Source organism: Streptacidiphilus jeojiensis (assembly GCF_042510965.1).
GTDB lineage: Bacteria > Actinomycetota > Actinomycetes > Streptomycetales > Streptomycetaceae > Streptacidiphilus > Streptacidiphilus jeojiensis.
In genome coordinates, this window is the sequence record NZ_JBEUKS010000008.1 from 173,015 (window position 1) to 288,357 (window position 115,343).

Consider the following 115,343-nt stretch of genomic DNA (forward strand, 5'->3'; position numbering starts at 1 on the left):
CTGAGCCGGGTGAAGCTCATCGCCGAACCCTGGGACGTGGGCCTCGGCGGCTACCAGGTCGGCGGTTTCCCGCCGCTGTGGACCGAGTGGAACGACCGCTACCGGGACACCGTCCGCGACTACTGGCGCGGCGCCCGGCCGGACGTCAGGGAGCTGGGCTACCGACTGGCGGGCTCGTCCGACCTGTACCAGCAGGGCGGGCGCCGTCCCTACGCCTCGGTCAACTTCGTCACCGCGCACGACGGCTTCACCCTGCGCGACCTGGTCTCCTACAACGGCAAGCACAACCAGGCCAACGGCGAGGACAACCGGGACGGCACCAACGACAACCACTCCTGGAACTGCGGGGTGGAGGGCGAGACTGACTCGGCCCAGGTCAACGCCCTGCGCCGACGGCAGCTGCGCAACCTGCTGGCGACCCTGCTGCTGTCCACCGGGGTGCCGATGCTGGTGGCCGGCGACGAGATGGGGCGCACCCAGGACGGCAACAACAACGCCTACTGCCAGGACAACCCGATCAGCTGGGTGGACTGGTCGCTGCTGCGGGAGTCGCCGGACGGGGAGCCGGGCTGGCGGGCGCTGACCCAGCTCACGGCGCGGCTGATCCGGCTGCGCCGGGCGCATCCGGTACTGCGCCAGCGCGCGTTCTTCTCCGGGCGCCCGGCGCATCCCGGTGGGCTGCGCGACCTCACCTGGTTCACCGCACGCGGGCGCGAGATGACCGAGGCCGACTGGTACACCCCCGGCGCGACCCTGGGGATGTACCTGTCCGGGGACGAGATGTCCGAGCGCGACCCGCTCGGCCGCGAGCTCACCGACGACAGCTTCCTGCTGGTCCTGCACGCGGACCACCGGCCGACCAGGTTCCTGCTGCCCGGGCCGCCCTGGGCCGAGGCCTACGAGTCGGTGGTCGACACCGCACTGGAGGACCAGGCCGAGGCGCCCGGCCGGCGGTACCCGGCCGGCACCGGCCTCACCGTCCCCGGGCGCACCCTGCTGCTGCTGAGGATCTGCCCGCCGGCGGAACCGGCCGGTCAGGACGCCGGACCGGATTGACGCGCCGGGTGAAGCTGCTTGAACCTTTCCCGCAGGTGGTGCGTACTTGAAGGCGTGGACCACTCGCAGGCGCGCGATTCGGAGTTCGTGCGCTCCCTCTACTCCCGGTACGGGCGCTCGGTGCTCGGCCGGGTCCTGGGGTTGGTCCACGGCGACTACCAGCGGGCGGAGGACATCGTGCAGGAGACCTTCCTGCGCGCCTGGCAGCACCAGGACTCGCTCGACCCGGACCGGGCGGGCCCCTGGCTGCACACCGTCGCCCACAACCTGGTGGTCTCCGCCTACCGCAAGATCAAGGCCCGGCCGGCCGAGTCGCCCTTACCGGAGGACGAGGGCGGCGAGTGGGCCAAGGGTGACGGGGACCTGGAGCTCGACCGGATGCTGGAGCGCTGGCAGATGCTGGAGGCCATGCGCGGACTGCGCCCCGAGCACCGGGCCGTGCTGATCGAGGTCTACTACCTGCGCCGCACCGTGGCCGAGACGGCGGAGCACCTGGGGGTGCCGGTCGGCACCGTCAAATCGCGCTGCTACTACGGGCTGCGCGCCCTGAGGAACGTACTGGAGGAGAGAGGGGTGACATCCCGATGACGACGCCGTGTCAGGAGAGCGTCTCGCTCGGCGCCTATCTGCTCGGGGCCCTCGATCCCGAGGAGCGCAGGGCGCTGGAGCGGCACATCGCGGGCTGTGCGCACTGCCGCGCAGAACTGGTGGAACTCGCGCCGCTGCCGGGGCTGATGCGGCACACCGCCTTCGAGGAGCTGCCGGAGACGGCGGAGGTCGCCGAGTCGCTGAGCCCGGCCCGGGAGCAGCCGCCGGAGGCCGACTCCGCCGGACTGCGCCCGCTGCCGGTACCGACCCAGCACCGCAGGCGCAGCCGGAAGCGCGCGGCCCTGGCCGCCGGGCTGGCACTGGCGGCGTGCGCCGCCGGGGTTGGCGTGTACTCGGTGGCGGAGCGCGGCGGCGGTGCCGGCCGGGCCGCCACCGTGCAGGCCGCGGCGACCTGGGGCGCGACCGACCCGACCACCCACGTCTCGGCGACCGCGGCGCTGTTCCCGGAGGCCTGGGGCACCCAGTTCCAGCTGAAGCTGGGCGGGCTGCCCTCCGACATCACCTGCCACCTGGTGGTGCACGGGAAGGACGGGGCCACCGAGACGGCCGGCACCTGGGGCTCGGGCTACGCGGTCTCGGCCCAGGTCCCCGCCTCCACCTCGATCAGCCCCGCCCAGATAACCGGTCTCGACGTGCTCGACGGGACCGGGAAGCTGCTGGTGCACCTGCCCGCGGGCAAGTGACCTGGTAGCAGCGGTCCGAACGGCCGCCGACCCCCCTGGCAGCAGGGGAGTCGGCGGCCGTTCGCGGTCCCGGGGGCGAGCGCTCCAATTCTCCGGGGAGCGACCCCCCGTACCCCCACGCAGACCCGAGGTGGCGGGCCTGAGACAAGCGGACACCGCCCAGAATGCCTGAGCAAAAACCAGGTGAGGATTGTCAGTGGTGAGCCGTACGCTCACAGACGATGTCCAGTGCCTCCTCCCCCGTGCCCACCCCGCAGGCGCCACCAGCGCCGTCCCTACCGGAATCCACAGCTCCGGCCACCCCGGACGCCGATAGACCGGATGCTGCCGCCATGACCGAGTCGCCCCCGCCCGCCCACTCATCCAAGCGTTCGACCGTGCGCTCACTGCTGCGCATCTGGCCGTACGCCCGGCCGATCCGCTGGTACCTGGTCGGCTCGACCTCCGCGGCCATGGTGGCCTCGCTGGCCGGTCTGCTGATCCCGCTGGTGCTGAAGCAGATCGTGGACGGACCGGTGTCGCACCACGACGCGGCCGGCCTGTGGTGGCCCGCCGCGCTGCTGCTGGTGCTCGGGCTGGCCGAGGCGCTCTTCTTCGGGGTGCGCCGCTGGCTGCTGGCCCGGCCGCTCTCCGGCGTCGAGCGGATCATGCGCGCCGACCTCTACGCCCGGCTGCAGCGGTTGCCGGTGACCTTCCACGACCGCTGGGCCTCCGGCCAGCTGCTGTCCCGGGCCACCTCGGACATGTTCACCATCCGGCTGTTCCTGGCCTTCCCGCTGGTCTTCCTGATCGTCAACTCGATGGTGTTCCTGGTCGGGATCGGCATCATGTTCGCCCTGGACTGGCAGCTCGCGGTGATCGCGGTGCTGCCGGCCGCGCCGCTGATCATGCTGTGCTCCTACTTCGAGCGCCGCTACTCGGCCGCCGCCCGGCTCGCCCAGGACCAGAACGGCGACCTGGCCACCATCGTCGAGGAGTCGGTGCTGGGCATCCGCATCCTCAAGGCCTTCGGCCGGCACCGGACCATGGCGCAGCGCTTCCGCGCCCAGGCCCGCGAGCTGCGCGGCACCGAGCTGAACAAGGCCCGGCTGCTGGCCAACCTGTGGGCGGTCATCGTCGGCCTGCCCGAACTGGCCCTGGGCACCGCGCTGGCGGTCGGCGTGGTCCAGGTCGCGCACGACGTCACCACGGCCGGAACGCTGGTGGCGTTCCTCTCCACGGCGCTGGCGCTGCGCTGGCCGGTGGAGTCGCTCGGCTGGCTGCTGGCGTACAGCAACGAGGCCGCGACCGCCACGGACCGCTTCTTCGAGGTGCTGGACACCCCGCTCGCCGACGCGGAGGACCGGGTGACCAGCACCGGTCCCGGCGCCGGCGGCGGCCGTGACGGCATCCGCTTCGAGGGCGTGCGCTTCCGCTACCCGGACGCGCCGGCCGACACCCCGGACCTGCTCCAGGGCGTCGACCTGCACATCCGCCACGGCGAGACGATGGCGCTGGTGGGCAACACCGGCAGCGGCAAGACCACCATGACGGCGCTGCTCCCCCGGCTGTACGACCCGAGCGCGGGTCGGATCACCCTGGACGGCGCCGACATCACCGCACTGTCCCGGGCCAGGCTGCGCGAACTGGTCTCGGTGGCCTTCGAGGAGCCCACCCTGTTCTCCGCCTCGGTGCGGGAGAACGTGCTGATGGGCGCCCCTGAGGCGAACGAGGAGGAGCTGCAGCGGGCCCTGGACGTGGCCCAGGCGCAGTTCGTCAGGGCCCTGCCGCAGGGCACCGACACTCAGGTCGGCGAGCAGGGCCTCAGCCTGTCCGGCGGCCAGCGGCAGCGGCTGGCGCTGGCCCGCGCGGTGGTCGGCACACCGGACTTCCTGGTGCTGGACGACCCGCTGTCGGCGCTGGACGTGCACACCGAGGCTCAGGTCGAACGGGCCCTGCGGCGGGTGCTGGCCGACACCACGGCCCTGGTCGTGGCGCACCGGCCGAGCACGGTGCTGCTCGCGGACCGGGTCGCGATGCTGGTCGACGGGCGGATCGCGGCCGTGGGCACGCACCACGAGCTGCTGGAGACCTCGCCCGCCTACCGCGAGCTGATGTCCGGTGAGCGGGTGCCGGCATGAGCGACACCGGAACCGTCCTGACCGAGCGCCATTTGACCGAACGCCAGTTGACCGACCGTCAGTCCAACACCACGGAGGCCGCAGTGGAAGCGGAGACGCTCGACGAAGCCCTCGTCGAGGAGCAACTGCCGGATCCGGCCGAGCCCGTGGCCGAACCGGCGGCCACCGCCGAGGGGGAGGACATCCCGGTCCCGCCGGGTGCGCCCCGCGCGCTGCTGCGCTCGCTGATGGGACCGCACCGCAGGCGGATCGTCCTCGCGGTGCTGATGATCGTGCTGCAGCAGGCCGCGCTGCAGGTGGGGCCGCTGCTGGTGTCCATCGCCATCGACCGCGGCATCCCGGCGCTGCGCGACCACGACGCCGGGCCGCTGATCGCCGTCACCGCCGGGTACCTGGGCTGCGCCGCGGTGGCGACGCTGCTGCAGCGCGCCTTCATCCGGCTGTCCGGGCTGATCAACCAGGACATCCTGCTGGAGATGCGCCGGCGGATCTTCCGCCACGCCCAGCTGCTCAGCCTGGACTTCCACGAGCGCTACACCTCGGGACGGATCATCTCCCGGGCCACCAGCGACGTGGACGCGGTCCGGGAGCTGCTCAACGAGGGCCTGCAGGAACTGCTCTCGGTGGCCCTGCAGATCATCTACATCAGCGGGCTGCTGCTGGTCCTGGACTGGCGGCTGGGCCTGGTGTCCATCGCCTCGGCCGGTCCGGTCTTCCTGCTGCAGCGCTCCTACCGGATCCGGTCCAGGGAGATCTACCGGCGGTCGCGCTCCGCAGTGGCCTCGGTGATCGTGCGCTTCACCGAGACCATGAACGGCATCCGCCCGGTGCAGGCCTTCCGCCGTGAGGAGGCCAACGACGCCTCCTTCGCCGTTCCCAATGCCGAGTACGCCAAGTCCAACGCGGACAGTTCGCTGTCCATGGCGCTGTTCATCGCCTCGGCGCGGCTGACCGCCAACCTGTGGATCATCGGGGTGGTGCTCTGGGGCGCCTACCTGGTCGCCGACCGGGAGCTCGAACTCGGGGTGCTGGCCGCCTTCGTGCTGTACCTGCGACGGCTCTTCGACCCGATCGACCAGCTGGCGATGTTCGTCAACAGCTACCAGTCGGCGGCCGCGGCGCTGGAGAAGATCGCGGGCCTGCTGGCGCACGAGCCCTCGGTCCCGGAACCGGTCGAAGCGGTGCCGCTGCCCGAGCAGCCGGCCACGGCACGTTCGGGGACCGCACAGTCGGAGAGCGCACCCTCGGAGGCCGCGCTGACCGGCCGTGAGATCGTCTTCGACGAGGTCGGCTTCGCCTACCGCACCGGCAAGCAGGTGCTCCCGGAGTTCTCGCTGCGGATCCCGGCCGGCCAGAGCGTCGCCGTGGTCGGCGCCACCGGCGCCGGCAAGTCGACCCTGGCCAAACTGCTGGCGCGGTTCTACGACCCGACCGGCGGCCGGGTGCTGCTGGACGGCGTGGACCTGCGCGAGCTGGCCACGGCGGAACTGCGCAGGGGCGTGGTGATGGTCACCCAGGAGTCCTTCCTGTTCTCCGGGACGGTCGCCGACAACATCGCCGTCGGACGCCCCGGCGCGAGTCGCGAGGACGTCGAGGCCGCGGCGAAGGCCATCGGCGCGCACGCCTTCATCAGCGCGCTGCCGGAGGGATACGACACCGACGTCCGCAAGCGCGGTGGTCGGATCTCGGCGGGCCAGCGCCAGTTGGTGGCCTTCGCCAGGGCCCTGCTGGCCGACCCGTCGGTGCTGATCCTGGACGAGGCGACCTCCTCCCTGGACGTCCCCGGCGAACGGGCCGTCCAGGAGGCCATGCGCACCGTGCTGGCCGGACGCACCGCGGTGATCATCGCGCACCGGCTGTCCACGGTGGAGATCGCCGACCGGGTGCTGGTGATGGAGCAGGGCCGCATCGTCGAGGACGGCAGCCCGTCCGACCTGATCGCCGGCACCGGCCGCTTCAGCCGACTGCACGAGGCCTGGCGCGACAGCCTGGTCTGACCGCCCCTACACCCCCTGCCGCACGGCAGGGGGTGTAGCTTTTGCCGGGTCGTTCGCGTCGGACCGGATCGACCAGCCGAGGCTGGAAACGGGAGGGGAGTCGGGCCATGACCCGTGACGGAGGCGGCAGCGGGGGCGGCGGCGGCGAGGTCGTCGTCGAGATCCCGCCGGGCGATCCGGCGGCGCTGCACCGGCTGGCCGACGCCCTGGACAAGCACGCGACGGCGGTGCTGAACCTGGGTCAGGACACCAGGTCGAAGACGGCCGACGTCAGGACCAGGGCCAACTGGTCCGGCGCCGCGGCGGACTCGTACACCGGGTTCACCGGCGCGGCCTCGGGCGGGATCAGCGCGCTGCATCCGCACCTGACCGCGATGGCGGCCTCCGTCCGCACCTACGCGGACACCCTCGACGGCGCGCAGAAGCGGGTGCAGACCGCGATCGACACCGCCAACACCGCCTCCAAGAGCGGCGCCCCGGACGCCCAGACGCAGATCGACGCCGCGAAGAAGGCGTCCAGCGACGCCAGGACCGAGGTCGACGGAGCCGGCGACAAGGCCGGGGCGGAGGTCGAGGAGGAGAAGCACGGCCTGGAGAAGTTCCTGGAGGTCATCGAGCCGTACCGGAAGGCCAACGAGTGGATCCACGTCCCGGTCGACGTGGCGACCGAACCGCTGACCAAGAACCTGCTCAACCTACTGCACACCGGCCCCAAAGCAGCTGAGGCCGCCATGGAGAAGCTGGACGAGGCGCTGCGCGAGCAGTTCTCCTCCCAGGTGTCCAGCGTGGCTCACGACCTCGACAACGGCGAAGCCTCCATGGATGACGTCCAAGAGGCCTTCGCCAAGTACTTCGTAGACACCAAGGGCCTCGATGAGGGCCTGGGCGACGCGGCGAAATCGCTACGCGCCTGGGAGATGGGGTCCAGAGTCCTCGGTGTGACGGCGGTCCTCGGCGATGTGGCGACGTTTGTCGACCCTGAGGACAAGGGTGTGATGGGCACCGTCGACCGAACTGCTGCGGGCGTCAACGCGGCTGCCGTCGGTGGCAGCCTTGCCTATGAGCTGATCACCGCCAATTCCCTGGACGGAGTGCCGGTCGTCGGCGAGGTGGTCATGGTCGCCGACGTCGCCACCGGGGTGTATCTGGCCGGCGACTTCCTCTACCACCATTTCAAGCCGTTCCACGACGTCGCCAACACCGTGGGACACGGGGTGGCAACGGCAGCGAAAGACGTCTCACACGGCGTTTCTTCGGCTGCGCACAGCGTTGCGCACTTCTTCGGCTGGTAAGGAACAGAGCATGGCTGACAACCCGTTGAAACGGCCCGGGACATACGTCGATACGTCGCCCGAGCGCCTGCTGTACGAGGAACGCCACTGCGGGAGCGGGTGGACCACGGTCGTGCTGTTCTGGCTCGGCCTCGTACTGATTGCGGTCGGCCTCGCGACTTCGCCGGTCGTCATCGCGGTGGGCGCCACGATGGCGATCTGCGCAGCGGTCTATTTCGCTGCGGTCCGACCCATCGGCATCCGCGTCACCACGAAGAGGGTGACCGTCGGTGCCCTGGCATTCGCCGACGGGCGCGACGTGGCGATGGGCACGCGCAAGGACGGGACGGTGCCGCAACGCAGGTGGGTCTACTCCTGCGGCTGGGAAGGTATTCGATCGGTCGTCATCGTGACGGGCAGGCAGGCGATCAAGAACGCCTCGATGGAGGCCAGCTTCGCCACCGATCCGACCGGAGGCGGCGTGGTCGCCTCACCGTCGTCGAATCCCCTGGGCCTGCTCGTTCTGCCCGGAGCCAGGACGTTGTTGACGATCCGCGTGGACCCCGCACTCGCTCAGTACCCCCGAGCCCGTCAGAAGAGGCGCCACTTCTGGCACGAGTCCCAGATCATCGGAGCGCCCACGCGCCACCCGGAGAAGCTGCGAGCCGCTCTGGCTTCGTTTCCGACCGCCGAGCGGATCACCGCAGAGATCACGCCGAGCACCGCCAACAACTCCTTCTACTGACCGTGAGCTGGGAGCAGACATGACGGACATCCAGGTGCACCCGGGCGAGCTCTCCACCGGGGCCAGGGAGCTCGGGACGCTGGTCGGGCAGTGCGAGACGGCCACCGAGGGGCTGGCCTCGACGTTGATGGAGCTTCAGGCCGTGGCCGGGCACCCCGGCCTCGCTGCGGCGCTGGGCGGGGCGAACGAGTCGGCCACCCGGACCATGCTCTCGGTGGGCAAGGTGCTGGCCTTCATCGGCGAGGGCCTGAGCAGCAGTGCCAAGGAGTACGCCGCCACCGAGGCGGCCAACGCCAAGAGGTTGAACTCGATACACCGGACGGCGAACTGATGACGACCAGCGACTTCCGGCAGGCGGACGTCGACGAGGCCGAGGCGATCATGGCCATGGTGGACGCCGAGGGCGGCGCCCCGCTGCCCCAGCTCACCGACACCGACCTCTGCGTCTTCTCCGACGCCTTCGCCACCCTCCTCGACAAGGACGTCTGGACGGCGTGGCTCGCGCTGCCCGACCCGGAGCGGATCCGCCGCGCCGAGCTGGCCCAGGGGTTCCTGGCCGAGCGGCGGCTGCTGCGGCTGGTCGAGGACGGCTGCGCCCCGGAGGTCGCCATCCAGCCGAAGCTGGGCTACATCCTGGCGGCGCGGCAGCGCCCCTCCTTCGTCGCGGTCTGCTCGGTCCCGGGCACCGCGCAGCCGTCCGCACCGCATCTGTTCGGGCTGTCCGACCAGAGCCGGAGCGAGCAGTGCCTGCTCGCCGAACAGGTCACCCCCAGGACCGTGCCGGTGCTCGGCCGGATCCGCGAGTACGGCCTCCTCCTGCCCCGGCGGGCCGGAGCCTTCGTGGCGGGCTGGGCGGCCGGCACGCTGCGGCTCCCGGGCGGCGGCAACGAGTCGGTCGTCGTCGACCTCTACGACCATGCGACGCAGTCCCCGGACGACGGACCGACGGTGGAACGGATGACGATCCGTCACTCCAGCGCCGACGGCACCCTGCGGGTCGAGCACGTCCGCCCCGGCGGCGGCTACACCCAGCGCGGCCGGCTGGACGAGGACGCCCTCGCGGACCAGCTCGCCCTTCTCTTCAACAGGACCCTGACCCGATAAGAACCAGGGACGGGCCCCGCGAAGGGGCCCGTCCCTGTTGACGTCCGATCAGCGCAGCAGCCCCGAGTCCATCCCGCCGGTCTCGGCCGGGACGGCGATCAGGCCGAGCTCCGCGCTGGAGGCGAGCAGCCGGTGCGCCGGGAGGATCCGCACGGTGTAGCCGAACGGCCCGGTGCGGCCCAGCTCCAGCGGGCCCTCGTAGCGCCAGCGGCCGTCCAGGTCGGCACGGTCGGCGGCCTTCAGCGAGACCGCAGTGGCGTCGGTGATCCGGTCCGCGTCGTCGACCCGGCCCGAGACGACCTGGACGTCGACGTCGGAGGGGTCGAGGCCGTCGAGGGCGACATGCACCCGCAGCGCCAGCGTCGTGCCCAGCTCCGCGCTGTCCGCGCTGTCGGCGGTCTCGCCGTGGTCGACGCCGACCCCCGGCCAGGCCGCCCTGACCCGGGCCTTCCAGGCGGCGAGCTCCCGCGCGCCGGCGAAGGACTCCAGCCCGGTGCCGTCCTCGGCCAGGATGCGCCTGGCCTCGGCGGCCGGGGTGTAGAGCCGTTCGACGTACTCGCGGACCATCCGCCCGGCCAGCACCTTGGGGCCGAGGGTGATCAGGGTGTGCCTGACCATCTCGATCCAGCGGGACGGCAGGCCGTCCGAGCCCCGGTCGTAGTAGCGCTGGGCCACCTGGTGCTCGATCAGGTCGTAGAGGCCAGCCGCCTCGATGTCGTCGCGCCGGTCCGCCTCGGGCCCGTCCGGGTCCATGCTGCCGATGCCTTCAGCCGTCGGGATCGCCCAGCCGTTGGAGCCGTCGTACCACTCGTCCCACCAGCCGTCGAGCACCGAGAGGTTCAGCCCGCCGTTGAGGGCGGACTTCATCCCCGAGGTGCCGCAGGCCTCCAGCGGGCGGAGCGGGTTGTTCAGCCAGACGTCGCAGCCCGGGTAGAGCGCGGAGGCCATGTCCATGTCGTAGTCCGGCAGGAACACGATCCGGTGCCGTACCGCCGGGTCGTCGGCGAACTGCACCATCTTCTGGATCAGCCGCTTGCCGCCGTCGTCCGCGGGGTGCGCCTTGCCGGCCACCACGATCTGGATGGGACGGGTCGGGTGCAGCAGCAGCGCCCGCAGCCGCTCCGGGTCGCGGAGCATCAGCGTCAGCCGCTTGTACGAGGGCACCCGGCGGGCGAAGCCGATGGTCAGCACGTCCGGGTCGAGTATCCCGGCGACCCAGCCCAGCTCGGCCTCGCTGGCACCGCGCTGCCGCCAGGAGGCGTGCACGCGCCGGCGCGCCTCGTCCACCAGCTGCTCCCGCAGCCGGCGGCGCAGCTCCCAGATCTCCCGGTCCGGGATCTGCTCGATGCCGTGCCAGCGGCGGGACTCGCCCACCATCATGGCTTCCTCGGTGCGCTCGGCGCCGATCTCCTTGGAGCCGAGCCGCACCACCTCCGGGTCGATCCAGGTGGGGGCGTGCACCCCGTTGGTGACCGAGGTGATCGGCACCTCGTCGGCGTCGAATCCCGGCCAGAGTCCGTTGAACATCTCCCGGCTCACCCTGCCGTGCAGGGTGCTGACCCCGTTGGCCCGCTGGGCCAGCCGGAGACCCATCGCGGCCATGTTGAACAGGCCGGGGTCCCCGCCGGGCCAGGCCTCGGCGCCGAGCGCGAGCACCCGTTCGGCGGGTACCCCGTCCAGCTGGGCGTCGCCGCTGAAGTGACGTTGCACCAGTTGGCGGTCGAAGCGGTCGATCCCGGCCGGGACCGGGGTGTGCGTGGTGAAGAGGGTGCCGGCGCGGACCGCCTCCAGCGCGGTGTCGAAGTCCAGCCCCTCGGTCTTCCCGTCGGCCCCGGAGGCCACCAGCTCCCGGATCCGCTCCACCCCGAGGAAGCCGGCATGGCCCTCGTTGGTGTGGAACACCTCGGGCTCGGCGTGCCCGCTGAGCCGGCAGAAGGCGCGGACCGCCCGCACCCCGCCGATGCCGAGCAGCATCTCCTGGAGCAGCCGGTGCTCGCTGCCGCCGCCGTAGAGGCGGTCGGTGACATCGCGTTCGGAGGCGGCGTTCTCCTCGATGTCGGAGTCCAGCATCAGCAGCGGCACCCGCCCCACCTGGGCCTTCCAGATGCGGGCATGCAGCTGCCGGCCGCCGGGCAGGGCCAGCGTGACGGTGCTGGGGCTGCCGTCGGCCTCACGCAGCTGGCTGACGGCGAGTTCGTTGGGGTCGAGCAGCGGGTAGCGCTCCTGCTGCCAGCCGTCCTTGGACAGGGACTGGCGGAAGTAGCCGTGGCGGTAGAGCAGACCCACCCCGATGATGGGAACGCCCAGGTCGCTGGCGGCCTTGAGATGGTCCCCGGCCAGGATCCCGAGACCGCCGGAGTACTGCGGCAGGGTCGCGGTGATACCGAACTCGGGCGAGAAGTAGGCGATGGCGGCGGGCAGGCCGGGCGGGTCCGGCAGGGCGAGCTGGTTCTGGTACCAGCGCGGACCGCTCAGATAGTCGTTCAGATCGTCGGCGGCGTCGCCGAGACGGCGCAGGAAGCGCCGGTCGGCGGCGAGGGCGGTGAGGCGCTGCGGGGCCACCTGGCCCAGCAGCCGCACCGGGTCGCGGCCTGCGGCCTCCCAGGTCTCCGGGTCCACCTCGCGGAACAGCTCGCGGGTGTCCGGATGCCAGGACCAGCGCAGATTGAGCGCCAATTCGCCGAGGGCTCGAAGGGGTTCGGGCAGGACGGTGCGGACTGTGAAACGTCGGATTGCCTTCACCCAAGCGAAGATAGCGTGAGCCGATGCGGCTTGCGAAGCTGGTTCAGGAGGCCGCGGCACCCGCCCGGCGCGCTCCGGTGGAGCAACGGCCCCGAATCTCACTCGGACGGCGGAATGGCGCACAACGGCGCAGGTAGGCGCATGGGGGCGCATGTTCACACAGCCGAAATCCCTTCGTAGCACGGCCGTCGCCCGTGCGGCCCGCGCACTCCGTCACACCTGACGAACTGTCGTTCCAAGTGGCTGAAACCTGGAGATACCCGTGCGCGGTACGCCGTGACGGTGCGAGGATCGAGGCAGGTCGAGAGAGTTCACGCAGGGTGCGGCCGGCGCTCTGCGTTTTCCAGCCACAGCTTGTGCTCCGCCCTCCGCGTGTCCCCCTCCCCACGTGCTCGTTGTAGGCAGCGGGCCACGAAGCCCGTGACGGAACGGGGTGCGGCGCGCCGGTGCGCGCCCCGGCGCGTATCGGCCGCGGCTGCGGTGACCACCGCACGCCAGGTTGACGGAGTAGTCCGGGGGAAGGCTCTCGGGGTCACTCCTTCGGGTCTGGGTCGGGTCAACGATGACGCCGGGTCGACATGACTCCACGTCACGACGTGCCCCTCCCGACCGGCACAGCCCTCCGGCGCCGACCGGACGCACCCTCCCCTCGGAACCGGGTGCTGCTCCGGACGGCCGCCGCCGATCGTGGTCAGGAGCGGGAGATGCGGGACGTGCGGGAATCGCACCAGGAGCAGGTGGAGCCGACCAGTGGCACCAGCGGCACCGGTAAGACCAGAACCACCAGAACCACCGGCAGGACCAGCACGACCCGTACGCCCCGCGCCCCGCGCAGCCCACAATCAGCCAAGCCGGTGAAGACCGCAGAGGACGAACAGCAACACATGATCGGCCGAATCCCCGTCCTGGACGTCAGCCCCCGCGTGGACTGCGGCACCCGTCCGGCCAAGTCCGTGGTCGGTGAGCCCTTCGAGGTCAGCGCCACCGTGTTCCGTGAGGGCCATGACGCGGTCGGGGCCAATGTGGTGCTCCGCGACCCCAAGGGCCGCAGCGGCCCGTGGACCCCGATGCACGAGCTGGCCCCCGGCACCGACCGCTGGGGCGCCGAGGTGGTCGCCACCGCGCCCGGCCGCTGGACCTACTCGGTGGAGGCCTGGAGCGACCCGCTGGCCACCTGGCGGCACAACGCAGAGATCAAGATCCCGGCCGGTATCGACACCGCACTGGTCCTGGAGGAGGGTGCGCTGCTGCTGGAGCGCGCCGCCCCCGGCGTCCCCAAGAAGGAGGGACGGGCCCTGGTCCTGGCCGCCGCGGTCACGCTGCGTCAGGCCGAGCTGGACCCGGCGGCCCGGCTGGCGGCGGCGCTGGACGTGGAGCTGACCCGGATCCTGACGCGCTATCCGTTGCGCGAACTGGTGTCCGCCTCCCGACCCTCTGCCCTGCAGGTGGACCGGGAGCGGGCGCTGTACGGCTCCTGGTACGAGTTCTTCCCCCGCTCCGAGGGCGCGGTGGTGGACCACCGCGGCCACCGCGCACCCGTCTCGGGCACGCTGCGCACGGCGGCCGAGCGGCTGCCGGCGGTGGCCGCGATGGGCTTCGACGTGGTCTACCTGCCGCCGATCCACCCGATCGGCCGCGCCTACCGCAAGGGGCCCAACAACAGCCTGGACGCGGGGCCCGACGACGTCGGCTCGCCCTGGGCGATCGGCTCGCCCGAGGGCGGCCACGACGCGGTCCACCCCGATCTCGGCACCATCGAGGACTTCGACGCCTTCGTGGCCCGAGCCGCCGAACTGGGCATGGAGGTGGCGCTGGACTTCGCGCTGCAGTGCTCCCCGGACCACCCCTGGGTGGAGAAGCACCCGGAGTGGTTCACCCGCCGCGCGGACGGCACCATCGCCTACGCCGAGAACCCGCCCAAGAAGTACCAGGACATCTACCCGATCAACTTCGACCAGGACTTCGACGGCCTGGTCGCCGAGACCCTGCGACTGCTGCGCTACTGGATGGCGCACGGGGTACGGATCTTCCGGGTCGACAACCCGCACACCAAGCCGGTGCTGTTCTGGGAGAAGGTGCTGGCCGACATCGCCCGCACCGACCCCGACGTGCTCTTCCTGGCCGAGGCCTTCACCCGCCCGGCGATGATGCACACCCTGGGGAAGATCGGCTTCCACCAGTCCTACACCTACTTCACCTGGCGCACCGGCAAGCAGGAGCTCACCGAGTACCTGACCGAGCTCTCCGGGGAGGCCGCCGCCTACATGCGGCCCAACTTCTTCCCCAGCACCCCGGACATCCTGCACGCCTACCTGCAGCACGGCGGCCGCCCCGCCTTCGCGATCCGGGCGATCCTGGCCGCGACGCTCACCCCCAGCCTGGGCATCTACGCCGGCTACGAGCTCTACGAGAACGCCCCGGTGCGCCCCGGCTCCGAGGAGTTCCTGGACTCGGAGAAGTACCAGCTGCGCCCGCGCGACTGGGCCCGAACGGACTCGCTGGCACCGCTGCTGACCACGCTGAACACCCTGCGCCGCGAGCACCGCGCGCTGCAGCTGCTGCGCAACCTGCGGTTCCACCACACCGACAACGACCAGGTGCTCGCCTACTCCAAGCGCCACGGCGAGGACACCGTGCTGGTGGTGGTCAACCTGGACCCGCACCACACCCACGAGGCCACCCTCTCGCTGGACCTGCCCGCCCTCGGACTCGGCCCGGGCGACCTGGCAGAGGTCCACGACCAGCTCAGCGGCGCGCACTACCGCTGGGGCGACCACAACTACGTCCGGCTCGACCCCACCCAGCAGCCGGCTCACATCCTCACGGTCCGGAGGGCCGACTCGTGATCGTCAACGAACCCGTACCCGACACCTTCACCGACACCCCGCAGAAGGACCGCGACCCCGACTGGTTCAAGCGCGCGGTGTTCTACGAGGTCCTGGTCCGCTCCTTCCAGGACAGCAACGGGGACGGCGTCGGCGACCTCCGCGGCCTCACCTCCAAGCTGGACTACCTCCAGTGGCTCGGGGTGGACTGCCTGTGGCTGCCGCCCTTCTTCGCCTCGCCGCTGCGCGACGGCGGCTACGACGTGGCCGACTACACCGCCGTGCTGCCCGAGTTCGGCGACCTGGCCGACTTCGTGGAGTTCGTGGACTCCGCACACCAGCGCGGCATGCGGGTGGTCATCGACTTCGTGATGAACCACACCAGCGACCAGCACCCCTGGTTCCAGGCCTCCAGGAACGACCCCGACGGTCCCTACGGGGACTACTACATGTGGGCCGACGACGACAAGGCCTACGCCGACGCCCGGGTGATCTTCGTCGACACGGAGACCTCCAACTGGACCTTCGACCCGGTCCGCAAGCAGTACTACTGGCACCGGTTCTTCTCGCACCAGCCCGACCTGAACTTCGAGAACCCGGCCGTCCAGGAGGAGATCCTGGCCGCGCTGCGGTTCTGGCTGGACCTGGGCATCGACGGGTACCGGCTGGACGCGGTGCCCTACCTCTACGCCGAGGAGGGCACCAACAGCGAGAACCTGCCGCGGACCCACGAGTTCCTGAAGCGGGTGCGGGCCGAGATCGACGCCAGCTACCCGGACACGGTGCTGCTGGCCGAGGCCAACCAGTGGCCCGAGGACGTCGTCGACTACTTCGGCGACTACTCCAAGGGCGGCGACGAGTGCCACATGGCGTTCCACTTCCCGGTGATGCCGCGGATCTTCATGGCGGTGCGCCGCGAGTCCCGCTACCCGGTGGCGGAGATCCTGGCGAAGACCCCGAAGATCCCCGACAACTGCCAGTGGGGCATCTTCCTGCGCAACCACGACGAGCTGACCCTGGAGATGGTCACCGACGAGGAGCGCGACTACATGTACGCGGAGTACGCCAAGGACCCGCGGATGCGGGCCAACGTGGGCATCCGCCGCCGGCTGGCGCCGCTGCTGGACAACGACCGCAACCAGATCGAGCTGTTCACCGCGCTGCTGATGTCCCTGCCGGGATCGCCGGTCCTCTACTACGGGGACGAGATCGGCATGGGCGACAACATCTGGCTCGGCGACCGGGACGGCGTCCGCACCCCGATGCAGTGGACCCCGGACCGCAACGCCGGTTTCTCCTCCGCCGACCCGGGCAGGCTCAATCTGCCGACCATCATGGATCCGGTCTACGGCTACCAGGTGACCAATGTCGAGGCGCAGATGAGCAGTACCAGCTCGCTGCTCCACTGGACCCGCCGCATGATCGAGATCCGCAAGCTCAACCCGGCCTTCGGCCTGGGCTCGTACGCGGAGCTGCCCTCCAGCAACCCCGCTGTGCTGGCCTTCGTCCGCAAGCTGGCGCTGCCCGACGGCGGGGACGACATCGTCATGTGCGTGAACAACTTCTCCCGCTTCGCCCAGCCCACCGAACTGGACCTGCCGGAGTTCGAGGGCCGGCACCCGGTGGAGCTGATCGGCGGGGTCCGCTTCCCCGCCATCGGCAAGCTGCCGTACCTGCTCACCCTGGCCGGCCACGGCTTCTACTGGTTCAGGCTCCGCCGAGCGGAGTAACGCCCCGTCACCCACCCCTCCACCCACCCGTCCCGTCCGCCCCGAGGAGCAGCGCAGCCCACACACTCGAACGGCGTACCCCGGCCACGCGGGGGCGGTCCGTCCCCGCGTGCCGAAGCCTTCACGCCGTCAGAATCCGGGAGACTGGCAGACCCGGCAGCGGGGCCGATCCGCCTTCGGCCTCCTCGCCGCCGGGGTTGCCGCGCCCCCGGGGAAAGGGAGAAATGTCCGACACCTCCCGGCCTCGTACGCTTGCCGCCACGACCACCGCCACGGCCTCCTCGACCACTCCCTCCACCACCGCGGTGCGCGGCACCGACCTCGACGCCCTGATCCGCACGGTGCTGCCGCTGCTGCACGACTGGCTGCCGCGGCAGCGCTGGTTCGCCGGCAAGCACCGGCCGATCACCGCCGTCTCCCCGGCGACGGTCACCCTGCTCCCCGGCGGCGCCGACGAACCGCTGCTGCTGCACCTGCTGCTGAAGGTCGAGTACTCCTCGGACCAGGCCGACCTCTACCAACTGCTGCTCGGCGCGGGCCCGAACGCCCCGACCGCCGCCGGTGCCGGCGCCGAGCGGGCCCGCGCCGCGGTCATCGGCCGGATCGGCGGCGGCCCGCACGACGGCCTGCTGACCTACGACGCCAGCCACCACCCCGCGCTGGCGCTGCGGCTGCTGCGGACGATCATCGGCGGCGGCCTGCCGCAGGGCAGCCGGATCGGCCCGCTGGTCTTCCACGCCCCGCACGGTCCGGACCTCACCGACCTGGCCGCACCCGGCAGCCCGGCCCGGGTCGGCACCGCCGAGCAGAGCAACACCTCGATCGTCTACGGCGACAGCGCCATTCTCAAGCTGTTCCGCCGGATCACCCCGGGCCTCAATCCGGACCTGGAACTCTCACTGGCCCTCAGCCGGGCCGGGTCGGGGCGCGTCCCCACCCCGCTGGCCTGGTTCGAGGGCGACCTTCCGGACGCCCCCGGCGACCCGGCCACCCTCGGCCTGCTGCAGCGCTACCTGCTCGGCGGCAAGGACGGCTGGGAGTTCGCCCTCGCCCACGTCAACAGGCTGCGCACCGACCCGGAGTGGCAGGGCAGCCGGGACGGGCACCCCAGCGACCACATCACCGGCAACTTCTCCGCGGAGTCGTTCCTGCTCGGCCGGGCCACCGCCGAGGTGCACCTGGCCCTGGCCCGCACCCTGCCGGTGACCGTGCTGGACCGCCCGCAGATCGAGGCCATGGCGCAGGCCATGACCCGGCGCCTGGAGGCCGCGGCGCTGGCGGTCCCGGCGCTGACCCCCTACCGGGAGCCGCTCCGGCGGATCTTCCAGGACCTGGCCAGGTCCGCCCGCGACGGCAGGCTGCTGCGGGCCCAGCGGATCCACGGCGACCTGCACCTGGGTCAGTCGATGCGGACCGCGCGCGGCTGGGCGCTGCTGGACTTCGAGGGCGAGCCGGCCAAGCCGCTGGAGGAAAGGCGCCGGGTCCAGCCCGCCGTCCGCGACGTCGCGGCGATGCTGCGGTCCTTCGACTACGCGGCGGCCCACCTGCTGACCGAGCTCGCGCCCGGCGATCCGGAGCTGCCCCGGCTCAGCGGCCTGGCCTCGACCTGGGCGCTGCGCAACCGCGCCGCCTTCTGCGCCGGCTACGCGGCGGCCGGGGCCGAGGACCCCACGGCGGATCCGGTGCTGCTGCACGCGATGGAGACGGACAAGGCGGTCTACGAGGTCGTCTACGAGGCCGGGAACCGGCCCGAGTGGCTGGCCATCCCGCTGTCGGCGGTCGTCCGTCTCGCGCAGGCCGCCGGAAGGTAACAGTCCGTTGACCCCGCTCCCCTAACGTCGTGCTCCGACGTCCCACCAGTCCAGCACCGACCCACCCGCCCCACCCGACCCACCACCCACAGGAAGGCACCGGCCGTGACCGAGTTGGACCCGACCCGCCCCATCGCCTCCGCCGCCGACCGACCCCGGCCCGCGGCTGTCGAGCCGCAGGTCACCGTCGTCGAGCCACGGCACGAACCCGTCCAGGACGACGGCCCGGCGCAGGTCCCGGACGCCGGGGTCCCCGCGGCCGCGGTCCCGGACGCGTCGCTGCCGGCCGCCGAGCTGGCCAGGCTGGTGGGCGGCTGGCACCACGATCCGCACGGGGTGCTGGGCGCGCACCGGGTGCCCGGCGGGACGGCGGTACGGGTGCTGCGTCCGTTCGCGGAGCGGGTGGTGCTGGAGACCGCAGAGGGGTCATGTCACCCGATGACGCATCAGCAGGACGGCCTGTTCACGGTGCTGCTGCCGGGTGCCGCGCCGGCCTCGTACCGGCTCCGGGTGACCTACGCCGGCTCCGAGACGTTGCAGGACGACGGCTACCGGCTGCTGCCCACGCTGGGCGAGACGGATCTGCACCTGATCGCCGAGGGCCGGCACGAGCAGCTGTGGGATGCCCTGGGCTCGCACCCGGGCACCGTGCAGGGCGTCACCGGCACCGCCTTCGCGGTCTGGGCGCCCAACGCCTCCGGGGTGCGCGTCATCGGCGACTTCAACGGCTGGAACGGTGCCGCGCACCCGATGCGTTCGCTTGGCGGCTCCGGGGTCTGGGAGCTGTTCGTCCCCGGCATCGGCGAGGGCACCCGCTACAAGTACGAGATCGCCACCCGGGACGGTCGGCTGCTGCAGAAGGCCGACCCGCTGGCGCAGGCGACCGAGGTGCCGCCGGCCACCGCCTCGGTGGTGCACGCCTCCAGCCACACCTGGCACGACCAGGACTGGCTGGCCCGCCGCGCCGCCGGCACCGCCCACGACCGGCCGATGAGCGTCTACGAGATCCACCTGCCGTCCTGGCGACCGGGCCTGAGCTACCGTCAGCTGGCCGTGGAGCTGCCGGCCTACGTGCGCGACCTGGGCTTCACCCATGTCGAGCTGATGCCGGTGATGGAGCACCCGTTCGGCGGCTCCTGGGGCTACCAGGTCTCCGGCTTCTACGCCCCCACCTCCCGCCTCGGGTCCCCGGACGACTTCAAGGCGCTGGTCGACGCGCTGCACGCGGCCGGCATCGGGGTGATCGTGGACTGGGTCCCGGCGCACTTCCCCAAGGACGACTTCGCGCTGCGCGAGTTCGACGGTCAGCCGCTGTACGAGCCGGCCGACCCGCTGCGCGCCGAGCACCCGGACTGGGGCACCCTGGAGTTCGACTACGGGCGCACCGAGGTGCGGAACTTCCTGGTCGCCAACGCGGTGTTCTGGTGCCAGGAGTACCACGTGGACGGGCTGCGGGTGGACGCGGTGGCCTCGATGCTCTACCTGGACTACTCCCGCGAGGGCGGCGCCTGGTCGCCCAACGCCGACGGCGGGCGGGAGAACTGGGACGCGGTGCGGTTCCTGCAGGAGATGAACGCCACCGTCTACCGCCGCTGCCCCGGCGTGGTCACCGTGGCCGAGGAGTCCACCGCCTGGCCGGGCGTCACCCGCCCCACCGACTCCACCCACGAGGGGCGCAGCGGGCTGGGCTTCGGGCTGAAGTGGAACATGGGCTGGATGCACGACTCGCTGCAGTACATGAGCCACGAGCCGGTGCACCGCAAGTACCACCACAACGAGATGACCTTCTCGATGGTGTACGCCTACTCGGAGAACTACCTGCTGCCGATCTCGCACGACGAGGTGGTGCACGGCAAGGGGTCGCTGGTCGCCAAGATGCCCGGGGACTGGTGGCAGCAGCGCGCCAACACCCGCGCCTACCTGGGCTTCATGTGGGCCCACCCGGGCAAGAAGCTGATCTTCATGGGCACCGAGTTCGCCCAGGGCGCCGAGTGGGACCACGACACCGGCCCGCAGTGGTGGGTGCTGGCCGACGACTGGCCCGCGGCGGCGGACCACCGCGGGGTGCAGGAGCTGGTCCGCGACCTGAACCGGATCTACCGCGACGCCCCCGCACTGTGGCAGCAGGACACCGACCCGGCCGGCTTCTCCTGGATCGACGGCGGCGCCGCCGAGGACAACGTCTTCAGCTTCATCCGCAGCGACCGCAGCGGCCGCCCGCTGATCAGCGTCACCAACCTCTCCCCGGTGGTCCGCCAGGACTACCGGATCGGCCTGCCGACCGTGCGCGCCGACGTCCGGGACTCGGTCTGGCTGGAGGTGCTCAACACCGACGCCGAGGTCTACGGCGGCAGCGGGGTCGGCAACCCCGACCCGGTGAAGGCCGAGTCCGTCGCCTGGAACGGCCGCGACACCAGCGCCCTGCTGACCCTGCCGCCGCTGGCCACCATCTGGCTCAGCCCGGCCTGACCGCCCACCGCACCGGGTGCGGTGCCCGTCCGCACACCGGACGTACCGCACCCGGCCCCGGCACCGGTCCTAGGCTCTTCCCATGACCGTCGTCCAGATCCCCGGCTCGAAGTCCGTCACCGCCCGCGCGCTGTTCCTGGCCGCGGCCGCCGAGGGCAGCTCCGTGCTGCGCCGGCCGCTGCTGTCGGACGACAGCGAGGGTTTCGTCCAGGGCCTGGCCACCCTCGGCTACCGGGTGGACCGGCAGCCGGAGGCCTGGACGATCGAGGGCCGCCCGGCCGGACCGGCCGTCGCCGAGGCGGAGGTCTACTGCCGCGACGGCGCCACCACCGCGCGCTTTCTGCCCGCGCTGGCCGCCGCGGGCCGCGGCACCTTCCGCTTCGACGCCTCCGAGCAGATGCGCCGCCGCCCGCTAGGTCCGCTCACCGGGGCCCTGCGCGAGCTGGGCGTCGACCTGACCCATGAGCTGGCCGAGGGGCACCACCCGCTGACCGTCCGCGCCGACGGCATCAAGGGCGGTGCGCTGACCCTGGACGCCGGGCTCTCCTCGCAGTTCCTCACCGCGCTGCTGCTGGTCGGTCCGCTGACCGCGGAGGGCCTCGACATCACCGTCTCCGACCTGGTCTCCGTCCCCTACGTGGAGATGACCCTGGCCATGATGCGGCGCTTCGGCAACGACGCGCGCCGGGTCGGCGACACCTTCCACGTGCCCCCGCAGCCCTACCGGGCCACCGACTACCTGGTCGAGCCGGACGCCTCCACCGCCAGCTACTTCCTGGCCGCCGCCGCGCTCACCGGACGCACCGTCACCGTCCCTGGGCTGGGCTCGGGCTCGCTCCAGGGCGACCTCCGCTTCGCCGAGGTGCTCCGGCGGATGGGCGCCGAGGTGGAGCTGGGCACCGACTCGGTCACCGTCACCGGCCCCGAGCGGCTGAGCGGTGTGACCGTGAACATGCGCGACATCTCCGACACCGTCCCCACCCTGGCCGCGATCGCCCCCTTCGCCGAGGGCCCGGTCCGGATCGAGGACGTCTACAACACCCGGGTGAAGGAGTGCGACCGGCTGGCCGCCTGTGAGCAGAACCTGGCCGCCATGGGGATCGGGGTCAGCACCGGCCGCGACTGGATCGAGATCCAGCCGGGCCGCCCCGCACCGGTGACCGTCGCCTGCCACGGCGACCACCGCATCGCCATGGCCTTCAGCGTTGCGGCCCTCGGCCTGGCGAAGAACGGCATCCCCGGCGCCCTCTCGCTCGACGACCCCGGCTGCGTCCGCAAGACCTTCCCGGGGTTCCATCAGGCACTGGCTGAGCTCCGCGCCGAGTGGCAGCTCTGAGGTGCTTGGCCGCGCAGTTCCCCGCGCCCCTGTCCCTCAGGGGCGCGGGGCTCTGCTTGATCAACTGCGTGCGCGACAAGCCATGCACAGCCCGCAGCCGACGACAGGTCAGATCCGCCCCACCCGCGCAACGATGTGCGACGGCGCCGAAAGGCCCGGCGGCAGCGCCGGGTCAGGAACCGGCTCGCCCCAGACCTGGTGCAGCGGCAGCTCCCCCGCCCAGAGCCCCAGCTCCGCGTCGGGTCCGTCGCCGTCCTCCGGCGGCCCCGCGCTGATCTTGACCGAGGCTTCGTCCAGGCTGAGCGCCAGCAGCGTGGTGGCGGCGAGCTCCTTGCGGTCGGGGCGGCGGGCGTAGTCCCACTGCCCCGGCGCCGCCTGCTCGCTGAGCACCCGCAGCCCCTCCAGCTTCTCCTCCGCGTCGGTGACCTGCCGGGGCACGCCGTAGACCATGGCGCAGCGGTAGTTGACGCTGTGCTCAAACACCGAGCGGGCCAGCACCAGGCTGTCGACGTGGGTGACGGTCACGCAGACCGTGGCCTCCGGTGCCGCCACCAGGCTGCGGCTGGCCACCGAGCCGTGCAGGTACAGGGTGTCCGCGGTGGCCCCGTAGACGGTGGGCACGACCATCGGCGCACCGTCGAGCACGACCCCCAGGTGGCAGAGGAACCCGGCGGCCAGCACGGCGTCGAGCTCGGAGCGGTCGGTGCGGCCGTTCTCGCGCAGCCGGCGCAGCCGGGTGCGGTCGCTGCCGGACAGTGCCGGGCGTGGTGTTTCAGGCATATGTCATCCATGGGTCAACGAAATCAGTTGCGATTATCGGATTCTTGCATGGATTCCGCAGTTGTGAAGGACCAGTAAACGAAATCCGCCAAACCATTGCCAGCGGGGTGAGCGGACGGGCACCATATGGCACGCATTCATGCCACTGGTGCCGAAGCGGCAATCCCGCCTCCCGAAATCCGCTGGCCACACCCCCATCTCCCGCGGCGCCGCCGCACCGTGCACCGTCGCACGCCCCTCACCACCCGCACGTACCCCTTGTCGTACGCACCCCTGCCGTGAGACCCCCGTTGCCGCGCCCCCCCACGCGCCACACCCTCCGGCGGCGGCTCCAGGAGAGGCACCACGTTGTCCAACGACATATCCGTCGAGAGCAGAGGCGGCCTCCGGGCCAATGTGCTCAGCGGCTTCGACACCGTCATCATGGCCCTGGCCGGCAGCGCCCCGGCCTACTCCCTGGCGTCCACCACCGCGGTCCTGGTCGGTGCCGCCGGACTGGTCAGCCCGGCCGCCCTGCTCTGGTGCGCCATCCCGATGCTGGGCATCGCCTGGGCCTTCAACTACCTCGGCCGGCTGGACGTCAACGCCGGCGCCAGCTACTCCTGGGTGGGGCGCGCCCTGCACCCCGCGCTGGGCTTCCTCAGCGGCTGGTCGCTGGTGGTCTCGGCGACCATCTTCATGGTGGCCGGCTCGCTGCCGGCCGGGCAGTACACCCTCTCGCTGTTCAGCGACAGCGCCGCGAACAACACCTGGGCCTGCATCGCGGTCGGCTCGGTGGCCTTCCTGGTGATGGCGCTGCTGGTGCTGCTGGGCGCCCGGATCACCGCCCACGCCCAGTGGATCATGACCGGCATCGAGGTCGCCATCCTGGTGGTCTTCGGCATCGCCGCCCTGGTGCACGGCGGCTCGGCCGCCACCTTCTCCTGGTCCTGGCTGTGGGGCTTCGGCCACTTCGGCGGGGTCAAAGGCTTCGCCGGTGCGGCCCTGATCGCCGCCTTCTACTTCTGGGGCTGGGACGTCACCGCCAACCTCAGCGAGGAGACCAGCAACAGCAAGAAGAACTCCGGCCTCGGCGGCCTGGTCGGCGTCATCGCGGTGTTCGCACTGTTCGAGATCGTCACCATCGCGGTGAACATGATCATCAGTCAGAAGGAGATCCTGGACGAGAACTCCGCGCCGCTGCTGACCACGCTGGGCAATGTGGTCTGGCCGGGCGCCGGCGGCAAGGTCCTGGTGGTCGCGGTGGTGCTGTCCACCGTCGCGACCCTTGAGACCACGCTGATCCAGGTCACCCGCTCGCTGTTCGCCATGGGACGCGACAAGACCATCCCGGCCGCCTTCGGCAGGTCGCACTCCCGCTGGCAGACCCCCTGGGTCGCCATCCTGGTGGTCGTCGTGGTCTCGCTGGGCCTGTTCGTCGCCTCCAACTCGCTGGGCAGCGTAACCAAGATCATGGGTTACGCCGTCGCCGCCATCGGCCTGCAGATCTCCATCTACTACGCGCTGGCCGGTCTGGCCGTCGTGGTGGCGTACCGCAAGCTGGTGCTGAAGTCCGTCTCCAACGCCGTCTTCGTCGGCCTCTGGCCGCTGGCCGGCGCCGTCTTCATGGGCTTCCTCTTCGTCGAGAACTGCATGACCCTCGACCTCACCACCATCCTGATCGGCCTGGGCGCCCTGGCCCTCGGCCTGATCCCGATGGCCTACTACTGGGCCAACGGCAGCGACTACTACCGCCCCGGTGCGGTCCGCCTGGACGCCACCGCCGCCGACGAGGTGGACGCCCTGTACGGGCAGAGCACGCTGACCGCCTCCGGCACCGGCAGCAGCGGCTCCGGACTGGCCACCGATATCTGACCTGACGTCAGATATGGGCAGTCACCACGCGTTTACACACAGCCAGTAGCATCAGCGGGTGTCGGATCCGGTTCCTCCGGTTCCGACACCCGCTGTCGGCGCTTCCGGGCCGCCACGCGCCTGCTCGCCGCCCCGTGCTCGACAACCCGCACGACACCCCTCGGACGTAGCTCTACCGACTCCCGACGAGAAGCGGTCCCTCCTATGGCCAGAGCAAGAAGACGCACCACCACCGCCGTGCGCTACGACCCCACCTTCGGCGACACGGCGCTCGCCACCGCCCGGCAGGACCTGGTGGTGGGCCGCTGGCAGGGGGCCCGGGACCTGCTCAGGGACACCGGCCGGGACTGGGACCGGCGCACCCACCGGGTCCGGCTGCTGGCCGACACCGCGGCCGGCATACGCACGGTGGAGACCTGGCAGTCGGCCGAGCCGGACAACCCCGACGCACTGGTGCTGCGCGCCGAGACCGAGGTGATGCGGATCTTCTCCGCGGTCGCCGAGACCAACCGCACCGCGGGCGCCCCGCCCGCCTCCGAGGACAGCCTGGACCGCCCGCACCTGGACCGCGCCGCCCGGATCTGCCTGCAGGCCTCCGAACGCAATCCCGCCGACCCGCTGCCCTGGGTCTCCCTGATGACCCTGGCCAGGCTTTACGGCCAGGGCCATCCCCATGTCTGGCACTGGTGGCGCGAGCTGCAGGCCCGCGACCCCTACAGCCGCGAGGGCCACCACCAGGTGCTGCGCCACCTCTCCGCGCGCTGGCACGGCTCGCACGGCGAGATGTACAACTTCGCCCGCGACAGCGCCGCCTTCGCACCGCACGGATCCCCGCTGGCCGCGCTCACCCAGGCCGCCCGGGCGGAGCACTACCGGCAGCGGGTGGAGACCGAGGGCGCCGCCGCCGTGGGCCTGACCTACCACTGGAACCACGAGGTCGCCCTGCAGGCCCTGCACAGCACCATGCGGCAGTGGATCGCGCACCGCAGCGGCATCGAGTACGCCCAGGACGTGGCCGACCTCAACACCCTGGCGCACGGTCTGGTCTTCGCCGGGCTCACCACGGAGGCCACCGAGGTGTTCCGCCAGTTGGGGGACCGCCCCACCCGGGTCCCCTGGTCCTACACCGGTAACGCCGAGGCCCTGTTCGACCACTGGCGGACCCAGCTGGCCCGCTGAGCGCGCCCCGGTCACCGGTGCGAAGGTAGGGTCGTTGAGCGGGGCCGGCTGGCATCGTCCGCGCCGGGCCCTCTCACCCAGTGGCCAGGCACCCAGCGGCCAGGCGGAGCGAACGGAGTGTGCCCCTGTGGCGCGCAGTGTCTATGTGACCGGGATCGGCAGGGGGGACGGCCGTCAGGCGGTCGAGCTGGGGGTCATGGAGCTGCTGACCCGTCAGGTCGACCGGGTCGGGGTGTTCCGCCCGCTGATGCACTCGCGCACCGACCACGTGGTTGAGCTGCTGCGCGGCCGCTACCGGATCGACCTGGCGCCCGAGGAGATGTACGGCCTCAGCTACGACGAGGCCGCCGCCCTGCAGGCCGAACGCGGCCCCGACGAGCTGATCGGGATGCTGGTGGACCGGTTCCGGGCGCTGGAGCGCCAGTGCCAGGCGGTGCTGGTGCTCGGCACCGACTTCGCCGGCACCAACATCCCGGACGAGCTGGCCGTCAACGCCCGGCTGGCCAACGAGTTCGGCGCCTGGGTGCTGCCGGTCGTCGGCGGCCACCGGGAGAGCGCCGACACCGTGGTAGCCGAGGTGCGCAACGCCCACCGCGCCTACTCCGACCTGGGCTGCAGCATTCTGGCCATGGTCGCCAACCGGGTCGCCGGACGGGACAAGCAGGAGGTCCAGCGCCGCCTCGCGACCCGGCCGGACGTACCCGTCTACGTCATCCCGGACGAGCCCGCGCTCTCCGCGCCGACGGTGGCCCAGGTGGTCGACACCACCGGCGCCGAGGTGCTGCTCGGCGACGCCTCCGGGCTGGCCAGGGACGTCCGCCGGTTCGTGTTCGGCGGGGCGATGCTGCCCAACTTCCTCGGCGCGCTCTCCGAGGGCTGCCTGGTGATCACCCCCGGCGACCGGGCCGACCTGCTGATCGGCTCGCTCGCCGCCCATGCGGCCGGCTCCCCGCCGATCGCCGGGGTGCTGATGACGATGGGGCAGAGCCCCGGCGCCGATGTGATGCGGCTGGCCGCCCGGCTGGCCCCGGGCACCCCGGTCGCCGTGGTCCCCGAGGGCAGCTTCTCCACCGCTACCGGGCTGTCCACCCTGGAGGGCAGGCTGACCGCGGCCAGCCCCCGCAAGGCCGAGACCGCACTGGGCCTGTTCGAACTGCACGTCGACACCACCGAGCTGACCAGCCGGATCGAGCTGAGCCGCTCCGAGCGGGTCACCCCGATGATGTTCGAGCACGAGCTTCTGGAACGTGCTCGGGGCGCCCAGCTCCGGGAGGTGGTGCTGCCCGAGGGCACCGAGGAGCGGGTGCTGCGCGCCGCCGAGGTGCTGCTGCGGCGCAACGTCTGCCACCTCACCCTGCTCGGCAGCGAGGACGCGGTCCGCAGGCGGCTCGCCGAGCTCGGCATCGACCTGGGGCTCGACCGCGCCGCCGACGACCCCGGCCCCGGCGCCCGGGCCCGGGTCATCGACCCGGCCACCTCCCCGCTGCGGGACCGCTTCGCCGAGCGCTACGCCGAGATCCGCAGGCACAAGGGGATGACCGTGGAGGCGGCCCAGGACGTGGTCACCGACGTCAGCTACTTCGGCACGCTGATGGTCCAGGAGGGCCTGGCCGACGGCATGGTGAGCGGCGCCGTGCACTCCACGGCCGCCACCGTCCGGCCGGCCTTCGAGATCATCAAGACCTCGCCGGGGGCCGCGATCGTCTCCTCGGTCTTCTTCATGTGCCTGGCCGACCGGGTCCTGGTCTACGGCGACTGCGCGGTCAACCCCGACCCGGACGCCGAGCAGCTCGCCGACATCGCCATCCAGTCCGCGGAGACCGCCGCCCGCTTCGGGGTCGAACCCCGGATCGCGCTGCTCTCCTACTCCACCGGCACCTCCGGCAGCGGGGTGGACGTGGACAAGGTCCGCAAGGCCACCGAGATCGTCCGCAAGCTGCGCCCCGACCTGCTGGTCGAGGGGCCGATCCAGTACGACGCGGCGGTGGAGCCCAAGGTCGCCGCGACCAAGCTGCCCGGCTCGGCGGTCGCCGGACGGGCCACCGTGCTGATCTTCCCGGACCTGAACACCGGCAACAACACCTACAAGGCCGTGCAGCGCTCGGCCGGCGCCGTCGCCGTCGGCCCGGTGCTCCAGGGGCTGCGCAAGCCGGTGAACGACCTCTCCCGCGGCGCCCTGGTGCAGGACATCGTCAACACCGTCGCCATCACCGCCATCCAGGCCCAGCAGGCCCAACAGGCCGCTGCCGAGCTCGCCAAGGAGCAGCAGTCATGACCGACGCCTCCCGCGTCCTCGTCCTCAACTCCGGTTCCTCCTCGGTCAAGTACCAGTTGGTCGAGATGGCCGACGGCAGTCGGCTCGGCTCCGGCCTGGTCGAGCGCATCGGCGAGCCGGACTGCCCCGACCACACCACCGCGCTGACCCGGATCGCCGACGAGCTGGCCGACCGGGGCCTCGGCCTGGACTCCCCCGAACTCGCCGCCGTCGGCCACCGCGTGGTGCACGGCGGCAGCCGCTTCACCGCTCCCACCCTCATCACCGACGAGGTGCTGGACGCGGTCCGGGAGCTGATCCCGCTCGCGCCGCTGCACAACCCCGCCAACATCACCGGCATCGAGGTCACCCGCAAGCTGCGGCCCGACCTGCCCCAGGTGGCGGTCTTCGACACGGCCTTCCACACCACCATGCCGGAGAGCGCGGCCCGCTACGCCATCGACACCGAGACCGCGGACCGCTACGCGGTACGCCGCTACGGCTTCCACGGCACATCCCACCAGTACGTGTCACGCGGTGTCGCCCGACTCCTGGGAAAGTCACCCGAAGCGGTGAATGTGATCGTGCTTCACCTGGGCAACGGCGCCAGCGCCTCCGCGGTGGCCGGCGGGGTCTGCGTGGACACCTCGATGGGGCTCACCCCGCTGGAGGGCCTGGTCATGGGCACCCGCTCGGGCGATCTGGACCCCGCCGTCCTGCTGCACCTGCACCGGGTCGGCGGATTCTCCATGGACGAGATCGACTCCCTGCTCAACCGCCGCAGCGGGATGCTGGGCCTGTGCGGGGACAACGACATGCGGGAGGTCAGCCGACGGATGGCCGAGGGCGACCGGAGCGCCCGGCTGGCCTTCGACATCTACGTCCACCGGCTGCGCAAGTACATCGGCGCCTACTACGCGGTGCTGGGCCGGGTGGACGCGATCGCCTTCACCGCCGGCGTCGGCGAGAACGCGGCCGATGTGCGCGAGGCCGCGGTGTCCGGCCTGGAGTCCCTGGGCCTGGTCCTGGATCCGGCACTGAACTCGGTGCGCTCCCCGGAGCCCCGGGTGGTCTCCCGGGAGGACTCCAGGGTGGTCATCGCCGTGGTGCCCACCGACGAGGAGCTGGAGATCGCCCAGCAGACCTTCAGCCTGGTCAGCAGTGCTGCTCAGTAGTGCGATTTGTTCGAAAATGCACCCGAAAGGCGACCCGATAGAATGAGCCATATGCGCCGAGCCAAGATCGTCTGTACCCTGGGTCCCGCGACGGACAACTTCGAACAGCTGAAAGCGCTGATCGAAGCTGGAATGAACGTCGCCCGTCTGAACATGAGTCACGGCGTCCACGCCGAACACGAGGGGCGCTACCGGAACGTGCGCGCCGCCTCCGAGGCGGCCGGACGCGCCGTCGGTGTCCTCGCCGACCTGCAAGGCCCGAAGATCCGTCTGGCCACCTTCGCCAACGGCCCGGTCACGGTGGAGAACGGTGACACCTTCACCATCACCACCGAGGACGTCCCGGGCGACCAGCACATCTGCGGTACCACCTACAAGGGCCTGCCCGGCGACGTGAAGCCCGGCGACCCGGTCCTGATCAACGACGGCGTGGTCGCCCTGGAGGTCGTCAGCGTCGACGGCCCCCGCGTGGTCACCCGCGTCGTCGAGGGCGGCGTCCTCTCCAACAACAAGGGCATCAACCTGCCCGGAGCCGCCGTCAACGTGCCCGCCCTGTCCGAGAAGGACAAGGAGGACCTTCGCTTCGCGCTGGCCCTCGGCGTCGACATGGTGGCCCTGTCGTTCGTGCGCAACGCCGCCGACATCAAGGACGTCCACGCGGTCATGGACGAGGTCGGGATCCGTGTCCCGGTCATCGCCAAGGTCGAGAAGCCGCAGGCGGTGGAGGCCATGGAGGAGATCGTCCTGGCCTTCGACGCGGTGATGGTGGCCCGTGGCGACCTCGCCGTGGAGTATCCGCTGGAGCGGGTGCCGCTGGTGCAGAAGCGCCTGATCACCCTGTGCCGCCGGAACGCCAAGCCGGTCATCGTCGCCACCCAGATGATGGAGTCGATGATCACCGCCTCGCGCCCCACCCGCGCCGAGGCCTCCGACTGCGCCAACGCCATCCTGGACGGCGCGGACGCGGTGATGCTCTCCGCCGAGTCCAGCGTGGGCAAGTACCCCATCGAGACCGTGCAGACCATGTCGCGGATCATCGAGGCGGCCGAGGAGGAACTGCTGTCGCAGGGCCTGCAGCCGCTGAACCCGGGCCGCAAGCCGCGCACCCAGGGCGGCGCCGTCGCCCGCGCCGCCTGCGAGCTGGGCGACTTCCTGGGCGCCGAGGCGCTGGTGGCCTTCACCAAGTCCGGTGACACCGCCCGCCGGCTGTCCCGCTACCGTTCGCCGATCCCGGTGCTGGCCTTCACCCCGGACGCCGCCACCCGCAACCAGCTCACCCTCAGCTGGGGCGTGGAGACCTTCGTGACCCCGCAGGTCGGCAACACCGACGCGATGGTCGACCAGGTCGACGAGGCGGTCCGCGGCCTGGGCCGCTACAACGACGGCGACACCCTGATCGTGACCGCGGGCTCGCCCCCCGGCGTGGTCGGCACCACCAACATGCTCCGGGTGCACCACCTGGGCGAGAGCGGCAGCGGCGGGCGGCGCTGACGCCGGAGCGGGAGCCGCACACGGGACACCCCGGAAGCACCGCAGCACGACGAAGGGCCTGTCCGGTTCGACCGGACAGGCCCTTCGTCGTGTGCCGACCAGGGTGGGGGGATGGTCAGCTCAATGGGGTGTAGTACAGGTGCATCCCCGGGATGGTCAGGTTGCCGCCGGTCTGCCCCGCCTGGATCGCGGTGGCGTTGTTCAGCTCCAGCGTCAGCGGGATCGGCACCGAGCCGATCAGGTCGTACAGCCACTGCGGCAGGGTGTCCGGGGTCAGCGTCAGGCTGACGCCCAGCCAGGCCAGCGGGATCCCCTCGGCCTTGGACAGCGTCCCGGAGAGGCTGGTCACGTACATCGTGACGGTGCCCCCGCGCATCGTGGAGGTCGTACCCGAACCGCCTTGGACGTGCAGCTTCTGGCCGTTCTGCGGAACCGACATGTCCAGGTTGTCGATGTTGACCTGCTGGGCGGTGAACTTCAGCACCCGGACGTCGCCGCCGGCCGTGTGGACCGTCTTCACGCCCCAGAACTGAGTGTTGATCAGCTCCAGCCGGCTGGTCTTCAGGGTCCACGGGTCCACCGGGAAGGTCCCCGCCGGCAGCGTCTCCACCGGGGCGGCGAGCTTGCTGACGTCGCAGAGCTGGTTGGCGGCGTCGGCTGCCGAGGAGCTCGGGTCGGCCGAGGCACTGGCCGAGGGGGTGGCCGTCGGGCTCGACGCGGTGCTGCTGGGCGTGGCGGTGGCACTGGCCGAGTCGCTCGCGGCCGGGCTGGACGGCGAGGCCGACGCGGAAGCGGAAGGGGAAGCAGTGGCCGTCGGCGTAGCCGCGTCGTTGGTCCCGACGGCGGCAGCGCGCGGAGCGGAGCTGGCCGTGGCGGTAGGACTGGCGGTGGAGCTGGTGGTGGCCGCGGCGGCGTGGTTGCCGCTCAGCAGGTTGCCCAGACCGTCCAGCAGGCCTCCCAGCAGCCCTCCCGACGAAGTGGCCGACGCACTGGCCGACGCACTGGGCGAGGCGCTGGCCGACGGGGTCGCCGAGGCGGAGGCGCTGGGCGAGGCGGCGGACGCGGTGCTGTTCTTGGCGGTGCCGCTCGTCGCCTTCTGCTCGGTCGAGGTCGAAGTCTTCGCCGTCGCGGAGGCCGAAGGAGTGGGCGTCGCCGAGCGGACCTTGGTGGTGCTGCTCCCCGTGCCGCTGCTCGCCGTGCTGCTGGAGCTGCTGCTCGCACTGGGCGTCGCGGTCGACGAGTCCTGGGTGCACTGCGTACCCGTCGTGCCGGTGTCGGCCGCCTGCGCGCTGCTGGTCGCGGCGGTCGTCTTGGACGCGTCGGCGGCGAAGGCCAGCTTCGGGGCGATCGAGCCCATCAGCAGCGCCGTGGGCACCGCGGTCATCGCCAGGACCCGCCCGACCGGGAGCTGCATCCGGTCGCGCACGGTCAGCCTGGGGGCCGCGTGGCGCGCACCCGCACGCCGCGGGACGGGCTGCTCCGAGTTGGTGGGACGGTCCGACCGGGTGGAGTCGGGGTCACTCACTGGTCGTCTCCTCCTCGGCGGACCTGGTGGACTCGGCGGGAGCGGCGGGCTCACCCGCAGGCCGGGCGTCGTCCACCATCAGCTGGTTGAGCTTCACCTCTTCGTCCTCGTCCTCGTCCTCGGAGTCGCTGTCCGCAGCAGCCGCCGTCTCCTCGGACTGCTCCTTGTTGGGCGCCCAGGAACAGACCAGCGCTCCGCCGATCAGCCCGGGGAACAGCCCCAGTCCGAATCCGCCGAAGTTGGAGACCGGCAGCGACACCAGCGCCAGCACGATGGCGGCGATACCCGCGAAGATCCGGATCATCGGCTGGAACCAGACCGAGACGCCGAGGGCCAGCAGCAGCAGTCCGATCACCGCCGCACCGGCACCCGCCGTGGTCGCCATGTGGATCCGCAGGGCGCCGACGCTCAGGTCGTTGTAGGGGAAGTACATGATCGGCAGGCTGGCCAGGGCAACGAGCAGCCCACCCCAGAAGGGGCGGCTGCGGCGCCAGTTCCGGAAGGCCCGGCGTCCCTTGGCGAAGGCGTTCCCGGGCTCGGGCCGCGCCGGTGCGGTCGCGCTCGTCACGTGGCGACTCCCTGCTGGAGTAGTGCATTGGTCTGGAAAAGGTGCTCTGGGCTTGGGAACACAGCGGGGAGGGACCGGAGCCCCTCCCCGACAGTGTGGTGCGGAGCCGTTCTGCGTCCTGCCGAGCGCCGGGGGGTGGACCGGCGGGACCTCAGCGGATCAGAAGCAGCCCTTGGAACCCGAAGCGAGGGACATGTGCAGGCCGTTCAGCGAGAACGTGGAGGCGGAGGTCGCCCACGCGGTCTGCTGGACGCCGATCAGCGTCGCCGAGTCGGCTTCCTGGGCGAAGGCGCCCGGGTTGGTGACGTCGCCGTTGTGGGTTCCCGCCCCGCCGAGCGCGCCGGTCGCGACACCGATGTTGATGCCGTTGAAGGTCGCCTTGTCGGCCTTGAGGTCGCTCATCGAGATGAACAACTGCGAGGCGTCGACCTCGGGGCCGGTGGACGTGTCAGTCGTCGGGTCGTACGAGCCACCGGCGTTGATGGTGAGCGTGTAGGAACCGAACGGGGTGGGGAAGTCCACCGACTGGCACAGCTGGTTGATGGTGGCCGAGGTGAAGCCCGAAACCGCCACCGGCACAGCCGTGTTGGCGTTGGTCGCCTGGCTGGTGTCATGCGAAAGGACGGTGCCGTACTGGGTGAAGCCCTGACCGACCAGCTTTCCGGCCGACACCTTGAACTGCTGCCCTGAGACGCTGAACGACGCGGCGAGAGCGCCCTGGGCGATGCTGACGCCGACCGCAGCCGTGGCGGCGATGGTCGGAACCATGACAATGGCGAACCGCTTCCAGCGAGTCCTGCCGAAAGTCTGGGACATAACGAGGTCCTCCTTCTCGGACGTACATCTCCGGCCTGCCCCGCTTGGGCCCCGGCCTGGGATGGGGAGAAGAGCTACGTCCTCGGGAAGGGGAGCGCGTCGGCTGCGTGCGTGAGGCTCGTGGGTACGAATTCTCTGATCGGCAGCATCGGCGATCACCCCCGAGTGACAACCACATGCCGTGCTGGGTGCACGGCCGTGCGAGGACAGGCTCCACCGGAACGGGCTGGAGACCCCCCTGTCCTCAAGGAGCCGGATCGCCGACCCCTGCCCGGTGGGGATTCCGCGTCCGCTCCCCCGACTGGCGGTCGGGGCGCGAGGACAAGGACCGGGCGTGCCCGATGTTGGTCCAAACGGGGCCGCTGCACAAGTAGTTCATTACTGACGAGTAAGGAGTGCGTGAACCCTGATGTCCGTGCGAACAGCGGATGAACTACGGGCAGTGACCCCTCGGGCGCCCGGCACCTGGGCAAAGGCACCGAAACACCAATGAAGCAGGCGGCGACAGCCACGCAGAGTGACCATCGCCGCCGTATGTCAAGATTTGGTAAACACGAGCTCTTGTCCCGGCTTTGTCGCCAAATCTCCAGGCTCCCCAGGGGGCGACCGGAGACCGTCAGAACAGCTTGCGCGCCAGTGCGCCCCGGGCCTTCACCACACGCTGGTCCTCGGCCCCGATGACCTCAAAGAGACCCAGCAGATGCTGCCGCACCCGGTCCCGGTCCTCGCCGAAGGTGCGCCCCACCAGGTCGACCAACCGTCCGAAGGCGTCCTCGACATGACCGCCCACCAGGTCCAGGTCGGCCGCCGCCAGCTGGGCGTCGACATCGTCGGGCCGCTCGGCGCCCGCGCTGCGCACCGCCTGCGGGTCCATGCCCTGCACCCGCTGCAGCAGCTCCGCCTGGGCCAGGCCCAGCTTGGCCTCGACGCTGGCCGGACGCTCGGCCAGCACATTGCGGTACGCCTGGATCGCGCCGCCGAGATCGCCCCGGTCCAGCGCCTCGTGCGCCGCGGACATCGCCGGATCGACCGGCTCGGGCCGCTCGGCGGGCTCCCCGGCCGCGCTGCCGGAGCGGGCGCCGACCTCGCCGACGATGCCGAAGCGCTGCTCGGCGACGGTGATCAGCTGGTCCAGCAGCTGCCGGATCTCGGCCTCCTGGGCCGGCCCCTCGAACAGCGGGACCAGCTGTCCGGCGACGACGGCGAGCACCGTCGGCAGATCCCGGATCTGGAGCTGACGGGCCAGATTCTGACTGTTCCTGATGTCGACCCTGGCCAGCACGAAGCGGCCGTCGTACTCGGCGGCGAGCTTCTCCAGCACCGGGTTGAGCTCCTCGGCGGGGGCGTACCCCTCAGCCCAGAAGTCCAGCACCACCGGCACCTCGGCGGAGAGCGGGACGACCTCCGCCTCGAACTCGGCCTCACTCACATCGAAGACCAGGGGCCCGGCGGACGGGGCCTCGCCGCCGCCCTCCTGGGCCTGGCGGGCGCGGGCTGCGCGGGCCTGCTCCGCCTTCTCGGCGGCCTCCGCCGCCGCCTTCACCGCGGCGAGGTCGACCGCGCCGCGCATGGACATGTTCCGTGGCTGCATGGCCCTATCCTCCCCCGTCCACGCGCTCCAGTGTGAATCGCCCACCCAGACTTCCGTGCGCGGATCCCCATCCGCGCGGCAGCGTGGTTGTCACTTCTTTCGCTACGAGTCGTAGCGTATATGCATGCCACCCCGGAGCGCACCCCCTCCGACGTGAACTGCGCCACTCGGGCGCACCGGGGGTAGCCGGGTCCTCAGCCGACTCGGATACCCTCCGTTGACCTTCAACCGTCACGAGGAACCCATGACCGAAGCCGTCGCCCCGCGCAAGGGCCGTCCCCGCAGCGCCGACGCGGATGTGGCGATCCTCGCCGCCACCAGGGCCGCGCTCGCGGAACTCGGCTGGGGCGGGGTGACCATGGGGGACGTGGCGGTGCGCGCCGGGGTGGCGAAGACCACCCTCTACCGGCGCTGGCCGTCCAAGAACGAGCTGGTGGTGGACGCCGTCGCGGTGCTCTTCGACGAGCTGGAGATGGCCGACCTGGGCAGCCTGCGGGCCGACATCGAGTCCGTGGTGCGGCAGTTCGCCGACCTGCTGGCCCGCCCGGAGAGCCAGGCCGCGCTGCTGGCGCTGTTCGCCGAGGCCAGCCGGGACCCGGCGCTGCGGCGCCGGGTCCGGGAGGCGATCATCCATCCGCAGAAGCGGCTGGTGCACCAGGGCCGCGCCGCCGCCCAGGCCCGCGGCGAACTCGCCCCGGACGCCAGCCCCGAGGCGGCCGACGCTGACGTCGACATCATCTTCGACACCATCGCCGGCACCGTCGAGCACCGCATGCTGGTCAGCGGCGAGTGCGCGGACCCGGAGTGGATCAGCCGCTTCACCACCCTGCTGCTGACCCCGCTGACCGCGCTCCCTCAGAACCCGGCCGGCTCGGTGTAGGTCCCCCACTCCGCCCGCAGCGCGTCGCAGATCTCGCCCAGGGTCGCCTCGGCCCGTACCGCGTCCAGCATCGGCGGCAGCATGTTGCTTCCGTCCCGCGCCGCCGCCAGCATCGCGTCCAGGCCGGCCCGCACCGCAGCCTCGTCCCGGCCGGCCCGCCGTGCGGCGAGCTCGCGCACCTGCTCGCGCTCCACCTCGTGGCTGACCCGCAGGATCTCCAGCGGCTTGGTGACGCTGCCGGTGTGGCAGTTGACGCCGACCACCCGCTTCTCCCCCTTCTCCACCGCCTGCTGGTAGACGAAGGCCGCCTCGGCGATCTCCCCGGTGAACCAGCCGTTCTCGATGCCGCGCAGGATCCCGGCGGTCATCGGGCCGACCGGGTGCCCGGGCTCGCCCATGTCCTGGATCCTCTGGAAGATCGCCTCGGCCTGCGCCTCGATCCGGTCCGTCAGCGCCTCGACGTACCAGGAACCGCCCAGCGGGTCGGCGACGTTGGCGACGCCGGTCTCCTCCATCAGCACCTGCTGGGTGCGCAGCGCGATCTCCGCCGCCTGCTCCGAGGGCAGCGCCAGGGTCTCGTCCAGGGCGTTGGTGTGCAGCGAGTTGGTGCCGCCCAGCACCGCCGACAGCGCCTCGACCGCGGTGCGCACCACGTTGTTGTAGGGCTGCTGCGCGGTCAGCGAGACCCCGGCCGTCTGGGTGTGGAACCGCAGCCACTGCGCCTTGTCGGTCCTGGCTCCGTAGCGCTGCCTCAGCCAGCGTGCCCAGATCCTGCGCGCCGCACGGAACTTGGCGATCTCCTCGAAGAAGTCCAGGTGCGCGTCGAAGAAGAAGGACAGCCCAGGTGCGAAGACGTCCACGTCCAGCCCCCGGGAGAGCCCCAGCTCCACGTAGGCGAAGCCGTCCGCCAGCGTGAAGGCCAGCTCCTGCGCGGCCGTCGAGCCGGCCTCGCGGATGTGGTAGCCGGAGACCGACAGCGGCTTGTACGCCGGGATCCGCTCGGCGCAGTACTCCATCAGGTCGCCGATCAGCCGCAGATGCGGCTCGGGGGCGAACAGCCACTCCTTCTGGGCGATGTACTCCTTGAAGATGTCGGTCTGCAGCGTCCCGTTGAGCACGCCGGGGTCCACCCCCTGCCGCTCCGCCGCGACCAGGTACATGCAGAACACCGGCACGGCCGGCCCCGAGATCGTCATCGAGGTGGTGACCTCGCCCAGCGGCAGCCCGGCGAAGAGCACCTCCATGTCCGCCGCCGAGTCGATCGCCACCCCGCAGTGGCCGACCTCGCCCAGCGCCCGCGGGTCGTCCGAGTCACGCCCCATCAGCGTCGGCATGTCGAAGGCGACCGACAGGCCGCCGCCGCCGGCGTCCAGGATCATCCGGTAGCGCTCGTTGGTCTGCCGGGCGTTGCCGAACCCGGCGAACTGACGGATGGTCCAGGCCCGCCCCCGGTACCCGGTGGCGTACAGCCCGCGGGTGAACGGGTACTCCCCGGGCCACCCGATCGCCTCCGGGACGACACCGTCCGCAGGCCCGTACACGGGCTCGACCTCGTCACCGCTCAGCGTCGTACGGCGATAATCCCTGGGGGTTCCCCCCAGACCCCCGGCCGCGTCGCGCTTCCGCGCCCCGTCGTACCGCTGCTGCCACCGTTCACGTGCGTCCATCAGCCGACCCCAACTACTAGGATGTCCTACTAAATTTATACCCGAAAAGAGCGCGCCCCCGAAGGGACGCGCTCCTCAGATTCTCAGGATCAGACGTTGACCAGCGGCTTCGACCCGCCGTCGGCGACCTGCGCGCGGATGTCGGCCATCACCCGGCGCTCGGCGATGAACGAGCAGGTCGGGATGGTGCCCGCGAGGATCACCCAGGCCATCCGCCCGAACGGCCAGCCCAGCTTGTTGCCGACGGTGAAGGCCACCACCGCGTAGGCCATGAACGCCCAGCCGTGGATGGTGCCGACGACCATCACCGCGGTCTCGCCCACGCCGAAGCCGTACCAGGCGATGCAGGAGGCGCACAGCAGGATCAGGCCGACACCGGTCACGTACGCCAGCACCCGGTACGCCGTCAGCAGGGGGTTCGACTTGTTCATGGGAGAGAGCGTAGCCACCCAAAAGTGGATCTCTCACACCGCCCCGGGCTCGGTGAAGTCGCCCGCCGCCACCCGCAGCGGCCGCAGCACCTCGAACAGCTCCCGGCAGCCGGCCTCGTCGTAGCTCGCCAGCCCGAAGTCCATCGCCACCAGGTCCCGGGTGGCGTCCTCGACGACCTTCCGCCCCCGCTCGGTGATGGCGGCCAGCACCCCGCGCCCGTCCAGCGGATTCGGCCGACGGGCGACGAACCCCGACCGCTCCAGCCGGTCCACCGTGTTGGTGACGCTGGTCGGATGCACCATCAGCCGCTCACCGATCTTCGACAGCGGCAGCTCCCCGGCCTGGCTGAAGGTGAGCAGCACCAGCGCCTCGTACCGGGCGAAGGTCAGCCCGTACGGTTTCACCACCGCGTCCACCTGCGCCAGCAGGATCTGCTGGGCCCGCATGACCGAGGTGATCGCCGCCATCGAGGGCACGGCGCCCCAGCGCCGCGCCCACAGCTCGTCGGCACGGGCGATGGGGTCGAAAGAAAGGCTCAGCGGCTTGGACACGTCCTTACCGTACCGTCAGGGTCAGACCGCGACGGCAGGGGTTTCGAAGCCCTCGCGCTCCTCGCGGGCCATCAGCCGCTCGGCGTAGAAACCCCCGCCGGGAATGACCGACAGCACCAGCACCCACGCGGCGTGGCCGAAGCTCCACCGCTGCGCGTACCAGGCCCACAGCGCGAACACCACGTAGAAGATGAACAGGATGCCGTGCAGCATCCCCAGCACCGGCACCGCGTTGAACGAGGTCGTGTACTTCAGCACCGTGCAGACCAGCAGCAGCACGAAGGAGAGCCCCTCCGGCATGGACACCAGACGCAGGCGGTGGACGGCACTGTTCTTCACGGGGGAACCCTTCGGGGAGCGAACGACGTCCCCCAGTATCTCCGACCGATATTCTGCTCCCGCCATCGGCCTTCAACGGGGGACTCCATGAACTGGGACTGGAACCGGCGTACCTGCTCACGGCGCGGGCACGTCACCTACGCGCCCACCGAGCCGCACTTCCACGAGCGCCTGCACGCCGACACCGCCCTCGGCGACGCCTGGCGCTGCCTGCGCTGCGGCGACTTCACCCTGGGCGAGCCGCACGGCCGCGGCAAGGCCGAGGACGCCCCGCTGGTGATCCGCGGCAAGGCGCTGCGCGACCTGTTCATCCTCCGGGTGCTCGCCGTGGAGCGGCTGATCCGCGGCGTGTTCATCGTGCTGGTGGCCATCGCGGTCTGGAAGTTCAGCAACAGCCAGACCTCGGTGCAGCAGTTCTTCAACGACAACCTCACCCTCTTCCAGCCGATCGCCCAGCACTTCCACTACGACCTCAACAACTCCCCGATCGTCGGCACCATCCAGAAGACCTTCAGCTACAAGCACTCCACGCTGGAGATCACCGCCGCCGCGCTGCTGGTCTACGCCCTGATCGAGATCGTCGAGGGGTTCGGCCTGTGGGCCGCCAAGCGCTGGGCCGAGTACCTCACCGTGGTGGCCACCGCCGCGTTCCTGCCGCTGGAGATCTACGAGCTGACCGAGAAGGTCAGCTGGCTCAAGATCGCCACGCTGCTGGTCAACGTCCTCGCCGTGGTCTACATCCTGCTGGCCAAGCGGCTCTTCGGGCTCCGCGGCGGCGCCGCCAAGTTCGAGGCGGAACGGCACAGCGCGTCGCTGCTCGAGGTGGAGACCTCGGCCGGCGACCACGTACGCACCTGACAACGCCGCTCCGACTCCCCTACGGTGTGCCCGTGGCTCAGTTTCGAATGCAGGGCTCGCGGGTGCTCGCGGTGGACCTCGCCGGGGACAGCGTGAAGGCCCGTAACGGCTCGATGGTCGCCTACGACGGCCAGATGACCTTCAAGCGGATGTCCGGCGGCGGGGAGGGCCTGCGCGGCCTGGTCACCCGCAGGATCACCGGCGAGAAGATGACCGTGATGGAGGTCCAGGGCAAGGGCACCTGCTGGTTCGCCGAACGGGCCACCGAGATCAACCTGGTCCGGCTCACCGGCGAGCGCCTGCACGTCGAGGCGAGCAACCTGCTCTGCACCGAGGCGACGCTGCGCACCGGCACCGAGTTCACCGGACTGCGCGGCGCCTCCGAGGGCCACGGCCTGTTCACCACCAAGGTGGAGGGCCAGGGCTGGGCCGCCGTCACCTCCGACGGCCCCGCGGTCATCCTCCGGGTCGCCCCCGGCCTGCCGCTGCGGGTCGACCCCGGCGCCTACATCGCGCACACCGGCAACCTCAAGCAGAGCTTCCGCACCGACGTGACCTGGCGCGCCGTCGTCGGCGAGACCGGCGGCGAGAGCTTCCAGATCGAGTTCGAGGGCGACGGACTGGTCTACGTCCAGCCCTCCGAGCGCCGGACCTTCGCGGGTGACGCCTAAATGTTCACGCAGATCAACAGCAAGATGGTGGAGGCCCCGGTCGTCCCCGGCCAGCGCCTGTTCAGCCAGCGCGGGGCGATGCTCGCCTACCGCGGCCAGGTCACCTTCACCCCGAACATCATGGGCGGCCAGGGCGGCATCGGCTCCATGCTGGGCCGCCGCATCGCCAACGAGGACACCCCGCTGATGACCGTGGAGGGCAGCGGCAGCGCGATGTTCGGCCACGGCGGCCACCACACCCATGTGATCCAGCTCACTGGCGACACCCTCTACGTCGAGGCCGACCGCCTCCTGGTCTTCGAGGGCTCGCTCCAGCAGTCCACCATGTTCATGGGCTCCCAGGGCGGGCTCCGCGGCATCATCCGCGGCCAGGCCACCGGCCAGGGCCTGTTCACCACCACCCTCACCGGCCACGGGTCCGCCGCGGTGCTGGCCCACGGCGGGGTCTTCGAGATCCCGATCACCCCCGACCGCCCCATCCATGTCGACCCGCAGGCCTATGTCGCCCACCGCGGCGAGGTCCGCAGCAAGGTCAGCACCGCGATCGGCTGGCGCGAGGCCGTCGGCCGCGGCTCCGGCGAGGCCTTCCAGCTCGAACTGACCGGCAACGGAACGGTCTTCGTCCAGGCCAGCGAGGAGAAGCTGTGACCACCGGCCCCGTCGTCTGGGACCCCTCGACGCTCCCCACCGACGACAACGTCAACCCGTACGCCTTCTCCGTCGCCCTCAACGGCCGCTGGTTCCTGCAAAAGGGCAAGATGGTCGCCTACTACGGCAACATCACCTTCCACCCCATCGGCTACGGCCCGCTGGACTCGCTGATCTCCACCAGCTTCCACTCCCCCACCCACGTGGGCGACTGGGTGGTCGCCGAGGGCCAGGGCCACATGATCCTGGCGGACCGGGCGTACGACGTGAACTCGTACGACCTGGAACAGGGGAACCTCACCGTGCGCGCCGGCAATCTGCTCGCCTTCGCGCCGACCCTGGCGCTGAAGCAGTCGATCATCCCCGGCTTCCTCACCCTGATCGGCTCGGGCAAGTTCGTCGCCGCCTCCAACGGCCCCGTCCACTTCGTGGAGCCACCCATTCGGGTGGACCCGCAGGCCCTGGTCGGCTGGGCCGACTGCCCCTCCCCCTGCCACCACTACGACCACGCCTACATGCGCGGGGTCCTCGGCGGGGTGCGCAGGCTCACCGGCATCGGCGGCGCCTCCGGCGAGGAGCACCAGTACGAGTTCGTCGGGGCAGGTCAGGTCCTGTTGCAGTCCACCGAGGTGCTCATGAACGAACTGGTGGCGGTCGAACCCGGCCACACCGTCCCCGCGCAGAGCGCCCAGGCCAATCTCGGCGCTCTCGGTCGGCAGCTCGGATTTTAGTACAACATTCAACTTCCACAGGTATCATGGTCCCCATGGAAACCAGCGCGAGAACGGCTCCCGCCGACGCCCCCTGGCTCACCGCCGAAGAGCAGCGGCTGTGGCGGGCCCACCTGGAGGTCGGCCGACTCCTCGCCTACCAGATGGAGCGCGGGCTCCAGCCGTTCGGCCTGGCCATCAACGACTACACCATCCTGGTGGAGCTCTCCGAGGCCCCCGAGCACCGGATGCGGATGACGGACCTGGCCATGGCCACGCTCCAGTCCAAGAGCCGCCTCTCGCACCAGATCACCCGCATGGAGGCCGCCGGCCTGGTCACCCGCGAGGGCTGCCCCGGCGACCGGCGCGGGCTCTACGCGGTGCTCACCGACCACGGCTGGGAGACCATGCGGCAGGTCGCTCCGCACCATGTCCGCAATGTCCGCGAGCACTTCATCGATCGGCTCGAACCCGAGCAGATCTCGTCGATGTACGAGTCACTGGCCCCCATCGCAGAACACCTCCGGGGTCTGCGCGGCCGCGGCTGACGCCTTCGGCGGGGGTTTGGGCATGGCCGCGGGGGCGGGCCGGGGCGGGGTGGTCGCTCTGGGGCCTGCTGCAGAACGAGTCTGTAAGCGTGTTCAGTCTTATGGCGCCGATGACTCGTTCTTCGCTTTGACGGCCCCTGCCGCGACCACCCCGCCCCGTCCCACCCCCTCCCGTGCGGAGGGGGGAAACAGACAGACGGCGTCAGAGCTGCGTGATGCCGGCGATCAATTCGTCCGCAGCGGTGTACGGATCCGACTGACCGTCAGCTACCTTTTGTGCCAAAGCCGGTAGCCGCTGGTCGCCATGCAGGTGGTCGAAGCGGCGGCGCAGTGCGGTGAGGGCGATGGATTCGATCTCCTGGCTGGCGCGACGCTGCCTACGAAGCGTCAGCTCACCGTGTTCGCCCATCCAGATCCGGTGCTTCTCCAGGGCGTCGACCAGTTCGTCGATGCCCTCGTTGCGAGCCGCGACTGTCTTCACGATGGGCGGCTGCCAGGCGCGGGTCTCGCCGAGGCCGAGCATGTGTCGCAGCTCGCGGGCGGTCGCGTCGGCACCGTCGCGGTCGGCCTTGTTGACCACGTAGACGTCGCCGATCTCCAGGATCCCCGCCTTGGCGGCCTGGATCCCGTCCCCCATTCCGGGGGCCAGCAGCACGACAGTGGTATCGGCCTGGGCGGCGATCTCTACCTCGGACTGCCCGACACCCACCGTCTCCACCAGGACCACGTCGCATCCTGCGGCGTCCAGCACCCGGATGGCCTGCGGGGCCGCCCAGGCCAGCCCGCCAAGGTGGCCCCGGGTGGCCATCGAGCGGATGTAGACCCCCGGGTCGGTGGCGTGGTCCTGCATCCGCACCCGGTCGCCCAGCAGCGCTCCGCCGGAGAAGGGCGACGAAGGATCGACGGCGAGCACGCCGACCCTCCGCCCGAGCCTCCGGTAGGCACTCACCAAAGCAGAGGTGGACGTCGACTTGCCGACACCCGGCGACCCCGTCAGCCCGACCACATAGGCGTTCCCCGTCAGCGGTGCCAACGCGGCCATGACCTCGCGCAGCTCCGGTGCCGCGCTCTCGACCAGCGAGATCAGTCGGGCGACAGCGCGGGGCCGACCCGCCCGCGCCTGCTCGACCAGAGTGCCGACGTCCATACCAGCCAATCTACGTTGCCGTCTGTCTGTTTCCCCCCTCCGCACGGGAGGGGGTGGGACGGGGCGGGGTGGTCGCGGCAGGGGCCGTCAAAGCGAAGAACGAGTCATCGGCGCCATAAGACTGAACACGCTTACAGACTCGTTCTGCAGCAGGCCCCAGAGCGACCACCCCGCCCCGGCCCGCCCCCGCGGCCATGCCCAAACCCCCGCCGAAGGCGAAACCTCAGCGCACCCGAACGATCAGGGCATCGCCCTGCCCGCCCCCACCGCACAGCGCCGCCGCACCGACGCCGCCACCGCGCCGCTTCAGCTCGAGGGCCAGTGACAGCACCAGCCGGGCCCCGGACATCCCGATCGGGTGACCCAGCGCGATGGCCCCGCCGTTGACGTTCACCTTGTCGAGCGAAATCCCGAGGTCTTTGACCGACTGCACCGCGACCGCGGCGAACGCCTCGTTGATCTCGACCAGGTCCAGGTCCTCGACGGTGAGACCCTCCTTGGCCAGCGCAGCGAGGATCGCGTTGGAGGGCTGCGACTGCAGCGAGTTGTCCGGGCCGGCCACATTGCCGTGGGCGCCGATCTCGGCGATCCAGGAGAGCCCCAGCTCCTCGGCCTTGGCCTTGCTCATCACCACCACCGCGGCGGCGCCGTCGGAGATCTGCGAGGCCGACCCCGCAGTGATCGTGCCGTCCCGGGTGAACGCCGGCCGCAGCTTGGCGAGCGACTCCACCGTGGTCTCCGGACGGACCCCCTCGTCGGCGGCGAAGCGCAGCGCCTCGCCGCGCCGCTGCGGGATCTCCACCGGGACGATCTCCGCGTCGAACACCCCGTTCTTGGCCGCGGCGGCGGCGAGCTGGTGCGAGCGCGCGGCGACGGCGTCCTGGGAGGCCCGGTCGATGCCCAGGCGGGTGTTGTGGGTCTCGGTGGACTCGCCCATGGGGATGTTGTCGAAGGCGTCGGTGAGGCCGTCGTGGGCCATCGCGTCGAGCATCTCGATCGCGCCGTACTTGTAGCCCTCGCGGGACTTGGGGAGCAGGTGCGGGGCGTTGGTCATGGACTCCTGGCCACCGGCCACGACGATGTCGAACTCGCCGGCCCGGATCAGCTGGTCGGCCAGGGCGATGGCGTCCAGCCCGGAGAGGCAGACCTTGTTGATGGTGAGGGCCGGGACGTTCATGGGGATGCCGGCCTTGACCGCGGCCTGGCGGGCCGGGATCTGGCCGGCGCCGGCCTGCAGCACCTGGCCCATGATCACGTACTGGACCTGGTCGCCGGTGATCCCCGCCCGGGAGAGGGCCTCCTTGATGGCGATGCCACCGAGGTCCGCTCCGGAGAAGCCCTTCAGTGAGCCGAGCAGGCGGCCCATCGGAGTGCGCGCGCCCGCGACGATCACATTGGTCATTTCGTAGCCCCTTTGCTGCGATGAGGGTCTGAACGCAACGCTGCCACGTCTCTGCGATCCAGGGTTTGAGGCCAAGATACTGACGCGTAACGCCTTCGTCACGGCTGACGCAGTGTGATCACGCGCACGGTTAACGTGGGTTTACCCGGGGGCGCCGCATACGCTTCATTGGAGGACTCCAAGGCCCTCAGGGAGGGAATCGTGCTCACTCGGATCGATCACATCGGTATCGCCTGTTTCGATTTGGACAAGACTGTGGAGATCTACCGGGCCACGTACGGCTTCGAGGTGTTCCACAGCGAGGTCAACGAGGAGCAGGGGGTGCGCGAGGCCATGCTCAAGATCAACGAGACCGGTGACGGCGGCGCCTCGTACCTGCAGCTGCTGGAGCCCACCCGGGAGGACTCCGCGGTGGGGAAGTGGCTGGCGAAGAACGGCGAGGGGGTGCACCACATCGCGTTCGGGACGGCGGACGTGGACGGCGACGCCGCGGCGATCCGGGACAAGGGTGTGCGGGTGCTCTACGACGAGCCGCGGATCGGCTCGATGGGGTCGCGTATCACCTTCCTGCACCCCAAGGACTGCGGAGGTGTGCTCACCGAACTGGTCACGTCCGGGAAGACCCACGAGTAACCTGAAAAGCCACCCGTACCCCCCTGCGCTTCAGGCCCGTGACATGAGAAAATACCGCGGTGCCCGGATAGCGGGGGCGTGGGTGGACGCGGGTGAGCGGGGTCCCCGGGATCTGTCACCATGTCTCCCTAAGGCACGATGACATCAAGGAGCTCACCCGGACGGCCGAAGCCGTGGGGTGGCGACCCGACCAGGAGACGGATGGGACCGCGGAGTGCGGGGCTACGAGGTTGACGATCAGCTCTCCAAGTTCGAAGCCAGGATGGACAAGCTTCGAACCGAGCGGGAGAAGGCCGTCACGCATGCCGAGGACCTCGCCTACCAGGTGGAGGTCCTTCGGGCGAAGCTGCACGAGTCGCGTCGGCAGCTCGCCCAGCCGCGCGCGTTCGACTCCGTGGCCGGTCAGGCCGAGCAGATCCTGCGGAACGCCGAGATGCAGGCGGAGCAGCTCCGGGCCGACGCCGAGCGGATGCGCCTGGAGGCGCAGAACACCACCCAGCGGGTGATGGCCGAGGCCGCCGAGCGCAGCGCCCGGGTGCAGGCCGAGTGGGCCGCGGAGGCGGAGAACCGGCGTCGCCAGCTGGAGCAGGAACTCGCCGAGCTGCGCCGCAACGCCGAGCGGCATGTGAACGAGAACGTCTCCTGGGCCGAGCAGACCCGTGCCGGGACCGAGGAGCAGGCCCGGCGGGTGCTGGAGGAGGCCCGGGTCGAGGCCGAGCGGCTGCTGGCGTCCGCCAGGGCCGAGGCGATGGCGGTGTCCGAGCAGGCGACCTCGCAGGTCGCCGCGGATGTGCAGTCCACCAGGGCCGAGGCCGACCAGGTGCTGCTGCGGGCCAGGACCGAGGCCGAGCGGCTGCTCGGCGCGGCGGCCGCACAGGCCCAGGACGCCACCCAGCGGGCCGAGAGCGTCAAGCAGTCCGCTCAGAGCGAGGCCGGGCAGCAGCTGCAGGCCGCGCAGGGCGAGATCGAGGCGCTGCGGCTGGAGGCGGAGCAGTACCGGCGCGAGGCCGAGGAGCTGCGGGCCGCGGCCCAGCAGCTGCAGGCGGACGCCGAGGCGGCGGCCACGCGCCGGCTGTCCGAGGTCGAGGCCTCCAGCGAGCAGCGGACCGCCACCGCCAAGTCCGAGGTGGCCCGGATGGTGGCGACGGCCACCAGGGAGGCCGAGCAGCTCAGGGCGGACGCCCAGCAGCTCATGGAGGAGGCCAGGGCCGAGGTCGAGCGGTTCACCGCGGAGGCCGAGGAGTCCGCCGAGGCGCTGCGGCGCGAGGCCGAGGAGTCCGGCCGCACCGAGGGCGCCGCGAGCGCGACGGTGCACCTGGCGAAGGCCGCCCGTACCGCCGAGGACGTGCTGAGCCGGGCCACCCGGGAGGCCGAGGAGACCACCGCGAGCGCCGCCGAGGAGGCGGAGCGGATCCGCACCGAGGCGCGGGCCGAGGTGGAGCGGCTGCGGGCGGAGAGCCGGGCCGCGGCCGAGCAGGCGCAGGGCAGCGTCATAGAGGAGATCCAGGCGCACCAGGACGCCGCCGCGGAACTGCGGGCCGAGGCCGAGACCCAGCGGGCCGAGGCCGCCGTGGAGGCCGAGAAGGTGCGCGGGGAGGCGCGTCGGCAGGCCATAACCCAGATCGAGGAGGCCGCCCGCACCGCCGAGGAGCTGCTGGTCCGGGCCAAGGCGGACGCGGACGAGCTGCGCGGCGGCGCGGCGGTGGAGCTGGCGAAGCTGCGCGAGCGGGCCAATGAGCAGGCCCAGGAGGTGCAGGGCCGCGCGGAGGCGGTGCTGGCGCGGGCCAGGGCCGAGGCCGAGCGGCTGCGGAACACCGCGCAGCAGGAGCGGGACGAGGCCGCGGCGGCGCAGGAGCAGGAGCGGGAGCGGATCCTGGAGGCGGCCGAGCAGGCCGCCCGGGAGCGCGCCGAGCAGGCCGAGGCAGCGGCGGCCGAGGTCGCCGCCCAGGTCGAGCGGGAGCGGACCGAGCTGCTGGCCGCCGCCGCGCACGAGCGGGACCAGGTGCTGGCCGCCGCCGAGCAGCTGGCCAGGGAACGGGGCGAGGAGGCCGCGGCAGCCGCGGCCGTGCTCCAGGAGCAGTCCCGCGAGGAGCACGCCCGGGCCTCCGAGGAGGCCGAGCGGCTGGCCGAGGAGTCCCGCCAGGCGTACGCGGACGCGGCCGAGGAGCTGGAGCGCCGCAAGGTCCGCGCCGAGGAGGACGAGGCGGCCGCCGCCGCGGCGCTGGCCGAGGCCGGGGTGGAGCGGGAGCGGCTGCTCGCCGAGACCGAGACCGAGCTGGCCGCGCTGCGGGTGGAGTCGGCCGCGCAGGCGGAGGCGGAGTACGCCGAGGCGCAGCGGCACCGCGGTGACGCCGAGCAGTTGCAGGCGGAGGCCGCGGCGGCGCTGGCCGCGGCCGGCGACGAGGCCGAGCGGATCCGGATCGAGGCCGCCGAGGCCGCGGCGCAGGGCGAGCGGGAGCGCGGCGAGCTGCTGGGCGCGGCCCAGGCGGATGCCGAACGGATGCGGGCCGAGGCCGCCGCCGAGGGCGAGGGTGTGCGTTCCGCCGCCGAGTCCGAGGCCCGGCGGCAGGGCGAGGAGATCGACCGGCTACGGGCCGAGGTGGCCGAGGCCAACGCCCGGGGCGAGGCCGAGCGGGCCGAACTGCTGGGCGCCGCACGGGCGGAGGCCGAGCGGCTGCAGACCGAGACGCTCGACGCCGCCGCCCGGAGCGAGGCGGAGCGGGCCGAACTGCTGGGCGCGGCACAGGCGGAGGCCGAGCGACTGCGGGCGGAGTCCGTCACGGCCGCGGCGCAGGGCGAGGCCGAGCGGGACGAGTTGCTGGCGGCGGCCCGGGACGAGGCCGCGCAGTTGAAGGCGGAGATCGCCGAGACCGGGGCGCAGGCCGAGCGCGAACGGGCCCAGCTGCAGGCCGATGTCGAGCGCGAGGCGCTCCAGGTACGGGAGTTGGCGACCGGCGAAGCCGCCAGGGTGCGGGCCGAGGCCGAGCAGGCCGCGGCGGCCGCGGTGGCGGCGGCCGAGGACGAGGCCGCCCAGGTGCGGCAGTCCGTGGCCGGCATGTACGAGGCCGCCGAGAGCCAGACCACGCAGTTGCGCGCCACCGCCGAGCGGGAGACCGCCGAGCTGCGCGAGAGCGCGGCGGCCGCGGCCGCCGAGATCCGGGAGCAGGCCGCCGCCGAGGCCGCGCGGCTGCGCGCCGAGGCCGAGGCCGAGCTGGCGCAGGCCCAGGCCGACGGCGCCGAGCTCAGGGCGGTCGCGCAGGCCGAGCGGGAGCGGCTGGACCAGGCCGCGGAGGCCGAGCGGCAGCGGCTGGACCAGGCCGCGGAGGCCGAGCGGCAGCGGCTGGTGCAGGAGGCCGAGGCGGTCAGGACCGCCGGCCGGGCCGAGGCGGCCCGGGTCATCGACGAGGCGCAGGCCCTGGCCGACTCGGTGACCGGTGATGCCGAGACCGCGGCGCTGGCGACCACCGCCGCCGCCGAGGAGCAGGCCGACGCCATGGTGTCGGCCGCCCGCAAGGAGGCCGAGCGGCTGGCCGCCGAGGGCGCGGCGGAGGGCGCGGCGCTGGTCGAACGGGCCCGCTCGGACGCGGACGTGATGCTGGTGGAGGCCCGCCGGGACGCCACCGCCATACGGGAACGCGCCGAGGAGCTCCGGGACCGCACCGACGCCGAGACCACCGCACTGCACGAGCGGGCCCGCAAGGAGTCCGCCGAGGCCATGAAGGCTGCCGGGGAGCGCGTGGACAAGCTGGTGGCCGCGGCCACCGAGCAGGTCGACGACGCCCAGCAGCGGGCCGCCAAGGCCCTCGCCGAGGCGCAGTCCCGGGCGGCCAAACTGGTCACCGACGCCGAGGAGAAGGCCGGAGAGCTTGTCGCCGCCGCCGAGCGGGAGGCTGCGGAGACGCAGTCCGACGCGTCGACGGAGGCGAGCAAGGTCCGCCTGGCAGCCGTCCGCAAGGCGGAGGCGCTGCTGAAGGAGGCGGAGCAGAAGCTCAGCGGGTCCACCGCCACGGCGGAGGCCCGCGAGGCCGAGGCCGCGGAGCACCTGGCCACGGCCAGGACCGAGGCGGAGCAGCTGCGTGCCGCTGCCGCCGAGGCCGCGGAGCGGATCCGCAAGGAGGCCGTCCAGGCCGCGCAGGAGGAGATCGCCCGGGCCCGCGAGGAGTCCGAGCAGCTCACCGACGAGGCGCTGGCGGAAGCCCAGCGGATCACCGACGAGGGCCGTCGTGAACTCGACGAGCTCGTCAACCGCAGGAAGGACATCAACACCGAGATCGCCCGGGTGCAGGATGTCCTGCAGGCCCTGGAGTCCTTCGAGGCTCCGTCAGGGTCCGGGGCGGGCAAGAGCAACGGGGGAAGCAACAACGGGTCCGACGGCGGTCGGAGCGGCGGCCGGGGCGCGTCCCCGGCGGGGGTCGGCGCGGGCGCGACCCGGGCGGGCGGAACCCGTCTGGGGGACAAACACAGAGACGCCGCACCACCCGATTGAGCGGACATTCTCCACTCTTCATGGGCTTTCAGCCGATGACACTCCGAATCCGTGCCAGGATTCGCCTATTCACCTCACACCTCACCGGGCATACGACAGGAACTCCACCCCATGAGCGATCCACACTCTCCGCACGGCTTCGACACCGTGCGCCGCGGGTACGAGCGTGCTCAGGTCGACGAGCGCATCAGCAAGCTGGTCGCAGACCGGGACAGCGCCCTCGCCCGCATCACCGCACTCGAGAAGCGCATCGAGGAGCTTCACCTCGAAACGCAGAACGCGCAGGCCCAGGTCACCGACTCGGAGCCGTCGTACGCGGGTCTCGGCGCACGCGTCGAGAAGATCCTGCGCCTGGCCGAGGAGGAGGCGAAGGACCTGCGCGAGGAGGCCCGTCGCGCCGCCGAGCAGCACCGCGAGCTCGCCGAGGCCGCCGCGCAGCAGGTCCGCAGCGAGGCCGAGACCTACGCCAAGGACCGCAAGGCCAAGGCTGAGGACGAGGGCCAGCGCATCGTCGACAAGGCGAAGACCGACTCGACCCAGCTGCGCGCCGAGGCCACCAAGGACGCGCAGAACAAGCGCGAGGAGGCCGACGCCCTCTTCGAGGAGACCCGCGCCAAGGCGGCCCAGGCCGCAGCGGACTTCGAGACCAACCTGGCCAAGCGTCGCGAGCAGTCCGAGCGTGATCTGGCTGCCCGTCAGGCCAAGGCCGAGAAGCGCCTCGCGGAGATCGAGCACCGCGCGGAGCAGCTCCGCCTGGAGGCGGAGAAGCTGCGTACGGACGCCGAGCGCCGCGCCCGGCAGACCGTCGAGACGGCCCAGCGCCAGTCCGAGGACATCGTCGCGGACGCCAATGCCAAGGCGGACCGCATCCGCAGCGAGTCCGAGCGCGAGCTGGCCGCCCTGACGAACCGTCGGGACAGCATCAACGCGCAGCTCACCAATGTCCGCGAGATGCTGGCCACCCTCACGGGTGCGGCTGTCGCCGCGGCGACCCTGCCCGACGACGACTCGCTGACCCGCGGGGTCCCCGCCCAGCAGTCGCGGTAACGCTCCACGAAGGCCCGGTCCACCCCTCTTTTTGCGGGGGTACGGACCGGGTTTTCGTCTGCGGGCCCGTAGATGGTCGGTCGCGCAGTTCCCCGCGCCCCTGGGGGGCTGCAACTGACCCGCTGCGAGCAAGTTGCACCTACCCAGGGGCGCGGGGAACTGCGCGGCCAACCCCCTACGGTCCGTCAGTCGAAGTCCCCCACCCGCGCCAGGAGCCCCCGGACCGCCCAGTTGAAGGCGTCAGGCGACTCCATCGCCGACAGGTGCCCCACCGCCGGAAGGACCGTCAGGACCACGTCGGGAAGCACCGCAGCCATCGCCTCGGCGTCGCTCGGCGGAGTGATCGCGTCCTCCTCGCCGACCAGGACCAGCGCCGGGACCCGTACCCCGGCCAGGACGTCCAGCGAACCCGGGCGGGAGGCCATCGCGCGTTGGGCCCAGGCCACCGCCCGTGGCGAGGCCTCCTCGACCATCGCCCGCAGCCGCTCCTCCAGCCGCGGCCGCTCCCGCACCGACGTGGCCCCGAGCAACGGAGAGGGCACCTGTTCGTCCACCAGCAGCCGCACGCTGTCCCTGGCCAGCACCGCCGCCGCGACCCGCTCGCGGTTGGCCCGGGCCTGCTCGGTGTCCGCGCTGGCCTTGGTGTCGGCGAGCAGCAGCCCTGACAGCCGGTCAGGATGGCGGCGGGCCAGCGCCATGGCGACGTAGCCGCCCATGGACAGCCCGCCGACGACCGCCCGCTCGATCCCGGCCCGGTCCAGCAGCAGGGCCACGTCGTCGGCCAGCAGGTCCAGCGAGGGCTCGTCGTCGCCCAGTTCGGTGCCGCCGAAGCCGCGCAGGTCCACGGCGAGGACCCGGGCCTCGGATCCGTCGGCTCCCGGCAGCTCGTCCAACTGCTCCCGCCACATCCGGGAGGACAGCGGGAAGGCGTGCAGCAGCACGAGGGGGGTGCCGTGGCCGGCCTCACGTACGGAGATGCGATCGGTCATGCCGGAAGCCTATGCGCGCCGGATGCCGATGGCCGGGAGCGACCGGTCGGCCCTATCGAACCGGCATCCTGCCCCCTTCTGCCCTAGTCTGACGCACAGTGACCAGGAACGGGCGGATTGAGGAGCTGGGATGATCGAGGTCCATGAGCTGACCAAACGGTACGGCGACAAGCTCGCCGTGGACGGGCTCAGCTTCCAGGTCCCCCAGGGCGTGGTCACCGGCTTCCTCGGTCCCAACGGCGCGGGCAAGTCCACCACCATGCGGATGATGCTGGACCTGGACCGCCCCACCAGCGGCAGCGTCACCATCGACGGCAGGGCCTACCACCAGCTGCGGCAGCCGCTGAAGCACATCGGCGCGCTGCTGGAGGCCAAGGCCGTGCACCCGGGCCGCACCGCCTACAACCACCTGCTGTGGCTCGCCAGGAGCAACCGCATCCCGGTCGGGCGGGTCGACGAGGTGCTTGGCATGGTGGGGCTGCGCGAGGTCGCCAAGCGCAAGTCCGGCGGCTTCTCGCTGGGCATGGGCCAGCGGCTGGGCATCGCCGCCGCGCTGCTCGGGGACCCCAAGATCCTGATGTTCGACGAACCCGTCAACGGCCTCGACCCGGAGGGCATCCTCTGGGTCCGCAACCTGATGAAGCTGCTGGCCCAGGAGGGCCGCACGGTCTTCGTCTCCTCGCACCTGATGAGCGAGATGGCGCTGACGGCGGATCACCTGGTGGTCATCGGCCAGGGCCGGCTGCTCGCCAACCTGTCGATGGACGAGTTCATCGACCAGAACTCGCACGGCTTCGTCCGGGTCCGCACCCCGCAGCCGGAGGCCCTGCTGGAGGCCTTGGCGACCGCGGGCATCACCCCCAGGCCGCTCACCGACGGCGGCTTCGAGGTCGTCGACGGCGACCCGGCCACCATCGGCGACCTGGCCCGCGACCACGGCATCGCCCTGCACGAACTCAGCCCCCAGCGGGCGTCGCTGGAGGAGGCCTTCATGCAGATGACCGCGGACTCGGTGGAGTACCGGACCGGCGCCGACGGCTCCGCCATCCCGGTCAATCAGGGGAGCGCGGCCGGCATCGCACCGCCCCCGCCCGAGGAGGGCGGCGGAGGCGGCTGGGGCGCGCAGTGGCAGCAGCCGGGCGGCAAGCGCCGGAAGGAGAGCTGAGATGGGCGACTTCAGTGCGGTCCTGCTCTCCGAGTGGGTCAAGGTCAAGACGGTCAAGTCCACCTGGATCACCCTGCTGGTCGCCTTCGTGGTGACGGCGGGCCTGGGCGCGGTGATCTCCGCGGTCACCAACAGCCAGTGGAACAGCATGTCCGAGAGCGACCGGCTCACCTTCGACGCCACCTCCACCAGCTTCTCCGGCGTCTACCTGGGCCAGCTGGCCGTCATCGTCTTCGCGGTGCTGGTGGTCGGCAACGAGTACAGCAGCGGGATGATCCGGGCCACCCTGGCCGCCGTCCCGCAGCGGGCCACCCTGCTGCTCGCCAAGACCGCCGTGGTGCTGCTGCTGGTGCTGCCGGTCGCCCTGGTGACCAGCTTCGTCACCTTCTTCCTGGGCCAGGCCCTGCTCGGCGACCACAACGTGTCGATCGGCGACCACGGCGTACTGCGCGCGGTGGTCGGGATGGCGCTCTACATGACGCTGATCGCGCTGCTGTCCCTGGGCGTGGGCTTCATGCTGCGCAAGCCGGTGCTCTCGCTGGGGCTGCTGATGCCGTTCTTCTTCCTGATCTCGCCGATCCTGTCCGCCGTGCCCAAGGTCAAGAACGTCGCGCGCTACTTCCCGGACACCGCCGGATCGCAGATGGTCCACGTGGTGCCCAGCACCTCGGTGCCCTACGGCCCGCTGGCCGGCTTCTTCATCTGCCTGGCCTGGGCCGCGGCCTGCCTGCTCGGCGGGTACGCCCTGCTGAAGCGGCGGGACGCCTGACGGTCTGGTACTTCCTAGTACTTCGGAGCGTTGCGGCCGCGCTGGACGGCCGCCGAGCGGCGTTCGCGGGCGTTCCAGCAGGCGCGGTGCCAGTGCCGGCGGTCGTCCACCCCGGCCGTGCCGCTGACCGAGGTCAGCGGCCAGACCACCAGGTGGCCGACGCCGGGCGGGATCTCCTGGTCGCAGCCGGGGCAGCGGTAGGACTTGCCGCTGTCCCCGGCGACCGGGCGCACCTGCCAGTCCTCGCCGCCGTAGCTGTCGGTCTGCCCCAGGGTCCAGCCCAGCCCGCTGTAGCCGCCCGAACGCGGTTCCGGCTGCTCACTCCTCCGGGGGCGACTTCGGCGCGGTGACACGGGACTCCCTGGGTAGATGGGGGATGCTGGACCCCTTGAGGGGGCCGGTGAAAACAACGATAGCGTCCCGAATTCCCCTTTAGCACAAGATCTCTCGCAGATCCAGGGTGAGGCTTCATTTCCACCCGTTATCGGGCTCGCGGGCCCGAATCCGTGTGCCAGCGGCACATGACATGAGTTACTCCAGAGGGAGATGCGGGACCGAAGTTCCCCGCGGGACCTAGGAGCTGATTCCCCTCATGCCCAGTAGGACCAGAACCGTCCGCACCGCCGCGTCCAGAAGCGGCGACACCCCGGACCTCGGCGCCCGGATGCGGGTGCCGCGCCAGCGCACCGCCCCCGCCGCGGTCCGCAGCGGTCCGGGGCCGATCCGCACCGGCGCCTTCCTGCTCGCCGCGCAGTTCCCCGGCCAGGGCCACGCCGAAGCGCTGGACCGCGCCGTCTCGGCGGCGGTCGCCGCCGAGCACGCCGGGCTGGACAGCGTCTGGCTGGCCGAGCACCACTTCGTGCCCTACGGCGTCTGCCCCTCGGCCGCCACCCTCGCCGCGCTGCTGCTCGGCCGTACCAGCAGGATCCGGATCGGCACCGCGGTGAGCGTGCTGCCGACCCAGCACCCGGTGGCGCTCGGCGAGCAGGCCGCGCTGCTGCACCTCACCTCCGGCGGCCGGTTCACGCTCGGCGTGGGCCGTGGCGGCCCCTGGGTGGACCTGGAGGTGTTCGGCGCCGGCGCGGAGGCCTACGAGAGCGGCTTCACCGAGTCGTTGGACCTGCTGCTGCGCTGGCTGCGCTCGGCCAGGGTGGGCGCCTCCGGGCCCCGCTACAGCTTCCCCGAGGTCGCCGTGGTGCCCAGGGCCACCGAGCAGCCGCTGCCGTTCCCCGCCCTCGGCGGGGCCCGCGGTCCGGAGTACGCCGGGGTGCGCCCCCGGACCGGCAGCGACGGACCGCCGGTGCAGGTGGCCTGCACCTCGCTGGGCACCGTCAGACTGGCCGCCGAACGCGGCCTGCCGATGCTGCTGGGGATGCACTCCGGCGATGAGGACAAGGCCGCCATGGTCGCCGCCTACCGGAAGGCGGCGCGCGAGGCCGGGCGGACCCAGGAGCAGATCGAGCGGGTGGAGGCCGAGCACATGGCGGCCGGCGTGGCCCAGATCGAGGACAGCGGTGCCGAGGCCCGCCGGGTGCTGCTCAAGTCGATGCCGGGCTGGCTGCACTACGGCCTGTCCGCGCACCGCACGGTGGACGGCCGGGAGCGGCGGATGCGCGATCCGCACGAGTACACCGAGCTGCTCTGCGACCTGCACGCGGTGGGCACGCCCAGGCTCTGCGCCGACCGGCTGGCGGCCACCGCCGAGCGCACCGGGGTGCGTCGCTTCGCCCTGCTGGTGGAGGGCTCCGGGGACCGGGAACTGACGCTGCGCAATGTCGAGCGGCTCGGCTCCGAGGTGCTGCCGCTGCTGGCCTGACAACGCGCCGGTCCGCCGACATCCGGGGGTACGTCGGCGGACCAGTGGTCGCGTTGCCGAGTGCGGGCAGCGCTCGACTAGCTGTTCAAGCGGCCGTTCAAGCGCTCAGCAGTCCCTGAGTTCCTCGGACTGGTTGAGCAGTTGGGCGCGCACGGAGGTGAAAAGGGCGTACCGGGCCTCCGAACCCGGGCCCGGCGGGAACACCGCGACCCGGTGGCAGTTCTGGAACGCCAGGCGGACACCGAAGTGCCGCTCCAGCGATCCCCGGATCGCATCACTCGCCAACGCGCGGAGCAGCTGGCCACGTGCCTGCTCCGAGGGCGGCGGGACCTGGTTGTCGGCGAACTCGCTGCCGTCGACCTTCTGCTGGGCGACCAGCGAACTGATCAGGGCCCAGGCGTAGGGCAGGGAGTTGCGGACGCAGTCGACGAATTCCCTCTCATCGACCTCGCCTCGCTCGGCCTTCTCGAGCAGGGCCGGTGAGACGTCGAGCGACATGGGTTCTCCTCTCGCGGACCTCGCGGACCGGACGGCTCACGAGGTGGTGCCACAGCGCGGGGGCGCTGCTGTGCGAAGGTGCTGTGCCGTGTTGCTGTGCCTTGCTGGCTTGCTGCCGTGCCGTGGTGCTGTCGCGCCTGACGCGCACGCACCGGACCGGGAGGGCACCCGACGTCGGTACGTACACGCCCGTACCGTCCAACTCCTGTGCCCCAGCTGTCCGGGGAGCAGAGGGAGACGTACAGAACAGGTTCGCAGGGAAACTGCGCGCAGGGGGCGGAACCACACATTCCGGCCCGAGTCCGGCCAGATCCTTCCCATCGAGACAGGTCGGTCCGGCTGTCCATGCTGTCCCCCCTCTCCGTCACGTCCCGTGACTCACCGTAGGGCACGGTGTGCGCACGCACCATATGTGCAGCCCCTCGTATGTCCAGAACGCGGCCCCGCACACACACCGTTCGCGACGATCATCACCGGGTGACCGAATCGCTCCGAATGGCTCCGGTGGGCTAGCGTGGTCGGCCATGCGTCTCGTGATTGCCCGCTGTTCCGTCGACTACGCGGGACGGCTCACCGCCCACCTGCCGTCCGCCCCCCGGCTCATCCTGGTGAAATCCGACGGCAGCGTCGCGATCCACTCCGATGACCGCGCCTACAAGCCGCTCAACTGGATGTCACCGCCCTGCTCCCTCAAGGAGGAGGAGGGCAGGTGGACCGTCGAGAACAAGGGTGGCGAGAAACTGATCATCACCCTGGAGGAGGTCATGCTGGACTCCTCGCACGAACTCGGCGTGGACCCCGGTCTGATCAAGGACGGCGTCGAGGCGCACCTCCAGGAGCTGCTGGCGGACCGGATGGAGGTGCTCGGCGCCGGCTGGAAGCTGATCCGGCGCGAGTACCCGACCGCGATCGGCCCGGTGGACATCCTCTGCCGCGACGACGAGGGGGTCACCGTCGCCGTCGAGATCAAGCGGCGCGGCGAGATCGACGGGGTGGAGCAGCTCACCCGCTACCTGGAACTGCTCAACCGGGACCCGCTGCTGGCACCGGTCAAGGGCGTCTTCGCCGCCCAGCAGATCAAGCCGCAGGCCCGGGTGCTGGCCGCGGACCGCGGCATCTCCTGCGTGGTGCTGGACTACGACGGACTGCGCGGCATCGAGGACGACAAGCTCAAGCTGTTCTGAGCCTGCCGTCCCCGCCGTGCGTCAGGGCGCGGCACCGGGGTCAGGGCGTCACCGAGACCGTGGGAGCGCTGTCCGCCTGAACCGAGGTGCTGGTGGCCCCGGTGGTGCCCGAGGTCGACGAGGCCGAGGCGCTCGCGGAAGCACTGGCCGAGGCGGAGGCGCTGGCCGGCGGCGAGCTGCTCGCGCTCGGCGACTTCGAGGGGGCCGCGCTGCTGGGACTCAGACTCGGGCTCGACGAGTGGCCGGCCGGGTGCGACGAGTGCACCGGGTCGCTGGGGCTGCTGCTCTGCCCCGACGCGCCACCGGTGGGCCCGGTCCCCTGGGAACTGCCCGGGCCGCTCGACCCGATGCTCCCGGAGGTCGCGCCGCCGGAGGCCGAGGCGGACGCCGATCCGGACGGGGAGGCCGAGGCCGAGGTGCTCGCGGAGGACGAGTCGCTCGCCGCCGGGATCCCGGCCGGGTCGGTCGACCCGGTGCTCTGCGGCGCCGTGGTGCCCACGTTCTGGTCCACCACGCCGCTGCCGGCGCCGGTCTGCTGGAACGCCCCGATGCCGTAGGCGGCGGCCGCGCCCAGTGCGCCCATCGCCACCACGGCCACGGTGGCCAGCACGATCTGACGCCGGGACACCGAGTTGTCGGCGAAGCTGCGCCGCTGCACCGTCCGCCGCAGCGCCGGCCGCGCGAACGGCAGCACCCGCCGCAGTCCGGTCAGCCCGGACCCGCTCCGGCCGCTCACGGCCACCAGGCGGCCGCCCTGGCGGGCCGCTGCGGCGTCCAACTGGTGCAGGGCGGCCCGGCCCGCGGCGGAGCCCCTGGCGTCGCCCAGGGCGCCGCGCAGCGCCACCGACGCCTCCAGTTCCGCACGGGAGCGGTCGAAGGCGCCCACGCACAGCGCCAGCACCCCGAGTTCGTGGTGGAACCAGGCCTCCTCGGCGACACCGGCGGTGGCCCGCGCCGACTCCAGGCCGAACCGCAGCGCGCGTTCCCACGCGCCCCAGCGCAGCGCCAGCGCGAAGGCCGGGGCGCAGGCCCGGGCCAGCAGCACCACCTGGCGGTGCCGGCCCGCCTCGCGGTCCGCGTGCATGGTCGCCAGCAGAACCTCGGCCTCGTCGGCGATCTGCTGCTCCGTCACCGAGGCGTGCCCGGTCCACCAGGTGAAGTGCTGGGCCGCCGCGCGCAGGGCCGTCTGCACCGGCCACTCGCCGGCGACCAGGTCGGCGACGCCGTCGACCAGCCGGTGGTGGGCGCCGACCGGGGCCGCGAGTCCGGCCTCGACCAGTTCCTCCAGCGCCACCTCGCCGTGGCCGACGTCGACCAGCGCGGGCAGGTGCGGTGCGCTCGGGCAGACCCCGCCGAGCGCGGCGGCCAGCAGCAAGGTGCGCCGGGCCCCGGTGCTCAGCCCGCGGGCGATCCGCAGTGCCGGGGCGGCGCTCTCCGCCACCGAGGGCAGCGGCACCGGATCGGGCAGCGCGGCCTCGCCGGCCTCCCCGGAGCCGCCGGCACCGCCGTGCTGCCGCAGGTAGGCCTCGAAGCTTCCGGGCGTCAACTGCGGTGCGGCGTCCGGGCCGTCCTCCTCGGGCGCGAACGCCGCCATCGCCTCGATGGCGGCCTCGCGGTGCCGTAGCAGGGCGGCGGCCTGGACGAAGCGCAGCGGCAGGCCCTCGGACTCGAACCAGAGGTCGACGGCCCAGGCGCGCTCGGTCTCGTCCAGGGTGCGGCCGGCCAGCCGCGCCAGCAGGGCCAGCGAGGACTGCCGGGACAGACCCGGGAGCCTGCTGTCCTCCAGCCGCCGGTTCTCCCCCGCGCCGTCGCCGACCGGAGCCGCGGCCGCCGGGGTGGAGCTGAGCAGGAAGGCGCTCTCGGGCGCGGCCGAGATCAGCTCCTCCAGCGCCTCGCCGCCGAACTCGACGTCGTCGATGACCACGATGGCGCACAGGTCGCGCATGATCTCCGGGGCCAGCGCGCGGCCCGGACGGAATCCCGGGCAGTCGTAGGCGGCCGCGAACAGGTCCTGGAGCAGGTCGGCCGGGGTCCGGAAGCAGCCGCTGAGCCGGATCACCCCGGCGGGCGCCAGCCCGGAGCAGGCCGAGGCGACCGCGTCCAGGATGGCCGAGCGGCCGGAGCCGGCGGCGCCGATCAGCCGGATCGAGCGGCCCTCCAGCAACTGCCCGCGCAGCCGCTCGCACAGGGCGTCCCGTTCCAGCAGGCCGCTCACGCTGCGGGGCCGGACGGTGGAGTCGACCGGGGCCTGGACCGGCTGCGGGCGCTGGTCCGGCGGGCAGGCGGTGGCGCTGCTGCCGTCCGGTGCGTTCACGGCCAGCCGCAGCTCCCCGGCGACGACTGTGCCGGCCCTGCCGCTGCCGTCGGTCCTGCCCTCGGCGGCGCCGCTCGGGGGCGCGGCCGGTTCCAGTTCCTTGGTGTGGGAGGAGACGATCCGGGCGAGCTCGGTGGAAGCGCCGCCGGAATGCCTGGCCGTCGGGTCGGACGGGGGTATGAAGGCCAGTGTCGGCGACTCGGTGTCGTGCGAGGGGCGTCCGTCCTGGCCTGCGCCACCGCCCACGCTGTGTGGGTTCATGATCCTCTTTCGCCCCGGGCCGTCCCGGCCCGGGCCCTGTCCGCGCTGTGCCTGCGCATGCGCCCGCATCCCAATGAGCTCACCGGTCCCCGGACTTTCGCACACTCTGTCGCAGCCGTACACGCCGGGGCGAGTCTCTGGGGGACACCGTTATGCGAAAGTCATACTGGGACCCCTGCGACCTGGCCTTGACCGGGTGCTACTGGACCGAGGAGACCGCCGGCTCGGCGGCGAAGGCCTCCGGGACGTATCCCTCGATGGCCAGGATGCGGTGCAGCCGGGTCGCCACCAGCAGCCGCTGCAACTGCGCCGGCACCCCGCGCAGCACCAGCCGGCGACCGCCGCGGCCGGCCCTGCGGTGGGTGCCCATGATCACGCCGAGCCCGGTGGCGTCCCAGGACTCCAGCCGGGAGAGGTCCAGCACCAGATCGCCGCGCCCGTAGTCGACGGCCTGGTGCAGCACCGATCGGGCGTCGGCCGCGGAGCGCACGTCGAGGCGGCCCTCGATGGCCAGCAGGGCGTGGTCACCTCTGATCCGCATGCGTGCTCCTCCGTGGCGTTGAACTGATGCTTCTCTCATCTGACGCGGAACCAGGTGTCAGGGTTGCTGGCCACGGCGAAATCTGATGTGAATTCACTCCTTCGGGTGAGGAGTTCCCTTCTCGACGCGGAACTGCGCACGATTATCGTCCATCTCTTGAAAAGAGCACAGTGACCGGCGGCACAGCGGCAGGTGAGCAAGCTCACCTGCTGCCGCGGGATCAGTCCTGGTAGCCGTAGAAACCGCGTCCGCTCTTGCGGCCGAGGTCCCCGGCGGTGACCATCCGGGCCATGATCTCCGGCGGTGCGAACTTCTCGTCCTGGGTCTCGCTGTAGATGTTGCCGGTGGCGTGCAGCAGGATGTCGACCCCGGTCAGGTCGGCGGTCTGCAGCGGGCCCATGGCGTGGCCGAAGCCGAGCCGGCAGGCGGTGTCGATGTCCTCGGCCGTGGCCACGCCCGACTCGTAGAGCTTCACCGCCTCCACCACCAGGGCGGAGATCAGCCGGGTGGTGACGAAGCCGGCCACGTCGCGGTTGACCACCACGCAGGTCTTGCCGACCCCCTCGGCGAACTCCCGCGCGGCGGCCAGGGTCTCGTCGCTGGTCTTGTAGCCGCGCACCAGCTCGCACAGCTGCATCATCGGCACCGGCGAGAAGAAGTGCGTCCCCACCACGGACTCCGGCCGGCCGGTCGCGGCGGCGATCCGGGTGATCGGGATGGCCGAGGTGTTGGACGCCAGCACCGCGCCGGGACGGGCGATCCGGTCCAGCGCGCGGAACAGCTCCTGCTTGACCTCCAGCTGCTCGAACACCGCCTCCACCACCAGGTCGGCGGTGCCCACCGCGTCCAGGTCGGTGGTCGTGGTGATCCGCGCCAGCGCGGCCTCGGCGTCCTCGGCGGAGAGCCTGCCCTTGGCGGTGAAGCGCGCGTAGGAGGTCCTGATGCCGTCCAGCCCACGGGCCAGCGCGGCGTCGGTGACATCGCGCAGCACCACCTCGTACCCCGCCTGTGCGGCGACCTGGGCGATTCCGGAGCCCATCAGGCCGGCTCCGATGACGGCGATCTGCTTGGCCACTGTGGTGTCCTTCGGTAGATCTCTGCACTCGACGGCGCCGTGTGTGTGACGGCTGCGCTGAATCTAACGGCATCACCCGGCACCCGGCGACGGTGAACCGCCCTCCAGTGGCGAAGCTCACCAGGTCGCTGGCACCGCGGGGCGGAGCGGCGCCATACTGGACAGCAGCCACTGGGGGCGGACCGGGAGGGTCACCATGGGCAGCGTCAATCCCGTCGTCCAACTGGTCGTCCCCGTCGTGCTGCTGGTGGTCCTGGTGCTGCTGCTGCGCTGGACCTGGACCCCGCGCAGGGGACGGTCGCTGGTGGCACGGACCGCCCGCCGCGGCGCCCCCGGCGAGTACGGCCTGCTGGTCCCGGTCGCCGCCCCCGCGGACGCCGCGGAGAGCCTGCGGCTGACCGCGGTACTGGAGGCGGCCGGCATCCGCTGCACGGTGGTCGACACCACCCAGGGCACCCGGCTGATGGTCTGGCCGGAGTCCGCGGCGGGCGCGCGGCGGGTGCTGCGGGAGCTGCAGAAGGGCGGCGGCGGGTCGGCTGAGTTCTGACCGTTCCCGGCTGCGGCAGGTGGTGGGTTGGCCGCGCAGTTCCCCGCGCCCCTGGCCGTCTGCAACCGGGCCGGTTGCAGACGGCCCCGTCAGAACGCGGTGGCGTCCGGGTCCGCCTCTCGGGTGACGTCGGCGCCCAGCGCGTTCAGCTGCTCGACCAGGCCGGCGTAGCCCCGGTCGATGTGGTGTATCTCGGTGACCAGGGTCTCCCCCTCGGCGACCAGACCGGCCAGCACCAGCCCCACGCCGGCCCGGACGTCCGTCGCCTGCACCGGTGCACCGGACAGCTTGGGGACGCCGCGGAGCACCGCGTGGTGGCCGTCGGTGCGGACCTGGGCGCCCAGCCGGGCCAGCTCCTGCAGGAAGACGAACCGCGCCTCGAAGATGTTCTCGGTGATCATCGCGACGCCCTCGGCCACCGCGTTCAGCGCCGCGAACTGCGGCTGCAGATCCGTGGCGAAGCCCGGATAGGGCAGCGTGACCACGTCCACCGCGCTGGGCCGACGGTCCATCACCACCCGGAAGCCGTCCGGCATCTCGACCACCTCGGCGCCGCAGGCGGTGATCTTGTCCAGGGCGATCCGCAGGTGCTCGGCGCGGGCGTGCTCGACGGTGATGTCGCCCCGGGTCATCGCGGCCGCCACGGCGAAGGTCCCGGCCACGATCCGGTCCGGGACCGTCTCGTAGCTCACCGGTGACAGGCTCGGCACGCCCTGCACCTCGATGGTGGAGCTCCCCGCACCGCCGATCTTCGCGCCCATCGCCTGCAGCATCAGGCAGAGGTCGACGATCTCCGGCTCCCGGGCCGCGTTGTCGATGACCGTGGCACCCTCCGCCAACACCGCCGCCATCAGGATGTTCTCGGTCGCCCCCACACTGGGGAAGTCCAGCTCGACGGTGGCGCCGGTGAGCCCGTCCGGCGCCGAGGCCAGCAGGAAGCCGTGCTCATTGGTGATCACCGCGCCCAGCCGGGTGAGCCCGTCGATGTGCATGTCCAGGCCGCGCGAGCCGATGGCGTCGCCGCCGGGGCGGGCCACCCGCACCTTCCCGCAGCGGGCCAGCAGCGGGCCCAGCACCGCGATCGAGGCGCGCATCCGCCGGACCAGGTCGTAGTCGGCCTCGTGCCCGGGCTCGGGCTCGGCCGGCACGTCGATCACCGCCGTGCCGCTGTGGAAGCCGGGCTCCTGCGACCACTCCAGGGTCACCGTGCAGCCCATCCGCCGCAGCAGCTCCGCCATGATCTCCACATCGAGGATCCGCGGCAGGTTCTCCAGCCGGGTCTCCCCCTGCGCCAGCAGCGACGCGGCCATCAGCTTCAGCGCGCTGTTCTTGGCCCCGGGCACCCGTACCCGCCCCACCAGCCTCGCGCCGCCCACCACTCGCAACCGTTCCATCCCGGCATCGTACGGGGCGGGCGGACCGCTATCGGTTCTCCCCCGGTACCCAGAGCACGTCGCCGACGGCCTTGTTGGCGCTCCGGGCGAGGATGAACAGCAGGTCGGACAGCCGGTTGAGATAGGTCGCGGTCAGCGGATTGATGCTCTCCCCGTGCACCTCGATCGCCGCCCAGGTGCTGCGCTCCGCGCGGCGCACCACCGTGGTGGCCACATGCAGGTAGGCCGCACCGGGGGTGCCGCCGGGCAGGATGAAGCTGCGCAGCTTCTCCAGTTCCTCGTTGAACCGGTCGCAGTCCTGCTCCAGCCGGTCGACATAGCTCTGCAGCACCCGCAACGGGGGGTACTTCGGGTCCTCGACCACCGGTGTGCACAGGTCCGCCCCGACATCGAACAGGTCGTTCTGAACCCGCGTCAGCACGGCCGTGATGTCGTCCGACAGCCCCCCGCAGGCGAGGGCCACGCCGATGGCGGCGTTGGCCTCGTTGCTGTCCGCGTACGCGGCGATCCGCGGGTCCGTCTTCGCGGTACGGGACATGTCCCCGAGCGCGGTGGTCCCGTCGTCGCCGGTCCGGGTGTAAATACGGGTGAGGTTGACCATGTGCGCGAGCGTATCGTGCGGGCCGTAGATGGTCCTCGCGCAGTTCCCCGCGCCCCCATTTAGGGGCGCGGGGAACTGCGCGAACACCAGCCACGCTCAAAGGTGCACCCTCAGGCGACGTTGACCCGCTGCCCAGGAGGCGCCGCTTCCAACCAGGCCAGGAACCCCGTCAGGGCATCCTCACTCATCGCCAGCTCAAGCGGCTCCCCCGCGTGCCGGCACACCAGCACCACGGCCCCGGACAGCAGCGCCAGCTCCTCCTGCCCGACCGGAGTCCGCCGGTGCAGGACCTCGATCCGGCTCCGCTGCAGCACCCGCCGCGGCCGCGGCGAGTAGCTGAAGACCCGGAACCACTCCACCGAGTCCCGGTTGTAGCGCGCGATCCCGAAGAGCCAGCCCTTGCCGCCGTTGTCGACGGCCGAGCCGGACGGCGCCGGCGCCGAGCCGGAAGGCAGCGGCGCGTCGGGCCCCGCGTCCGGCACCGGCAGGCCCGGCAGCGCGGCGACCCGGAGCCGGGCCGAGCAGTCGAAGGTCCCGCCGACCCGCTGGATCAACCGCCGCCGCATGGCGAACGCGCCCAGGCCGAGCAGGGCGGCGAGCAGCACCGCCACGACGACCACCACCACGAGGACCACGCCCTGCCACCTCCCTCGCCAGCCGGCCCGCAATCCATGCCGTGCCTAGTCAACGGCCGCCCCGTCCCGGGAGTAACTCTCGTTCTCCCGTACGACGGTCAGGCCGACAGATACAGCAGTCCCGGGGTCACTCGCGTGCCCCGGGACCGGTCGTGCAACGAACTCCTAGCGGCCGGACGCCGCCCGCAGCCGGACCTCGGCGCGGCGCGCGGCGCCGGCCTCCGTCTCGGCCTTGGCGGCCGCGAGCGCCCGCTCGGCGCGCTCGACGTCGATGTCCTCGGCGAGCTCGGCCACCTCGGCCAGCACCGACAGCTTGTTGTCGGCGAAGGACAGGAAACCGCCGTGCACCGCCGCGACGACGGTGGTGCCGTCGGCCTGGCGGATGGTCACCGGGTCGGACTCCAGCACGCCCAGCACGGGCTGGTGCCCGGCCTGGATGCCGATGTCGCCGGACTTGGTACGGGCAAGGACGATCGTGGCCTCGCCCGACCAGACCTTGCGGTCGGCCGCGACCAGCTCGACGTGCAGCTCAGCCACAGTGGGCTCCTCGGTCTTGATGCCCGTGCCGTAAAGCCCGGGTTGCGGAAAGAATAACGGTCCAACCGATCAAGAGTGCAATCGGGGGTTGGGCCTCGGGTAAGAACGGAGGGGCGGTCCCGTACGGGGCCGCCCCTCAGCACCTGCCAGGTCGACCAGGAAGGGTTACTTCTTGGCCAGCTCGGCGGCGTTGCGCTCCAGGTCCTCGATGCCACCGCACATGAAGAACGCCTGCTCCGGGGTGGAGTCGTACTTGCCGTCGGCAATGGCGTTGAACGCGTGGATGGTCTCGTCGAGCGGGACGGTCGAGCCGTCGACGCCGGTGAACTGCTTCGCCACGTAGGTGTTCTGCGAGAGGAAGCGCTCGATGCGGCGGGCGCGGTAGACGGTGGTCTTGTCTTCCTCGCTCAGCTCGTCGATACCGAGGATCGCGATGATGTCCTGCAGGTCCTTGTACTTCTGCAGGATGCCCTTGATGCGCAGGGCGGTGTCGTAGTGCTCCTGGGTGATGTAGCGCGGGTCCAGGATGCGCGACGAGGACTCCAGCGGGTCCACGGCCGGGTAGATGCCCTTCTCGGAGATCGGACGGGAGAGCACCGTCGTCGCGTCGAGGTGGGCGAAGGTGGTGGCCGGGGCCGGGTCGGTCAGGTCGTCCGCGGGGACGTAGATCGCCTGCATCGAGGTGATCGAGTGACCGCGGGTCGAGGTGATGCGCTCCTGCAGGAGGCCCATCTCGTCGGCCAGGTTCGGCTGGTAGCCCACCGCGGAGGGCATGCGGCCGAGCAGGGTCGACACCTCGGAACCGGCCTGGGTGAACCGGAAGATGTTGTCGATGAAGAGCAGCACGTCCTGGCCCTGCACATCGCGGAAGTACTCCGCCATGGTCAGTGCGGACAGGGCGACGCGGAGACGGGTGCCCGGGGGCTCGTCCATCTGGCCGAAGACCAGCGCGGTCTTGTCCAGGACGCCGGAGTCCTTCATCTCCTCGATGAGGTCGTTGCCCTCACGGGTGCGCTCGCCGACACCGGCGAACACCGACACGCCACCGAAGTTCTCGGCGACACGGTAGATCATCTCCTGGATGAGCACCGTCTTGCCGACGCCGGCGCCGCCGAACAGGCCGATCTTGCCACCCTGGACGTACGGGGTGAGCAGGTCGATGACCTTGATACCGGTCTCAAACATCTCGGTCTTGGACTCGAGCTGGTCGAAGCGCGGGGCGGTGCGGTGGATCGGCCAGCGGGTCTCGACCTGGGAGTTGAACTCCTCGCGGTCGACGTTCAGCACCTCGCCGAGGGCGTTGAAGACCTTGCCCTTGGTGATGTCGCCGACCGGGACCGAGATCGCGGAGCCGGTGTCGGTGACACCCGCGCCGCGGACCAGGCCGTCGGTGGGCTGCATGGAGATGGCGCGGACCAGGCCGTCGCCCAGGTGCTGGGCGACCTCGAGGGTCAGCGTCTTCTTCTCGGAGGCGTCGGTGGCCTCGATGTCCACGTGCAGTGCGTTGAACATCTCCGGCATGGCGTCGACGGGGAACTCCACGTCGACGACCGGCCCGATGACCCGCGCGACACGGCCGGTGGCCGTCGCGGTCTCAACAGTGGCAGTCATTGTCAGTCTCTCCCCGCGTTCGCGTCGGCCAGGGCGGTGGCGCCACCGACGATCTCGCTGATTTCCTGGGTGATCTCGGCCTGTCGGGCCGAGTTGGCAAGCCGCGAGAGCGACTTGATGAGCTCTCCGGCGTTGTCGGTCGCGCTCTTCATCGCGCGCCGGCGGGCGGCGTGCTCCGAGGCGGCCGACTGCAGCAGCGCGTTGTAGATCCGGCTCTCGACGTACCGCGGGAGCAGTGCGTCGAGCACTCCCTCCGCGGACGGCTCGAAGTCGTAGAGCGGGAACGGGCCCTGCTCCTTGGCGTTCTCCTGCGTCTCCGCCAGGCTCAGCGGCAGCAGTCGGACGTCCACCGGGTTCTGGGTGAGCATCGAGACGAACTCGGTCGAGACCAGGTGGAGCTCGTCCACCCCGCCCTTCTCCGTCTCCGTCACGAAGGCGTCGATCAGCGTCGCCGACACCGTCTTGGCGTCCTGGTAGGTCGGCTTGTCCGAGAAGCCGGTCCAAGCCTGCACGACCGGCTGGTCGCGGTAGCCGAAGTAGCCCACGGCCTTGCGGCCGACGGCGTACATGTCGACCTGCTTGCCCTCGGCCTTGAGCCGCTCCGACAGCTGCACCGCGGCCTTGAGGGCGTTGGTGGAGTAGCCGCCGGCCAGACCGCGGTCAGCCGTGATCACCAGCACCGCGGCACGCACGGCGTGCTCCGGCTCGGTGGTCAGCGGGTGCTTGGCGTTCGACTTCGTCGCGACCGCGGTCACCGCACGGGTGAGCTCGTCCGCGTACGGGGAGGAGGCGGCCACCGCGCGCTGCGCCTTCATGATGCGCGACGCGGAGATCATCTCCATCGCCTTGGTGATCTTCTTCGTCGCGGTGACAGAGCGGATCCGGCGCTTGTAGACCCGAAGCTGTGCTCCCATGGGTCGTTACCGTCCTTTCCGTCCCTCGTCAGGCCGAGTCGCCGAGCAGCGCACCGGTGGAGGTGGTGAACTCCTGCTTGAACGAGGTGATGGCCTCGGTCAGCGAGGTGATCGTGCCGTCCTCGAGCTTGCTGGTCTCGACGATCGTGGTCAGGACGCCCTTGTGCTCACGGCGCAGGAAGTCCAGGAACTCACGCTCGAACTTGCGGACGTCCGCGACCGGCACGTCGTCCAGCTGACCGGTGGTGCCGGCCCAGATGGAGACGACCTGCTCCTCGATCGGGAACGGCTGGTACTGGCCCTGCTTCAGCAGCTCGACCAGGCGGGAGCCGCGCTCCAGCTGGGCCTTGGAGGCCGCGTCCAGGTCGGAACCGAAGGCGGCGAACGCCTCCAGCTCGCGGTACTGGGCCAGGTCCAGACGCAGGCGTCCGGCGACCGACTTCATGGCCTTGATCTGGGCCGAGCCACCGACGCGGGAGACCGAGATACCGACGTTCACGGCCGGGCGGATGCCGGCGTTGAACAGGTCGGACTCCAGGAAGCACTGGCCGTCGGTGATCGAGATCACGTTGGTGGGGATGTACGCCGAGACGTCGTTGGCCTTGGTCTCGATGATCGGCAGACCGGTCATCGAGCCCGCGCCCAGCTCGTCCGACAGCTTGGCGCAACGCTCCAGCAGACGGGAGTGCAGGTAGAAGACGTCGCCCGGGTAGGCCTCGCGCCCCGGCGGGCGGCGCAGCAGCAGCGACACCGCGCGGTAGGCCTCGGCCTGCTTCGACAGGTCGTCGAAGATGATGAGGACGTGCTTGCCGTCGTACATCCACTCCTGGCCGATGGCCGAGCCGGTGTACGGGGCGAGGTACTTGAAGCCGGCCGGGTCGGACGCCGGGGCGGCCACGATGGTGGTGTACTCCAGCGCGCCCGCCTCCTCCAGCGCACCGCGCACGGAGGCGATGGTGGAGCCCTTCTGGCCGATGGCGACGTAGATGCAGCGGACCTGCTTCTTCGGGTCGCCCGAGCGCCAGTTGTCGCGCTGGTTGATGATCGTGTCGATCGCCACCGCGGTCTTGCCGGTCTGGCGGTCGCCGATGATCAGCTGGCGCTGGCCGCGGCCGATCGGGGTCATCGCGTCGATGGCCTTGATGCCGGTCTGCATCGGCTCGTGCACCGACTTGCGGACCATGACGCCGGGAGCCTGCAGCTCCAGGGCGCGGCGGCCGCTGGAGGCGATCTCGCCGAGACCGTCGATCGGCTGGCCCAGCGGGTCCACCACGCGGCCGAGGTAGCCCTCGCCCACGGGGACCGAGAGGACCTCGCCGGTACGGCGGACCGTCTGGCCTTCCTCGATTGCGCTGAACTCGCCGAGGACGACGACACCGATCTCGCGGGTGTCGAGGTTCAGTGCGAGGCCGAGGGTACCGTCCTCGAACTTCAGCAGTTCGTTCGCCATGACCGAGGGCAGGCCCTCGACTCGGGCGATACCGTCAGCCGTGTAGACGACCGTGCCGACCTCTTCACGCGAGGCGGCGTCCGGCTGGTACGACTGGACGAAGTTGTCCAGTGCGTCCCGGATCTCCTCCGGCCGGATCGTGAGCTCCGCCATCTGGGTTCCCTGCTCTCCTAGTTGCGATCCTCGGCCCGCCCGTGGAGGGCCGCAAGTATTCGACTCTCGGCCAGTCTGGTGAACTGACCGCTTAACCGACCGAGGGTCGGACAATGCTTGGGCTAGAGCCCGCTGTGCTTGAGCCCGCTGTGCTTAACCAGCGAGGCCCTGCCGCGCGCCGTCCATGCGGCTCGCGATGGTGCCCTCGATGATCTCGTCGCCGATCTGGATCCGAACGCCGCCGAGGACCGCGGGGTCCACGTCGATGTTCAGGTGCACCTGGCGTCCGACCATCCGCGCCAGCGAGGCGCCGAGGCGCTCCTTCTGGGCGTCGGACAGCGGCACCGCCGCGGTCACCAGGGCGACCACGCGCTCGCGCCGGCTGGCGGCGAGCCGGGAGTACTCCTCCAGGCCGCCTTCCAGGCTACGTCCACGCGGCTCGGTGACCAGAGCGCCGACCAGCTGCACGGTCTGGGCCTTGGCCTTGCCGTCCAGCAGCCGCTCGACCAGCTCCGCCTTGGCGGTCCTGGCAGCGGCGCCGTCGGTGAGCGCTGCGCGCAGCTCGGTGCTGCCCGCGACGACCCGTCCGAAGCGGAACAGCTCGTCCTCGACCTCGTCCAGCGCACCGGCCTTGTCGGCGGCGATGATCTGGGTGAAGGCGGCGAGCTGCTCGATGCCGTCGACCAGGTCCCGCGAGGAGGCCCAGCGCGAGCGCACCATGCCGGAGACCAGGTCGAGCGTCTCCGCACCGACCTTGCCGCCGAGCAGCGCGGTGACCAGGTCGGCCTTGCGCTGACCCGACGTCGCCGGGTCGGTGAGCGTCCGGCGCAGCCCGACCTCGCGGTCCAGCAGTCCGGTCACGGCCAGCAGGTCCGCACCGAGCGCCTTCAGGTCGACCGACGCGCTGTCGGTCAGGGCCTCCAGGCGCTCACGCGCTGCGGCGTTCGACTGACGCGTGGCGCTGCTCACTTGGCACCCGCCGCCGCAGCCGACTTGGCGTCGAGCTCGTCGAGGAAGCGGTCGATGATCCGGCTCTGCCGCGCGGAGTCCTCCAGGGACTCGCCGACGACCCGGCCGGCCAGGTCGGTCGCGATGCGGCCGACGTCCTGGCGCAGCGCCGTCGTCACCTGGCGACGGTCCGCGTCGATCTGTGCGTGACCCGCGGCGATGATGGCCTCGCGCTGACGCTGGCCCTCTTCCTTCATCTCCGCGATGATCACGGCGCCCTGCTCACGCGCGTGCTCGGTGATCCGAGCGGCCTCGTGACGGGCCTCCGCGAGCTGGGCCTTGTACTCCTCCAGCGTGCGGTTGGCCTCGGCCTGCGCCTTCTCCGCTCGTTCCAGGCCACCCTCGATCGCGTCGTGCCGCTCGTCCAGAGTCTTCTGGATGTTGGGCAGAAGCTTCTTGCCGAGGACGCCGAAGACGATGAAGAAGCAGAGCAGGCCGATGATCAGTTCCGCGGTGTCGGGGATCAGCGGATTCTGCGGCGCCCCCTCAGCCAAGAACTTCAGCATGTCTGAACCTTTCGTCGAGTGTGGCTACTGGCCGGTCGCTTAGCTGAAGATGAAGGGGACGACCAGGCCGAGCAGGGCCAGAACCTCACAGAGCGCGAAGCCCAGGAACATGTTCTGACGGATGATCGGCATGGCCTCGGGCTGGCGGGCCATGGCCTCGATCGAGTGGCCGAAGACCAGACCGATGCCCACGCCGGGGCCGATGGCGGCCAGACCGTAGGCCACGGCGCCGAGGTTGCCCTTGACGCCGGTGGAGGCAGCGAGGTTGATGGTCTCGAGAGCGGCAGACATTTTCCCTGTCTTCCTTTGATGCGATCCGATGGGGGGCTTCCCAGCGGAAGTCTGTTGGGTGCTGCAGTGCGGGTCAGTGACCCTCTTCGAGCGCTCCGCTGATGTAGAGCGAAGTGAGCAGCGTGAAGATGTAGGCCTGCAGGAACTGGATCAGTACCTCGAAGGCGGTCATGCCGACGGCGAGGATGAACGATCCGCCCGCGAAGGCCGTCATGATCGAGGGGGTCAGCAGGTACCAGCTCGCGACGCTGAACATGACGATCAGCATGTGGCCGGCGAACATGTTGGCCCAGAGCCGCACTGCGAGGGTGAACGGACGGGTGATCACGTTCTGCAGGAACTCGAGGAACACGATCAGCGGGATGAGCGGCTTCGGGAGCCCCTCCATCCAGACCAGGTTCTTGACGCCGCCCTTGAAGCCGTGGGTCTTGAACGTGAGGTACATGTACGTCAGCCACACCAGCAGAGCCAGGGCCACCGGGTACGCGAAGCGCGACGCCACCGGGAACTGGGCCAGCGGGATGATGGACATGATGTTCATGATCCACACGAAGAAGAAGATCGAGGTCAGGAAGGGGACGAACTTGTCGCCCTTCTTGCCGATCACATCGCGGGCGATGCCACGGGCGATGAAGGTGTAGCCGATCTCACCGACCAGCTGCAGCTTGCCGGGGACCAGCTTGGGCTTGGCGAAGGCCGCCCAGAAGAACCCGACCACGATCACCATGCAGATGAGCGCGAGGAGCATCGGCTTGGTGAAGTCGAAGCTGCCGATGCTGAAGATCGGCTTGAAGTTGAACGAGTTGAGACCCGGTGCGGGGAAACCACAGCCCGAGGGCGTGATGTGGCACCCGCTCTCAGCGAGCAGCATGTGGGTACTCACCCGTGACTCCTTCGTCGTGACGCATAAGAACTGCAACCTTGTGTGTCGGCGCGGCCTTCATGGCCACGAGTCGGCACGGGGACGTGGGGTTGGTGGTGCGGTCGACTCGGTTCGGGACCGAGGACCGGGCACCGCCGGGATCTGCACCGTTGCTACAGCTGCTGATCCGGGTACGTCGCATGCCGAGGGGGCTGGGGTGCCCGTCTCGGCCGGATGCGATTCCGGACGATAGCAGATCGGGATGAACCGTCTTTAGCCCGCCCTTATGCCCCATCTCGGGGCTTCGCCTTCACGGACTGCGACTTCACAGGCACAGAAGGCTCCGGGTCGACATAGAGCGTTTTGGACTTCAGCGTGTGCAGGACCTGCCCGCCCACCCAGGCCAGTGCGGTGACCAGCAGAGTGAAGGCGAAGGCCCTGCCGTTGAACAGGGTGGTGTTCTTGAAGACCACGATGAAGACCCCCACGAGCAGGATCTGCACCGCGTAGACCAACATGCCGGCCGACATCACCAGCTGTGGCTTGTCCTGGGTGATCCGCATCAGGGCCCAGAAGCCCGCTCCGAAGAACACCAGGACCACGGCCAGGCCGACCAGAGCGCCGATCAGACCCTTCTCACCGGCGAGGACAGTGCTGAGCACAGCGGCGACGATCCCGACGGGAGCGGCCAGTACGGCCGATCCCCGCAGGATCTTGGCGTCGTTGGACAGCATCGTCTTCAACTCCGGCGCAATCAAAGGAAAGGGCGATCAAGGGAAGGCGGAGAACGAGCACTGGATCACAGACCCGCGAGGCGGGTCGCGACCGAACGACCTTCTCCCATAAGGTCCTTCGGCTCTTCTCCTGACGTCGTGAACGGTATCACAAGCTATTTGGTGAGGTCTTTACCCTAGACCTGTGCTCCTTGCCACATCCGACTCACCCGTAGGAGCTAACGTCCGTTTCGTCCCGATGCGCCGGAATGGCGTCCGGCGGCGTGGGCACCGGTCCCGATCTTGCGAAGCAACTCTTCGTCCTCGTGGGAGAGGGAATCGGCGTTCGCGACCGGAGGCCGCTCCACCGCTTCGGTAAGAACTTCCCTTACCTTGTCGTCGTCCTCCGTCGCATGGCGGTAGCGCGGCGGGAGGAAGCGCTCCGCCATCCGGGGAGCGTGCGGCTTGAAGCGGGGCATCAGCAGCACCACGATGCCGATCAGGCAGGCCGCCATGGCGATCTTCACCAGCAGCAGCGGGGTGCGGTTCACCGAGAAGGCGACGGTCCCGAAGGCGAACAGGCCGGCCCAGAAGTACATGATCAGCACGGCGCGGGTCTGCGAGTGGCCGATGTCCAGCAGTCGGTGGTGCAGGTGCTGGCGGTCGGCGGCGAACGGCGACTTGCCAGCCCAGGTGCGCCGGACCACGGCCAGGATCAGGTCGGCCAGCGGGATCGCGATCACGGTCAGCGGCAGCAGCAGCGGGATGTAGATCGGCACCATGCTGTGCACGGCCTGGGTCTGCGAACCGTAGGTCTTGTCGGTGATCAGCGCCGCCGGGTCCACGCGGCCGGTCAGCGAGATCATCGACACCGACAGCACCAGGCCCAGCAGCAGCGCCCCGGAGTCCCCCATGAAGATCCGCGCCGGGTGCAGGTTGTGCGGCAGGAAGCCCAGGCACATGCCCACCAGCACCGCGCTGAACAGCGTGGCCGGCAGCGCGTCGGCGATGCCGTAGCCGTAGGAGAGCCGGTACGAGTAGACGAAGAAGGCCAGCGCGGCGATGCAGACCATGCCGGCCGCCAGGCCGTCCAGGCCGTCGATGAAGTTGACCGCGTTGACGCTGATCACCACCAGCGCCACCGCCAGCACCGTGCCCAGCGTCTGCGGCACCACCCAGGTGCCCACGCCGGGGATCGGCAGCCACAGCACGGTCACGCCCTGGTAGACCATGACACCGGCGGCGACCATCTGACCGCCGAGCTTCACCAGGGCGTCCACGCCCCACTTGTCGTCCAGCACCCCGATGATCCACATGATCGCCGCACCCGACAGCAGCGCGCGCACGTCGCTGCTGCCGTTGAAGATGCTGGACAGGGTGGTCAGGTGGGAGGCGACCAGCAGGCCCGCGCACAGGCCGCCGAACATGGCGATCCCGCCGAGCCGGGGCGTCGGCTCCTTGTGCACATCGCGGTCACGGATCTGCGGCATCGCGCCGGCGATGATCGCGAACTTCCGCACCGGGCCGGTGAGCAGATAGGTGACCGCAGTGGCGACACACAGCGTCAGCAGGAACTCACGCACCTGCGCCCTCCAGAATTGCGGTCGGCACCCCCGTGACAACGGCTGAGCATAGCGGCCGAGTCTGGTGGTTTGGGTGTGCATGATGGAGCGTCACAGCGCACCACCTTATTGACGGGGACGCCCGCAACCATCATTGCGGTTTTGTCTACAGATCAATTCACTGATGATTCTTCTGCCCGACGTTCCATCTCCAAGGGGTGGCGCCGGGCCAGTGCGCGCACCCGCTCCGCCACCTCCGCGTCCCCGTCCTCGGACCGCAGCGCCCGGCCCAGCAGTGCCGCCAGCTCGCCCATCTGCTCCGGTGCCATCCCCCTGGTGGTCACGCAGGCGGTTCCCAGTCTGATCCCGCACGCCTCCGCGGGCGGCACCTCGTCGAAGGGCACCGCGCACCGGCCGATCAGCAGCCCGGCCGCCTCGCAGCGCCGCTCGGCCTCACGTCCGGTCAGCCCGAGCCCCCTGGCGTCGGCGGTGACCAGATGGGTGTCGGTCCCCCCGGTCAGCAGCCGCAGTCCCTCGGCGACCAGCCCCTCCCCCAGCGCCCGCGCGTTGGCCACCGCCCGAGCCGTGTACTCGGCGAAGGCGGGCCGCGCCGCCCGTCCGAGCGCCAGCGCCTTGGCCGCCATCTGGTTCACCGCGGGGCCGCCCTGGGTGAACGGGAAGACCGCCCGGTCCACCCGCTCGGCCAGCTCCGCCCGGCACAGCAGCAGCCCGCCCCTGGGCCCGCCCAGTACCTTGTGGGTCACCCCGCAGACCACGTCCGCGTACGGCACCGGCGAAGCCACCACACCGCCCGCGACCAGGCCGATCGTCTGCGCGGCGTCGGCGATCAGCGAGGCCCCCACCTCGTCCGCGATCTCCCGGAAGGCCGCCCAGTCCACGTCCCGCGGATAGGAGATGGCGCCCGCCACGATCGCCTTCGGCCGCACCACCCGGGCCAGGTCGCGGACCTGGTCGAGATCGATCAGCCCGTCGCCGGCCCGCACCCCGTACCCGGTGAAGGCGAACCAGCGCCCGGAGAAGTTGGCCGCGGAGCCGTTCGACAGATGGCCGCCGTGCGCCAGCGACATCGCCAGCACCGCGTCGCCGGGCCGCAGCAGCGCGGCGTAGGCGGCCAGCACGGCGGCGGTGCCGGTGTACGGCTGGACATTGGCGTGCTCGGCGCCGAACAGCGCCTTGGCCCGGTCGACGGCCAGCGTCTCCACCGCGTCCGCCTGCGCGCAGCCGGTGTGGTGCCGCCGCCCCGGGTAGCCCTCGGCGTACTTGTCCGCGAAGACCGAGCCCAGCAGCGCGCGCACCTCGGGGGCCGAGTGGTTCTCCCCCGCCAGCAGTCCGATCTGGTCCGCACGCCGTGCCCGCTCGGCCGCGAGGATGGTCGCAAGGGCGGGGTCGGACATGGTGCACACTCCCTGCTCCACAGTGCGGACGGTCTCACTGTAGGACGGGGTGCCGGGTCGCGCTCTGCGGAATCGTTCCGCCGGACGGCTAGACGCTCACCCGGGCGACACCGGTCAGGGCGGTCACGATCGGGTCCAGGGCGTCGAAGATCTCCTCGCCGCAGTTGCGGAACATCCCCAGCGGCGCGCCGTAGGGGTCGTCCACCTCGTCCGCCTCCGGGGTCGCCGCCAGCAGCCAGCCGCGCAGCGCGGCGGCGGCCCGGACCAGCACCCGGGCCCGTTCCGCCACCTCGGCCGGGGACTCGGCGGCCTCCGGCAGGGTGGCCGGGTCTATCGCCTTCACCAGCCGGGTGAACTCCTTGAGGGTGAAGGTGCGCAGCCCGGCCGCGTGCCCCATGGAGATGACCTGCGCCCGGTGGTCCCGGGTCGCGGTCAGCACCAGGTCGGCCCCGATCACATGCTCGTCGAGCAGCTCACGGCCGACGAAGCCGCCGGTGTCGGCGCCGTACTCGCCCAGCACCTCGGCCGCGTTGGACTCCATCGGCGCGCCCTCGTGCCCCCAGGTGCCGGCGCTCTCCACCAGGATGTCGCCGGCCCGGGCGCCGAGCCGGTCGGTCAGCTCGTGCCGGGTCAGCCGCTCGGCGATCGGCGAGCGGCAGACATTGCCGGTGCAGACGTAGAGGATCTTGAAGGCGCCGTGCCGGGGTTCCGCGCCGCCGTAGTACGGCCGGGGCACCGGTCTCCCCGACCGGGTACCCAAGGGCATGACGGCGCCCGCCGCGGCCCCCCGCAGGGACCCGGCGCCGGCATGGTCGACCCTGGGGCCGACCGCTCGGACATCGGTCAACTGCCGGCCTCCAGGTCCGGTACCACCTCGCGGAGCTGGGCCGCGGAGATCGCGCCCTCCCGCAGCAGTACCGGGGTCTTCCCGGTGACGTCGACGATCGAGGAGGCGACCGCGTGGTCGGCAGGACCGCCGTCCAGGTAGATCGAGACGCTGTCGCCGAGCTGGCGCTGCGCCTCGTCGCAGTCGGCCGGCGGGGTGCCGCCGGTCAGGTTGGCGCTGGAGACGGCCAGCGGCCCGGTGGTGTTGAGCAGCTCGATGGCCACCGGGTGCAGCGGCATCCGCACCGCGACGCTGCCGCGGGTGTCGCCCAGGTCCCAGCGCAGCGAGGGCTGGTGCCGGGTGACGATGGTCAGCCCGCCCGGCCAGAAGGCGTCCACCAGCTCCCAGGCCGCCTCGGAGAAGTCGCTGACCAGGCCGTGCAGCGTGGTCGGCGAGCCGACCAGCACCGGGGTCGGCATGTTCCGCCCGCGGCCCTTGGCGGCCAGCAGGTCGGCGACGGCCTCCGGCTTGAAGGCGTCGGCGCCGATCCCGTACAGGGTGTCCGTGGGCAGCACGACCAGCTCGCCGCGCCTGATCGCGGACGCGGCCTCTCGCAGACCGGCGGCGCGGTCGCTCGGATCGGCACAGTCGTAGCGGCGGCTCATCGGTGCAGGCCCCTTCCCTGGGACGGCGAAGACGTGACGGTGTTGGTGCGGTTGACGGTCGTGCGGGTGGCGCTGTTCATGCGGGTCGCTGTGGTCGTGCGGGTTGCGGCGGCAGTGCTCACGGTGCGGCCCTGCGGGCGGTGGCGAAACGGGGTCGGTTGTTGAGGTCGCGGTGGTCCGCGGCGTCCGTCCAGCCGGACTCCTCGCGGAAGATCCACGGCACCAGCCCGCCCTGGGTGTCGGCGTGCTCGATCACCACGACACCGCCGGGCCGCAGCAGCCGGGCCGCGACCTTCTCGATGCCGCGGATGGTGTCCAGGCCGTCCTCACCGGAGAACAGCGCCAGCTGCGGGTCGTGGTCGCGGGCCTCGGGGGCCACGTACTCCCACTCCGTCAGCGGGATGTACGGCGGATTGCTGATCACCAGGTCGAACCGGCCGTGCAGCTCGGGCTGGTCCTCGAAGGCCCGGGTGGCATCGCCCTGGACCAGGCTGATCCGGGCCGCGTCCGGGCTGGCGTCGACATTGCGGCGGGCCCAGGCGTAGGCCTCCTCGGACAGCTCGACGGCGTGCACCCGGCTCCGCGGCACCTCCTGGGCCAGCGCCAGCGCGATCGCCCCCGAGCCCGTGCACAGGTCGACCACCAGCGGCTCGGCGACGTCCATGGAGCGCAGTGCGTCTATGGCCCAGCCGACCACCGACTCGGTCTCCGGCCTGGGCACGAAGACCCCGGGGCCGACCTGCAGTTCCAGATACCGGAAGAAGGCCCGCCCGGTGATGTGCTGGAGCGGCTCGCGCGCCTCGCGCCGGGAGATGACCTCCCAGTACCGGGCGTCGAAGTCGCCGTCGGCAACCGTGTGCAGTTCCCCCCGCTTGACCTCGTGGACGTACGCCGCCAGCTCCTCGGCGTCGAACCGCGGCGAGGGCACGCCCGCGGCGGCCAATCGCTGGGTGGCCTGAGCCACCTCGGCGAGCAGCAGGTTCACGTCAGTCCTCCTCTGGATGTCCGGGTGCTACGGCCGACCTGGGGTCCCGGAGGAGCCTCAACCGTTCTGGGCCGCGGCCTCGAGCCGGGCCGCTGCGTCGGCGTCGACCGCCGACTGGATCAGCGCGTCCAGCTCGCCGCCGAGCACCTGGTCCAAGTTGTACGCCTTGAAGCCGGTGCGGTGGTCCGAGATGCGGTTCTCGGGGAAGTTGTAGGTGCGGATGCGCTCCGAGCGGTCCACCGTGCGGACCTGGCTCCGGCGCGCGTCGCTGGCCTCCTGGTCGGCCTCCTCCTGGGCTGCCGCCAGCACCCGGGAACGCAGGATGCGCATGGCCGCCTCCTTGTTCTGGAGCTGGCTCTTCTGGTTCTGGCAGGAGGCGACGATACCGGTGGGCAGGTGGGTGATCCGCACCGCCGAGTCGGTGGTGTTCACCGACTGGCCGCCGGGGCCCGAGGAGCGGTACACGTCGATGCGCAGGTCGTTGGCGTTGATCTCGACCTCGACGTCCTCCGCCTCCGGGGTGACCAGCACCCCGGCCGCCGAGGTGTGGATCCGGCCCTGCGACTCGGTGGCGGGCACCCGCTGCACCCGGTGCACCCCGCCCTCGTACTTCAACCGGGCCCAGACGCCCTGGCCCGGCTCGGCGCCGGCCCGCGCCTTCACCGCGACCTGGACGTCCTTGTAGCCGCCGAGGTCGGACTCGTTGGAGTCGATGATCTCGGTCTTCCAGCCGACCTTCTCGGCGTAGCGCAGGTACATCCGCAGCAGGTCCCCGGCGAACAGCGCGGACTCCTCGCCGCCCTCGCCCGCCTTGACCTCCAGCAGGACGTCCTTGTCGTCGTTGGGGTCGCGCGGGACCAGCAGCAGCCGGAGCTCCTCGGTCAGTTCCTCGCGGCGCTGCTCCAGCTGCTTGATCTCGGCGTAGAAGTCCGGGTCGTCGTCGGCGAGCTCGCGCGCGGTCTCGATGTCCTCGCCGGTCTGCCGCCACTGGCGGTAGGTGGCGGTGATCGGGGTGAGCTCGGCGTAGCGCTTGGAGAGGCGGCGCGCCTCGCCCTGGTCGGCGTGGACCGCCGGATCGGCCAGCCGCTCCTCGAGAACCGCGTGCTCGCTCAGGAGCTCCTCGACTGCCTCGAACATGGGGCTGCGCCTTCTTCCGACATTTGTCACGACACGGTGGGGTTGGGTGGATCAACGCGAACGGCGCCGACCGGGTGCCCCCGTTTCGGGAGGGCATCCGGTCGGCGCCGACAGGTCGCTAGCCCTGCTTGGCGGCGTGCTTCTTGCCGAAGCGGGCCTCGAAGCGGGCCACGCGGCCACCGGTGTCCATGAGCTTCTGCTTGCCGGTGTAGAAGGGGTGGCAGTTCGAGCAGATCTCAGCGCGCATGACGCCGGAGGGCTCGGTGCTGCGGGTGGTGAACTCGTTGCCACAGGTGCAGGTGACCTGGGTGACCACGTAGGTCGGGTGGATCTCGGGCTTCAAGGGGTGCTCCTAGGTTCGGGAGGGCTCCGGGTCGAACGGCGGGCTGCCATCCGTGAACCGGGACCGACGTACCAGTCTGCCAGCACTGGCCGCATCTCCCAAAACCGGGGACGCCCGGCAGGTATTCCTGCTACGCACGGGGGGCTTCTGCCGGATTAACAGGTGCGGACCGTAGTGGGCTGGTCGCGCAGTTCCCCGCGCCCCTGAGGGGCTGCAAGTGACCCACGGTGGGCAAGTTGCACTGACCCAGGGGCGCGGGGAACTGCGCGACCAGCCATGCACGACCCGCGGCCGAACAGCTACCCCGCCGTCGAGGCCGACACGGACGTCGCCGGGTCCGCACTCTGCAGCGCCTTGACCGACTCCGGCACCGCCACATCGTTCTGCAGCGCCGTCCACAGCTCCGTGGCCTCCGGCTCCAGCGCCACCACCCGGTTGGGATCGCTGGGCGCGGTGGTGTTGGGCATGGTGACCGCGGTGATGTCAGCGGACTTGATCTTCTTCATGCTCTCCGCGAAGGAGACCAACGAGGTGACCGACCCGAGATCGCTGTCGGTGGTGATCGCACTGGTCGCCGTGGAGGCCAGCTCGTAGAGCTTCACCGGGTCGGTCAGCAGCCCCAGGCTCTGCACCTGGGACATCAGCGACTTGACGAACTGCTGCTGCAGCTCGATCCGCCCCAGGTCGCTACCGTCGCCGACGCCGTGCCGGGTACGGACGAAGTCCAGCGCCTGCTGGCCGGTCAGCTTGTGGGTGCCGGCCTTGAGGTGCAACCCGCTGTCCGTGTCGTTGATGTCCACCGTGGTGGTGACGGTGACCCCGCCCAGCGCGTCGACCAGCTTGGCGAAACCCTCGAAGTCGACCTCGATGTAGTGGTCCATCCGCAACCCGGTCATCGACTCCACGGTCTTCACCGCGCAGGTCGCGCCGCCGACCTCGTAGGCGGTGTTGAACATCACCCCGCTGGCCCCGGCCTTGGTCCCGCAGGTGGGGCGGGTGACCAGGGTGTCCCGGGGGATGCTGACCACGTCGGCGTGGGTGTGCGCCTCGTTGACGTGGATGACCATCGCGGTGTCGGAGCGGGCCGTCCCGTCGTCGGTGCCGCCGGCCACCTTGCTGTTGCCGCCGGAGCGCGAGTCGGAGCCCAGGATCAGGATGTTCATGGCGCCGGTGGTGCTCGCGGCCGGGCGGTCGCTGCCCAGCGCGCTGTTGATGTCCACCGTCTTGATGTTGCCGTTGAGCTTCCAGTACAGGTAGCCGCCGGTACCGCCGCAGATCACCAGGACAGCCGCGGTCGCCCAGGCCAGCAGGGTCAGCACGCGCTTGCGTGAGCGCGGGAGCTTGTGCTGCGGCGTTTCGTTCGACTTGTCCTCCATGTCCCAAACAGTAAACGCCCCGCCTGAGAACCACTCTCACAAATGCCGCCGCCCCGGGGTTTCGTCCCGGGGCGGCGGCATGGAGTGCGAAGACGGTCGGCGGTCAGTCCTGACCCGGCGTGGTCTTGGCGATCTGCATCAGGAACTCGGCGTTGCTCTTGGTCTGCTTCATCTTGTCCAGGAGCAGCTCGATGGCCTGCTGCGAGTCCAGCGCGTGCAGCACCCGGCGGAGCTTCCAGGTGATCGCCAGCTCCTCCGAGCCGAGCAGGATCTCCTCCTTGCGAGTGCTGGACGCGTCCACGTCCACCGCCGGGAAGATCCGCTTGTCGGCGAGCTTGCGGTCGAGCTTGAGCTCCATGTTGCCGGTGCCCTTGAACTCCTCGAAGATCACGTCGTCCATCCGCGAGCCGGTGTCGACCAGCGCTGTGGCGATGATGGTCAGCGAGCCGCCGTTCTCGATGTTGCGCGCCGCACCGAAGAACTTCTTCGGCGGGTAGAGCGCGGTCGAGTCGACACCACCGGACAGGATGCGTCCGGAGGTCGGGGCCGCCAGGTTGTAGGCGCGGCCCAGGCGGGTGATCGAGTCCAGCAGCACGACCACGTCGTGGCCCAGCTCCACCAGCCGCTTGGCGCGCTCGATGGCGAGCTCGGCGACGGTGGTGTGGTCCTCGGCCGGACGGTCGAAGGTCGAGGAGATGACCTCGCCCTTGACCGAGCGCTGCATGTCGGTGACCTCTTCCGGACGCTCGTCGACCAGGACGACCATCAGGTGGCACTCGGGGTTGTTGTGGGTGATCGCGTTGGCGATCGCCTGCATGATCATCGTCTTGCCGGTCTTCGGCTGGGCGACGATCAGACCGCGCTGGCCCTTGCCGATGGGCGCGACCAGGTCGATGATCCGGGTGGTCAGCACCCCCGGGTCGGTCTCCAGGCGCAGCCGCTCCTGCGGGTACAGCGGGGTGAGCTTGTTGAACTCCGGACGGTTGCGGCCGTTGTCGGGCTCGCTGCCGTTCACCGAGTCCAGCCGGACCAGCGCGTTGAACTTCTCGCGGCGCTCGCCGTCCTTGGGCTGGCGCACCGCGCCGGTGATCGCGTCACCCTTGCGCAGGCCGTTCTTGCGGACCTGGGCCAGCGACACGTACACGTCGTTGGGACCGGACAGGTAGCCCGAGGTCCGGACGAAGGCGTAGTTGTCCAGGATGTCCAGGATGCCGGCCACCGGGATCAGCACGTCGTCATCGTTGACCTGCGGCTCGGCCGGGCCCTCGAAGCCGTCGCGGCGGTTGCGGCGGTTGCGGTCGCGGTAGCGGCCGCGGCGACGGCCGCCGCCGAACTCGTCGTCCTCGGGGAAGTTGTTCTGGTTGTTCTGGCCCTGGTTCTGGCTCTGACCGCCCTGCTGGCGGCCCTGGCCCTGGCCGTCCTGGCCCTGGTTGCCGCCGCGGTCGCGGTCCCGGCGGTTGCGGCGCTCGCTGCGGTCGTTGTTGCCGCCGCGGTCGTTGCTGTTGCCGCGGTCGCGACGGCCCTCGCCGCCCTCCGACTCGGCGGCGGCCGGGGCGGCGTCCTGCTGGCCCTGCTGGCCGCGCTCGCGGCGCTCGCGGCGGTCCCTGCGGCCCTCGCGCTCCCGGCCCTCGGTGCCGTCCCCACGGCCCTGCTCCGGCTGCTCCTGGGTCTGGCGCTCGCGCACCTCGGTGGCGACCGACACCGGCGCCGCGACCGGCTCGGCAGCGGCCGGCGTCTCCTCCGGGGCACCCGTGAGCGAGGTGACCGGGGCGGTGGCACGGCGGCTGCGGCGCGGGGCGCGCTCCGCGGGGGCACTGTCACCCGCGGTCTGGACCGGGATGTCGATCTGCTGCTGCTCGGCCACCGCGCTGTCGACGGCGCGCTCGGCCGCGCGGGAGCGGGCGGTGCGGCGCGCGGGGGCAGCCGGGGCCTCGTCGGAGGCGGTCGCGGCAGCGGTGGTCTTCGCGGCGCGGGTGGCGCGCTTCGCGGGGGGTGCCTCCGAGGAGGCGGCGAGCAGCGGGTCCCCGCCGCTCTTCGCCTTGATGGCGTCGATCAGGTCGCTCTTGCGCATCCGGCCGGTGCCGCTGATGCCAAGGCCGGTGGCGAGCTGCTGGAGCTCGGCGAGCACCATGGCGTTGAGCCCGGTGCCCGTGGTCCGACGGCGCTTCGGCGCGGGGGCCGCAGTGGCGTCCGACGCCTCGGCGTCCGGGCGCACGCCCATCAGATCGGTGGTGTCGCTCACGAAGGGTCCTTCCCTGGAGCGGACGTCGGCCTGTCTGGCTCGGCGACCGGTTGTGCTGTCCGCCGCTGCGCTCGTTTTCGCAGTGGCGGGGCGGTGGTCCGCCGGATGGCGGGTCATACGGACGTGCGGTGTCCCACATGGCGAAGCACACCGCTTCCCGGGCCCCCGTCGCGTGTCACGGCTGTACTGCCCCGGTCTGCAGGATTCGGCACGGCTGCGCGGAATCTGCAGGCCATGTGCGTCACATGCGGGACTGGGGCACCGACACGGCTTCGGGATGCGGTCACACTTGCGCAGGCAGGCTGCGTACGCGCTGTGGCGGGCTCCCGGAGAATTGCTGCCCCGGAACGGTCACTCCGCGGAACGGAGAGGACCGGGATCGGGACGCGGCGCACCGGGCCCCGTAGGGCGCCTGGTGCAGACATGAGATTAACACTACTGGACCCAACAAACATTCCCCCACTGTGTGTCTGTCAATCGTGTCCCCTGTCTCACCCTTCGGTACACCCCCGACCGGCCCGCAATCGGCCGGACAGCGCGTTCCTCAGCCGGACAGCGGCAGTACGCAGGCTCCTTCGAGATCCAGGGCCAATCGGTGGGCGGCCCACTCCGGCCCCGCCTCGGCGAGCGCCTTCTCGGCCGTCGCCTCGTCGGTCAGCGCCAGCACGGTCGGTCCGGCACCCGAGATGACGGCGGCGACGCCCTGCGAGCGCAGCACCGCGACCAGGACGGCGCTCTCCGGCATGGCCGGGGTGCGGTAGTCCTGGTGCAGCCGGTCCTCGGTGGCGGGCAGCAGCAGTTCCGGGCGGTTGGTGACCGCCTCGACCAGCAGCGCCGCGCGGCCGACGTTGGCGGCGGCGTCGGCGTGCGGGACGGTGGCCGGCAGCAGCCCGCGGGCCACCTCGGTCAGCACCGGGTTCGCCGGGACGAACACCAGCGGGACCACGTCGGGCGAGGGCGCCAGGGTGATCGCGCGGGCCTCGTCGCCGGCCTCGGTCCAGGCGATGGTGAAGCCGCCGAGGATGCAGGCGGCGACGTTGTCGGGGTGGCCCTCGATCTCCGAGGCGAGCGCGAGAACCGCTGCGTCGTCCATGAGTTCGGGCCCGCCGACGGTGACGGCGCGGGCGGCGGTGATGCCCGCCACGATGGCCGCGGACGAGGAGCCCAGGCCCCGGCCGTGCGGTATCCGGTTGGCACAGACCACCTCCAGCCCGCGGGGCTGGGCGCCGAGGCGGTCGAAGGCGGCGCGCATGGAGCGGACCACGAGGTGGCGCTCGTCGCGGGCCAGGGTGTCGGCGCCCTCACCGGCGATGTCCACGTGCAGGCCGCTGTCGGCGACGCGGACCACGACGTCGTCGTAGAGGCCCAGCGCGAGGCCGAACGCGTCGAACCCGGGCCCCAGATTGGCGCTGGTGGCGGGCACGCGGACGCGGGTCGCCGCTGCACGGAAAGCGGGGGCTGGCATCGCTGTCGCTCCTGGAATGTTCTCGCCTGCGGCAGGGAGCCTTCAGCGTATCGAAGATGCGTTCACCGGGGGTACCGGGCGGGGGCGCGTTGCGGGTGAACCCGGCGCGGGGTGCCGTTCGCGCAAGCAGTTGATCAAGCACAGCCCCGCGCCCCTATGAGGGGCGCGGGGAACTGCGCGAACAACCGTCACGGACGCGCACCCTCCGCAGAGGGCAGCCCGCGCCCCGGGTGGTGAACGTCAGAGCAGACCGAGCCGCTCCGCGGCGGCTGTGGCGTCGATCGGGATGGTGACCGGCTGCGGCGCGCCCGCGACGGCCCAGTCGGGGTCCTTGAGCCCGTTCCCGGTGACCGTGCACACGATCTTCTGCCCCGGATCGACCAGACCCTGGTCCGCCGCGTGCAGCAGCCCGGCGACGCTCGCGGCCGAGGCCGGCTCCACGAACACCCCCTCGCGCGCGGCCAGAAGCCGGTACGCGGCCAGGATCTGACGGTCCGTGACCTTGTCGATGAGCCCGCCGGACTCGTCCCGCGCGGCCAGCGCGTAGTCCCAGGAGGCGGGGTTGCCGATCCGGATCGCGGTGGCGATCGTCTGCGGCTTGAGGACCGGGGCGCCGTCCACGATGGGGGCCGAGCCGGAGGCCTGGAAGCCCCACATTCGGGGGTTGTGGCTGGAGAGGCCGTCCTTTGCGTACTCCTGGTAGCCCTTCCAGTAGGCGGTGATGTTGCCCGCGTTGCCGACCGGCAGGACATGGATGTCGGGCGCGTCGCCGAGCATGTCGACGATCTCGAAGGCCGCGGTCTTCTGGCCCTCGATGCGGACCGGGTTCACCGAGTTGACCAGCGCCACCGGGTACTTGTCGGAGAGGTCGCGGGCCAGCGTCAGGCAGTCGTCGAAGTTGCCGTCCACCTGGAGGATCTTCGCGCCGTGCACCAGGGCCTGGCCCATCTTGCCGAGGGCGATCTTGCCCTGCGGCACCAGCACCGCGCAGACCATCCCGGCGCGGACCGCGTACGCCGCGGCGGAGGCCGAGGTGTTGCCGGTGGAGGCGCAGATGACCGCCTGCGCGCCCTCCTCGGCGGCCCTGGACATCGCCATGGTCATCCCGCGGTCCTTGAAGGAGCCGGTCGGGTTGGCGCCCTCGACCTTCAGGTAGACCTCGCAGCCGGTGCGCTCGGACAGCAGCTGGGCCGGGACCAGGGGCGTGCCGCCCTCCAGCAGGGTGACGACGGGCGTGGCGTCCGTGACCGGGAGCCGGTCGCGGTACTCGTTGATGAGGCCGCGCCACTGGTGGGTACGGGCGCTGGTCACTGCGCTGCTCGGCATAGTGGGTTACTCCCCTTCGACACGCATGATGCTGGCCACGCCACGGACGTTGTCCAGGGTGCGCAGTTCGGAGACCGTAGCGGACAGCGCGGCGTCGGTGGCGCGGTGGGTCACTACGACCAGTGAGGCGTCGCCCTCCCGGCCCTGCTGGCGGACGGTGTCGATGGACACGCCGTGCTCGGCGAAGACGGTGGCGACCTGGGCGAGGACGCCTGCCTTGTCGGCGACGTCGAGGCTGACGTGGTAGCGGGTGACCACGTCGTCCATGGGGTTCACGGTGAGCTGAGCGTACGCCGACTCGCCGGGGCCGGTGGCACCGCCCAGCTTGTTGCGGCAGACCGCGACCAGGTCGCCGAGGACCGCGCTGGCGGTCGGCGCGCCGCCGGCGCCGGGGCCGTAGAACATCAACTGGCCTGCGGCGTCGGCCTCGACGAAGACCGCGTTGTAGGCGCCGCGGACGTTGGCCAGCGGGTGGGTGAGCGGGATCATCGCCGGGTGGACCCGGGCGGTGACCGACTCGGTGCCGTCGGCCGCGGTGCTGCGCTCGCAGATGGCGAGCAGCTTGACCACGCTGTTCATCGCCTTGGCGCTGGCGATGTCGGCGGCGGTGACCTCGGTGATGCCCTCGCGGAAGACGTTCTCGGCGGTGACCCGGGAGTGGAAGGCGATCCCGGCCAGGATGGCGGCCTTGGCGGCGGCGTCGAAGCCCTCGACGTCGGCGGTGGGGTCGGCCTCGGCGTAGCCCAGCGCGGTGGCCTCCTCCAGCGCCTCGGAGTAGCCGGCGCCGGTGGAGTCCATCTTGTCGAGGATGAAGTTGGTGGTGCCGTTGACGATGCCGAGCACCCGGTTGACCTTGTCCCCGGCCAGCGACTCGCGCAGCGGGCGGATCAGCGGGATGGCGCCGGCCACCGCGGCCTCGTAGTACAGGTCCACGCCGGCCTTGGCGGCCGCGCCGTGCAGCGCGGCGCCGTCGGCGGCGAGCAGCGCCTTGTTGGCGCTGACGACGGAGGCGCCGTTGTCGAAGGCGCTGAGGATCAGGCTGCGGGCCGGCTCGATGCCGCCGATGACCTCGATCACCACGTCGATGTCGCCGCGTTTCACCAGTTCGGCGGCGTCCGTGGTGATCAGGTGGTCCGGGATGCCGGGCCGGGGCCGGTTGGCCCGGCGCACGGCGACCCCGGCCAGCTCCACCGGGGCGCCGATGCGCGCGGCGAGGTCGGCGGCGTCCGTCGTCATGATGCGGGCCACTTCGGTGCCTACTACTCCACAACCGAGGAGCGCTACCTTCAGTGTGCGCATCGTCCGACTCCGCTCTGCTGAACTCTGGTGAGTGTGACTGTGTTCTCTTGGGTGGTGCTGTCCTGTCCGGACAGTCTCAGGGACGGGACGGATAAATCTTCGTACGTTCCATAGTTTGAGACTGGTATTTCATCAGCCGATATCGAGGCGCAGCAGATCTTCCTCCGTCTCGCGGCGGACGATCACCCGGGCCCGGCCGTCGGCCACGGCCACCACCGGGGGCTTCAGGGCGTGGTTGTAGTTGCTGGCCATGGAACGGCAGTAGGCGCCGGTGGCCGGGACCGCGATCAGGTCGCCGGGGGCCAGGTCGGCGGGCAGGAAGGCGTCGCGGACGATGATGTCGCCCGACTCGCAGTGCTTGCCGACCACGCGGCTGAGCATCGGCTCGGCGGTGGAGGCCCGGGAGACCAGGGCGACGCTGTACTCGGCGTCGTAGAGGGCGGTGCGGATGTTGTCCGACATGCCGCCGTCGACGCTGACGTAGGTGCGCAGCCCTTCCAGCGGCTTGACCGTGCCGATCTCGTACAGCGTGAACGCGGTGGGGCCGACGATGGCGCGGCCGGGTTCCACCGAGATCCGCGGCGGTGTGAGATCCGCCGCAGCGCACTCGCGCCGGACGATCTCGGTGAGCGCCGTGGCGATCGCGGCGGGCTCGCTGGGGTCGTCGTCGCTGGTGTAGGCGATGCCCAGGCCGCCGCCGAGGTCGATCTCGGGGAGCTCGACCCCGTGCTCGGCCTTGATCTCGGCCAGCAGGCCGACCACCCGGCGGGCGGCGACCTCGAAGCCGGCCGTGTCGAAGATCTGCGAGCCGATGTGCGAGTGGATGCCGCGCAGCTCCAGGCCGTCCAGCATCAGCGCCCGGCGGACCGCCTCGGCGGCGTGGCCGCCGGAGAGCGAGAGGCCGAACTTCTGGTCCTCGTGGGCGGTGGCGATGAACTCGTGGGTGTGCGCCTCGACGCCGACGGTGACCCGGATCAGGATCTGCTGGCGCACGCCCTGCTGCTGCGCGATCCAGGAGAGCCGGACCAGTTCGTCGTAGGAGTCCACCACGATGTGGCCGACCCCGGACTTCACCGCGTACTCCAGCTCGGCCTTGGACTTGTTGTTGCCGTGGAAGGCGATGCGCTCGGCTGGCATCCCGGCGGACAGGGCGACGGTGAGCTCGCCGCCGCTGCACACGTCCACGTTCAGGCCCTCTTCGTGCAGCCAGCGGACCACGGCGCGGGAGAGGAAGGCCTTGCCGGCGTAGTAGACGTCGGCGTCGGTGCCGAAGGCCTCGCGCCAGGCGCGGCAGCGGGCCCGGAAGTCCTGCTCGTCCATGACGTAGGCGGGGGTGCCGAACTCCTCGGCGAGGTCCTGGACGTCGATCCCGCCGACGGTGACCGAGCCGTCGTCGGTGCGGCGCACCGTGGCGGACCAGACCTTGGGGTCGAGCAGGTTCAGATCGGCCGGGGGCGCAGTGAAGTGACCCTCCGGCAGGACGTCCCCGTGGCGCGGGCCGGCGGGGTGGGCGGAGCGGCTCATGCGCCCGCCTCGCTACGCTCGGCGGTGCCTTCGCCGATTGCGCACCTCTCAATGATTCGCTCGCTGCGCTCGCTCATGTCTACGTGTCTCCGGGGGTGCGGGGCGAGATGTGGCGAGGGGCGCGGGATTTCTCCCCGCGCCCCTCGCCCCGGCTCACATGCGTTCGGGGGCTGAGACGCCCAGCAGGGTCAGGCCGTTGGCGATCACCGTTCGGGTGGCCTCGACCAGCCAGAGGCGGGCGCGGTTCAGGTCGGTGACCTCGTCGTCACCGAAGGGCAGGACCCGGCACTTGTCGTTGAACCGGTGGTAGGAACCGGCCAACTCCTCCAGGTAGCGGGCGACGTGGTGCGGCTGGCGGAGTTCGCTCGCCTTGGCCACGATCCGCGGGAACTCGGCCAGCTGGCCGAGGAGTTCCTTCTCGGCCTCGTGGGCGAGCAGTTCCGGTTTGAAGCCCTCGGCCGGTCCCTTGTCGAAGCCGAGCCCGGCGGCGTTGCGCTCGATCGAGCACATCCGGGAGTGCGCGTACTGCACGTAGTACACGTGGTTCTCGTTCGAGGTGCTGGTGAGCACGTCGATGTCGAGGGTGATGGTGGAGTCGGAGGGCGAGCGCGACAGTGTGTAGCGCGCGGCGTCCACGCCGATCCACTCGACGACGTCGTCGATGGTGATGATGTTGCCCGCACGCTTGGACATGCGGACCTCCTGGCCGTCCTTCAACATCTTCACGAACTGTCCGATGAGGACCTCGATGTTGACGTTCGGGTCGTCACCCGCGCAGGCGGCGATGGCCTTGAGCCGGTTGACGTAGCCGTGGTGGTCGGCGCCCAGCATGTAGACGTTGACGTCGAAGCCGCGGTCACGCTTGCTGAGGTAGTACGCCGAGTCGGAGGCGAAGTAGGTGGTCTCGCCGTCCGCCTTGATCAGGACGCGGTCCTTGTCGTCGCCGAAGTCGGTGGTGCGCAGCCAGGTCGCGCCGTCCTGGTCGAAGACGTGGCCCTGCTCGCGCAGCCGCTCCACCGCCTTCTCCACGGCGCCGGAGTCGTGCAGCGACTTCTCCGAGAACCAGACGTCGAAGTGGACGCCGAACTCCACCATGGAGCGCTGGATCTCGGCGACCATCAGCCGCAGGCCCTCGGAGCGGAACCGCGCCAGCTGCTCGTCCTCGGGGAGGTAGAGGATGCCGGGGTTGACGGCGACGATGCTCTCGGCGATGTCGTTGATGTACTCGCCGACGTAGCCGTCCTCGGGAACCGGCCGGTTGTTGGCCGCGGCCAGCAGCGAGGAGCCGAACTTGGAGATTTGCACGCCGGCGTCGTTGATGTAGTACTCGGTGGTGACCTCGGCCCCGGAGGCCCGGAGCACCCGGCCCAGCGAGTCGCCGAGGGCGGCCCAGCGCACGCCGCCGATGTGGATCGGCCCGGTGGGGTTCGCGGACACGAACTCCAGGTTGATCCGACGGCCGGCGAAGGAGTCGTTGCGGCCGTAGTCGGCGCCGGCGGTGACGATGGCGCGGGCCAGCTCGCCCTGGGTGGCGGCGTCCAGGGTGATGTTCATGAAGCCGGGCCCGGCGATGTCGACCTTGGCGACCCCGGGCAGTGTTCGCAGGCGTGCGGCGACCAGCTCGGCCACCTGGCGCGGCGGCTGTCCGGCCGCCTTCGCCAGTTGGAGGGCCACATTGGTGGCGTAGTCGCCGTGGTCCCTGTTCTTGGGCCGCTCGACGGTCACCGTTTCGGGCACGGCGACGGTCAGCTCGCCCGCCTCAACGGCGGCACGAACCGCGGACTGGACTGCCTGGGAAAGCTCTGCGGGTGTCACAGGGGCAAGCCTAGGCGAGAAGGGCCCGTCCTCCTTCATCGCTTTTGCGGTGCGAGACGGGGCGAGCCGGTTTTGTTCACTCTGAGCGAAATTCCGACCGCGCTGCGGTCGACCTCGCCTCGGACAGCCGCCGCACCAGCGCGATCAGTTCCATCGGCTCGAAGGGCTTGCCCAGGTACGCGTCCACCCCGACCGACTCGCCCCGCTCCAGATCCAGCTGGGTGCAGGCGCTGACGATCGCGATCGGCAGCCCGCTCGTCACCGGATCGGCCCGCAGCCGGGCCGCTGTGCGCAGCCCGTCCAGCCGGGGCATGACCACATCGAGGGTGATGACATCGGGCTGCACCGCGTGGACGATGTCCAGGCACTCGGCACCGTCGGCCGCGGTCACCACCTCGAACCCCTCGAGTTCGAGATTGACCCTGATCAGATGGCGGATCACCTCGCTGTCATCCACCACGAGGACCCGTCCCGAGGAACCGGACACATCACTCAGGGTAGGCGGCGGGGTGACTCCCCGTCCCCGCTTTCCCCCATCCCGCCGACACGTGTCCCCGCGGAGCCGTCCTCAGTCCAGGCTCCGGCGCCGGCTCCGACGCCACGACGGAAAACCTGTGCACGAGCACCTGGGCCGGGCTGGTAGTGTTCTGCACGTCGCAAGACAGTGCGCCCCCGTAGCTCAGGGGATAGAGCACCGCCCTCCGGAGGCGGGTGCGTAGGTTCGAATCCTACCGGGGGCACTTCGCAGGACGCATGGCAGAGGCTCAGATCGGGCGGGACATTCCCGGCGATCTGGGCCTCTTCGCTTGGGGCGCCGATGCGGCTCAGGAAGCGTCAAGCCGGTTGCCGGGTGGACGAGTTGAAACCGACGGGGCGGACCGCCTGTCGTGCCCCGCCGGCGTCACCGGCCGCAGCGGTCGCTCCTCTTCGCCGACGCGCGCTCAGGGCCTCAGTGCGTCGCACATCAGCTGCGCGATCCGGGCCGCCGCCTCGGGCCGCGCGCTCCACTGCTCGGCCGCGACGGCGCCGACGACCAGCAGGTGCAGGTCTTCGACGCCGGCGTCGGCGCGGAGGGCTCCCGCTTCCTGGGCCCGCTGCATCAGTGCCTCCAGGGCCACGCGAAGATCGCCCGCGACGGCCCGCGTCGCCTCGCGGAGGTCCACGCCGACATGGCTGAGCGCGGCGGCCATGTCCATCTTGGTGCTCGCGTCGGCGATCATCGAGGTGAAGAAGGCGAAGAACGACTCGCCCGCGTCCGCTGCGGCGAGTGCGGCCCGGGCGTCCGCCAGAAGATTCTCCAGCCGTTCCACGATGACGGCTTCGAGCAGCGCCTCCTTGGTCGGGAAGTGCCGGTGCACCGTCCCGGCACCGACCCCGGCGCGCCTGGCGATCTCGTCCAGCGGCACCGACGGGCCCTCGGAGGTGAATGCCGACCGCGCGGCTTCCAGCACCTTCGCGCGGTTGCGTGCGGCGTCGGCACGCAGCGGTCGGTCCTCGTTCACAGAGGTCAGCTTATCCGCCTGGACAACCGGGGCGAGCGCCCCGTATCGTCGTCGGCGAAAAGCGGGGCGATGAACCCGCTTAATCAGGAGGCATGCCATGTCCCAGAACACCCGCACGGCCCGCGAGACGGTCGACCTCATGCTCCACACGATCGTCCACGGCACCCGCGACGACCTGGCCGACCTGTACGCGACCGACACCGTCATCACCAACCCCTTCGCCCCGGACGGCGTCCCCGCCTCGGCCACCGGCAACGAGCAGCTGCGCGCCCGGATGAAGGCGATGGGCGACCTGATCCGCTACCACTCGGTCGACGACGTGACGGTCCATGAGACCCGGGAACCCGGGACCGTCGTCGTCGAGTTCGGCGTGAGCGGGACGATCGTCACGTCCGGGACCCCGTTCTCGCTCAGGTTCGTCAACATCGTCCGGGTCGTGGACGGCCTGATCGCGGAGTCGCGCGACTACAGCGACTCGGTCCGGGCGGCCCAGCTGTTCGAACTCCTTGCGGTGAAGGTGGACTGAGCGGCGAGAAGGACCGAGGCGGGTCCGTCGACGGGGTCGAGCACTGCGGCGGCGACGCGGAACTCCGGGTCGAGCGCGGACCAGATCTCGTCCAGCAGTTCGGCGGCGTCCCGGGCGGCGACGGTGGTCTCGTGGAACGGTGCCGCCACCGAGACGGTCCGACCGTCGGACTGATAGGTCGTCAGCAGGACTGCCTCGCCCGGTTCCAGGGCCTGCACGGTCAGCGTCATGACGTTGCTGGTCGACCGGGTTCCGCTGCTCGGGCGCGCCGCGCCGAGCACGGCGGTGCGGCCGCCGTCCCGGCTGAGCAGTGCGGTGATCCGGGAGGTGCGGATCGGCGGGTCGGGCTCGTACTCCAGCCCGCCCAGCGCGTCGGTGGGCGAGGTCCCGTTCCGGAGCCTTCGGGTCACCTCGGAGACCTGCTCGCCGTTGCCGAGCACCAGCCAGTCGGGGGTGGTCAGCGCCGCCTCGTAGTGCCGCAGCGGGTCGTGCTCGCTCGGCGCGAGCGGGCCCACCAGCAGCCGGTCCTGCTCCAGCCGCAGCGCGCGGTCCTTGGAGGCGTCACTGCGGCCGGTCAGGAAGTAGCCGCCGAGCACCGTCCCGGACCGCGTGCGGGCGCAGAGCACGCCCCGGCCCGGGTACGGATTCGACGTCAGCAAAGCGGTCAGATCTGTCACCGTCATGGGGAGCATTCTCGGGGACGGGTTCCCCCGGCCGGGAGGCAGGGAGCCGGGGGAACCCGTGGGTCGGGCCGGCCGGTCAGGACGGCTCGGTGCCGTAGGCGAGGGTGCCGTTGACGTAGACGGTGACCTTGGGGGCGTCGGCGTAGCTGGTGTTGGTGCCGTAGCTGTAGTCGTTGGTCTCGGTGAAGTTGGACCAGTCGGTCTTGTTGAACCGGTTCTGGATCTCGCCGGTGGAGGCACCCGCGGCGAGGCTGCCGGCGCCGGTGGTGAAGCCGACCAGCAGGTAGTGGTCGGCGCCAGTCTTCGCGGTGGGCATGGCGACCACCGAGTGGGTGACGTTGCCCGAGCCGATCACCGCGTAGTCGACGTTGGTGCTGAAGGTGTTGGCACCGCCGTCGCTGGTGAACCAGTAGCGCAGGGTCACCGTCGACAGGGCCAGCGGGGTGGTGCCGGTGTTGACCACCTGCAGGCCCGGCTTGATCTGGTTGTCGCCCGGCGAGGAGTCCAGGTTCTTGTACTGCGCCTTGACCGTGCCGGTGGTGACGGTGCCCGCGGAGGTGGTGCCGGTCACCGTGCTGGACGCGGTCGAGAGGTTGCCCGCGGCATCGGTCGCCACGACCGAGTAGTTGTACGCCGTGGAGGCGCTCAGCCCGGTGTCGGTGAAGGTGGTCGCCGTGGTGGTGGTCCCGGCCAGCGCGCTGTTGCGGTAGACGTCGTAGCCGGTCACGGCCACGTTGTCGGTCGAGGCCGTCCACGACAGCGAGACGGTGCTGCTGGTCACGCCGGTGACCTTCAGGTTGGTCGGCGCCGAGGGCGGGGTGGTGTCGCCGGTGCTGGTGCCACCGCCGGCGACGAGTTCGCCGTACACCGCGTAGGCCATGGCGATGTCCGCCTGCGCCCAGAAGCGGTGGTAGGTGAAGGACGGCGCCGCCCCTCCGTTGAGGTACGTCTGGACCTTGGCGAAGGACGGGTCGTTCTTGTACCAGGAGCGGATGGACAGGAAGGTGGCCCCGGGCGCGATCGGGTCGCCGTTGGGCATCTTGCCGGACCAGCCGCTGGGCACGAACACCGGGTCGTTGAAGCGGCTGTAGTCGGTGCGGGTCTCCGCCACCGCGATGCCCTTGGTGTCGGCGAAGGTCGCCATCACATCGAGCAGGCTCTTGGCCAGGGCGGTGTAGGTGGTGTTGCCGGACTTGACGCCGTAGTAGGTCAGCGCCTTGACGTAGGCCGCGCAGACGCCGACGTCGTTGCCGAAGTCCGCGACGGTGACGTGCAACGAGGCGTTGGCGCCCGGGCTGCTCGCGTTCCAGGTGTCCGGCTGCCCGCTCCAGTTGAGCGTGGACGGGATCGAGAAGTTGCTCGACGTGACCGTGGTCTGCGAGGCGGCCCAGGCCATCCACTTGTCCAGGATCGTCTTGGCGCTGGCGTTCCCGGTCACGTAGTAGTACTCGGCGAGCCGCTCCATCGCCCAGGCCTGCATCCCGAACCAGTTGTTGCTGGGCGGGTCGTGGTAGACCGGCTCCCAGTCGTAGGCCATGCCGTAGAAGGTCGGGTCGCCGGCCGGGGGCGTGGCGTAGGCGCCGTTCCAGCTGTTGGTGCAGCCGCCGGCGATGGCGCCCTCGGCCGACTGGAGCCAGCGGAAGAACTCCAACTGCCGTGCCAGGCTGCTGGTCCAGTCGCCCTTGGCGGTCGGCGACATCGGCGTCAGCGCGGCCACGTTGGACATCGCCCAGGCCGCGAGCGGGTTCTGGTAGCCCTGGTGCGAGGCACCGTCCCCGATCCGCCAGGCCCAGCCGCCGCCCGGCTCCGCCCCGCCCCAGGCGTAGTACCAGGCCATCAGGTAGTGCTCGGAACTGCGTCCGGATCCGGCGGCGCAGCCGGTGGGGCTGGTGCAGCCGCCGATCTGCTTGAAGTACTTGTCGAACAGCGAGTACCGCAGGAAGTCGCCCATCTTGGCGGCCTTCGCCGCCGAGGCGGTGACCTGGCTCGCCGCGCCCTGGGCCGAGGCCCAGCGGTAGGCCCAGTAGGCGGCCTGGACGGCGCGGGCGTCGGCGTCCGGGGCGTTGGTGTACTTCCACTGGGTGGCGTAGGAACCGCTCTGCTTCACGAACAGGTCGAGGTAGCCGTTGGTGCCGCCGTACTTCATCAGGTCGGTGCAGGGCTGCGGGATCGTCTCCCACACCGACTCCTGCGAGCCGCGCTGGTAGCTGTTGATGTACGAGGGACCGGTCGCGGTGGGGCCGTTCTCGGCGCCGGTGCCGGGCGTGTTCCCGTAGCCGTAGGTGTTGTCGACGTCCATCAGCCAGTGCATCCCGTAGATGTCCGAGGTGCCGTAGGTGGAGGTCAGCTCACTGGCCAGCGGGTCCTGACCGACCGACACCGAGGTGTCGAGCGGGCTGGGGTAGCTGCTGGGGTCCGGCCACTCGGGTGCGTAGGTGGCCGGCGAGGAGGGGTTGTAGGAGCTGTTGGTCGGCTGGTCCACGTGCTGCGGGATGATGTAGTGCTCCGCCGTCGTCCAGGCGTTGTTGAAGGCGGTCCAGTCGCCGGTCACCCGGCCGTAGGTGGCCTCCAGCCAGAACCAGAAGCTGAACGCCTCCGACGTGGTCTGGTGCCCGTGGTCCGGCGCCTCGACGATCAGTGTCTCCACCGAGTGGAACGGGATGCCCTCGGGGCTGAAGTAGCCGTTGGCCGAGTTCTTGATCTTGGCGTACTGGGTCAGGAACTGCTGGGTGTACGCGTCCGTCGAGGGGGTCACCTCGGGCGAGACGGTGTTCGGGCGATCCGCCCAGGCCTTGGCGATGACCGGCGCGCCGCTCACCGCCGCCATCGCGGTGCCGACCGCGGCGATGGCGAAGCGCCTTCGGGACAGGGATTCGGACATGGCAGTCGTACTCCTTCGACGGCGGGCGGGTCCGGGACCCGGCGGGCCGGGGTGGGGGGAATGCTGAAGGGACGCACTGTTCGGCGGGTGCTCGTGACCGGCGAGGGGTGGTCACCGGCGGGTGGTGGGCGCGACTGGGCGCGCTCCCATCCACGGCACGTACTGACCTCCTGCCGGGCGGGTGCCGACAGGGTGAATGTGGTGCCCCACAGGGCTTTCTTCGGAGCGGCCAGGTGGGAGCGCTCCCAATAGTTGGGGCTTTCCGGTGACACGTCAAGAGCTGTGACGCACCTCGGTCCGCAGCGACGGAGTCGGCCTGGAGATCGTCAGATCTTGCTCGGTCAGCGCGAGTTGACGGAGAGTCAGCGCTGGATCAGTGACTCGGCGACGGCGGTGATCGCGTCCGGTCCGACCCGGCAGCAGCCGCCGACCAGGCGGGCGCCGGCCTCGACCCAGCCCTCGACCAGGTGGCTGTCGAAACGGGAGGAGCCCTCCCAGGCCCGGGTCCGCGCGTTCCAGGTCTCGCCGCTGTTGGGGTAGACCACCACCGGCTTGCCGGCGGCTTCCACGGCCAGCGCCACCGCCTGCTCCACGTCCTGCGGGTCGCAGCAGTTCACGCCCACGGCGATCACCGCGTCGTCGGTCGCGGCCAGGGCGAAGGCCTCGGCCAGCGGCTGCCCGGCCCGGGTGCGCTCCCCCGCGACGCTGTAGCTGAGCCAGGCCGGGACGCCGAGCCCGTCCAGTGCGCGCAGCAGCGCCTCCGCCTCCCTGGCGTCCGGGACCGTCTCCAGCGCCAGCACGTCGGCGCCGGCCTCCGCGAGCACCTCCATCCGGGGCCGGTGGAAGCGCTCCAGCTCGGCGACGCTCAGCCCGTAGTCGCCGCGGTACTCCGAGCCGTCGGCGAGCATCGCCCCGTACGGACCGACCGATGCGGCCACCCACCTGGGGACGTCACCTGCGGTTTCGCGCCGGGCCCGGTCGGCCAGTTCGACGCTGCGCCGCAGCAGCGCCGCCGCCTCGGCGCGGCCGGTGCCGCGCCGGGCGAAGCCCTCGAAGGTGGCCTGGTAGCTGCTGGTGATCGCGACCTGCGCGCCCGCCGCGTAGTAGGCGGCATGCGCCTGGACGATCGCTTCGGGCCGGTCGGCCAGCAGCCGGGCCGACCAGAGCTCGTCGGACAGGTCGTGGCCGGCGGCGGCCAGCTGGTTGGACATCCCGCCGTCCAGCACCAGCGGCCCCTCGGCCAGGGCGGCGGTGAGGGGGGACTGCGGCGGGTGGACGGACATGGTGCACCTTCTTCTGCGTGGCGAACTTCTGCGTGGCGACTGCTCAGTTGAGGCGGCGGACCGGGGATCCGGCGAGATAGGCCTGGATGTCCTCGACGGCGTGGGTGAAGTAGGTGCGGTAGTTGGCCTCGGAGACATAGCCCAGGTGCGGGGTGGCCAGCAGCCGGGGCGCGGTGCGCATCGGATGGTCGGCCGGGAGCGGTTCCTGGTCGAAGACGTCGAGACCGGCGCCGGCGATACGGCCTTCGCGGAGTGCGGCCAGCAGCGCGTCCTGGTCCACGATGGCGGCGCGGGAGGTGTTGACCAGGTAGGCGGTCGGCTTCATCAGGGCGAGTTCGGCCGGACCGAGCAGGCCGCGGCTGCGGTCCCCCAGGGCGAGGTGGACGGAGACGAAGTCGCTGGTCGCCAGGAGGTCGTCGAGGCCGGAGGCGAGTTCGACGCCGACCTCGTCGGCCCGCTCCTTGGTGAGGTTGCTGCTCCAGGCCATCACCTCCATACCGAAGGCCAGTCCGATCCTCGCCACCAGGCTGCCGATCTTCCCCAGGCCCAGCAGCCCCAGCCGGCGGCCGGCCAGGTCCGCGCCGACCGTGCTCTGCCAGGGGCCGCCGCTGCGCAGGGCGGTGCTCTCGGCGACGAGGCCGCGGGCGAGGCCCAGCAGCAGCGCCCAGGTGAGCTCGACCGGCGGGGTGGAGCTGCTGCCGGTACCGCAGACGGTCACCCCGCGCTCGCGGGCGGCGTCCATGTCGATGGCGACATTGCGCATACCGGACGCGACCAGCAGCCGCAGCCGGGGCAGCCGGTCGAACAGCGCCGCCGGGAAGGGCACCCGCTCGCGCAGCGTGACCACGATGTCGAACGGCTCGATCGCACGGACCAGCTCCTCCTCGGTGGCGAAGTGCCCGGTGAAACTTACGAGGTCGAGCTCGTCGGCGAGGGGGGTCCAGTCGGCCATGGCGGTGGCGACGTTCTGGTAGTCGTCGAGGACGGCGCAGCGCAGTTTCATGGCTCCAGCCTATGACGGGGCCTGTCCCCGGAATCGGGACAGCCGGGAACGGCCGGGACGGGCGCCTCGTCAGGTTTGTGTCGGGATCGGGTGCCCGACCGTCAAGGAAGCATCAGAAACGCGTACGGACGTACGACCGGAAGCGGATCATGGACAGCTGTTCGGCATGGCTTGACTTGGCAGAAGGGGTGGGTCGATGTCCGTACCCGGTGGGGTGTCGGCGGTTCGGGACGAGGACGAGGAGCCTCCTGATCCGCCCGCGGGTGCCGTTACTGGTGCCGACCGGCATCGGCTGTCCGCGCTCGGGGGCCTGGCGGCGCTGTCGCTGGACGCCATGGCCTCGGTGGCGTACGGGCCCGAGGCGATCGTGGTGGTGCTCGCCGCCGCAGGGGCGCACGGGCTCGGCTTCACCCTCCCGGTCACCCTGGCCATCGCGGCGCTGCTGGGGGTGCTGACCCTCTCCTACCGCCAGGTCATCGCCGCCTTCCCGGACGGCGGCGGCTCCTACGCCGTGGCCAAGGCCCATCTGGGCCGCCGCACCGCGCTGGTCTCGGCGGCCTCGCTGGTGATTGACTACGTGCTCAACGTCGCGGTGTCCGTCACCGCCGGGGTGGCCGCGCTCACATCGGCCTTCCCCGGCCTCTACGGCGACCGGGTCTGGCTCTGCCTGGTGGTGCTGGTCCTGGTGACCGGCGTCAACCTGCGCGGGATCGCCGAGTCGGCCCGGGTGTTCATGATCCCCACCGCCGTCTTCGTGCTCTCCATCCTGACCGTGATCGTCGTCGGCCTGTTCCGCAACGCGCCCGTGGGCGTCCTGGCCACCGGCCACAGCTCCGAACTCGCCTCCGACGCAAGCTCGGTGGGCGTGCTGCTGCTCCTGCGGGCCTTCGCCTCGGGCTGTTCGGCGCTCACCGGCGTCGAGGCCATCGCCAACGCGGTGCCGTCCTTCCGCCGTCCGGGCGTCAAGCGGGCCCAGCGGACCGAGGTGGCGCTGGGCGGGTTGCTCGGTGTGATGCTGGTCGGTCTGGCGCTGCTGATCGGCCGGTTCCATCTGCAGCCGGTCGCCGGGGTCACCGTGCTGGCACAGCTCACCGACGCCTCGCTGGGCCACGGATTCGGCTTCTACCTGGTGCAGTTCGCGACCATGCTGCTGGCGCTGGCCGCGAACACCTCCTTCGGCGGCCTGCCGGTACTGCTGCGGCTGCTGGCCAGGGACAACCACCTGCCGCATGTCTTCGCGCTGCGCGCCGACCACCAGGTCTACCGGCACGGGGTGCTCGCGCTGGCGCTGGCCTCGGCGGTACTGCTGGTCGGTTCGGGCGGCGACGTCAACAACCTGGTGCCGCTGTTCGCCATCGGGGTGTTCGTCGGCTTCACCATCTGCCAGGTCGGCATGGTCCGGCACTGGCGGGCGAACCTGGTGCCGGGGTGGCACGGCAAGGCGCTGCTGAACGGCTTCGGCGCGCTGCTCACCGCGAGCGCGACCGTGGTGGAGACGGTCACCAAGTTCACCGAGGGCGCCTGGATCATCTGCCTGGTGCTGCCGCTGCTGGTGCTGCTGTTCTCCCGGGTGCGGCGGTCGTACGAGCGGATCGGCCGGCAGCTCGGCCTGGGCGACGTCCCGGCTCCGCTGACCAGGCGTCACTCGCTGGTGGTGGTACCGGTGGGGGCACTCTCCCGGCTCACCCAGGAGGCCCTGTCGACAGCGGTCTCGCTGGGCGACGAGGTGGTGGCGGTCACCGTGGAGGCCTGCGAGCCGGACGCCGAGGAGTGCGCCGCGGCCGAGGCGCTGCGACGGGACTGGGAGCTGTGGAACCCGCAGGTCCCGCTGGTGAGCGTGGTCTCCGCACGCCGGGAGCTGACCCGTCCGCTGGTCGGCTACCTGCAGGAACTGGCCGCGGCCCACGCCTACGACCGGGTGACCGTGCTGATCCCCGAGGTGGAACCGGCCCACTGGTGGCAGTGGCCGCTGCACAACCAGCGCGGAGCGCTGATCTCCCGCGCGGTGCGGCACGGCACCACGGCGGCGGTGTGCCGGCTCCGGTTGCGACTGGACGCGTAGGGGCTGGACGCGTGGCGGCTGAACGCGTGGCGGCTGGGCGCATTGCGGATCAGGCCGCTGTGGCGGACCCGGCCGGTTCGGGTTCCGCTTCCGGCTGCTGCCCGGGGCCGCCAGCGGGAAGGGCGACCATGGCGTAGAGGCCGGCCAGCAGCACGAAGATCCCCGAGGCGGTGAAGACGGTGTCGATCCGGCCGAAGGTCATCCCCGCGACCCGCGCGTGCAGGTTCTGCAGCACGGTGCTCGCGAGCCAGCCGGCGACCACCACCGAGAGCATGGAGGCGAGCTGGATCGCCGGGTTGATCACCGCCATCACCCGGCCCAGGTACTCCTGCGGTGTCGCCGCCAGCACCAGCGGCGACACCGCGGTGTTGACCATCGCCAGCGGAACACCGACCAGACCGATCACCAGCATGCCGGCCCAGAGCTGGCTCTGCCGGGCGTAGCCCACCAGTACCAGCCCGGTGAGGGCCAGGGCGAACCAGAGGGTGTTGCGCGCACCGAACCGTTTCACCACCGCGCCCGCCCCCACCGCACCGACGATCAGGCCGACGCCGAAGACCGTCTCCATGAAGCCGTAGATGTGCGGGTTCGCGTGCAGGTTCTCGGTGACGAAGAAGATGTCGAGGGAGTTGATCGCCCCGGCCCCGCAGGCCACGATCGCGGCGACGGCGAGGATCACCACCAGCACCCGGTTGCCCGCGAAGAAGCGCAGCCCGGAGACGAACTCCCCACGCAGGTCCGGGTGTTCGGCGCCGTCCCGAGCCGGCTGCGGATGGGCCGGGACGCGCACCGAGCGCACCGCCGCCCAGGAGAAGGCATAGGAAAGGGCGTTGAGCAGCAGCGCCCACTGGAACCCGGCGGTGAACAGCAGCGGTGCCGCCAGCGGCGGCCCGATCAGGGAGGCGGTCGCCATGGTGGCCTGGCCCAGGCCGGCCGCCCGGGCGCGGTCCGCGTCGCCCTCGACCACCTCGCCGATCACGGCCAGCCTGGCCGGGTTGAAGAACTGCCCGGTGGCGTTGACCAGGAACACCAGGGCGTAGATCAGGCCCAGCCAGGCCCCGACCGGAAGTGCCGAGACCGGCAGGAACGACAGCACGGCGAGCACTCCCACCGCCGTCCCGCGAACCACCTCGGTGCGCAGCATGGTGCGCTTGCGCTCCCAGCGGTCGACGAACACTCCGGCCAGCGGCCCGACCACCAGCGCCGCCGCACCGACCGCCAGCATCACCCCGCTGACCGCCGCCGGCGCCCAGGGCCGGCCCTTCCCGAGGACCGTCGCGACCCACAGCACCAGGGTGGTGTCGAAGACGTAGTCCCCGACGGTGGAGACCGCCTCCCCGTACCAGAGCCGTGCGAAGTCACGGTTGATCAGCAGCTTCTCCACGCGTGCGGATATCACGAGGCCCCCGTAGCCCGAGACATGACAGTCGTCAGTGTTCGAAGGAGGGTAGCGCAGCCTTCTGGTCAGGCGACACGGCGCAGCGAGGCTCTGGTGAGGCCGGTGCTGCCGAAGAGGGTGGTGGTGCGGTCGATGACGGCTTCGATGCGGTGGTTGCGGTCGTCGACCGGGTCCAGGCTGAGTTGGTGCGGGGCCAGTTCGGCGGGGCGGATGCCCTCGGCGCGGAGGGTGATGCCGCGGACCCTGGCCCGTTGCAGGCCCAGGGCGTCGTGGAGCCGGTAGGCGGTGGTGGTCAGGGCCGGGGTGTGTGCGGTGGGCTCGGCGAGGGTGCGGCTGCGGGTGCTGGTGGAGCGGTCGGCGTAGCGGACGGTGAGGGTGAGCGCGCCGGTGGCCTGGCCGCCGGTGCGCAGCCGGGCGCCCAGGTGGTGGGTGAGGTCGAGCAGCGCGCGCCGGTGTTCGACCGGGTCGAGTTCGTCGCGGTCGAAGCTGTGCTCGGCGGCCAGGGAGCGGGTCGGGGTGCCGGTGGCGACCGGGGTGGGGTCGATTCCCCGGGCGCGCTGGTGGAGTTGACGGCCTGCGGACGCGCCGAGGATGCGCTGGAGGGTGGGCAGCGGGGCCGCCGCGAGCCGGCCGACGGTGTCCAGGCCGTAGCCGCCGAGGGTGCGGGCGGTGGCCGGGCCGACCCCGGGCAGGGCGAGGACCGGCAGCGGGTCGAGGAAGGCCCGCGCCGCCTCGGGGTCGGCCAGGACGTGGATCCCGCCGGTCGTGCTGGAGGTGTTGGCGGCGAGCCGGGCCAGCAGCGGGTTGGCGGCGAGGCCGATGGTGCAGTCGACGTCCTGCTGGGCGAGGGCGCGGACCCTGATCATCTCGGCGAGCTGGACCGCGTCGGTGCCGAAGTAGCGCTGCGCTCCCCGGACGTCGAGCAGGGCGGCGTCCGGGGGCAGCGGTTCGACCACCGGGGTGATACCCCGCAGCAGGCCCAGGACCTGGTCGTAGGCCTCGGCGGCGAGTGGGGCGGCGACACCGGGCCGACGCAGGACCACGTGCAGGATGGAGATCTGACGGTCGGTCATCCTGCGCTCCCGGGGCTGGAGTGCCAGAGGCGGCGGGTGTCGGCGACCGGGCTGCCGGGGGTTTTGAGGTCGGCCCAGGGGTGCAGCTCGTAGCCGGTGGACATCCGGATGCTGCGGCCGGGTTGTGCGGGGGGTCCTTCCTCGGGGCCGGGCTGCGCGGGGCCGGGCCGCTCAGGGCCGGGCCGCGCGGGCTCCGCCTCGGCGGGCTCGGCGTCGGGGGCGGCATCGAGAGCCGCATCAGGGGCGGCGTCGGCGGCGAGGCGTGCGGCGACGGCTCCCAGGCCGCCGGTGCGGCGCAGTTCGGCCAGTTCGGTCAGGCTCCAGGCGGCGTTGCCGACCACGCTGAGGCTCTGCCGCCCGCGCCGCTGGACGATGCCCCTGACCAGCAGCAGACCGTGGTGGAAGACCACGGCGGCGCAGCGGGGGTGGCTGTCCTCGAAGAAGGCGAGGTCGACCAGGCCCGCGGTGCTGCCGTCGTCCAGGGTGGTGAAGATGACCCGGCGGCCGGAGCGGATCGGGGGCGTCTGGGTGGCCGCCTTGATGCCCGCGACCAGGACCGACGCACCGTGGCGGGTCTGCCGCAGCCGGGCCGCCGAGGTGACCCCGAGCTCTTCCAGGAAGGCGTGATGGGTCGTCATGAGGTGCCGGGAGGCGTCGAGTCCGAGGATCTCCAGCTCCGCGCCGAGGCGGGCGTCGGCGTCGGGCTCGGGCAGGCCGGAGGGATCAGCAGGCGCGTCCGGATCGGCTGCCATCAGCGGGAGTTGGCCGTCTCCGGGGCGGCCGCGGTCCTCCCGGTGCAGGTCGGCGAGCTGGAGCAGCAGGTCGCGGCGGCCCGCGCCGCGGGCCAGCGGGTCCAGCGCGCCGACCTGCACCAGGCGTTCGGCGAGCGGACGGGAGGGGCGGGCCCGGTGCCAGAGGTCGGGCAGCGAGCCGTACGGCCGGCCGACCCTGGCCGAGGTGATCCGGGCGGCCTCGGCCTCGGTGATGCCCTGGACCTCGGACAGCGCCATCCGGACACCCCAGCGTCCGTTCCGGGAGCTCTCATCAGACACCAGTTCGATTCTAAAATCCTGTTCGGACCGGTTCACGTCCAGCGGCAGCACCGGTACCCCGCGCCGTCGGGCGTCCGCGAGCAGCAGCCGCTTCGGGTACATCCCCGGGTCATGGGTGAGGATCCCGGCGTAGAAGGCGGCGGCCCGGTGCGCCTTGAGCCAGGCCGACTGGTACGTCGGCACGGCGAAGGCCGTGGCGTGCGCCTTGCAGAAGCCGTAGGCGCCGAACGCCTCCAGGATCTCCCAGGTGCGGCGGATCACCTCGGCGCTGTAGTCGCGCCTGCGGGCGCCCTCGCCGAACCAGGCCCTGACCCGGCCCTGGGTCTCCGGCTTGGACAGCCCGCGCCTGGCATCGTCGGCCATGCCCCGGTCGCAGCCGGTCATGATGCGCATGATCTCGATCACCTGCTCATGGAAGATGACCACGCCGTAGGTCTCCTTCAGCGGCTCGATCAGGTCCTGGTGCGGATAGGCGGGGGTGCTGCGGCCGTGCCGGGCCTCGATGAAGGGCTTGACCATGTCGGCCGCCACCGGCCCAGGGCGGAACAGCGAGATGTCCACCACCAGGTGCTCGAAGGTCTCCGGCTGCAGCCGTCCGACCAGGTCGCGCTGGCCCGGCGACTCGACCTGGAAGCAGCCCAGGGTCTCGGCGGAGCGGATCAGCGCCATCGCCGCCGGGTCCTCGGGCGGGACCTGCACCGGGTCGTCCAGGTCGATCCGCTCGCCGGTGGCGCGGGCGATCTCGGCGACGGCGTGCGCCATCGCCGACTGCATCCGGACGCCCAGGACGTCCAGCTTCAGCAGGCCGAGGTCCTCCACGTCCTCCTTGTCGAACTGCGACATGGCGAAGCCCTCGCCGGGGGTGGGCACCACCGGAGTGCGGGTGAGCAGCGATGCGTCCGAGATGATCACACCGCAGGGGTGCATGGCGGTGCCGCGCGACAGCCCGTCCAGGCCCTCGACCAGTTCCCACAGCGGGCCGTGGTCCTCGGCCGCGACCTCGCGCAGTTCGGGCAGTTCGGCGAGGGCGGTGCGGGCGTCCCTGGCCCGGATGTGCGGGAAGGCCTTGGCGAGGCGGTCGATGGTCTGCGGGTCCAGGCCCAGCGCCGCACCGGTGTCGCGGATGGCGTGGCGGACCCGGTAGGTCTCCGGCATGGCGAGGGTGGCGGTGCGCTCCGCGCCGAAGCGTTCGAAGATCGCCCGGTAGACGTCCAGACGCCGGGCCGACTCCACGTCGATGTCGATGTCGGGCATCGCCCGGCGGCTGACCGAGAGGAAGCGCTCCATCAGCAGCCCGTGTTCGACCGGGTCGGCGGTGGCGATGCCGAGCAGGTGGACCACCAGCGAGCCGGCCGCCGAGCCGCGCGCGGCGACCCGGATGCCCAGCGCCCTGGTGTCGTCCACGACCTGGGCGACGGTGAGGAAGTAGCCGGCGAAGCGCAGCCGGGCGATGGTGTCCAACTCGGCGTCCAGGCGCTTCCAGTACTTCCGCTGGTCGGGACGGCGGTGGTAGCCGCGGCGGACCATCGCGGTGACGCAGCGCGAGCGCAGCACCCGGTCGGTGCCCCGGCGGTCGGCGCCGACCAGCACCGGCTCGGGGAGGTGCACCGTGCCCAGCCCCAGGTCGTCCTGCGGGTCCACCAGGCAGGCCTCGGCGACCGCGCGGGTCGCCGCGAGCAGCCGGCGGGCGCCGTCGCGGCCCTGGCCTGCGGCGTCGGCGATCCGCTCGGCGAGCCCGGCCATGTCCCCGCTGTCCTTGAGCCAGCCCTCGCCGCTGTCCCGCTGCTGCGGCTTGCGGGCGTCGACGGGCACCAGCAGCCGGGCCGAGTCCAGGACGTCGGCGAGCCGCCGGCCGCCGGGGTCGGCGTAGCGGACCTGGTTGGTGAGCACGGCGGGCAGGCCCTGCTCCTCGGCGAAGGCCAGGGTGCGGGCAGCCAGCCGCAGACTGCCGGGGCCGGTGCCCGCGGTGGCCGCGCCCGGGTGGTGCACGGCCTCCAGGCGCAGGGCGTCGGGGAACAGCCGCCGCCAGGGCGCGACCAGCCGGGCGGCGCGGTCCGGGCGCCCGGCCGCGAGCGCGGCACCGACCTCGGAGCCGGGGCCGAGCAGCACGAAGAGGTGGCCGGCCGCCGCGTCGGCGATCTGTTCGAGATCGGGCCAGCCGAGGGCGGGCATGTCGCCGGCACCGGCGTGCGCGGCCGTGACCAGGGCGCACAGCGCTGCCCAGCCCGCCCGGTCGCGCGCCAGGAACACCCCGCGCGGAGCGCTCTCGTCGATGAACGCACCCCCGCGCACGGGCGTGCGGCGGCGCACGACAGACTCGGTCCGCGCCGGGTCCTGGGGGCGTGCCTGGACGGGTGTCGCGTCCGTGTGGCAGGGCAGCACCAGGTCCACCCCGAACAGCGGCCGGATCCCGGCCTTCTGGCAGGCCTTGGCGAAGCGGACGGCGCCGGCGAGGGTGTCCCGGTCGGTCAGCGCGAGCGCGTCCAGACCGCGCTCGACGGCGCGCTCGGCCAGCCGCTCCGGGTGGCTGGCGCCGTAACGGGCGGAGAACCCGGAGACGGCACGCAGATGCGTAAACGCCACAGCCGCCTCCTACCAGTCACCCGCTCCCCTCCCCATCCGACCCTCGGACCACAGCCTTCCCATCCATCATAGGGGCATCTCTCGAACATGTATTCGATGGAATGTGTCGGATGAACTGGAAGGAAGGGAGGTGGGGCGCGACTGCCCACGCCGGCAGGCGGATGCCGGTCACACGGCTCAGCCGTCGGTCTGCTTCGGGTAGGTGACCGTGCCCGTGATGTGGATCCCGTCCGGGGCCGGTCAAGACCGCGTCAAAGCGGGCGGCTGCCCCGTCAGGGCGGTGTCAAAGCTCTGGCCTGGGACGTTGTCGCGAGGTCCGATAGCGGGGAGAACTCCGGGGCACAGAGGCGGGACGGACGGAAATGACGACGGCGATCCGGCGGGTCGTGGTGGGGGTCAGTGGGTCCCCGAGCAGCCTCGCGGCGCTGCGGGCCGCGGTGGGCGAGGCCCGGCGCGGCCCGGCGGAGCTGTGGGCCGCGCTGGCCTGGACCCCGGTGGGCGGCGAGACCGGCTACCGCCGGGCCCCCTGCCCCGACTTGCTCAAGCTCTGGGAGCGGCAGGCCTGCGCGCGGCTGCGCAACAGCTTCGACGAGGCCTTCGGCGGGTTCCCCGGCGGGCTGGTGGTCCGTCCGATGGTGATCCGCGCGGAGGCGGGGCGGGCGCTGGTGGACATCGCCGACCGCCCGGACGACCTGCTGGTCGTGGGCGCCGGCGAACGCGGGCTGTTCGCCAGGATCACCCATGGCTCGGTCAGCCGCTTCTGCGTGGCGCACGCCGGCTGCCCGGTCCTGGCGGTGCCGCCGCCCGCGCTGCTGGCCCAGATGCCGCTGCGCCAGCGGCACCGCCTGCCGGCCCTCCCGGTGGAGGCGTACGCGGGCACCGACGCGCGGCAGTAGCCGCGCGGTCGGCCACGCAGGCCCACGGCTCGCTCACGGCTCGAAGCGGTAGCCCATCCCCGGCTCGGTCAGCAGGTGCCGGGGGTGGGCCGGGTCGCGTTCGAGCTTGCGGCGCAGCCCGGCCAGGTAGACCCGGAGGTAGTTGGTCTTGCGTTCGTGCCCCGGTCCCCAGACGTCCAGCAGGAGTTGACGGCCGGTCACCAACCGGCCCGGATGCTGCACCAGCACCGTGAGGATGCGCCACTCGGTCGGGGTCAGCCGGACCGGGACCGGGCGTACGGTGCAGCCGGCCAGGTCCACGGTGTGGTCGCCGATCACCGCGCTGCCGCCGATGGGCTCGTCCGAGGCCGGGCGGCGCAGCACCGCGCGCAGCCGGGCCAGGAGTTCGTTCATCGAGAACGGCTTGGTCACGTAGTCGTCGGCGCCGGCGTCCAGGGCGATGACCTTGTCGGTCGCGCCGGAGCGGCCGGAGAGCACGATGACCGGGACCGCGCTCCAGACCCGCAGCGCGCGGATCACCTCGGTGCCGTCCAGGCCGGGCAGGCCGAGGTCGAGGATGACCGCGTCGGGCGGGAAGGCGGCGGCCTCGTCCAGGGCACGGCTGCCGTCCTGGGCGGTGGCCACCGTGTACTGGCGGGCCTCCAGGTTGATCTGCAGTGCCCGCAGCATCTGCGGTTCGTCGTCCACGATGAGGACTCGGGTCACGGGTGGGCTTCTCCGTCCGGGGCCGTCGCGTAGGAGGACGCGGATGCGGGTGCAGGCGCGGGCGCCGGTTCGGGCGCGGATGCGGGTTCGGGCGCGGATGCGGGCGCGGCGGCCGGGTCCGGTACGGGGGCAGCCGGGTCCGGGGTCGCCGTGGGGGCCGGCAGGGAGAGGACCATGGTCAGGCCGCCGCCGGGGGTGTCCTCGGGGACGAGGGTGCCGCCCATGGCCTCGGTGAGCCCCCGGGAGAGGGCGAGCCCGAGGCCCACCCCGCTGCCGTTGTCGGTGTCGCCCAGCCGCTGGAACGGCAGGAACACCCGCTCCCGGTCGTCCTCGGGCAGTCCTGGCCCGTGGTCGACGACCCGGAACTCGACCTGCCCGGCCAGTGCGCTCGCGGTGACCAGGACCGGGGCGTCGCCGCCGTGCCGCAGCGCGTTGGCGACCAGGTTGGCGACCACCCGCTCCAGCAGCGGGCCGTCGGCCAGCACGGCCGGGGCCTCCTCCAGCCCCTGCACCCTGAGGTTGGGCGGCCTGCCGTCCGCCAGCGAGTCCACCGCGGCGGACAGCACGTCCTCCAGGGCGGTGGGCTGCAGGTCCATCGGCAGCACGCCGGCCTGCAGCCGGCTCATGTCCAGCAGGTTGTCGACCAGCCGGTTCAGCTTGCCCAGCGAGTCCTCGGCGCTGGCCAGCAGCTCCTGCTGGTCCTCGGGCGAGAACTGGACGTCCTGGCTGCGCAGCGAGCTGACCGAGGCCAGCGCCACCGCCAGCGGGGTGCGCAGGTCGTGGCTGACCGCGGCCAGCAGCGCGGTGCGCATCCGGTCGGCGGCCTTGACCGGCTCCACCTCGGCGGCCACCTCGGCCAGCCGGGCCCGGTCCAGCGCCGCCGCCACGTGCGCGGCGAAGGCCGCCAGCACCCGGCGGTCGGCGGCCGGCAGCGGCCGTCCGCGCAGCACCAGCACCGCGTCGTCCCCCACCGGTACCTCCTCCACCGCCTCGCCCTCCCGGACCGGCTCCTGCCGTTGCTCCACCTCCGCCTCCACCTCCGTCTCCTCCGAACCCCCCTCGGGGGAGGTGTCGCGCAGTTCGACGGAGTCCATGCCGAAGGTCTCCCGCAGCCGGGCCAGCAGCGCCTCCACCGCGCTCTCCCCGCCCAGCACGCTGCCGGCCAGCGCCGACAGCGTCTCCGCCTCGGCCGTGGCCCGGGCCGCCCGCCGGGCCAGCCGCGCGGCCCGGTCCACCACCACCGCCACCGCGATCGCCACCACCGCGAAGACCACCAGGGCCAGCAGGTTGTTGGGGTCGTTGATGGTGAACCGGTGGATCGGCGGTATGAAGTAGTAGTTCAGCAGCAGCGACGCGACCAGCGACGCCAGCAGGGCCGAGATCACCCCGCCCAGCAGCGACACCCCCACCACCGCGACCAGGAACACCAGGATGTCGCTGGTCAGGTTGACCGTGCCCCTGGTCCCGCTGAGCAGCGCGGTGAGCAGGAAGGGGGTGACCAGGCCGGCCAGCGGCCCGGCGATCCGGCGCGACGGGGAGTGCAGCCGCCCCGGCACCGGCAGCCGCCGGCCCCGGCCGGACTGCTCATGGGTGACCATGTGGACGTCGATGTCGCCGGAGAGGGCGACCACCGTCTCGCCGATCCCGCGCCCGGTCAGCGAACGCACCAGGGTGCCGCGCCGACTGGTGCCCAGCACCAGCTGGGTGGCGTTCTCGGCACGGGCGAAGTCGATCAGCGCCCGCGGCACCGAGTCGCCCACCACCGAGTGGTAGCTCCCGCCCAGGCTCTCCACCAGCCGCCGCTGCGCGGCCAGCGCCGCCGGGTTGGCGTCGGCCAGGCCGTCGCTGCGGGCCACGTGCACCGCCAGCAGGTCGCCGCCGGCCGCCCGGGCCGCGATCCGTCCGGCCCGGCGGATCAGGGTCTCCCCCTCCGGGCCGCCGGTCAGCGCCACCACCACCCGCTCCCGGGTCTCCCACACCGCCGCTATCCCGTGCTCGGCACGGTAGTTCTGCAGCCCCTCGTCCACCCGCCCGGCCAGCCAGAACAGCGCCAGCTCCCGCAGCGCCGACAGGTTGCCCACCCGGAAGTAGTGCGACAGCGCCGCGTCCACCTTCTCCGGCGCGTAGATGCTGCCGTGCGCCATCCTGCGGCGCAGCCCCTCCGGCGCCACGTCCACCAGCTCGATCTGGTCCGCCCGCCGCACCACCTCGTCCGGCACGGTCTCCCGCTGCGGCACCCCCGTGATCTTCTCGACCACGTCGTTCAGCGACTCCAGGTGCTGGACGTTCACCGTGGTCAGCACGTCGATCCCGGCGTCCAGCAGCTCCTGGATGTCCTCCCAGCGCTTGGCGTGCCGGCCGCCGGGCACATTGGTGTGCGGCAGCTCGTCCACCAGCGCCACCTCCGGACGCCGGGCCAGCACCGCGTCCAGGTCCATCTCGGTGAACGACACGCCCCGGTACTCCCGCGTCAGCCGCGGCAGCACCTCCAGGCCCGCCAGCTTCTCCTCGGTGCTGCGGCGGCCGTGGCACTCCACGAAGGCCACCACCACGTCGGTGCCCCGCTCGGCCCGGCGCCGTGCCTCGTCCAGCATCCGGTAGGTCTTCCCGACACCGGGAGCGGCACCGAGGAAGACCTTCAGCCGACCCTTGCCGCCGTACCGTGCCAACGGGCTTCCCTTTCCTGTACTTCCCCGCACCAACCGCATCCGCGTCCACCGCGTCCATCGCACTCATCGTCAGGAAACAGCACGTCAGGTGGGCTGTCGCGAAGGTTGACGGTTCCCTTGCGCGGGTCCGTCGAACCTTGACGGATCCTTGACGCCGCTTGCCGCACCGGGCACTCCGGAGGAGGTCAGCGGCCGATGTCGCGGCGGCGGAAGTCGTCCAGGGTCTCCCGGCGCATCAGCATCCGCGCCGCGCCGTCGCGCACCGCGATCAGCGGCGGACGGCCGACCAGGTTGTAGCCCGACGCCATCGAGAGGTGGTAGGCGCCCGCGGCCGGGACCGCCAGCAGGTCGCCGGGCCGCACGTCGGCGGGCAGCTCCACCGAGGGCACCAGCACGTCCCCGGCCTCGCAGTGCCGGCCGACCACCCGCGCCTCGGCGAGCGGGGCGTCGCTCGCCCGGCCGATCAGCGTCGCGGTGTAGCGGGAGCCGTAGAGGGCCGGCCTGGGGTTGTCGCTCATCCCGCCGTCCACGGCGACGAAGGTCAGTCCGCCCGGGCTGTGCTTGACCGTCAGCACCCGGTAGACGGCGACCCCGGCCGGACCGGTGACCGCGCGGCCGGGCTCGACGGCCAGCCGGGGCACCGGCAGCCGGTGCCGGGAGCACAGCTGTTCCAGCCGGGTGGTCACCGCCGCCGCGAACTCCTCCAGGTCCAGGGCCGGTTCGCCGCGCCGGTACGGGACGGCGTGGCCGCCGCCCAGGTCCAGCTCGGGCAGGGCGACCCCGTGCCGGTCCCGGACCGAGGCCAGCAGCGGGACCAGCCGGTCCAGCGCGGCGAGGTAGGGCGCGGTGTCGGCGATCTGCGAGCCGAGGTGGCAGTGCAGGCCGACCAGGCGCAGGTGCGGCTGGTGCAGGATCCGGTCCACCGCGTCGACGGCGGCGCTGACCGCGCCGGACTCGCCCGGTTCCAGCGAGAAGCCGAACTTCTGCTCGTCGGTCCCGGTCCGTACCGACGGGTGGTGCCCGGCGGCGACCCCGGGCACCACCCGGACCAGCACGTCCTGCGGGCAGTCGTCCGAGGCCAGCACGGCGAGCCTGGCGATCTCCGGGAAGGAGTCGACGACGATCCGCCCCACGCCGAGGCGCACCGCCGCGGCCAGTTCCTCCGGGCTCTTGGCGTTGCCGTGCAGCACGATCCGCTCGGCCGGGAACCCGCAGGTCACGGCGAGTTCCAGCTCGCCGCCCGAGCAGACGTCCAGACCCAGGCCCTCCTGCTCGACCCACTCGGCGACCGCCCCGCACAGGAACGCCTTGGCGGCGTAGTGCACCTCGGCGTCCGGCAGCGCCCGGCGGTAGGCGCGGCAGCGCTCGCGCACCTCGGCCTCGTCCAGGACGTAGACGGGCGTGCCGAAGCGCGCGGCGACGTGGCCCAGCGCGACCCCGCCGACCAGCACGTCGTCCCCGTCGCGGCGGGCGGCGGCCGGCCAGGGGGCGCCCAGCGGCGTCCAGTCCTGCGCGGTGTCGCGGTCCTGCGCGGTGTCGCAATCCGGGACGGTTTCGCGCTCCGGGACGGTGTCCTCGGCGCGGTCGTTCCTGCGGCGGGCGGTGAGCACGGCTTCTCCTTCGGGGCAGAGCAGGGGTGGTGAGGTCGGGTCAGCTGGTGAGCGGCTCCACCGGCAGCGGGTACAGGAAGCCGCGGAGCACCACCTCGACCTGGCATTCGGCGGCGCCGCAACGTCGCAGTTCGGCGACGGAGGCGGCCAGCTCGGCGGTGTCCCGGCAGGCCAGCCGCAGCTCCAGGTCGTGGTCCCCGGCGAGGACGGAACCGGCGTAGACGGCGGGCATCCTGGCGGCGGCCTGCTCCACGCCGGTCGCGGTGGCCCCGGGACGGAGCCGCAGCCGGATCTGGATCTGCAGCGGGCGGCCGATCGCGGCGGCGTCGATCCCGGCGTGGACGCCGGTGACCACACCGGTGCTGGTCAGCCTGCGCAGCCGGGCGGCGACGGCGCTCTCACTGAGGCCGAACCGCCGGGCCAGGGTCCGTGCCCTGGCCCGGCCGTCCTCGCTGAGGGCCTGGAGCAGCCGGCGGTCGAGGTCGTCGAGGGCGGGGGCAGGTCCAGGTCCGGGGGCGGGGGCGGGGACCGCGGGTGCCGCGGTCAGTGGGTGCGGGCCGCTCACCGGAGCAGCTGCGGCAGCGCGGCCGGCGGCCTGGGCGCGGTCCGGACCGGGGCGGCGGGGAGTTCGCGCACCGGCGGCGCGACCAGGTTGGGGTCCACGACCAGGCGGGTCACCCCGATCGGGCCGGTCATCTCCCGCAGCGCGGGCTCGGACAGCGGGACGCAGCGCTGCGCGCTGCCGAGCACGGCGCGCAGCCGCTGCTCGGTGCTGAAGGCCACCGCGCAGCGGGAGCCGTCGCGCTCGCGGAACAGCCGCAGCGCCATGCCGCAGGCGGTGTCGCGCACCGGGGCGAACAGCAGGTGGTGGCCGGGCTCGGGTTCGAGCTCCGCCTCGGGGTGAGTATGGTCCTCGGACACGTCCGTCAGGTCCTCTCGTACCAGGCCCGGTGAGGTGGTGGGTGGATCAGGTCCGGGCCGCGACTCGACGCTAAGCCCGCAGGTCGGACCCGTGCCGCCGTCCTGACGCTTCATTGATCCGCCGGGGCCGGACGCTGACGTCGTCTTGACTCCGGGCCATCCGGACGGCCGAAGGGGCTGCAGGGGTATGGTCCGCGCAGCTGTTTCTGACGTACCGTCAGCTAACGCTGCCCCGGGGAGGACCAGCCATGTCCCAGCACGCGAACGCCGACCGTCCGGTACCCCTCGACGAGTACCCGGTGCACCAGGTGCCGCTCTCGATGCGCCATGTCGCGACCGGGGACCGCAACGCCTACGACCGCTGCATCTTCCATGTGTTCGACCACGACGGCGGCGCGCTGCTGATCACCGGCCTGGGGGTGTACCCGAACACCGGAGTGATCGACGCCTACGCGACCCTGCGCATCGGCGACCGGCTGTACGCCGTCCGGGCGTCCGACGCGCTGGGCGACGACCGGATGCAGCTGGCCGTCGGCCCGCTGCGGATCGAGGTGCACCGGCCGCTGCGCACGCTGCGGCTGGTCTGCGAACCCGACCCCGATGATCAGGACGCCGCCGCCCAGGGCGCCGGCGCCGAGGAGGGGCTCAGCTTCGACCTGACCTGGGAGGCGGAGTTCCCGGCCCTGTGGGAGCCGCACCACGTGGCCCGCACCGGCGACCGGCTCACCCTGGAGGGGCGGCGCTTCGTCCAGGCGGGCGCCCCCTCCGGCACCATCCGCGCCGCCGGCGTCGAGTACACCGTCACCCCGGACGGCTGGACCGGCACCCGGGACCGCAGCTGGGGCGTCCGTCCGATCCCCGGCGAGCAGCCGGGGCGCGCCGCCGAGGAGCACCGCACCGAGGGCTTCCACTGGGTCTGGTGCCCGATCAG

Annotated in this window: 95 protein-coding genes and 1 tRNA gene (2 of these 96 running past the window's edge); 38 read left to right on the plus strand and 58 right to left on the minus strand. The window is 71.5% G+C overall.

The genetic code is table 11. From position 1 onward, the window contains the following. The 9 genes from glgX to ABUW04_RS23075 all read left to right on the plus strand — a co-directional run. A protein-coding gene (glgX, locus tag ABUW04_RS23035; protein WP_380566442.1) for a glycogen debranching protein GlgX crosses the window boundary here: on the plus strand, positions 1 to 1,056 show its end. It extends 1,332 nt beyond the left edge of the window; only the last 1,056 of its 2,388 coding nucleotides appear in the window; its start codon lies off the left edge, out of view; its stop codon occupies positions 1,054 to 1,056. Positions 1,057 to 1,110: 54 nt separating this feature from the next. After that, a complete protein-coding gene (locus tag ABUW04_RS23040) occupies positions 1,111 to 1,644 on the plus strand; it encodes a sigma-70 family RNA polymerase sigma factor (RefSeq protein WP_030262448.1) in 534 nt (177 codons plus the stop codon). Then, a complete protein-coding gene (locus ABUW04_RS23045) occupies positions 1,641 to 2,348 on the plus strand; it encodes an anti-sigma factor family protein (protein ID WP_380566443.1) in 708 nt (235 codons plus the stop codon). The genes ABUW04_RS23040 and ABUW04_RS23045 overlap by 4 nt, the downstream gene beginning before the upstream one ends. A gap of 332 nt (positions 2,349 to 2,680) precedes the next feature. Beyond that, positions 2,681 to 4,468: an ABC transporter ATP-binding protein gene (locus ABUW04_RS23050; RefSeq protein WP_380566444.1), complete on the plus strand. Its 1,788-nt coding sequence runs from the start codon at positions 2,681 to 2,683 to the stop codon at positions 4,466 to 4,468. Then, positions 4,465 to 6,465: an ABC transporter ATP-binding protein gene (locus ABUW04_RS23055; RefSeq protein WP_380566445.1), complete on the plus strand. Its 2,001-nt coding sequence runs from the start codon at positions 4,465 to 4,467 to the stop codon at positions 6,463 to 6,465. Before ABUW04_RS23050 ends, ABUW04_RS23055 begins: the two co-directional genes overlap by 4 nt. Before the next feature lie 107 nt (positions 6,466 to 6,572). Beyond that, complete coding sequence (locus ABUW04_RS23060; RefSeq protein ID WP_380566446.1) at positions 6,573 to 7,757, plus strand: WXG100 family type VII secretion target; 1,185 nt, start codon at positions 6,573 to 6,575, stop codon at positions 7,755 to 7,757. 10 nt (positions 7,758 to 7,767) lie between these two features. Continuing rightward, a complete protein-coding gene (locus ABUW04_RS23065; protein WP_380566447.1) occupies positions 7,768 to 8,481 on the plus strand; it encodes a hypothetical protein in 714 nt (237 codons plus the stop codon). A 19-nt stretch (positions 8,482 to 8,500) separates the two neighbouring features. Further along, a complete protein-coding gene (locus ABUW04_RS23070) occupies positions 8,501 to 8,812 on the plus strand; it encodes a type VII secretion target (RefSeq protein ID WP_380566448.1) in 312 nt (103 codons plus the stop codon). Beyond that, the gene (locus ABUW04_RS23075; RefSeq protein WP_380566449.1) at positions 8,812 to 9,585 is read left to right on the plus strand and encodes a hypothetical protein; all 774 of its coding nucleotides are present in this window, start codon (positions 8,812 to 8,814) and stop codon (positions 9,583 to 9,585) included. Before ABUW04_RS23070 ends, ABUW04_RS23075 begins: the two co-directional genes overlap by 1 nt. A 48-nt stretch (positions 9,586 to 9,633) precedes the next feature. On the opposite strand, the gene glgP is transcribed toward ABUW04_RS23075, so the two are convergent. Then, positions 9,634 to 12,327, minus strand: coding sequence for an alpha-glucan family phosphorylase (gene glgP / locus ABUW04_RS23080; protein WP_030262471.1), 2,694 nt, complete (start codon positions 12,325 to 12,327; stop codon positions 9,634 to 9,636). Positions 12,328 to 13,211: 884 nt separating this feature from the next. Here glgP and ABUW04_RS23085 point away from each other — a divergent pair. From ABUW04_RS23085 to aroA, 5 genes are all read left to right on the plus strand, one after another. Further along, positions 13,212 to 15,173, plus strand: a complete 1,962-nt coding sequence (locus ABUW04_RS23085; protein ID WP_380566557.1) for an alpha-1,4-glucan--maltose-1-phosphate maltosyltransferase — start codon at positions 13,212 to 13,214, stop codon at positions 15,171 to 15,173. Then, the gene (gene treS / locus ABUW04_RS23090) at positions 15,170 to 16,882 is read left to right on the plus strand and encodes a maltose alpha-D-glucosyltransferase (protein WP_030262477.1); all 1,713 of its coding nucleotides are present in this window, start codon (positions 15,170 to 15,172) and stop codon (positions 16,880 to 16,882) included. Before ABUW04_RS23085 ends, treS begins: the two co-directional genes overlap by 4 nt. A gap of 224 nt (positions 16,883 to 17,106) precedes the next feature. Further along, the gene (locus tag ABUW04_RS23095) at positions 17,107 to 18,693 is read left to right on the plus strand and encodes a maltokinase N-terminal cap-like domain-containing protein (protein ID WP_380566450.1); all 1,587 of its coding nucleotides are present in this window, start codon (positions 17,107 to 17,109) and stop codon (positions 18,691 to 18,693) included. 105 nt (positions 18,694 to 18,798) lie between these two features. Next, positions 18,799 to 21,162, plus strand: coding sequence for a 1,4-alpha-glucan branching enzyme (gene glgB / locus ABUW04_RS23100; RefSeq protein ID WP_380566451.1), 2,364 nt, complete (start codon positions 18,799 to 18,801; stop codon positions 21,160 to 21,162). Positions 21,163 to 21,244: 82 nt separating this feature from the next. Then, positions 21,245 to 22,498, plus strand: a complete 1,254-nt coding sequence (gene aroA, locus ABUW04_RS23105) for a 3-phosphoshikimate 1-carboxyvinyltransferase (RefSeq protein ID WP_380566452.1) — start codon at positions 21,245 to 21,247, stop codon at positions 22,496 to 22,498. A 108-nt stretch (positions 22,499 to 22,606) separates the two neighbouring features. Here the strand turns inward: aroA and ABUW04_RS23110 are convergent, their stop codons facing one another. Beyond that, positions 22,607 to 23,278, minus strand: coding sequence for a pyridoxamine 5'-phosphate oxidase family protein (locus ABUW04_RS23110; RefSeq protein WP_380566453.1), 672 nt, complete (start codon positions 23,276 to 23,278; stop codon positions 22,607 to 22,609). A 360-nt stretch (positions 23,279 to 23,638) separates the two neighbouring features. Between ABUW04_RS23110 and ABUW04_RS23115 the strand changes: the two genes are divergently transcribed. The 5 genes from ABUW04_RS23115 (at position 23,639) to pyk (ending at position 31,231) form a co-directional block, all read left to right on the plus strand. Further along, positions 23,639 to 25,132: an APC family permease gene (locus ABUW04_RS23115; protein ID WP_380566559.1), complete on the plus strand. Its 1,494-nt coding sequence runs from the start codon at positions 23,639 to 23,641 to the stop codon at positions 25,130 to 25,132. 204 nt (positions 25,133 to 25,336) lie between these two features. Further along, positions 25,337 to 26,311, plus strand: coding sequence for a hypothetical protein (locus ABUW04_RS23120; RefSeq protein WP_030262490.1), 975 nt, complete (start codon positions 25,337 to 25,339; stop codon positions 26,309 to 26,311). A 127-nt stretch (positions 26,312 to 26,438) separates the two neighbouring features. Further along, positions 26,439 to 28,586, plus strand: coding sequence for a phosphate acetyltransferase (pta, locus tag ABUW04_RS23125; RefSeq protein ID WP_380566454.1), 2,148 nt, complete (start codon positions 26,439 to 26,441; stop codon positions 28,584 to 28,586). After that, a complete protein-coding gene (locus ABUW04_RS23130; RefSeq protein WP_380566455.1) occupies positions 28,583 to 29,740 on the plus strand; it encodes an acetate kinase in 1,158 nt (385 codons plus the stop codon). The genes pta and ABUW04_RS23130 overlap by 4 nt, the downstream gene beginning before the upstream one ends. A gap of 51 nt (positions 29,741 to 29,791) precedes the next feature. After that, complete coding sequence (pyk, locus tag ABUW04_RS23135; RefSeq protein ID WP_380566456.1) at positions 29,792 to 31,231, plus strand: pyruvate kinase; 1,440 nt, start codon at positions 29,792 to 29,794, stop codon at positions 31,229 to 31,231. 115 nt (positions 31,232 to 31,346) lie between these two features. Here pyk and ABUW04_RS23140 read toward each other — a convergent pair whose 3' ends face one another. From ABUW04_RS23140 to ABUW04_RS23155, 4 genes are all read right to left on the minus strand, one after another. Further along, complete coding sequence (locus ABUW04_RS23140; RefSeq protein ID WP_380566457.1) at positions 31,347 to 32,756, minus strand: hypothetical protein; 1,410 nt, start codon at positions 32,754 to 32,756, stop codon at positions 31,347 to 31,349. After that, positions 32,749 to 33,324, minus strand: a complete 576-nt coding sequence (locus ABUW04_RS23145; RefSeq protein WP_380566458.1) for a DUF6114 domain-containing protein — start codon at positions 33,322 to 33,324, stop codon at positions 32,749 to 32,751. The genes ABUW04_RS23140 and ABUW04_RS23145 overlap by 8 nt, the downstream gene beginning before the upstream one ends. A 159-nt stretch (positions 33,325 to 33,483) precedes the next feature. Then, positions 33,484 to 34,140, minus strand: coding sequence for a DUF6230 family protein (locus tag ABUW04_RS23150; protein WP_380566459.1), 657 nt, complete (start codon positions 34,138 to 34,140; stop codon positions 33,484 to 33,486). A 616-nt stretch (positions 34,141 to 34,756) separates the two neighbouring features. Continuing rightward, positions 34,757 to 35,731 carry a tetratricopeptide repeat protein gene (locus ABUW04_RS23155; protein WP_030262506.1) on the minus strand — a complete coding sequence of 325 codons (975 nt, stop codon included), beginning with the start codon at positions 35,729 to 35,731 and terminating at the stop codon, positions 34,757 to 34,759. Positions 35,732 to 35,975: 244 nt separating this feature from the next. Here ABUW04_RS23155 and ABUW04_RS23160 point away from each other — a divergent pair, with 244 nt between their 5' ends. After that, on the plus strand, positions 35,976 to 36,611 hold the full coding sequence (locus tag ABUW04_RS23160; protein WP_030262508.1) for a TetR/AcrR family transcriptional regulator: 636 nt from the start codon (positions 35,976 to 35,978) through the stop codon (positions 36,609 to 36,611). Here ABUW04_RS23160 and ABUW04_RS23165 read toward each other — a convergent pair. From ABUW04_RS23165 to ABUW04_RS23180, 4 genes are all read right to left on the minus strand, one after another. Further along, on the minus strand, positions 36,587 to 38,278 hold the full coding sequence (locus ABUW04_RS23165) for an acyl-CoA mutase large subunit family protein (RefSeq protein ID WP_380566460.1): 1,692 nt from the start codon (positions 38,276 to 38,278) through the stop codon (positions 36,587 to 36,589). The two genes, ABUW04_RS23160 and ABUW04_RS23165, sit on opposite strands and share 25 nt — an antisense overlap. 89 nt (positions 38,279 to 38,367) lie before the next feature. Continuing rightward, on the minus strand, positions 38,368 to 38,709 hold the full coding sequence (locus ABUW04_RS23170) for a DUF3817 domain-containing protein (protein WP_030262511.1): 342 nt from the start codon (positions 38,707 to 38,709) through the stop codon (positions 38,368 to 38,370). A 33-nt stretch (positions 38,710 to 38,742) separates the two neighbouring features. Next, positions 38,743 to 39,261, minus strand: coding sequence for a MarR family winged helix-turn-helix transcriptional regulator (locus tag ABUW04_RS23175; RefSeq protein ID WP_380566461.1), 519 nt, complete (start codon positions 39,259 to 39,261; stop codon positions 38,743 to 38,745). 21 nt (positions 39,262 to 39,282) lie between these two features. After that, complete coding sequence (locus tag ABUW04_RS23180) at positions 39,283 to 39,600, minus strand: DUF3817 domain-containing protein (protein WP_030262517.1); 318 nt, start codon at positions 39,598 to 39,600, stop codon at positions 39,283 to 39,285. 87 nt (positions 39,601 to 39,687) lie between these two features. On the opposite strand from ABUW04_RS23180, the gene ABUW04_RS23185 reads away from it, so the two are divergent. From ABUW04_RS23185 to ABUW04_RS23205, 5 genes are read left to right on the plus strand one after another with little or no spacing between them, the layout of a single operon-like run. Continuing rightward, a complete protein-coding gene (locus ABUW04_RS23185) occupies positions 39,688 to 40,458 on the plus strand; it encodes a DUF2127 domain-containing protein (protein WP_030262520.1) in 771 nt (256 codons plus the stop codon). Positions 40,459 to 40,490: 32 nt separating this feature from the next. After that, on the plus strand, positions 40,491 to 41,129 hold the full coding sequence (locus ABUW04_RS23190; protein ID WP_030262523.1) for an AIM24 family protein: 639 nt from the start codon (positions 40,491 to 40,493) through the stop codon (positions 41,127 to 41,129). Beyond that, complete coding sequence (locus ABUW04_RS23195; RefSeq protein ID WP_380566462.1) at positions 41,130 to 41,777, plus strand: AIM24 family protein; 648 nt, start codon at positions 41,130 to 41,132, stop codon at positions 41,775 to 41,777. Then, positions 41,774 to 42,508: an AIM24 family protein gene (locus ABUW04_RS23200; RefSeq protein ID WP_037597421.1), complete on the plus strand. Its 735-nt coding sequence runs from the start codon at positions 41,774 to 41,776 to the stop codon at positions 42,506 to 42,508. The genes ABUW04_RS23195 and ABUW04_RS23200 overlap by 4 nt, the downstream gene beginning before the upstream one ends. A 35-nt stretch (positions 42,509 to 42,543) precedes the next feature. Next, complete coding sequence (locus ABUW04_RS23205) at positions 42,544 to 43,035, plus strand: MarR family winged helix-turn-helix transcriptional regulator (protein ID WP_030262532.1); 492 nt, start codon at positions 42,544 to 42,546, stop codon at positions 43,033 to 43,035. A gap of 202 nt (positions 43,036 to 43,237) precedes the next feature. On the opposite strand, the gene meaB is transcribed toward ABUW04_RS23205, so the two are convergent. Beyond that, the gene (meaB, locus tag ABUW04_RS23210; protein ID WP_380566463.1) at positions 43,238 to 44,182 is read right to left on the minus strand and encodes a methylmalonyl Co-A mutase-associated GTPase MeaB; all 945 of its coding nucleotides are present in this window, start codon (positions 44,180 to 44,182) and stop codon (positions 43,238 to 43,240) included. Between the two features lie 223 nt (positions 44,183 to 44,405). Further along, on the minus strand, positions 44,406 to 45,584 hold the full coding sequence (locus ABUW04_RS23215; protein WP_030257177.1) for an acetyl-CoA C-acetyltransferase: 1,179 nt from the start codon (positions 45,582 to 45,584) through the stop codon (positions 44,406 to 44,408). 201 nt (positions 45,585 to 45,785) lie between these two features. Here ABUW04_RS23215 and mce point away from each other — a divergent pair, with 201 nt between their 5' ends. From mce to ABUW04_RS23230, 3 genes are all read left to right on the plus strand, one after another. After that, a complete protein-coding gene (gene mce, locus ABUW04_RS23220; protein ID WP_380566464.1) occupies positions 45,786 to 46,217 on the plus strand; it encodes a methylmalonyl-CoA epimerase in 432 nt (143 codons plus the stop codon). A 262-nt stretch (positions 46,218 to 46,479) separates the two neighbouring features. Continuing rightward, positions 46,480 to 50,703, plus strand: a complete 4,224-nt coding sequence (locus ABUW04_RS23225; RefSeq protein WP_380566465.1) for a hypothetical protein — start codon at positions 46,480 to 46,482, stop codon at positions 50,701 to 50,703. Between the two features lie 111 nt (positions 50,704 to 50,814). Continuing rightward, positions 50,815 to 51,750, plus strand: a complete 936-nt coding sequence (locus ABUW04_RS23230; RefSeq protein ID WP_030257186.1) for a coiled-coil domain-containing protein — start codon at positions 50,815 to 50,817, stop codon at positions 51,748 to 51,750. 185 nt (positions 51,751 to 51,935) lie between these two features. Here ABUW04_RS23230 and ABUW04_RS23235 read toward each other — a convergent pair whose 3' ends face one another. Beyond that, a complete protein-coding gene (locus ABUW04_RS23235; protein ID WP_380566466.1) occupies positions 51,936 to 52,739 on the minus strand; it encodes an alpha/beta fold hydrolase in 804 nt (267 codons plus the stop codon). 130 nt (positions 52,740 to 52,869) lie between these two features. Here ABUW04_RS23235 and ABUW04_RS23240 point away from each other — a divergent pair, with 130 nt between their 5' ends. Further along, on the plus strand, positions 52,870 to 53,904 hold the full coding sequence (locus ABUW04_RS23240) for an ABC transporter ATP-binding protein (RefSeq protein WP_380566467.1): 1,035 nt from the start codon (positions 52,870 to 52,872) through the stop codon (positions 53,902 to 53,904). Between the two features lies 1 nt (position 53,905). After that, positions 53,906 to 54,673 carry an ABC transporter permease gene (locus ABUW04_RS23245; protein ID WP_030257193.1) on the plus strand — a complete coding sequence of 256 codons (768 nt, stop codon included), beginning with the start codon at positions 53,906 to 53,908 and terminating at the stop codon, positions 54,671 to 54,673. Between the two features lie 14 nt (positions 54,674 to 54,687). Here ABUW04_RS23245 and ABUW04_RS23250 read toward each other — a convergent pair whose 3' ends face one another. After that, positions 54,688 to 55,026 carry a hypothetical protein gene (locus ABUW04_RS23250; protein WP_030257196.1) on the minus strand — a complete coding sequence of 113 codons (339 nt, stop codon included), beginning with the start codon at positions 55,024 to 55,026 and terminating at the stop codon, positions 54,688 to 54,690. A gap of 368 nt (positions 55,027 to 55,394) precedes the next feature. On the opposite strand from ABUW04_RS23250, the gene ABUW04_RS23255 reads away from it, so the two are divergent. Further along, on the plus strand, positions 55,395 to 56,489 hold the full coding sequence (locus tag ABUW04_RS23255; RefSeq protein WP_380566560.1) for an LLM class flavin-dependent oxidoreductase: 1,095 nt from the start codon (positions 55,395 to 55,397) through the stop codon (positions 56,487 to 56,489). Positions 56,490 to 56,594: 105 nt separating this feature from the next. Here the strand turns inward: ABUW04_RS23255 and ABUW04_RS23260 are convergent, their stop codons facing one another. Continuing rightward, a complete protein-coding gene (locus ABUW04_RS23260; protein WP_030257202.1) occupies positions 56,595 to 56,987 on the minus strand; it encodes an SCO5389 family protein in 393 nt (130 codons plus the stop codon). Between the two features lie 524 nt (positions 56,988 to 57,511). On the opposite strand from ABUW04_RS23260, the gene nucS reads away from it, so the two are divergent. After that, complete coding sequence (nucS, locus tag ABUW04_RS23265; RefSeq protein ID WP_030257204.1) at positions 57,512 to 58,171, plus strand: endonuclease NucS; 660 nt, start codon at positions 57,512 to 57,514, stop codon at positions 58,169 to 58,171. 40 nt (positions 58,172 to 58,211) lie between these two features. Here the strand turns inward: nucS and ABUW04_RS23270 are convergent, their stop codons facing one another. From ABUW04_RS23270 to ABUW04_RS23280, 3 genes are all read right to left on the minus strand, one after another. Then, positions 58,212 to 60,746: an ATP-binding protein gene (locus ABUW04_RS23270; protein ID WP_380566468.1), complete on the minus strand. Its 2,535-nt coding sequence runs from the start codon at positions 60,744 to 60,746 to the stop codon at positions 58,212 to 58,214. 199 nt (positions 60,747 to 60,945) lie between these two features. Beyond that, complete coding sequence (locus ABUW04_RS23275; protein ID WP_030257209.1) at positions 60,946 to 61,287, minus strand: STAS domain-containing protein; 342 nt, start codon at positions 61,285 to 61,287, stop codon at positions 60,946 to 60,948. A gap of 220 nt (positions 61,288 to 61,507) precedes the next feature. Further along, entirely contained in the window at positions 61,508 to 62,362 is an 855-nt protein-coding gene (locus ABUW04_RS23280) for a 3-hydroxyacyl-CoA dehydrogenase family protein (protein WP_030257210.1), read from the minus strand. Positions 62,363 to 62,558: 196 nt separating this feature from the next. Between ABUW04_RS23280 and ABUW04_RS23285 the strand changes: the two genes are divergently transcribed. Continuing rightward, positions 62,559 to 62,909 carry a hypothetical protein gene (locus ABUW04_RS23285; RefSeq protein WP_380566469.1) on the plus strand — a complete coding sequence of 117 codons (351 nt, stop codon included), beginning with the start codon at positions 62,559 to 62,561 and terminating at the stop codon, positions 62,907 to 62,909. A gap of 89 nt (positions 62,910 to 62,998) precedes the next feature. On the opposite strand, the gene murA is transcribed toward ABUW04_RS23285, so the two are convergent. The 27 genes from murA to ABUW04_RS23420 all read right to left on the minus strand — a co-directional run bounded on the left by murA (position 62,999) and on the right by ABUW04_RS23420 (position 92,051). Continuing rightward, positions 62,999 to 64,303 carry a UDP-N-acetylglucosamine 1-carboxyvinyltransferase gene (gene murA / locus ABUW04_RS23290; protein ID WP_380566470.1) on the minus strand — a complete coding sequence of 435 codons (1,305 nt, stop codon included), beginning with the start codon at positions 64,301 to 64,303 and terminating at the stop codon, positions 62,999 to 63,001. Between the two features lie 28 nt (positions 64,304 to 64,331). After that, complete coding sequence (locus tag ABUW04_RS23295; protein WP_030257217.1) at positions 64,332 to 64,904, minus strand: cob(I)yrinic acid a,c-diamide adenosyltransferase; 573 nt, start codon at positions 64,902 to 64,904, stop codon at positions 64,332 to 64,334. Between the two features lie 110 nt (positions 64,905 to 65,014). Then, positions 65,015 to 65,539: a DUF2550 domain-containing protein gene (locus tag ABUW04_RS23300; protein ID WP_380566471.1), complete on the minus strand. Its 525-nt coding sequence runs from the start codon at positions 65,537 to 65,539 to the stop codon at positions 65,015 to 65,017. A 165-nt stretch (positions 65,540 to 65,704) separates the two neighbouring features. Continuing rightward, positions 65,705 to 66,076: a F0F1 ATP synthase subunit epsilon gene (locus tag ABUW04_RS23305; RefSeq protein ID WP_030257222.1), complete on the minus strand. Its 372-nt coding sequence runs from the start codon at positions 66,074 to 66,076 to the stop codon at positions 65,705 to 65,707. A 165-nt stretch (positions 66,077 to 66,241) separates the two neighbouring features. Beyond that, positions 66,242 to 67,687: a F0F1 ATP synthase subunit beta gene (atpD, locus tag ABUW04_RS23310; RefSeq protein WP_030257226.1), complete on the minus strand. Its 1,446-nt coding sequence runs from the start codon at positions 67,685 to 67,687 to the stop codon at positions 66,242 to 66,244. Between the two features lie 2 nt (positions 67,688 to 67,689). Next, positions 67,690 to 68,601: a F0F1 ATP synthase subunit gamma gene (locus ABUW04_RS23315; RefSeq protein WP_030257228.1), complete on the minus strand. Its 912-nt coding sequence runs from the start codon at positions 68,599 to 68,601 to the stop codon at positions 67,690 to 67,692. 28 nt (positions 68,602 to 68,629) lie between these two features. Continuing rightward, entirely contained in the window at positions 68,630 to 70,204 is a 1,575-nt protein-coding gene (atpA, locus tag ABUW04_RS23320; protein ID WP_030257230.1) for a F0F1 ATP synthase subunit alpha, read from the minus strand. A 153-nt stretch (positions 70,205 to 70,357) separates the two neighbouring features. Then, on the minus strand, positions 70,358 to 71,173 hold the full coding sequence (locus ABUW04_RS23325; protein WP_030257231.1) for a F0F1 ATP synthase subunit delta: 816 nt from the start codon (positions 71,171 to 71,173) through the stop codon (positions 70,358 to 70,360). After that, positions 71,170 to 71,718, minus strand: coding sequence for a F0F1 ATP synthase subunit B (locus ABUW04_RS23330; RefSeq protein ID WP_030257234.1), 549 nt, complete (start codon positions 71,716 to 71,718; stop codon positions 71,170 to 71,172). The genes ABUW04_RS23325 and ABUW04_RS23330 overlap by 4 nt, the downstream gene beginning before the upstream one ends. Before the next feature lie 39 nt (positions 71,719 to 71,757). Continuing rightward, a complete protein-coding gene (gene atpE, locus ABUW04_RS23335) occupies positions 71,758 to 72,009 on the minus strand; it encodes an ATP synthase F0 subunit C (RefSeq protein ID WP_030257237.1) in 252 nt (83 codons plus the stop codon). 73 nt (positions 72,010 to 72,082) lie between these two features. After that, positions 72,083 to 72,880 carry a F0F1 ATP synthase subunit A gene (atpB, locus tag ABUW04_RS23340; RefSeq protein WP_030257239.1) on the minus strand — a complete coding sequence of 266 codons (798 nt, stop codon included), beginning with the start codon at positions 72,878 to 72,880 and terminating at the stop codon, positions 72,083 to 72,085. A gap of 275 nt (positions 72,881 to 73,155) precedes the next feature. Then, positions 73,156 to 73,605 carry a hypothetical protein gene (locus tag ABUW04_RS23345; RefSeq protein ID WP_030257241.1) on the minus strand — a complete coding sequence of 150 codons (450 nt, stop codon included), beginning with the start codon at positions 73,603 to 73,605 and terminating at the stop codon, positions 73,156 to 73,158. A 218-nt stretch (positions 73,606 to 73,823) separates the two neighbouring features. Next, positions 73,824 to 75,167 carry an MraY family glycosyltransferase gene (locus tag ABUW04_RS23350; protein WP_030257243.1) on the minus strand — a complete coding sequence of 448 codons (1,344 nt, stop codon included), beginning with the start codon at positions 75,165 to 75,167 and terminating at the stop codon, positions 73,824 to 73,826. A 152-nt stretch (positions 75,168 to 75,319) separates the two neighbouring features. After that, complete coding sequence (locus ABUW04_RS23355; protein ID WP_380566472.1) at positions 75,320 to 76,561, minus strand: serine hydroxymethyltransferase; 1,242 nt, start codon at positions 76,559 to 76,561, stop codon at positions 75,320 to 75,322. A gap of 88 nt (positions 76,562 to 76,649) precedes the next feature. Beyond that, complete coding sequence (locus tag ABUW04_RS23360; protein WP_030257248.1) at positions 76,650 to 77,297, minus strand: arsenate reductase/protein-tyrosine-phosphatase family protein; 648 nt, start codon at positions 77,295 to 77,297, stop codon at positions 76,650 to 76,652. Positions 77,298 to 77,404: 107 nt separating this feature from the next. Then, a complete protein-coding gene (locus tag ABUW04_RS23365; RefSeq protein WP_030257250.1) occupies positions 77,405 to 78,052 on the minus strand; it encodes an L-threonylcarbamoyladenylate synthase in 648 nt (215 codons plus the stop codon). A 118-nt stretch (positions 78,053 to 78,170) separates the two neighbouring features. Further along, positions 78,171 to 79,037: a peptide chain release factor N(5)-glutamine methyltransferase gene (gene prmC, locus ABUW04_RS23370; protein WP_030257253.1), complete on the minus strand. Its 867-nt coding sequence runs from the start codon at positions 79,035 to 79,037 to the stop codon at positions 78,171 to 78,173. Between the two features lie 57 nt (positions 79,038 to 79,094). Beyond that, positions 79,095 to 80,174, minus strand: coding sequence for a peptide chain release factor 1 (gene prfA / locus ABUW04_RS23375; protein WP_030257255.1), 1,080 nt, complete (start codon positions 80,172 to 80,174; stop codon positions 79,095 to 79,097). A 118-nt stretch (positions 80,175 to 80,292) separates the two neighbouring features. After that, positions 80,293 to 80,517 carry a 50S ribosomal protein L31 gene (rpmE, locus tag ABUW04_RS23380; RefSeq protein WP_030257258.1) on the minus strand — a complete coding sequence of 75 codons (225 nt, stop codon included), beginning with the start codon at positions 80,515 to 80,517 and terminating at the stop codon, positions 80,293 to 80,295. A 299-nt stretch (positions 80,518 to 80,816) separates the two neighbouring features. After that, positions 80,817 to 81,893, minus strand: coding sequence for an LCP family protein (locus ABUW04_RS23385; protein ID WP_051725591.1), 1,077 nt, complete (start codon positions 81,891 to 81,893; stop codon positions 80,817 to 80,819). A gap of 103 nt (positions 81,894 to 81,996) precedes the next feature. Further along, positions 81,997 to 84,135, minus strand: coding sequence for a transcription termination factor Rho (gene rho, locus ABUW04_RS23390; protein WP_030257264.1), 2,139 nt, complete (start codon positions 84,133 to 84,135; stop codon positions 81,997 to 81,999). 544 nt (positions 84,136 to 84,679) lie between these two features. After that, a complete protein-coding gene (gene thrB, locus ABUW04_RS23395) occupies positions 84,680 to 85,600 on the minus strand; it encodes a homoserine kinase (RefSeq protein ID WP_030257265.1) in 921 nt (306 codons plus the stop codon). A 240-nt stretch (positions 85,601 to 85,840) separates the two neighbouring features. Beyond that, entirely contained in the window at positions 85,841 to 86,911 is a 1,071-nt protein-coding gene (gene thrC / locus ABUW04_RS23400) for a threonine synthase (protein ID WP_030257268.1), read from the minus strand. A 21-nt stretch (positions 86,912 to 86,932) separates the two neighbouring features. Beyond that, positions 86,933 to 88,225 (minus strand): homoserine dehydrogenase, encoded by a 1,293-nt coding sequence (locus ABUW04_RS23405; RefSeq protein ID WP_380566473.1) that lies wholly within the window; start codon positions 88,223 to 88,225, stop codon positions 86,933 to 86,935. Between the two features lie 132 nt (positions 88,226 to 88,357). Continuing rightward, positions 88,358 to 89,749, minus strand: coding sequence for a diaminopimelate decarboxylase (gene lysA / locus ABUW04_RS23410; protein WP_030257272.1), 1,392 nt, complete (start codon positions 89,747 to 89,749; stop codon positions 88,358 to 88,360). 153 nt (positions 89,750 to 89,902) lie between these two features. Beyond that, positions 89,903 to 91,564, minus strand: coding sequence for an arginine--tRNA ligase (argS, locus tag ABUW04_RS23415; protein WP_030257273.1), 1,662 nt, complete (start codon positions 91,562 to 91,564; stop codon positions 89,903 to 89,905). Positions 91,565 to 91,640: 76 nt separating this feature from the next. After that, entirely contained in the window at positions 91,641 to 92,051 is a 411-nt protein-coding gene (locus tag ABUW04_RS23420) for a response regulator (protein WP_030257275.1), read from the minus strand. Positions 92,052 to 92,232: 181 nt separating this feature from the next. On the opposite strand from ABUW04_RS23420, the gene ABUW04_RS23425 reads away from it, so the two are divergent. Continuing rightward, a tRNA-Arg gene (locus ABUW04_RS23425) sits at positions 92,233 to 92,304 on the plus strand. A gap of 201 nt (positions 92,305 to 92,505) precedes the next feature. Here ABUW04_RS23425 and ABUW04_RS23430 read toward each other — a convergent pair. Beyond that, a complete protein-coding gene (locus ABUW04_RS23430) occupies positions 92,506 to 93,066 on the minus strand; it encodes a TetR/AcrR family transcriptional regulator (RefSeq protein WP_232242312.1) in 561 nt (186 codons plus the stop codon). A gap of 97 nt (positions 93,067 to 93,163) precedes the next feature. On the opposite strand from ABUW04_RS23430, the gene ABUW04_RS23435 reads away from it, so the two are divergent. Next, complete coding sequence (locus ABUW04_RS23435) at positions 93,164 to 93,592, plus strand: nuclear transport factor 2 family protein (RefSeq protein ID WP_380566474.1); 429 nt, start codon at positions 93,164 to 93,166, stop codon at positions 93,590 to 93,592. Here ABUW04_RS23435 and ABUW04_RS23440 read toward each other — a convergent pair. From ABUW04_RS23440 to ABUW04_RS23455, 4 genes are all read right to left on the minus strand, one after another. Next, on the minus strand, positions 93,532 to 94,275 hold the full coding sequence (locus tag ABUW04_RS23440; protein ID WP_380566475.1) for an IMP cyclohydrolase: 744 nt from the start codon (positions 94,273 to 94,275) through the stop codon (positions 93,532 to 93,534). The two genes, ABUW04_RS23435 and ABUW04_RS23440, sit on opposite strands and share 61 nt — an antisense overlap. Before the next feature lie 76 nt (positions 94,276 to 94,351). Beyond that, positions 94,352 to 97,156 carry a glycoside hydrolase family 48 protein gene (locus ABUW04_RS23445; protein ID WP_084714705.1) on the minus strand — a complete coding sequence of 935 codons (2,805 nt, stop codon included), beginning with the start codon at positions 97,154 to 97,156 and terminating at the stop codon, positions 94,352 to 94,354. 362 nt (positions 97,157 to 97,518) lie between these two features. Then, positions 97,519 to 98,439 (minus strand): homocysteine S-methyltransferase, encoded by a 921-nt coding sequence (gene mmuM / locus ABUW04_RS23450; RefSeq protein WP_380566476.1) that lies wholly within the window; start codon positions 98,437 to 98,439, stop codon positions 97,519 to 97,521. Positions 98,440 to 98,482: 43 nt separating this feature from the next. Further along, on the minus strand, positions 98,483 to 99,442 hold the full coding sequence (locus ABUW04_RS23455; RefSeq protein ID WP_380566477.1) for a D-2-hydroxyacid dehydrogenase family protein: 960 nt from the start codon (positions 99,440 to 99,442) through the stop codon (positions 98,483 to 98,485). A 196-nt stretch (positions 99,443 to 99,638) separates the two neighbouring features. On the opposite strand from ABUW04_RS23455, the gene ABUW04_RS23460 reads away from it, so the two are divergent. Beyond that, the gene (locus ABUW04_RS23460) at positions 99,639 to 101,504 is read left to right on the plus strand and encodes an APC family permease (protein WP_380566478.1); all 1,866 of its coding nucleotides are present in this window, start codon (positions 99,639 to 99,641) and stop codon (positions 101,502 to 101,504) included. A 49-nt stretch (positions 101,505 to 101,553) separates the two neighbouring features. On the opposite strand, the gene ABUW04_RS23465 is transcribed toward ABUW04_RS23460, so the two are convergent. The 3 genes from ABUW04_RS23465 to ABUW04_RS23475 all read right to left on the minus strand — a co-directional run bounded on the left by ABUW04_RS23465 (position 101,554) and on the right by ABUW04_RS23475 (position 107,611). Further along, on the minus strand, positions 101,554 to 102,903 hold the full coding sequence (locus ABUW04_RS23465; protein WP_380566479.1) for an MFS transporter: 1,350 nt from the start codon (positions 102,901 to 102,903) through the stop codon (positions 101,554 to 101,556). Positions 102,904 to 102,968: 65 nt separating this feature from the next. Further along, the gene (locus tag ABUW04_RS23470; protein ID WP_380566480.1) at positions 102,969 to 103,976 is read right to left on the minus strand and encodes a DNA polymerase Y family protein; all 1,008 of its coding nucleotides are present in this window, start codon (positions 103,974 to 103,976) and stop codon (positions 102,969 to 102,971) included. Then, the gene (locus tag ABUW04_RS23475; protein ID WP_380566481.1) at positions 103,973 to 107,611 is read right to left on the minus strand and encodes a DNA polymerase III subunit alpha; all 3,639 of its coding nucleotides are present in this window, start codon (positions 107,609 to 107,611) and stop codon (positions 103,973 to 103,975) included. Before ABUW04_RS23475 ends, ABUW04_RS23470 begins: the two co-directional genes overlap by 4 nt. A gap of 362 nt (positions 107,612 to 107,973) precedes the next feature. Here ABUW04_RS23475 and ABUW04_RS23480 point away from each other — a divergent pair, with 362 nt between their 5' ends. Beyond that, positions 107,974 to 108,507, plus strand: coding sequence for a universal stress protein (locus tag ABUW04_RS23480; protein ID WP_380566482.1), 534 nt, complete (start codon positions 107,974 to 107,976; stop codon positions 108,505 to 108,507). 33 nt (positions 108,508 to 108,540) lie between these two features. Here the strand turns inward: ABUW04_RS23480 and ABUW04_RS23485 are convergent, their stop codons facing one another. The 5 genes from ABUW04_RS23485 to ABUW04_RS23505 all read right to left on the minus strand — a co-directional run bounded on the left by ABUW04_RS23485 (position 108,541) and on the right by ABUW04_RS23505 (position 114,412). Continuing rightward, positions 108,541 to 109,212, minus strand: a complete 672-nt coding sequence (locus tag ABUW04_RS23485; protein WP_030257309.1) for a response regulator — start codon at positions 109,210 to 109,212, stop codon at positions 108,541 to 108,543. Continuing rightward, the gene (locus ABUW04_RS23490; protein ID WP_380566484.1) at positions 109,209 to 111,920 is read right to left on the minus strand and encodes a sensor histidine kinase; all 2,712 of its coding nucleotides are present in this window, start codon (positions 111,918 to 111,920) and stop codon (positions 109,209 to 109,211) included. The genes ABUW04_RS23485 and ABUW04_RS23490 overlap by 4 nt, the downstream gene beginning before the upstream one ends. 146 nt (positions 111,921 to 112,066) lie before the next feature. Continuing rightward, positions 112,067 to 113,377: a diaminopimelate decarboxylase gene (lysA, locus tag ABUW04_RS23495; RefSeq protein WP_051725688.1), complete on the minus strand. Its 1,311-nt coding sequence runs from the start codon at positions 113,375 to 113,377 to the stop codon at positions 112,067 to 112,069. A 154-nt stretch (positions 113,378 to 113,531) separates the two neighbouring features. Then, positions 113,532 to 114,056 (minus strand): Lrp/AsnC family transcriptional regulator, encoded by a 525-nt coding sequence (locus ABUW04_RS23500; RefSeq protein WP_380566485.1) that lies wholly within the window; start codon positions 114,054 to 114,056, stop codon positions 113,532 to 113,534. Further along, a complete protein-coding gene (locus ABUW04_RS23505; protein WP_380566486.1) occupies positions 114,053 to 114,412 on the minus strand; it encodes an SAV_915 family protein in 360 nt (119 codons plus the stop codon). Before ABUW04_RS23505 ends, ABUW04_RS23500 begins: the two co-directional genes overlap by 4 nt. A gap of 248 nt (positions 114,413 to 114,660) precedes the next feature. Between ABUW04_RS23505 and ABUW04_RS23510 the strand changes: the two genes are divergently transcribed. Beyond that, positions 114,661 to 115,343: the 5' portion of a hypothetical protein gene (locus ABUW04_RS23510; protein ID WP_051725596.1), read on the plus strand. Its footprint extends 544 nt past the window's final position; 683 of the gene's 1,227 nt are visible here — the first part of the coding sequence; its start codon is at positions 114,661 to 114,663; the stop codon falls past the right edge of the window.

Excerpts from the sequence above, each read along its gene's own strand:
- ABUW04_RS23050 (WP_380566444.1), top strand. The coding sequence starts at position 2,681 with ATGACCGAGTCGCCCCCGCCCGCCCACTCATCCAAGCGTTCGACCGTG.
- ABUW04_RS23285 (WP_380566469.1), top strand. The coding sequence starts at position 62,559 with ATGGGCAGCGTCAATCCCGTCGTCCAACTGGTCGTCCCCGTCGTGCTG.
- atpE (WP_030257237.1), bottom strand. The coding sequence starts at position 72,009 with ATGTCTGCCGCTCTCGAGACCATCAACCTCGCTGCCTCCACCGGCGTC.
- ABUW04_RS23055 (WP_380566445.1), top strand. The coding sequence starts at position 4,465 with ATGAGCGACACCGGAACCGTCCTGACCGAGCGCCATTTGACCGAACGC.
- ABUW04_RS23240 (WP_380566467.1), top strand. The coding sequence starts at position 52,870 with ATGATCGAGGTCCATGAGCTGACCAAACGGTACGGCGACAAGCTCGCC.
- ABUW04_RS23235 (WP_380566466.1), bottom strand. The coding sequence starts at position 52,739 with ATGACCGATCGCATCTCCGTACGTGAGGCCGGCCACGGCACCCCCCTC.
- ABUW04_RS23275 (WP_030257209.1), bottom strand. The coding sequence starts at position 61,287 with ATGCGGATCAGAGGTGACCACGCCCTGCTGGCCATCGAGGGCCGCCTC.
- ABUW04_RS23130 (WP_380566455.1), top strand. The coding sequence starts at position 28,583 with ATGACCGACGCCTCCCGCGTCCTCGTCCTCAACTCCGGTTCCTCCTCG.
- ABUW04_RS23070 (WP_380566448.1), top strand. The coding sequence starts at position 8,501 with ATGACGGACATCCAGGTGCACCCGGGCGAGCTCTCCACCGGGGCCAGG.
- atpA (WP_030257230.1), bottom strand. The coding sequence starts at position 70,204 with ATGGCGGAGCTCACGATCCGGCCGGAGGAGATCCGGGACGCACTGGAC.
- ABUW04_RS23470 (WP_380566480.1), bottom strand. The coding sequence starts at position 103,976 with ATGACCGACCGTCAGATCTCCATCCTGCACGTGGTCCTGCGTCGGCCC.
- ABUW04_RS23160 (WP_030262508.1), top strand. The coding sequence starts at position 35,976 with ATGACCGAAGCCGTCGCCCCGCGCAAGGGCCGTCCCCGCAGCGCCGAC.
- ABUW04_RS23315 (WP_030257228.1), bottom strand. The coding sequence starts at position 68,601 with ATGGGAGCACAGCTTCGGGTCTACAAGCGCCGGATCCGCTCTGTCACC.
- mmuM (WP_380566476.1), bottom strand. The coding sequence starts at position 98,439 with ATGTCCGTCCACCCGCCGCAGTCCCCCCTCACCGCCGCCCTGGCCGAG.
- ABUW04_RS23150 (WP_380566459.1), bottom strand. The coding sequence starts at position 34,140 with ATGTCCCAGACTTTCGGCAGGACTCGCTGGAAGCGGTTCGCCATTGTC.
- ABUW04_RS23165 (WP_380566460.1), bottom strand. The coding sequence starts at position 38,278 with ATGGACGCACGTGAACGGTGGCAGCAGCGGTACGACGGGGCGCGGAAG.
- ABUW04_RS23230 (WP_030257186.1), top strand. The coding sequence starts at position 50,815 with ATGAGCGATCCACACTCTCCGCACGGCTTCGACACCGTGCGCCGCGGG.
- ABUW04_RS23345 (WP_030257241.1), bottom strand. The coding sequence starts at position 73,605 with ATGCTGTCCAACGACGCCAAGATCCTGCGGGGATCGGCCGTACTGGCC.
- murA (WP_380566470.1), bottom strand. The coding sequence starts at position 64,303 with ATGGAACGGTTGCGAGTGGTGGGCGGCGCGAGGCTGGTGGGGCGGGTA.
- ABUW04_RS23330 (WP_030257234.1), bottom strand. The coding sequence starts at position 71,718 with ATGCTGAAGTTCTTGGCTGAGGGGGCGCCGCAGAATCCGCTGATCCCC.
- ABUW04_RS23435 (WP_380566474.1), top strand. The coding sequence starts at position 93,164 with ATGTCCCAGAACACCCGCACGGCCCGCGAGACGGTCGACCTCATGCTC.
- ABUW04_RS23490 (WP_380566484.1), bottom strand. The coding sequence starts at position 111,920 with ATGCGGTTGGTGCGGGGAAGTACAGGAAAGGGAAGCCCGTTGGCACGG.
- ABUW04_RS23460 (WP_380566478.1), top strand. The coding sequence starts at position 99,639 with ATGTCCGTACCCGGTGGGGTGTCGGCGGTTCGGGACGAGGACGAGGAG.
- ABUW04_RS23085 (WP_380566557.1), top strand. The coding sequence starts at position 13,212 with ATGATCGGCCGAATCCCCGTCCTGGACGTCAGCCCCCGCGTGGACTGC.
- ABUW04_RS23215 (WP_030257177.1), bottom strand. The coding sequence starts at position 45,584 with ATGACCAATGTGATCGTCGCGGGCGCGCGCACTCCGATGGGCCGCCTG.
- ABUW04_RS23385 (WP_051725591.1), bottom strand. The coding sequence starts at position 81,893 with ATGGAGGACAAGTCGAACGAAACGCCGCAGCACAAGCTCCCGCGCTCA.
- ABUW04_RS23355 (WP_380566472.1), bottom strand. The coding sequence starts at position 76,561 with ATGTCCGACCCCGCCCTTGCGACCATCCTCGCGGCCGAGCGGGCACGG.
- ABUW04_RS23405 (WP_380566473.1), bottom strand. The coding sequence starts at position 88,225 with ATGCGCACACTGAAGGTAGCGCTCCTCGGTTGTGGAGTAGTAGGCACC.
- pyk (WP_380566456.1), top strand. The coding sequence starts at position 29,792 with ATGCGCCGAGCCAAGATCGTCTGTACCCTGGGTCCCGCGACGGACAAC.
- ABUW04_RS23295 (WP_030257217.1), bottom strand. The coding sequence starts at position 64,904 with ATGGTCAACCTCACCCGTATTTACACCCGGACCGGCGACGACGGGACC.
- ABUW04_RS23440 (WP_380566475.1), bottom strand. The coding sequence starts at position 94,275 with ATGACGGTGACAGATCTGACCGCTTTGCTGACGTCGAATCCGTACCCG.
- ABUW04_RS23205 (WP_030262532.1), top strand. The coding sequence starts at position 42,544 with ATGGAAACCAGCGCGAGAACGGCTCCCGCCGACGCCCCCTGGCTCACC.
- ABUW04_RS23195 (WP_380566462.1), top strand. The coding sequence starts at position 41,130 with ATGTTCACGCAGATCAACAGCAAGATGGTGGAGGCCCCGGTCGTCCCC.
- prfA (WP_030257255.1), bottom strand. The coding sequence starts at position 80,174 with ATGTTCGAGGCAGTCGAGGAGCTCCTGAGCGAGCACGCGGTTCTCGAG.
- aroA (WP_380566452.1), top strand. The coding sequence starts at position 21,245 with ATGACCGTCGTCCAGATCCCCGGCTCGAAGTCCGTCACCGCCCGCGCG.
- ABUW04_RS23185 (WP_030262520.1), top strand. The coding sequence starts at position 39,688 with ATGAACTGGGACTGGAACCGGCGTACCTGCTCACGGCGCGGGCACGTC.
- ABUW04_RS23245 (WP_030257193.1), top strand. The coding sequence starts at position 53,906 with ATGGGCGACTTCAGTGCGGTCCTGCTCTCCGAGTGGGTCAAGGTCAAG.
- ABUW04_RS23045 (WP_380566443.1), top strand. The coding sequence starts at position 1,641 with ATGACGACGCCGTGTCAGGAGAGCGTCTCGCTCGGCGCCTATCTGCTC.
- meaB (WP_380566463.1), bottom strand. The coding sequence starts at position 44,182 with ATGGACGTCGGCACTCTGGTCGAGCAGGCGCGGGCGGGTCGGCCCCGC.
- ABUW04_RS23455 (WP_380566477.1), bottom strand. The coding sequence starts at position 99,442 with ATGAAACTGCGCTGCGCCGTCCTCGACGACTACCAGAACGTCGCCACC.
- lysA (WP_030257272.1), bottom strand. The coding sequence starts at position 89,749 with ATGAGCCGCTCCGCCCACCCCGCCGGCCCGCGCCACGGGGACGTCCTG.
- nucS (WP_030257204.1), top strand. The coding sequence starts at position 57,512 with ATGCGTCTCGTGATTGCCCGCTGTTCCGTCGACTACGCGGGACGGCTC.
- ABUW04_RS23365 (WP_030257250.1), bottom strand. The coding sequence starts at position 78,052 with ATGAGCCGCCGCTACGACTGTGCCGATCCGAGCGACCGCGCCGCCGGT.
- ABUW04_RS23065 (WP_380566447.1), top strand. The coding sequence starts at position 7,768 with ATGGCTGACAACCCGTTGAAACGGCCCGGGACATACGTCGATACGTCG.
- ABUW04_RS23120 (WP_030262490.1), top strand. The coding sequence starts at position 25,337 with ATGGCCAGAGCAAGAAGACGCACCACCACCGCCGTGCGCTACGACCCC.
- ABUW04_RS23170 (WP_030262511.1), bottom strand. The coding sequence starts at position 38,709 with ATGAACAAGTCGAACCCCCTGCTGACGGCGTACCGGGTGCTGGCGTAC.
- ABUW04_RS23225 (WP_380566465.1), top strand. The coding sequence starts at position 46,480 with ATGGACAAGCTTCGAACCGAGCGGGAGAAGGCCGTCACGCATGCCGAG.
- ABUW04_RS23060 (WP_380566446.1), top strand. The coding sequence starts at position 6,573 with ATGACCCGTGACGGAGGCGGCAGCGGGGGCGGCGGCGGCGAGGTCGTC.
- ABUW04_RS23110 (WP_380566453.1), bottom strand. The coding sequence starts at position 23,278 with ATGCCTGAAACACCACGCCCGGCACTGTCCGGCAGCGACCGCACCCGG.
- atpB (WP_030257239.1), bottom strand. The coding sequence starts at position 72,880 with ATGCTGCTCGCTGAGAGCGGGTGCCACATCACGCCCTCGGGCTGTGGT.
- ABUW04_RS23445 (WP_084714705.1), bottom strand. The coding sequence starts at position 97,156 with ATGTCCGAATCCCTGTCCCGAAGGCGCTTCGCCATCGCCGCGGTCGGC.
- atpD (WP_030257226.1), bottom strand. The coding sequence starts at position 67,687 with ATGACTGCCACTGTTGAGACCGCGACGGCCACCGGCCGTGTCGCGCGG.
- ABUW04_RS23480 (WP_380566482.1), top strand. The coding sequence starts at position 107,974 with ATGACGACGGCGATCCGGCGGGTCGTGGTGGGGGTCAGTGGGTCCCCG.
- ABUW04_RS23260 (WP_030257202.1), bottom strand. The coding sequence starts at position 56,987 with ATGTCGCTCGACGTCTCACCGGCCCTGCTCGAGAAGGCCGAGCGAGGC.
- thrB (WP_030257265.1), bottom strand. The coding sequence starts at position 85,600 with ATGCCAGCCCCCGCTTTCCGTGCAGCGGCGACCCGCGTCCGCGTGCCC.
- ABUW04_RS23095 (WP_380566450.1), top strand. The coding sequence starts at position 17,107 with ATGTCCGACACCTCCCGGCCTCGTACGCTTGCCGCCACGACCACCGCC.
- ABUW04_RS23155 (WP_030262506.1), bottom strand. The coding sequence starts at position 35,731 with ATGCAGCCACGGAACATGTCCATGCGCGGCGCGGTCGACCTCGCCGCG.
- ABUW04_RS23075 (WP_380566449.1), top strand. The coding sequence starts at position 8,812 with ATGACGACCAGCGACTTCCGGCAGGCGGACGTCGACGAGGCCGAGGCG.
- ABUW04_RS23270 (WP_380566468.1), bottom strand. The coding sequence starts at position 60,746 with ATGAACCCACACAGCGTGGGCGGTGGCGCAGGCCAGGACGGACGCCCC.